Annotated in this window: 110 protein-coding genes (1 of these 110 cut by a window edge); 46 read left to right on the top strand and 64 right to left on the bottom strand. The window is 59.9% G+C overall.

Annotation, left to right across the window (positions count from 1 at the left end):
- Window positions 1-196 precede the first annotated feature (196 nt).
- The 5 genes from LVS58_RS18330 to LVS58_RS18350 all read right to left on the bottom strand — a co-directional run bounded on the left by LVS58_RS18330 (window position 197) and on the right by LVS58_RS18350 (window position 6628).
- Window positions 197-1366, bottom strand: coding sequence for a reverse transcriptase domain-containing protein (locus tag LVS58_RS18330; RefSeq protein WP_233692223.1), 1170 nt, complete (start codon window positions 1364-1366; stop codon window positions 197-199).
- Window positions 1367-1478: 112 nt separating this feature from the next.
- Window positions 1479-2126 (bottom strand): hypothetical protein, encoded by a 648-nt coding sequence (locus tag LVS58_RS18335; protein ID WP_233692224.1) that lies wholly within the window; start codon window positions 2124-2126, stop codon window positions 1479-1481.
- Window positions 2127-2325: 199 nt separating this feature from the next.
- A complete protein-coding gene (locus tag LVS58_RS18340) occupies window positions 2326-3669 on the bottom strand; it encodes an ATP-binding protein (RefSeq protein WP_233692225.1) in 1344 nt (447 codons plus the stop codon).
- A 2-nt stretch (window positions 3670-3671) separates the two neighbouring features.
- Entirely contained in the window at window positions 3672-5672 is a 2001-nt protein-coding gene (locus LVS58_RS18345) for a transposase (RefSeq protein ID WP_233692226.1), read from the bottom strand.
- Window positions 5669-6628, bottom strand: coding sequence for a hypothetical protein (locus tag LVS58_RS18350; RefSeq protein WP_233692227.1), 960 nt, complete (start codon window positions 6626-6628; stop codon window positions 5669-5671). The genes LVS58_RS18345 and LVS58_RS18350 overlap by 4 nt, the downstream gene beginning before the upstream one ends.
- 618 nt (window positions 6629-7246) lie before the next feature.
- Between LVS58_RS18350 and LVS58_RS18355 the strand changes: the two genes are divergently transcribed.
- Window positions 7247-8890 (top strand): TnsD family transposase, encoded by a 1644-nt coding sequence (locus LVS58_RS18355; RefSeq protein ID WP_233692328.1) that lies wholly within the window; start codon window positions 7247-7249, stop codon window positions 8888-8890.
- 137 nt (window positions 8891-9027) lie between these two features.
- A complete protein-coding gene (locus tag LVS58_RS18360) occupies window positions 9028-9420 on the top strand; it encodes an antitoxin Xre-like helix-turn-helix domain-containing protein (protein ID WP_233692228.1) in 393 nt (130 codons plus the stop codon).
- Window positions 9421-9456: 36 nt separating this feature from the next.
- Here LVS58_RS18360 and LVS58_RS18365 read toward each other — a convergent pair whose 3' ends face one another.
- Window positions 9457-10716, bottom strand: a complete 1260-nt coding sequence (locus tag LVS58_RS18365) for an abortive infection family protein (RefSeq protein ID WP_039582309.1) — start codon at window positions 10714-10716, stop codon at window positions 9457-9459.
- 200 nt (window positions 10717-10916) lie between these two features.
- Here LVS58_RS18365 and iteA point away from each other — a divergent pair, with 200 nt between their 5' ends.
- Together iteA and iteS are read left to right on the top strand one after the other, a co-directional pair.
- The gene (gene iteA / locus LVS58_RS18370) at window positions 10917-12095 is read left to right on the top strand and encodes an anti-phage ATPase IteA (protein ID WP_019470297.1); all 1179 of its coding nucleotides are present in this window, start codon (window positions 10917-10919) and stop codon (window positions 12093-12095) included.
- Window positions 12046-14325 (top strand): S8 family anti-phage peptidase IteS, encoded by a 2280-nt coding sequence (iteS, locus tag LVS58_RS18375; protein ID WP_233692229.1) that lies wholly within the window; start codon window positions 12046-12048, stop codon window positions 14323-14325. Before iteA ends, iteS begins: the two co-directional genes overlap by 50 nt.
- A 50-nt stretch (window positions 14326-14375) precedes the next feature.
- On the opposite strand, the gene LVS58_RS18380 is transcribed toward iteS, so the two are convergent.
- From LVS58_RS18380 to rpmH, 22 genes are all read right to left on the bottom strand, one after another.
- The gene (locus tag LVS58_RS18380; RefSeq protein WP_233692230.1) at window positions 14376-15521 is read right to left on the bottom strand and encodes a TniQ family protein; all 1146 of its coding nucleotides are present in this window, start codon (window positions 15519-15521) and stop codon (window positions 14376-14378) included.
- Window positions 15522-15680: 159 nt separating this feature from the next.
- Entirely contained in the window at window positions 15681-17516 is a 1836-nt protein-coding gene (gene glmS, locus LVS58_RS18385) for a glutamine--fructose-6-phosphate transaminase (isomerizing) (protein WP_233692231.1), read from the bottom strand.
- 3 nt (window positions 17517-17519) lie between these two features.
- On the bottom strand, window positions 17520-18296 hold the full coding sequence (locus tag LVS58_RS18390; protein ID WP_233692232.1) for a DeoR/GlpR family DNA-binding transcription regulator: 777 nt from the start codon (window positions 18294-18296) through the stop codon (window positions 17520-17522).
- A gap of 189 nt (window positions 18297-18485) precedes the next feature.
- The gene (gene glmU / locus LVS58_RS18395; RefSeq protein ID WP_233692233.1) at window positions 18486-19853 is read right to left on the bottom strand and encodes a bifunctional UDP-N-acetylglucosamine diphosphorylase/glucosamine-1-phosphate N-acetyltransferase GlmU; all 1368 of its coding nucleotides are present in this window, start codon (window positions 19851-19853) and stop codon (window positions 18486-18488) included.
- 118 nt (window positions 19854-19971) lie between these two features.
- On the bottom strand, window positions 19972-20391 hold the full coding sequence (locus tag LVS58_RS18400; RefSeq protein ID WP_010955886.1) for a F0F1 ATP synthase subunit epsilon: 420 nt from the start codon (window positions 20389-20391) through the stop codon (window positions 19972-19974).
- Window positions 20392-20434: 43 nt separating this feature from the next.
- Window positions 20435-21811 carry a F0F1 ATP synthase subunit beta gene (atpD, locus tag LVS58_RS18405; RefSeq protein WP_003253197.1) on the bottom strand — a complete coding sequence of 459 codons (1377 nt, stop codon included), beginning with the start codon at window positions 21809-21811 and terminating at the stop codon, window positions 20435-20437.
- 27 nt (window positions 21812-21838) lie between these two features.
- Window positions 21839-22699, bottom strand: coding sequence for a F0F1 ATP synthase subunit gamma (atpG, locus tag LVS58_RS18410; protein ID WP_003253195.1), 861 nt, complete (start codon window positions 22697-22699; stop codon window positions 21839-21841).
- Window positions 22700-22747: 48 nt separating this feature from the next.
- Entirely contained in the window at window positions 22748-24292 is a 1545-nt protein-coding gene (atpA, locus tag LVS58_RS18415; protein ID WP_010955887.1) for a F0F1 ATP synthase subunit alpha, read from the bottom strand.
- A gap of 21 nt (window positions 24293-24313) precedes the next feature.
- The gene (locus LVS58_RS18420; protein WP_003253191.1) at window positions 24314-24850 is read right to left on the bottom strand and encodes a F0F1 ATP synthase subunit delta; all 537 of its coding nucleotides are present in this window, start codon (window positions 24848-24850) and stop codon (window positions 24314-24316) included.
- 12 nt (window positions 24851-24862) lie between these two features.
- A complete protein-coding gene (locus LVS58_RS18425) occupies window positions 24863-25333 on the bottom strand; it encodes a F0F1 ATP synthase subunit B (protein WP_010955888.1) in 471 nt (156 codons plus the stop codon).
- 56 nt (window positions 25334-25389) lie between these two features.
- Window positions 25390-25647 (bottom strand): F0F1 ATP synthase subunit C, encoded by a 258-nt coding sequence (gene atpE, locus LVS58_RS18430; RefSeq protein WP_003097235.1) that lies wholly within the window; start codon window positions 25645-25647, stop codon window positions 25390-25392.
- Window positions 25648-25791: 144 nt separating this feature from the next.
- Window positions 25792-26661, bottom strand: coding sequence for a F0F1 ATP synthase subunit A (gene atpB / locus LVS58_RS18435; protein ID WP_003253188.1), 870 nt, complete (start codon window positions 26659-26661; stop codon window positions 25792-25794).
- A gap of 16 nt (window positions 26662-26677) precedes the next feature.
- Entirely contained in the window at window positions 26678-27085 is a 408-nt protein-coding gene (locus LVS58_RS18440) for a F0F1 ATP synthase subunit I (RefSeq protein ID WP_010955890.1), read from the bottom strand.
- 149 nt (window positions 27086-27234) lie between these two features.
- A complete protein-coding gene (locus LVS58_RS18445) occupies window positions 27235-28107 on the bottom strand; it encodes a ParB/RepB/Spo0J family partition protein (protein WP_233692234.1) in 873 nt (290 codons plus the stop codon).
- A 9-nt stretch (window positions 28108-28116) separates the two neighbouring features.
- A complete protein-coding gene (locus LVS58_RS18450; protein ID WP_003253182.1) occupies window positions 28117-28908 on the bottom strand; it encodes a ParA family protein in 792 nt (263 codons plus the stop codon).
- An 18-nt stretch (window positions 28909-28926) separates the two neighbouring features.
- Window positions 28927-29577 (bottom strand): 16S rRNA (guanine(527)-N(7))-methyltransferase RsmG, encoded by a 651-nt coding sequence (gene rsmG, locus LVS58_RS18455; RefSeq protein WP_233692235.1) that lies wholly within the window; start codon window positions 29575-29577, stop codon window positions 28927-28929.
- Window positions 29574-31466 carry a tRNA uridine-5-carboxymethylaminomethyl(34) synthesis enzyme MnmG gene (mnmG, locus tag LVS58_RS18460; protein WP_233692236.1) on the bottom strand — a complete coding sequence of 631 codons (1893 nt, stop codon included), beginning with the start codon at window positions 31464-31466 and terminating at the stop codon, window positions 29574-29576. The genes rsmG and mnmG overlap by 4 nt, the downstream gene beginning before the upstream one ends.
- A 535-nt stretch (window positions 31467-32001) precedes the next feature.
- A complete protein-coding gene (mnmE, locus tag LVS58_RS18465) occupies window positions 32002-33372 on the bottom strand; it encodes a tRNA uridine-5-carboxymethylaminomethyl(34) synthesis GTPase MnmE (protein ID WP_233692237.1) in 1371 nt (456 codons plus the stop codon).
- Between the two features lie 88 nt (window positions 33373-33460).
- Window positions 33461-35143, bottom strand: coding sequence for a membrane protein insertase YidC (gene yidC, locus LVS58_RS18470; protein WP_233692238.1), 1683 nt, complete (start codon window positions 35141-35143; stop codon window positions 33461-33463).
- A 2-nt stretch (window positions 35144-35145) separates the two neighbouring features.
- Window positions 35146-35391 carry a membrane protein insertion efficiency factor YidD gene (gene yidD, locus LVS58_RS18475; RefSeq protein WP_015268406.1) on the bottom strand — a complete coding sequence of 82 codons (246 nt, stop codon included), beginning with the start codon at window positions 35389-35391 and terminating at the stop codon, window positions 35146-35148.
- A complete protein-coding gene (gene rnpA, locus LVS58_RS18480; RefSeq protein ID WP_003253166.1) occupies window positions 35384-35788 on the bottom strand; it encodes a ribonuclease P protein component in 405 nt (134 codons plus the stop codon). The genes yidD and rnpA overlap by 8 nt, the downstream gene beginning before the upstream one ends.
- A gap of 13 nt (window positions 35789-35801) precedes the next feature.
- Window positions 35802-35936 (bottom strand): 50S ribosomal protein L34, encoded by a 135-nt coding sequence (gene rpmH, locus LVS58_RS18485; protein WP_003253163.1) that lies wholly within the window; start codon window positions 35934-35936, stop codon window positions 35802-35804.
- A 595-nt stretch (window positions 35937-36531) separates the two neighbouring features.
- Between rpmH and dnaA the strand changes: the two genes are divergently transcribed.
- Genes dnaA through gyrB form a run of 4 tightly spaced genes read left to right on the top strand, consistent with a single transcriptional unit; the run spans window position 36532 to window position 42737 of the window.
- Entirely contained in the window at window positions 36532-38049 is a 1518-nt protein-coding gene (gene dnaA, locus LVS58_RS18490) for a chromosomal replication initiator protein DnaA (protein WP_233692239.1), read from the top strand.
- Window positions 38050-38089: 40 nt separating this feature from the next.
- On the top strand, window positions 38090-39193 hold the full coding sequence (gene dnaN / locus LVS58_RS18495; protein ID WP_003253156.1) for a DNA polymerase III subunit beta: 1104 nt from the start codon (window positions 38090-38092) through the stop codon (window positions 39191-39193).
- Window positions 39194-39208: 15 nt separating this feature from the next.
- The gene (gene recF / locus LVS58_RS18500) at window positions 39209-40312 is read left to right on the top strand and encodes a DNA replication/repair protein RecF (RefSeq protein ID WP_233692240.1); all 1104 of its coding nucleotides are present in this window, start codon (window positions 39209-39211) and stop codon (window positions 40310-40312) included.
- A gap of 4 nt (window positions 40313-40316) precedes the next feature.
- On the top strand, window positions 40317-42737 hold the full coding sequence (gene gyrB, locus LVS58_RS18505) for a DNA topoisomerase (ATP-hydrolyzing) subunit B (protein WP_233692241.1): 2421 nt from the start codon (window positions 40317-40319) through the stop codon (window positions 42735-42737).
- 64 nt (window positions 42738-42801) lie between these two features.
- On the opposite strand, the gene LVS58_RS18510 is transcribed toward gyrB, so the two are convergent.
- Together LVS58_RS18510 and LVS58_RS18515 are read right to left on the bottom strand one after the other, a co-directional pair.
- On the bottom strand, window positions 42802-43209 hold the full coding sequence (locus LVS58_RS18510) for an RcnB family protein (RefSeq protein ID WP_233692242.1): 408 nt from the start codon (window positions 43207-43209) through the stop codon (window positions 42802-42804).
- Between the two features lie 129 nt (window positions 43210-43338).
- Window positions 43339-44631 carry a sigma-54 interaction domain-containing protein gene (locus LVS58_RS18515; RefSeq protein ID WP_233692243.1) on the bottom strand — a complete coding sequence of 431 codons (1293 nt, stop codon included), beginning with the start codon at window positions 44629-44631 and terminating at the stop codon, window positions 43339-43341.
- On the opposite strand from LVS58_RS18515, the gene LVS58_RS18520 reads away from it, so the two are divergent.
- From LVS58_RS18520 to LVS58_RS18535, 4 genes are all read left to right on the top strand, one after another.
- On the top strand, window positions 44617-44766 hold the full coding sequence (locus tag LVS58_RS18520; RefSeq protein ID WP_233692244.1) for a hypothetical protein: 150 nt from the start codon (window positions 44617-44619) through the stop codon (window positions 44764-44766). The two genes, LVS58_RS18515 and LVS58_RS18520, sit on opposite strands and share 15 nt — an antisense overlap.
- Window positions 44767-44853: 87 nt before the next feature.
- Complete coding sequence (locus LVS58_RS18525) at window positions 44854-45738, top strand: MBL fold metallo-hydrolase (protein ID WP_233692245.1); 885 nt, start codon at window positions 44854-44856, stop codon at window positions 45736-45738.
- A 39-nt stretch (window positions 45739-45777) separates the two neighbouring features.
- Window positions 45778-47046, top strand: coding sequence for an NAD(P)/FAD-dependent oxidoreductase (locus LVS58_RS18530; protein ID WP_233692246.1), 1269 nt, complete (start codon window positions 45778-45780; stop codon window positions 47044-47046).
- Window positions 47043-47861, top strand: a complete 819-nt coding sequence (locus LVS58_RS18535; RefSeq protein WP_233692247.1) for a sulfite exporter TauE/SafE family protein — start codon at window positions 47043-47045, stop codon at window positions 47859-47861. Before LVS58_RS18530 ends, LVS58_RS18535 begins: the two co-directional genes overlap by 4 nt.
- On the opposite strand, the gene LVS58_RS18540 is transcribed toward LVS58_RS18535, so the two are convergent.
- Window positions 47850-48737 (bottom strand): LysR family transcriptional regulator, encoded by an 888-nt coding sequence (locus LVS58_RS18540; protein WP_233692248.1) that lies wholly within the window; start codon window positions 48735-48737, stop codon window positions 47850-47852. The genes LVS58_RS18535 and LVS58_RS18540 overlap by 12 nt on opposite strands.
- Window positions 48738-48976: 239 nt before the next feature.
- On the opposite strand from LVS58_RS18540, the gene LVS58_RS18545 reads away from it, so the two are divergent.
- A complete protein-coding gene (locus LVS58_RS18545) occupies window positions 48977-50623 on the top strand; it encodes a GMC family oxidoreductase (protein ID WP_233692249.1) in 1647 nt (548 codons plus the stop codon).
- A gap of 96 nt (window positions 50624-50719) precedes the next feature.
- Window positions 50720-52339, top strand: coding sequence for an MFS transporter (locus LVS58_RS18550; RefSeq protein ID WP_233692250.1), 1620 nt, complete (start codon window positions 50720-50722; stop codon window positions 52337-52339).
- Window positions 52340-52516: 177 nt separating this feature from the next.
- Here the strand turns inward: LVS58_RS18550 and LVS58_RS18555 are convergent, their stop codons facing one another.
- Genes LVS58_RS18555 through glyQ form a run of 4 tightly spaced genes read right to left on the bottom strand, consistent with a single transcriptional unit; the run spans window position 52517 to window position 56875 of the window.
- Window positions 52517-53302, bottom strand: a complete 786-nt coding sequence (locus LVS58_RS18555; protein WP_233692251.1) for a lysophospholipid acyltransferase family protein — start codon at window positions 53300-53302, stop codon at window positions 52517-52519.
- Between the two features lie 46 nt (window positions 53303-53348).
- A complete protein-coding gene (gene gmhB / locus LVS58_RS18560) occupies window positions 53349-53876 on the bottom strand; it encodes a D-glycero-beta-D-manno-heptose 1,7-bisphosphate 7-phosphatase (RefSeq protein WP_233692252.1) in 528 nt (175 codons plus the stop codon).
- A 3-nt stretch (window positions 53877-53879) separates the two neighbouring features.
- The gene (glyS, locus tag LVS58_RS18565; RefSeq protein ID WP_233692253.1) at window positions 53880-55931 is read right to left on the bottom strand and encodes a glycine--tRNA ligase subunit beta; all 2052 of its coding nucleotides are present in this window, start codon (window positions 55929-55931) and stop codon (window positions 53880-53882) included.
- Window positions 55928-56875: a glycine--tRNA ligase subunit alpha gene (gene glyQ, locus LVS58_RS18570; protein ID WP_003253126.1), complete on the bottom strand. Its 948-nt coding sequence runs from the start codon at window positions 56873-56875 to the stop codon at window positions 55928-55930. Before glyQ ends, glyS begins: the two co-directional genes overlap by 4 nt.
- Window positions 56876-56958: 83 nt before the next feature.
- On the opposite strand from glyQ, the gene LVS58_RS18575 reads away from it, so the two are divergent.
- Both LVS58_RS18575 and LVS58_RS18580 read left to right on the top strand, forming a co-directional pair.
- Window positions 56959-57510 (top strand): DNA-3-methyladenine glycosylase I, encoded by a 552-nt coding sequence (locus tag LVS58_RS18575; protein WP_233692254.1) that lies wholly within the window; start codon window positions 56959-56961, stop codon window positions 57508-57510.
- A gap of 41 nt (window positions 57511-57551) precedes the next feature.
- Window positions 57552-58439, top strand: coding sequence for a lysophospholipid acyltransferase (locus tag LVS58_RS18580; RefSeq protein WP_233692255.1), 888 nt, complete (start codon window positions 57552-57554; stop codon window positions 58437-58439).
- Window positions 58440-58537: 98 nt separating this feature from the next.
- Here LVS58_RS18580 and LVS58_RS18585 read toward each other — a convergent pair whose 3' ends face one another.
- From LVS58_RS18585 to def, 5 genes are read right to left on the bottom strand one after another with little or no spacing between them, the layout of a single operon-like run.
- A complete protein-coding gene (locus LVS58_RS18585; RefSeq protein ID WP_233692256.1) occupies window positions 58538-58852 on the bottom strand; it encodes a tetratricopeptide repeat protein in 315 nt (104 codons plus the stop codon).
- Window positions 58853-58863: 11 nt separating this feature from the next.
- Entirely contained in the window at window positions 58864-60237 is a 1374-nt protein-coding gene (trkA, locus tag LVS58_RS18590; RefSeq protein ID WP_233692257.1) for a Trk system potassium transporter TrkA, read from the bottom strand.
- Between the two features lie 23 nt (window positions 60238-60260).
- Window positions 60261-61571: a 16S rRNA (cytosine(967)-C(5))-methyltransferase RsmB gene (rsmB, locus tag LVS58_RS18595; protein ID WP_233692258.1), complete on the bottom strand. Its 1311-nt coding sequence runs from the start codon at window positions 61569-61571 to the stop codon at window positions 60261-60263.
- Window positions 61568-62500: a methionyl-tRNA formyltransferase gene (gene fmt, locus LVS58_RS18600; RefSeq protein WP_233692259.1), complete on the bottom strand. Its 933-nt coding sequence runs from the start codon at window positions 62498-62500 to the stop codon at window positions 61568-61570. Before fmt ends, rsmB begins: the two co-directional genes overlap by 4 nt.
- A gap of 60 nt (window positions 62501-62560) precedes the next feature.
- Window positions 62561-63067, bottom strand: a complete 507-nt coding sequence (gene def / locus LVS58_RS18605; protein ID WP_003253111.1) for a peptide deformylase — start codon at window positions 63065-63067, stop codon at window positions 62561-62563.
- Between the two features lie 206 nt (window positions 63068-63273).
- Here def and dprA point away from each other — a divergent pair, with 206 nt between their 5' ends.
- Both dprA and LVS58_RS18615 read left to right on the top strand, forming a co-directional pair.
- Complete coding sequence (gene dprA, locus LVS58_RS18610) at window positions 63274-64371, top strand: DNA-processing protein DprA (RefSeq protein ID WP_233692260.1); 1098 nt, start codon at window positions 63274-63276, stop codon at window positions 64369-64371.
- 42 nt (window positions 64372-64413) lie between these two features.
- Window positions 64414-64971: an L-threonylcarbamoyladenylate synthase gene (locus LVS58_RS18615; protein ID WP_015268440.1), complete on the top strand. Its 558-nt coding sequence runs from the start codon at window positions 64414-64416 to the stop codon at window positions 64969-64971.
- Window positions 64972-65135: 164 nt separating this feature from the next.
- On the opposite strand, the gene LVS58_RS18620 is transcribed toward LVS58_RS18615, so the two are convergent.
- Window positions 65136-66113 carry an NADPH:quinone reductase gene (locus LVS58_RS18620; RefSeq protein WP_233692261.1) on the bottom strand — a complete coding sequence of 326 codons (978 nt, stop codon included), beginning with the start codon at window positions 66111-66113 and terminating at the stop codon, window positions 65136-65138.
- Between the two features lie 134 nt (window positions 66114-66247).
- On the opposite strand from LVS58_RS18620, the gene hemF reads away from it, so the two are divergent.
- A complete protein-coding gene (hemF, locus tag LVS58_RS18625) occupies window positions 66248-67159 on the top strand; it encodes an oxygen-dependent coproporphyrinogen oxidase (RefSeq protein WP_233692262.1) in 912 nt (303 codons plus the stop codon).
- Window positions 67160-67184: 25 nt separating this feature from the next.
- The gene (gene aroE, locus LVS58_RS18630; protein ID WP_233692263.1) at window positions 67185-68009 is read left to right on the top strand and encodes a shikimate dehydrogenase; all 825 of its coding nucleotides are present in this window, start codon (window positions 67185-67187) and stop codon (window positions 68007-68009) included.
- Window positions 68010-68138: 129 nt separating this feature from the next.
- Here the strand turns inward: aroE and LVS58_RS18635 are convergent, their stop codons facing one another.
- From LVS58_RS18635 to betC, 3 genes are all read right to left on the bottom strand, one after another.
- Window positions 68139-69704 carry a SulP family inorganic anion transporter gene (locus LVS58_RS18635; protein ID WP_233692264.1) on the bottom strand — a complete coding sequence of 522 codons (1566 nt, stop codon included), beginning with the start codon at window positions 69702-69704 and terminating at the stop codon, window positions 68139-68141.
- A 128-nt stretch (window positions 69705-69832) separates the two neighbouring features.
- A complete protein-coding gene (gene choX / locus LVS58_RS18640; RefSeq protein WP_233692265.1) occupies window positions 69833-70756 on the bottom strand; it encodes a choline ABC transporter substrate-binding protein in 924 nt (307 codons plus the stop codon).
- Between the two features lie 14 nt (window positions 70757-70770).
- Window positions 70771-72288: a choline-sulfatase gene (gene betC, locus LVS58_RS18645; protein ID WP_233692266.1), complete on the bottom strand. Its 1518-nt coding sequence runs from the start codon at window positions 72286-72288 to the stop codon at window positions 70771-70773.
- A 108-nt stretch (window positions 72289-72396) separates the two neighbouring features.
- On the opposite strand from betC, the gene LVS58_RS18650 reads away from it, so the two are divergent.
- Window positions 72397-73296, top strand: coding sequence for a choline sulfate utilization transcriptional regulator (locus LVS58_RS18650; RefSeq protein ID WP_233692267.1), 900 nt, complete (start codon window positions 72397-72399; stop codon window positions 73294-73296).
- 121 nt (window positions 73297-73417) lie between these two features.
- Here LVS58_RS18650 and LVS58_RS18655 read toward each other — a convergent pair whose 3' ends face one another.
- Window positions 73418-74035, bottom strand: coding sequence for an NAD(P)-dependent oxidoreductase (locus tag LVS58_RS18655; RefSeq protein ID WP_233692268.1), 618 nt, complete (start codon window positions 74033-74035; stop codon window positions 73418-73420).
- A 52-nt stretch (window positions 74036-74087) separates the two neighbouring features.
- Between LVS58_RS18655 and LVS58_RS18660 the strand changes: the two genes are divergently transcribed.
- Complete coding sequence (locus LVS58_RS18660) at window positions 74088-74420, top strand: DOPA 4,5-dioxygenase family protein (protein WP_003253084.1); 333 nt, start codon at window positions 74088-74090, stop codon at window positions 74418-74420.
- Window positions 74421-74530: 110 nt separating this feature from the next.
- Here the strand turns inward: LVS58_RS18660 and trpA are convergent, their stop codons facing one another.
- Window positions 74531-75340 (bottom strand): tryptophan synthase subunit alpha, encoded by an 810-nt coding sequence (gene trpA, locus LVS58_RS18665; RefSeq protein WP_011953131.1) that lies wholly within the window; start codon window positions 75338-75340, stop codon window positions 74531-74533.
- Window positions 75337-76554, bottom strand: coding sequence for a tryptophan synthase subunit beta (trpB, locus tag LVS58_RS18670; protein WP_010951489.1), 1218 nt, complete (start codon window positions 76552-76554; stop codon window positions 75337-75339). The genes trpA and trpB overlap by 4 nt, the downstream gene beginning before the upstream one ends.
- A 110-nt stretch (window positions 76555-76664) precedes the next feature.
- On the opposite strand from trpB, the gene LVS58_RS18675 reads away from it, so the two are divergent.
- Window positions 76665-77561 carry a LysR family transcriptional regulator gene (locus LVS58_RS18675; RefSeq protein WP_233692269.1) on the top strand — a complete coding sequence of 299 codons (897 nt, stop codon included), beginning with the start codon at window positions 76665-76667 and terminating at the stop codon, window positions 77559-77561.
- On the opposite strand, the gene LVS58_RS18680 is transcribed toward LVS58_RS18675, so the two are convergent.
- The gene (locus LVS58_RS18680; RefSeq protein ID WP_112251696.1) at window positions 77558-77881 is read right to left on the bottom strand and encodes a DUF883 family protein; all 324 of its coding nucleotides are present in this window, start codon (window positions 77879-77881) and stop codon (window positions 77558-77560) included. The genes LVS58_RS18675 and LVS58_RS18680 overlap by 4 nt on opposite strands.
- Before the next feature lie 150 nt (window positions 77882-78031).
- Here LVS58_RS18680 and LVS58_RS18685 point away from each other — a divergent pair, with 150 nt between their 5' ends.
- Together LVS58_RS18685 and LVS58_RS18690 are read left to right on the top strand one after the other, a co-directional pair.
- Window positions 78032-78247: a dodecin gene (locus LVS58_RS18685; protein ID WP_056793784.1), complete on the top strand. Its 216-nt coding sequence runs from the start codon at window positions 78032-78034 to the stop codon at window positions 78245-78247.
- Between the two features lie 100 nt (window positions 78248-78347).
- Window positions 78348-78569, top strand: a complete 222-nt coding sequence (locus LVS58_RS18690) for a DUF1161 domain-containing protein (protein ID WP_233692270.1) — start codon at window positions 78348-78350, stop codon at window positions 78567-78569.
- A 69-nt stretch (window positions 78570-78638) separates the two neighbouring features.
- Here the strand turns inward: LVS58_RS18690 and LVS58_RS18695 are convergent, their stop codons facing one another.
- Window positions 78639-79643 carry an LLM class flavin-dependent oxidoreductase gene (locus LVS58_RS18695; RefSeq protein WP_233692271.1) on the bottom strand — a complete coding sequence of 335 codons (1005 nt, stop codon included), beginning with the start codon at window positions 79641-79643 and terminating at the stop codon, window positions 78639-78641.
- Between the two features lie 152 nt (window positions 79644-79795).
- On the opposite strand from LVS58_RS18695, the gene LVS58_RS18700 reads away from it, so the two are divergent.
- Both LVS58_RS18700 and LVS58_RS18705 read left to right on the top strand, forming a co-directional pair.
- The gene (locus LVS58_RS18700) at window positions 79796-80221 is read left to right on the top strand and encodes an OsmC family protein (protein ID WP_003253070.1); all 426 of its coding nucleotides are present in this window, start codon (window positions 79796-79798) and stop codon (window positions 80219-80221) included.
- Between the two features lie 75 nt (window positions 80222-80296).
- A complete protein-coding gene (locus LVS58_RS18705; RefSeq protein WP_003253067.1) occupies window positions 80297-80530 on the top strand; it encodes a DUF1161 domain-containing protein in 234 nt (77 codons plus the stop codon).
- 35 nt (window positions 80531-80565) lie between these two features.
- Here the strand turns inward: LVS58_RS18705 and LVS58_RS18710 are convergent, their stop codons facing one another.
- The gene (locus LVS58_RS18710; RefSeq protein WP_233692272.1) at window positions 80566-80979 is read right to left on the bottom strand and encodes a DUF2057 domain-containing protein; all 414 of its coding nucleotides are present in this window, start codon (window positions 80977-80979) and stop codon (window positions 80566-80568) included.
- A 55-nt stretch (window positions 80980-81034) separates the two neighbouring features.
- Window positions 81035-81448: a PA0061/PA0062 family lipoprotein gene (locus LVS58_RS18715; protein WP_233692273.1), complete on the bottom strand. Its 414-nt coding sequence runs from the start codon at window positions 81446-81448 to the stop codon at window positions 81035-81037.
- 85 nt (window positions 81449-81533) lie between these two features.
- Here LVS58_RS18715 and LVS58_RS18720 point away from each other — a divergent pair, with 85 nt between their 5' ends.
- Window positions 81534-82607: an aminopeptidase gene (locus LVS58_RS18720; protein WP_233692274.1), complete on the top strand. Its 1074-nt coding sequence runs from the start codon at window positions 81534-81536 to the stop codon at window positions 82605-82607.
- A 36-nt stretch (window positions 82608-82643) separates the two neighbouring features.
- Here the strand turns inward: LVS58_RS18720 and LVS58_RS18725 are convergent, their stop codons facing one another.
- Both LVS58_RS18725 and LVS58_RS18730 read right to left on the bottom strand, forming a co-directional pair.
- Entirely contained in the window at window positions 82644-83294 is a 651-nt protein-coding gene (locus LVS58_RS18725; RefSeq protein WP_233692275.1) for an HAD family hydrolase, read from the bottom strand.
- Between the two features lie 58 nt (window positions 83295-83352).
- A complete protein-coding gene (locus LVS58_RS18730; RefSeq protein WP_233692276.1) occupies window positions 83353-83901 on the bottom strand; it encodes a gamma carbonic anhydrase family protein in 549 nt (182 codons plus the stop codon).
- A 66-nt stretch (window positions 83902-83967) separates the two neighbouring features.
- On the opposite strand from LVS58_RS18730, the gene prlC reads away from it, so the two are divergent.
- From prlC to LVS58_RS18760, 6 genes are all read left to right on the top strand, one after another.
- Complete coding sequence (gene prlC, locus LVS58_RS18735) at window positions 83968-86055, top strand: oligopeptidase A (protein ID WP_233692277.1); 2088 nt, start codon at window positions 83968-83970, stop codon at window positions 86053-86055.
- Window positions 86052-86333 (top strand): YheV family putative zinc ribbon protein, encoded by a 282-nt coding sequence (locus tag LVS58_RS18740; protein ID WP_233692278.1) that lies wholly within the window; start codon window positions 86052-86054, stop codon window positions 86331-86333. The genes prlC and LVS58_RS18740 overlap by 4 nt, the downstream gene beginning before the upstream one ends.
- A gap of 123 nt (window positions 86334-86456) precedes the next feature.
- On the top strand, window positions 86457-88451 hold the full coding sequence (locus LVS58_RS18745) for a M3 family metallopeptidase (protein ID WP_233692279.1): 1995 nt from the start codon (window positions 86457-86459) through the stop codon (window positions 88449-88451).
- Between the two features lie 70 nt (window positions 88452-88521).
- Window positions 88522-89580, top strand: coding sequence for a PA0069 family radical SAM protein (locus LVS58_RS18750; RefSeq protein ID WP_233692280.1), 1059 nt, complete (start codon window positions 88522-88524; stop codon window positions 89578-89580).
- Window positions 89581-89883: 303 nt separating this feature from the next.
- Window positions 89884-90603, top strand: a complete 720-nt coding sequence (locus LVS58_RS18755; protein ID WP_180689044.1) for a carbonic anhydrase — start codon at window positions 89884-89886, stop codon at window positions 90601-90603.
- A 192-nt stretch (window positions 90604-90795) separates the two neighbouring features.
- The gene (locus LVS58_RS18760) at window positions 90796-92328 is read left to right on the top strand and encodes a SulP family inorganic anion transporter (protein WP_233692281.1); all 1533 of its coding nucleotides are present in this window, start codon (window positions 90796-90798) and stop codon (window positions 92326-92328) included.
- 265 nt (window positions 92329-92593) lie between these two features.
- Here the strand turns inward: LVS58_RS18760 and LVS58_RS18765 are convergent, their stop codons facing one another.
- Window positions 92594-93235 carry a hypothetical protein gene (locus LVS58_RS18765; protein WP_233692282.1) on the bottom strand — a complete coding sequence of 214 codons (642 nt, stop codon included), beginning with the start codon at window positions 93233-93235 and terminating at the stop codon, window positions 92594-92596.
- Window positions 93236-93605: 370 nt separating this feature from the next.
- Here LVS58_RS18765 and coxB point away from each other — a divergent pair, with 370 nt between their 5' ends.
- The 4 genes from coxB to LVS58_RS18785 are packed head-to-tail and all read left to right on the top strand — an operon-like array spanning window position 93606 to window position 97846.
- Window positions 93606-94733: a cytochrome c oxidase subunit II gene (coxB, locus tag LVS58_RS18770; RefSeq protein ID WP_233692283.1), complete on the top strand. Its 1128-nt coding sequence runs from the start codon at window positions 93606-93608 to the stop codon at window positions 94731-94733.
- A 43-nt stretch (window positions 94734-94776) separates the two neighbouring features.
- Window positions 94777-96366 (top strand): cytochrome c oxidase subunit I, encoded by a 1590-nt coding sequence (ctaD, locus tag LVS58_RS18775; protein WP_019470363.1) that lies wholly within the window; start codon window positions 94777-94779, stop codon window positions 96364-96366.
- Between the two features lie 9 nt (window positions 96367-96375).
- Window positions 96376-96942, top strand: a complete 567-nt coding sequence (locus tag LVS58_RS18780) for a cytochrome c oxidase assembly protein (RefSeq protein WP_003253035.1) — start codon at window positions 96376-96378, stop codon at window positions 96940-96942.
- Window positions 96943-96958: 16 nt separating this feature from the next.
- Window positions 96959-97846, top strand: a complete 888-nt coding sequence (locus LVS58_RS18785) for a cytochrome c oxidase subunit 3 (protein WP_233692284.1) — start codon at window positions 96959-96961, stop codon at window positions 97844-97846.
- A gap of 31 nt (window positions 97847-97877) precedes the next feature.
- Here the strand turns inward: LVS58_RS18785 and LVS58_RS18790 are convergent, their stop codons facing one another.
- On the bottom strand, window positions 97878-98081 hold the full coding sequence (locus LVS58_RS18790) for a twin transmembrane helix small protein (protein WP_233692285.1): 204 nt from the start codon (window positions 98079-98081) through the stop codon (window positions 97878-97880).
- A 51-nt stretch (window positions 98082-98132) separates the two neighbouring features.
- On the opposite strand from LVS58_RS18790, the gene LVS58_RS18795 reads away from it, so the two are divergent.
- The 5 genes from LVS58_RS18795 to LVS58_RS18815 are packed head-to-tail and all read left to right on the top strand — an operon-like array spanning window position 98133 to window position 102016.
- Window positions 98133-98870, top strand: coding sequence for an SURF1 family protein (locus LVS58_RS18795; protein ID WP_233692286.1), 738 nt, complete (start codon window positions 98133-98135; stop codon window positions 98868-98870).
- Entirely contained in the window at window positions 98839-99420 is a 582-nt protein-coding gene (locus tag LVS58_RS18800; RefSeq protein WP_233692287.1) for a hypothetical protein, read from the top strand. Before LVS58_RS18795 ends, LVS58_RS18800 begins: the two co-directional genes overlap by 32 nt.
- 9 nt (window positions 99421-99429) lie before the next feature.
- A complete protein-coding gene (locus LVS58_RS18805; RefSeq protein WP_011953144.1) occupies window positions 99430-100509 on the top strand; it encodes a COX15/CtaA family protein in 1080 nt (359 codons plus the stop codon).
- A complete protein-coding gene (gene cyoE / locus LVS58_RS18810; RefSeq protein WP_233692288.1) occupies window positions 100494-101387 on the top strand; it encodes a heme o synthase in 894 nt (297 codons plus the stop codon). The genes LVS58_RS18805 and cyoE overlap by 16 nt, the downstream gene beginning before the upstream one ends.
- The gene (locus tag LVS58_RS18815; protein WP_233692289.1) at window positions 101384-102016 is read left to right on the top strand and encodes an SCO family protein; all 633 of its coding nucleotides are present in this window, start codon (window positions 101384-101386) and stop codon (window positions 102014-102016) included. The genes cyoE and LVS58_RS18815 overlap by 4 nt, the downstream gene beginning before the upstream one ends.
- A 93-nt stretch (window positions 102017-102109) precedes the next feature.
- Here the strand turns inward: LVS58_RS18815 and LVS58_RS18820 are convergent, their stop codons facing one another.
- From LVS58_RS18820 to LVS58_RS18830, 3 genes are all read right to left on the bottom strand, one after another.
- A complete protein-coding gene (locus LVS58_RS18820; RefSeq protein WP_233692290.1) occupies window positions 102110-102880 on the bottom strand; it encodes a MetQ/NlpA family ABC transporter substrate-binding protein in 771 nt (256 codons plus the stop codon).
- A 64-nt stretch (window positions 102881-102944) separates the two neighbouring features.
- On the bottom strand, window positions 102945-103616 hold the full coding sequence (locus LVS58_RS18825) for a methionine ABC transporter permease (protein ID WP_010951513.1): 672 nt from the start codon (window positions 103614-103616) through the stop codon (window positions 102945-102947).
- Window positions 103616-104623, bottom strand: a complete 1008-nt coding sequence (locus LVS58_RS18830; protein WP_233692291.1) for a methionine ABC transporter ATP-binding protein — start codon at window positions 104621-104623, stop codon at window positions 103616-103618. The genes LVS58_RS18825 and LVS58_RS18830 overlap by 1 nt, the downstream gene beginning before the upstream one ends.
- Window positions 104624-104850: 227 nt before the next feature.
- On the opposite strand from LVS58_RS18830, the gene katE reads away from it, so the two are divergent.
- Entirely contained in the window at window positions 104851-106986 is a 2136-nt protein-coding gene (katE, locus tag LVS58_RS18835) for a catalase HPII (RefSeq protein WP_233692292.1), read from the top strand.
- A gap of 68 nt (window positions 106987-107054) precedes the next feature.
- Here katE and LVS58_RS18840 read toward each other — a convergent pair whose 3' ends face one another.
- The 4 genes from LVS58_RS18840 to zur all read right to left on the bottom strand — a co-directional run bounded on the left by LVS58_RS18840 (window position 107055) and on the right by zur (window position 109919).
- Window positions 107055-107762: a PA5502 family lipoprotein gene (locus LVS58_RS18840; RefSeq protein ID WP_233692293.1), complete on the bottom strand. Its 708-nt coding sequence runs from the start codon at window positions 107760-107762 to the stop codon at window positions 107055-107057.
- 126 nt (window positions 107763-107888) lie between these two features.
- Complete coding sequence (gene znuB, locus LVS58_RS18845) at window positions 107889-108671, bottom strand: zinc ABC transporter permease subunit ZnuB (RefSeq protein WP_233692294.1); 783 nt, start codon at window positions 108669-108671, stop codon at window positions 107889-107891.
- Window positions 108664-109437 carry a zinc ABC transporter ATP-binding protein ZnuC gene (gene znuC / locus LVS58_RS18850; RefSeq protein WP_233692295.1) on the bottom strand — a complete coding sequence of 258 codons (774 nt, stop codon included), beginning with the start codon at window positions 109435-109437 and terminating at the stop codon, window positions 108664-108666. The genes znuB and znuC overlap by 8 nt, the downstream gene beginning before the upstream one ends.
- A complete protein-coding gene (gene zur / locus LVS58_RS18855; RefSeq protein WP_021784598.1) occupies window positions 109434-109919 on the bottom strand; it encodes a zinc uptake transcriptional repressor Zur in 486 nt (161 codons plus the stop codon). The genes znuC and zur overlap by 4 nt, the downstream gene beginning before the upstream one ends.
- Window positions 109920-109985: 66 nt before the next feature.
- On the opposite strand from zur, the gene LVS58_RS18860 reads away from it, so the two are divergent.
- The gene (locus tag LVS58_RS18860; protein ID WP_233692296.1) at window positions 109986-110894 is read left to right on the top strand and encodes a zinc ABC transporter substrate-binding protein; all 909 of its coding nucleotides are present in this window, start codon (window positions 109986-109988) and stop codon (window positions 110892-110894) included.
- 111 nt (window positions 110895-111005) lie between these two features.
- On the opposite strand, the gene LVS58_RS18865 is transcribed toward LVS58_RS18860, so the two are convergent.
- Entirely contained in the window at window positions 111006-111956 is a 951-nt protein-coding gene (locus tag LVS58_RS18865) for a homoserine kinase (protein WP_003252998.1), read from the bottom strand.
- A gap of 69 nt (window positions 111957-112025) precedes the next feature.
- The gene (locus LVS58_RS18870; protein WP_233692297.1) at window positions 112026-112313 is read right to left on the bottom strand and encodes a DUF2782 domain-containing protein; all 288 of its coding nucleotides are present in this window, start codon (window positions 112311-112313) and stop codon (window positions 112026-112028) included.
- A 75-nt stretch (window positions 112314-112388) separates the two neighbouring features.
- On the opposite strand from LVS58_RS18870, the gene polA reads away from it, so the two are divergent.
- Window positions 112389-114367, top strand: partial view of a DNA polymerase I gene (gene polA, locus LVS58_RS18875; RefSeq protein ID WP_233692298.1) — the 5' portion only. It continues 769 nt past the right edge of the window; 1979 of the gene's 2748 nt are visible here — the first part of the coding sequence; its start codon is at window positions 112389-112391; its stop codon lies beyond the right edge, outside the window.

A 114367-nucleotide genomic window follows, 5' to 3' on the forward strand; every position in this document is an offset into this window, starting at 1 on the left:
CCTGCGACAGCCTAGCGACTGAATATCTTCATTTACGCAAAAGATGATTTCCGCGCCAACGAACTTGCAGATGATGTGGAGGTCACCAGTCCTGATTCGACCGCAGCTCGCAAGAACGGTCGCGGTAGGGATGGCAGTTACCTGCCACCCCCCGCACAGATCCGTACGTGCGGAACTACCGCATACGGCTCCTGCCTCAGGTACGTGACGCGAAGCGTTCCTCTGGGTAAGGATGAACGGTTCTGGGCCTTGGTATATAGAGGTCGGCAAGGCGTCCATATCGCGACCACTGAAGCCTGTTTCTCTGGCTACGTCGTTTGAGGGCTTGCCGCCATAAGCGGCAGACCGCAACTCGAAAACCATCAAGACGTAACAGGTTTCCTGGCACGGCGTGATAGTTGAAGTATCCCCCAACAACACTGCCAAGCCATCGGCCTACGATTTGAACAGGCTCATGTCGGCGGCGATTTAGAGCGACCCGAATGGATTGTAATGTCGCACGCATTCGCTTCTTGACCGTCAGGCGCAGTATTTGAAACCCACCGCTTCTATTGGTACTACAACAGTGTGTGAAGCCCAGGAAGTCAAATGTCTCCGGTTTTCCTAACCCTCGCTTCCTACGATTTCTCGCAGCAAAACGACCAAACTCAACTAGCCGTGTCTTCGGGGCGTTGAGGGATAAACCGAACCTGACCAAGCGCTCCTGCAACTGCACCAGAAACTGCTGAGCCTGCCATTGTGTTCTGAAACCCACCACACTGTCGTCCGCGTAGCGCACAACGATCACATCGCCACGGGCGTGGCGCTGGCGCCACTGCCTTGCCCACAGATCCAGCACGTAGTGAAGATAGATATTCGCCAGCAACGGCGATATCACTGCGCCTTGGGGCGTCCCCTTGGTCGCAGCCACCCCACGGCCATCCTCCAAAACTCCCGCCTTAAGCCATTTGCAGATAAGCCCGAGCAGGCGCCGGTCTGCAATCCGGTGTCCCAGAAACATCAGCATCCATTCATGGTCGATCTCATCAAAGAACGACGTGATATCCGCATCCAATATCCAGTTCACCTTCTGGCCCTTCAGCGCGACCGTTAACGCATCCAGCGCATCGTGCTGGCTACGTCCCGGCCGAAACCCATAACCATCCTCCACAGGCGGCATCATCCAACCGGGAATGGAACTCAAGGTGGCCGGCGAGAATAGCCGCAGGGAATCCCAGCCGTGTCGCCAAGCACCACCGGCGCCCTGCTCGGCATCGAGGATGATGAACGAGAGATCTGTTCGGCGCAGGAAGTACGCCGTTGCCAGGGCGGCTTGTCCTCCGCCAATGATGACTACATCCCACAAGCGCTCTGCATGGGCTTTCATTTCACTCCCTCCGGACCATGGTCAGGCCCCATCTTCTCAGATGCTGCAGTAAGTGACTTGACGTAGGTCCTCTGCTGCAACGGTCACCAGCATTCAAAACCTACACGCAGCGCTACACGGGCTTATTGTCTATTTCCAGACGACTGGCCAAAGGAGAAAGCGAGATAACGGCTCGCAAGGCCTCATGATTGGCATCAGACCATGCCAGATCCAGCAAATCGTTGAGCGCGCCCTGCGTTGGAATTGACTGAAGGGCTTGCGTTGTTGGGTCGTACACGAAAGCGTAGAGACCTTTCTCAATCGCCCTAGAGACCTGGCGGTGCCAATTAAAATTGCCGCCATCAGTCATCGTGTCCGCTGCTAGGAAGATGTCGTAGTGCTGAACGATGTAGTTGAAAAACACCTGCTGTGAAATATCGCGGAGAGCTGGGGAATGACGGCTACTCGCCGATCGCCAGATTGAGTTGTGCGCAAGGAGTCGGCTACTGACTTCTGGGACACACCCGAGCGTGACCTTGTCGTAAAAGGCCACTGACATCTCGATATCGTCGACCAGGGCAACTTCGAACTCATTCTTTGCCGGTCCCAGCCGACGGTCAACACGAACCAAACGATACCGAGGGTCAACCTTAAGACCTGCCAGCTCATTGATCTCGCGCACCCCGTCAGCCGCTGTGAGCAGCGTGTAGAAAGCAGAATTGTCAGCTGTGCGTGCAAGTAACGCTGAGAGAGCACTACGCTCTTGAGCTGCAAGGGACATGTCGGCGTCTCTGTGAGAGCTATCGTCAGTGACCTACAAGCTATCCGGTAGCCTTAAATTCCACAATCGTCCGAGCGGGATAGAGCCTGCTTTGCCTCAAAGGTGCTCACCGGGGGGCCAAGTGATCAAGCAACACCTCTGGGCTTGACCACCTGAAGACGGCAAATGGATAGCCACCCTATACTTAATAGAATTTGTCTCAGGGCGTTTGCTGCTTAGAAGGCTTCTGACCCCTGCTTTCATATTCGAAGAACAGTTTTTTCTGTTCCTCCTCACTCAGCTTTGCTGCAGGCGGCCTCCGAGACCTTTTGCTAGGCCTTTTGTCACTAGGCTGTACAATTTGCGCCTTCGCGGCGCGCTCTGCCGCGTTGAGGGCAGAATCGAAGATCGTTTCGGCCACCTGTCTATCTCGCTCGGCAATGGCCGACTGTGCAACGCTACTCGTATAAGCCGTCGGCAGATCAAACGGACACCACAAATCGGGGCGAGCCTTCTGCAATCGTCGTTCACCTAATGCCAAATTATGGAGAGCTTGGACATCGCCCGCATTGGCGGAAAACTCCGCAGAACGAAAGGCGCTACCGAGGTCATCCATCTCAATCCAGGCCCGTCCAGATTTTCGACTTTCGATGTATGCCTGCTTCAATAGATGCACCGCGATCCGCTTAATCCCGAATGTGTATCGATGGAGCTCTGCGGCAAAATCTCTTCCTCGGGTGCGAATATGACCGCCGCTGACTCTGACGCACTCATTTGCATATGCCTTCCAGTCCTTACTGCCAACCTCATCGGGCAGCATGATCCGAGGTTCGGGGAGTAAACGCTGCTTGTCCTCATTGTTGCGTTTGAAGAGCTTATGCCCAAGACTGAAGTTAGATACGAAAACTGCTGGCGGGCCTATTCGCATCAATGTCAGCAGAATAGTAACGATCCTCGCTATACCTAAACCTAGGCTGATGTGCTGAGTTTCATCAAGTAATAGCAATGAAACTATATCCCTGTATGCACGGCGCCGACACTCAAGCAGTAGCCTATCAAAATTACCACTTTTGCGATCTGAGCCTCCAAACAAAAACCATAAGAGCAAGCTCTTGCCACTTTCCTTTCCTTCCGCACTTGCGTACCAGTAGGATTCTAGATTCAGCGCCCCGTCAAAGTATGGCGAATGAAATTGAGATGGCGCCGGCATTACTTTTTTCAAAGCATCAATTGTACGGCTCTTACCCAATCCCGCCAAACCCGTTAGACATATTGGTACAACTTCCGTTATGGGAGGAGTATAAATCTTCGCCTGATGCTCGGCCTCGTTTGGAAAAACATAGCAATGATGCATAAAAGCTCGGCCAACCATTTCATGTATAAAATCTAGGGAAAATTGATTAGGTATGAACGATTGCTTCAATGCATCGGCTAGTATTGTTGCCGCCATAAGGGGCTCCGCACTAGCTAGCGAAGAAACGGGATCAGGCTTCACAGTAATTGCTTTCCGGACAAATTCATTATCCATAGCGAAAGTGAAGCGTTCTTGCAGTGAGCCGGTCATCTCTACTTTCCTCGGCTTCTATCGAAATCCGATTTATCACGCTTTGAAGCTGCGCTTTTGGACGGCCGTCCCTTAATGCGCTTAACTGCCTGCCAATCCTCTCCCGTTTCATGCTTGAAAGCGTCCCGCTGGACCTGCTGCAACGCCGCTCTCTGTTCCATTAATTTAGCTACTTCAGCGCGCCTGAGACCATAAATTTCTTGTAGCTTACGTAGAGAAATATCTCTTTCCCCATCAAGAGTCCTAATAGTGCGTACCATATCAAGCTCGTACAAAACACCGTTTAGATCAAGCCAAATATGGCGAACACACATGGTAAGCACGTAGACACTTGTTTGTATCACTGATTCTTTTGATACTCGGTCAAAAACGCCTGCAGCTTCTAGTTCGGGCGACCTATATTTTCGGCCATAAAAATACACGGCGTCTTGCTTGATGGTTGCAGGATGCTGAGCAAGGAAGGATCTAACGGCAGTTTCGAACTGCATCCCGATAGATGAATCACGCCCACGTCCACTCCAATAATTCCAAACCCCGATAGGAGTGGCCTTTACTCCTGCCAGAATCAGGGCCTCCTCCATTCTACCGGTAGCATCAGACCCTAGGTTATCCTCCAACACCTGCCTGATCTCCCGCCTGGCCATGGTGACGAAATTCAGTCTGCTTTGGATGACTACTGGCTGCTCCAGATCCTTTTTATCCCGCGGATGCGATGACTCGACTGTCGATTTAGATTGACCCGAAAATACCGGAGTGAGCTCAAGTTCACCGAGCCAGTTAATCTGTGGCTCGACATCATAATTTGCACCTGGGCCTCTATCAAAGACGACGCTACCGGATAAGCCCTCGCAGGGCCAGTGTTCAGGCGCGATCTCAACGCCAAAAAGCTCACAGAACTTGACTTTATTCAAAGCCATGGAGAATAAACACATCCGATAGGACTCCATGTTTTCCCTACCTTCGGAAAATCCAATTCCGACGATGGCTCCTGATACACCGCACACTGCACGAACGACACAAAAGGAGTCAACTACACTGCCCTCAATCAGGCCGCTTAGTTTTTCACTAATGTAGTACCCATCAAACTCAGAAAGCTGATTAACATTAATCAGTTTTTCTGAAAAACTTCCCTTGTCGCCTGCCCTTGCGCGCGCCTTGTTCGCACCTTTCTGCGCGATTTCACGCTTTCTTAAGCTGAATTTTTTTCTGATCCAATATTGAATTTGTGCTAAGGATGGAAAAGGAAGCCCCTCGGGATGACGAAACATATAGTCCCCTGATTTTTCAATCGCACGACACCCAAATTCATTAATCAGTATTTCACGACGAATTCTATCCCAAGTATGGGATGGCGATGTAAATTCGACATATCCCGAGCATATTTTATTCTGCATTTCCAAATCGCAGGGATATCCTGCCTTTTTACCCAACGGCGAAGGCCGTCCAAGTTTTACCGTACGATTGGGTCCCGTCCTATCCCACCCACCTATACAGTGAGTTCGTGGCATCAACGCCCACTTGTTACGTCCAAACGTGATGTAGGCGTAGAACCATAGACGCAGCCGCGCAGCATTCTGTCTAGGGATAGAGGCATTGGCGCGAGCATTGATCACAGCGTTTGGATTCTTGCTGATGAGAATCTTTTGGGTGTCGCGCACTAGGTCAGAAATCGCAAGGAAACGACGGTTAACCTTTTCGTCATAGGATTCCTTGGCAGAAACGCGACACTCCTCTAGGTGGGATATGGCTACACCCTCGATACGTTTCAGCCAGGGCGGATACTTTTCTACCACTCCGGTTTCCAGAAGTACTCCGGTCTCTAGGGCCTCTTCGAATTGAGTTGAGGTTAAAGTTATCAGAATCGGAACAGGATTTTTTCCAATGATGAACTCTATTAGCCGAGCTCGGTTATGGCTTGGATCGTTCACAAGAAAATAGTAGGTAACACCTTTGCAGAGTTCCCCAAACCCTTCGGGTGCGATCAACTGAGCGCCGGTAATCATGAGACTTGCTCCGTAAAAAGCGAGTCGTATACCTGCAGCAGATCACCTCCCTCTGTTTCCAAGGGGTGATCAATGAGGATTGGCTGAAAGAAATTGACCTTCAACCTTCCTTCCCAAATGTCTTGGTAAAACCGCGCCGTAAACTGGCTAGGAGCGCCCCAACGTTTACTAAATTTAGAAATCACCAAAAAGGCGGGCTCACCCTTGGCGATGAATTCTTTGACCTCTGCACTGAAATCGGACAGCAGCTCTATGGGGTGGGACAGCGACAAGCCATGCATCGGAAAAATCAGGCCAAGGTTGGCCTGTACGGTAGGAGCAATGCTGTCCAAAGACGCTTTCACCGTCCTGATGCCAGCACTTGCATAGTAAGCCGCCTCCAGTTCAGCTCGGCCCTCGGCGTAATCTCGATCTTTCCGCTGCTGTGCCGGGGTCTTCAGGCTTGACAGACGCCGCTCACCGAAAGCCGCGCCTTGATCCTTGATCGTCCAATTCACGACGTAAGGGACGCCATTGGCACCCAGCAAATAGAGGAGTAGGTCCCCTTGATATGGGAACGGCATCCTGCGCCAGACACCTCCAACCCGCACTGTTACTTCGAAATGCTTAAACCCGATTTCCTTGGCGATTTCTACAGTGCCACGAACAGGCGGCGGGAACCTACCCTTCATAAGCGGATGGCCACTCAGCGGGTGGCGAGCTTCGTATGGCGAGAGCATTCGTTGCTCATGCATATCAAGCAAGCTTGGAGAGTGCAGAGCGAGCTGAATGAAAACACGCTCAGGGTTGGACATTGCATGGATAGCACGATTGAGCTTTCGGCTGTTCAGACGCGAGATACGAGACTTTTTAGGGGCTTCTCGAGGAACCGCCAACGTTGAAGGAACGTACGGATCGCCCCACTGAAAGTCTCTTTGTCGACTCATGATGAGGTCGAATTGATGCTGCCTGTTCATGTCTTTCTTCCCTTTGTCGTGGGGAAAGCAGCCGCAGCGCTGACTGGGGATAATTTGTCAGGACTGCAGCAAACCCTTGCCGGCCGGGCCTCCGCCAGCACCTTGTGCTGTGGATAACGCCAACTTTCTTGTGGATGAACAAAGTCGTGCGGGACTTGACGTCCCACATGCAAGGGATAGACAATGGAAGGGTCAGGCTTCGAAAACTGACTTATCCACAGAGACCCCAGGTCGCACTGGGGTCTTTGTCTACCTGACTTCTATTAGCACTCTTGGCTAGCTTCTAGATGTCATGTGATCTCCTATCATTCTAAAAGTGGCGGTTTCGTAGATCGCCAGCCCTGATGCTGGTCACTATGCCGCTTCTGCACAACTGGCAATAGTACCGCTGCATTTTCCCACCTGACAATAAAAAGTTGGAACTGGATTAAGTTAATTAGTGCAGGCACGCCCTCTTTTTACCTTGCCTAAATGCGAGCTCGTAGCAGACCTTAATATATAATTCTGAGAATTATATATTTATATAAATGATTATCATTCCCAACTGCTTTTTGCGTAACGCAACACCGCCTACTATGATAATCGGTAAAATTAATGTATTGAGCGATGGTGAAAGCCATGGTGCGATTTGCATTAAACTGGCTCGAAGACGAAACCTTCTTCAGCATCTGCAGCAGGCAGCATGTGTACCTTTGCAGCATTGACTCAGCCGCTACTACCGAGTGGCTATTCGGCACTCCTAAAAAGTATGTTCACGATTTTAATTATAATTTAGGCGCTTTGAATAAACTTACTACTCATTGGGGTACTCCTGAATCCATCATAAACGAGCACACCATTGCTCCATTTTTCTTCCCCTTTCAATCTAAGAAAAATGTGCTTGCTGCAAAGGAAGCACTTTTAGGCCCGAGATTGGGATCACTGAAGTACCGTCTGGGTTTGCTAACAAACCGCTTCGGTGCGGAACACCCCTTAAAAGCTTGTATTGCATGTATGGTATGCGACCGTATACGTGTCGGCGTGGCCTACTGGCATCTATCTCATCAGTATCCAGGGGTGACAATTTGCCATGTGCACGGTTTGTATCTCCGAGAAAGTACAAAGAATAGACAGTGGTCAGGTCAATTCGAGTGGTTACTGCCCGAAGAAGAAGATCTCTTACCTGCCCCTCGAATTGAAACGACAGCCGCGACCCGGAAAGTGCTGGAAGATCTTGTCGAGGCAATCATCGGCTTATCAATTTTCGGATGCCAGAGGGTTTTTGATCCAAGCGCTGTCAACGCTGTGTATAGGACAGCGTTGGCTCAGTACGGTGAACGCAGGTCTGGACAGGAGGCAGCCGCCAGTGCGCTTTGGCTCCACATCAGTGGACTTCAGGCCTACCAGCCCTTCAGTTGCATGCCCAGAAGCCCCGATGAGGCCGTCACATTTTTGAGGGGGCTTGTGCGCAGTCCACGGGGGCACGTCCACCCCTTGAAGCACCTCACGCTCATCACTTGGCTATTTGGATCTGTCGCTGCTTTCATCAAGTTACACGATCAGATAGTCAATTCTTACACGCCATCAAAAAAAGTTTCGCCAGGCATTGTTAATCCAGTTAACCGTGTCAAAGAGATAAATCCCACCTCAGATGAAATATTTATAACCGCTAGGCGACCAAAGATTTTAAAAAAAGATATCAGAGCTACTATCTTACTCAGGCTTTCTCAGGGTCAATCAAAATATAGCCTCTGTGAGGATTTCGGCATAACGATTTCGACTGTAAACAAATTGATGCGATCAGAGCCTTCAGTAGCCCATGCGTGGAAAGAAAAAACAATATCTAACGAAAAATTTAAAAGAAGGTCGATCTGGGAAAACACCGTAAAGACATTCTCGAAAGATAGCGCAAAGCAAATTAGATACCGCCTCCCAGCAGTGTATGTCTGGCTTTACCGAAACGACAGGGAATGGCTGACCAGTAGGCTTAGAGGGCTTCCAAACGGACGAATCGGAAATCACTCTGCCGTTGATTGGAGCAAACGTGATCTGCATTTGCTAGAAGCGCTAAAATCGACTGCTGACAACTTGCTGAAGTCTCATGAGCTTCCATTGAAAAAAAACCAAATTTATTTGGCGCTTCCAGGGCTGGTCAGCGCTCTGCAAAAAAGACAAGCCTACGGGCTAACCCGATCTTTTCTCCAAGAGATCACCACGTCAGTTCAAAAGGGCAGTGGGAGTGCTTCAGCTGGAGGCAGCACTGAAGCCATCAAGTCCTCATGATCTTCCGCAGCCATTTCCAGATGGCCTGGACTGGTGAGAAGATGGGCGAGAAGCTTGTGGTGAGGAAACCGGTCCTCATGATCAGCTAGTCAAACAGCGGTTTGGGCTGTAGATACGCGGTGATGGAGAGATTTCAAATGACGGGCGCCAATGCTGAGCTCACTCAAAATCAGTTGACCGTAGGGTTAAGGGCAGCCCTGCGAATTCTTGATGGATGGAACGCGACCACCGAGCAGGTCGGAAGCATTCTTCGCCTATCCACCGCGACCCGCCAGAAGATCTCACGGGATTCCAGCGCCAGCGTACGCCTTGATCTGGATCAGCAGCAGCGAATCAGCTTGGTGCTCAACATTCATGCCGCGTTGCGAACGGTCTTTGCAAATCAAGAAAACGTTCAAGGGTTCCCAAACCTGGATAATGCCAATGATTTCTTCGAAGGACGTTCTCCCCTGGAGGTGATGGCCCAAGGGGACATGATCTCGCTTTATGAGACCTACAGACGAATTGAACATCTCCAACAGTCGAGCTGAACCTAGCCGGTCAGCCCCTTGGACCGCCTACTCAGTTCATGCTTTCTCGGCGTTTTCCGTGTGTTCCCGGTGCCGGTGCGTCTCGGACACAAAGTCGATAAACGCGACGGCCGCTGCAACAGCTAACCGAGCGTGCCTCGGCTGAAGACCACGATACTGGCCGTCCTTTCCGTGTCCCGTCCCGTAAAGGCCTCTTAGCTGTGTCAGATTGCTCGTGATCTGGGTGAGGTTGCGCAGTATCAGTCGAACGTTCTCAGCCCCCTTGGCAGCATCACTTACGCCCTCTGGCACAAGTTGAAGAGCTTTGGTGAGCTTCTTCGTCAAGTCACCCATGTCGTCTGACTTGGTGAAGGCGATACCACGCTTGGTGAGAATCGACTTGCAACAGGTCTCCACAAGCTCTTTAGCGGTGCCGATCGCCAACTCCGGGTCGGTATCCACGGCGAGCTCTAGACGTTCGATTTGCTTGGCCATCCAGCCTGCATTCAGTGCATCTGCAACAGCTTTAGCACGGAGTACCGAGCGGCCACCATTATGCTCTAGAGACCGAAACGCAAATCTCGGTCGGCCAGCAATGAGTTCAGCCTGATACAGCTCCCATCCGGCGCCCTTCAGTTGATCATTGAACTGCTCCGCCAGCTTGAGCGCGTCATTTCGATCGGGTCGCACCAAGGGATGGACCATTTCACACAGAAAACGCAGGAAGTGATCGGCACTCCCTTCAGCCAAGCGGAAGCGGCTGTCGCTGTAGAGCCAGTCGTTTTCCCAATCATCGTTGTTACAGCGATGCTGCCAGATATCGCCAACAGCATCCTTGTAACGGCTATCCGTGGATGGCATTTCTTCCAGGTCGTACAACCGGCTCAAAAATTCCACATCGTTGAGCCGCCCGCTCCAGTCGACATCCTCCAAGCGCAGACCATCCAAGATGTTTTGTCGCACCTTTTTAGGCAGTTCTGACTGACTCGACGACCGCCAATCAGCGCGGAACTCCCTGTCTGGGACGATCACTGCAGAGTAGCAATCATTCTCCTGATGCTCGGTAACGGTGCGTAGCTTGGCTGTGATCTGCTCTTCCAGCTGGCTGCGTTTCGCGCCAAGGCGAGCATAGTCAGAAGCAGGCATCTTGAACTGGATGTGCCAGTAGTTGGTGCCGCCATTCCAATTGTCATACCCCGTCTGCTCCGCTGCGGCGGGGTATTTCTGCACGATCTCGGCAGCATCATCCGCACCATCTGCTCTCAGGAGAGTATGTACGGTCGCCAGTAGCGGCTCGATTTGGTCGTTCTGCTCCATACCTGCCTCAAAAAAGCCAATCCCATTGGCATCGCTCGCCCAGGCCATAGCCCTAGGGCGCCGCCACCTTACGACAGAAATGCAAATTTCCACAGGTCACTATAGTGGATCAGAAGCACAGTAATGCGAAACGATTTTGACCAGATACGCTACACTCACGCCGAAATCCGAAACAGATAACCCTTTGAGCGAATCATCCCGTGGAATACCTCTCAGAAATCTTGAAGATCCTGGACGGAGCTCTCAAGGCGAATGCCAGCATGGCCTCGAATTATGCCGGCCTCCTGGCAGACAAACTGGAGAGTGACGGCGACAAACGACAAGCCCGAATGATCAGAGAGCGCCTTGCGCGGGCTCCTGCAGCGCTAGCCAGTGCCCAGGATGCTGCCCATGGTTTCAGCTTCTCGAACCTGCCTACAGATGGTGAAAGCCATCTGCATACGGTGGACGTAAGCACCCCTTCGCTTGATAAAGGCTCGTTGCTGCTGCCCAGTGCTGTCGAGAATCGAATCCAGGAGTTTCTGGCAAATATCCGCCGATACGACGACCTTGCACGCGTGGGCGCTGCCATGCCGAGCCGCTTGCTGGCATACGGCCCCCCCGGTACCGGGAAAACTAAGCTTGCCCGGTATATCGCCGGGCACCTTGAATTGCCACTGCTAACGGTCCGCTGCGACACGCTTGTGAGCAGTCTACTAGGACAGACTAGCCGGAACCTCCGTAGGGTGTTCGAGTACTCCCAACAGCGCCCCTGTGTACTGTTCCTAGATGAGTTCGATGCCTTAGCGGGGGCTCGGGGGAACGAACGTGATGTCGGGGAGCTCCAGCGAGTGGTGATTGCACTGCTGCAGAACATAGACGCCATCCCAGAGAGCACCATTCTGGTCGCTGCAACCAATCACGATCAGTTGCTCGACCCAGCCATCTGGCGCCGTTTCAGTTTCCGAATTCCTATGGCTGAGCCTGACCTGGCATTGCGCCGAATGCTGTGGAAACAATACCTGGAGCCGTTCAGCGCCGAGCAGTTGGATCTGGATGTCCTAGCTCAGCTGTCTGACGGAATCACAGGGGCAAACATTGAACAGGTCTGCCTCGATACCAAGCGCGGGGCTGTTTTGTCGAACGCATCCAGCGTCGATGAAAACCAACTCATCCGACGCCTAGGTTTAAATCTTGCACTTACTGGTGGCCGAGTGCTATCTACTGTCGAGTCAGAAGTTCGGTGGCTTAATGGATGGGCACCAAAGTACTTTTCCCTGAGAACATTGGGAAGGCTGTACGACCTGTCGACTAGGCAAATCACGAAGATCCTCAAGGAGGAGACCAGTAGTGGCCCGCAAGAACACGCCCGCGCAACCGCTGTTGAATGCGAGGGTTGAGAATCCGTTCATACATGTCCCGTTTCAGCCTGGGGATCTCTCGTCAATTGAGGGTGGCGGTGGCGGTGGTGGCAAAGAGCTCGTAGAGGTCAACGCCGCTTACCGTCAGGCACTTTCAAGAACACTCGCAGGTGCTTCATCGGCGCTCTCCCGCGAGCAGGTGCTTCATCCCCAGGCTTTGACGCACCTGGTACTCAAGCTGCGGGAAAAGGGAATCGCAAAAACCCACCGCCCCATCTTGGTCGCAGAGGAAGCGAAGCTACAGCCGGCTGGCCATGGTCAGATTGACGAGATGCTCGTTGGGGCCTCTGCCAACAGTCTGGACGTGTTTGATCGTGTGATCCTGCACCGCGACACCAAGAAAATTCGATCCCAACTGAGTGTGATCGAATCCATTGAGCCTTGGGATCGCCAACGACGAAACCCGGAAGGAAGCCACCGGCTCCTGGAAAATGGTCGTGCCGTTTTGCGACTCTTCCAGTACCAACAGGGCAGCTTCAACGCGTTCAATTACGAGACCTTAGTGCGGATTTTGAAGTCCCTATCGCTGCCGTTCGTCCAAATCGACCAAGGACGTGGCCTGCCGATATTTGGCATTCGAGACCTGGACAAGATCCAAGACGATGCTCTTGAGCAGATACTGGATTTCCCTGGCATTCGAACAATTTACGCGGAAAAGCTTTTCCTTCCCGTTACAACTGTCCAAATGCCTATGAGCGGCGCGGTAGCCACCCAAGCTCAGCCAACTCCACAACCCGTCACGCTGCCCACGGTCGCCGTCTTCGACTCCGGTGTGAGCTCGGATGCGAAGCTGATTGAGCACTTCGTCAAATCGAGGGATCCCTACGTTCTACCTCCAGACACCAATTATGAGCATGGAACAGCGGTAGCCTCTCTGGTCGCCGGAGGGGCATTCTTCAACGATAAGCACGCTTGGATCCCAACAACGCCAGCGTACGTACATGACGTCTGTGCGTTGGAAGTTTCTGGCTCTTACATGTCCGATCTGGAGCTGCGGCTTCAGTCGGCCGTGAAAAAGCGCCCGGATGTGAAGGTATGGAACATATCGATTGGTGGTGAGGCTTGCGACGACAGCCACTTCAGTGACATTGCCATGGCGTTGGACCAACTCAGCGATAAGTACCAGGTTCTCTTCGTAGTAGCTGCCGGCAACTACAACGACCTCCCTCGGCGTGAATGGCAAAAGTTTTCGACGCTCGCTGACCGTATTTCGAGTCCAGGGGAGTCGGTTCGTGCATTAACTGTGGGTTCGATCTCCCACATTGATGCTGCGGGCGCGCTCAGCGCTATTGGCCACCCGGCACCTTACTCGCGTTGTGGTCCTGGCCCTGTCTTCACTCCGAAACCAGACATCACGCATGTGGGCGGAGGAGTACATGCTCCGTGGAACGCCGGCTCGGCTAGCCTCAAAGTCTTGTGGCCCGACAATCAGCTGCGCTTGGGTTTTGGTACGAGTTACGCGGCCCCCCTCGCATCGTGCATGGCAGCCCACGCATGGCAAGCTGTGGCTGGGCGTCCATCGCTAAATCCGTCGCCTTCGTTGGTCAAGGCATTAATGATCCATGCAGCGCAGCTCTCTTCGCCTGATTACGATTCTTACCATCGCCGATATCTAGGTGCAGGCCGCCCTGAAGACGTACTTAAAGCCCTTTACGATTCAGACGACAGTTTCACCCTCGTTTTCCAGGCGAATCTGGTACCGGGCAACATGCGCTGGCGGAAAACGCCTTATCCGATCCCAGATGTTTTGATTGAGGCCGGAAAATTTCGGGGCGAGGTGATCATCACGGCGGCATATGCCCCCCCACTGGACCCCAACTCGGGCAGCGAATATGTACGCGCTAACGTTGAGTTGAGCTTCGGTGCGATAACGGGAGATACCATCCAAGGCATGGTGCCAATGGACAGCGATGAAGGCCAGAGCGGATATGAGATCGCTCAAATTTCCGCTGGAGGTAAGTGGTCGCCAGTGAAGGTGCATAGGGCAAAATTCCCCAACGGCACAGCGGTCCTGCAATGGGGATTACAGGCAAAGGCTCGACTACGTGCATACGAACCCGAGCTAACAGAGGCGTTGCCGGTCAACATAATCGTAACTTTGCGATCACTGGATAGAGATCCAAAGGTACGCGCGGCAGGACTCAAAGCGCTGAGCCAGTGCAACTGGGTCCATACTCCTCTACCTGTTCGCGTACCGATTCGAGTGTAGAACATTGGCTGCCTGCACTAGGCGTCGCAGCGGGTGAAGGCTTGCGGCGTCTATTTTATGATCCCGACAGCTCGCGCTTTTGCTAAACCGATCTTGGGAATGCTGGGCGAAGCAGCGACGGTGGTATTCCGCTGCGATGGTCCTTCATGAATGGACAGCAGGGTGTTGCAGCAGGGATAGTGCTTGGATGTAGGCCAAGGCCAACCTACCTGGACTACAACGTCATCCAACACAATGCGCGGGGTGGACCAAACCCCCAAACCTTGCACATAGTCTTCTTCTACGAAGTGGACATACTTTGTGTCCTCTATCCGATAGCTGCTCCAAAGCGAATCAGTGCATCGAGCGCTCCCCGCTAGGGACATTAATTCACGTTCGAAATCGTCATAGCTGTCATAGAGCGCCACGACAGCATGAATGAATAATGCTGTGATGGTCCCAGCTCGACTTTCAAGGCTCGGTGATGGCACATCGGCGAACCCCTGTACAAGATCGCTCATGGTCGAGGCTATCGCCTGCATTTTTGACCTTTCCTCGCCACTGAGCTGCGGGCTCAAAGCGGTAGCCTTATCCAGCAGCACCTTGGCGGCATGCAAACCAGAGATGATATGGGGCGACCTGCACAATCGCTGGTAGACCTCAGCACGCTTGAGCGCCAATGGGTCGTGGTTAGCAACAACTTCAGCTTCGGCGAGATGCCGGCCGCCGCAAGTGCGCCACATCACATCAAGGTCATGATCTATGCGAGTGAACAACTTACCGCAAAAAGGACAATCCCTAAGCAAGACAGCGTTGTGCTTGGGGCACACCGACACCTTTGACGCGCCATAGCGCCTCCAGTATGAAAACCCGTGGATCTTGAGGTCTTCCCTAACGCATTCAGGGCAGAAGGAAGCATCCCATTCACTGAAGTGCTCCCCCTCAGAAAGGTACTGAGTGCCTGAGTAGGCAAAATCCCAGTCACTTTTGATGACGTGGAACGCTGCGTTCAGCGTGTGATTGTGAACAAGCCGATTGAAACCATAGCACCCCGGCCAGCCGATGGCTGCTGCGAGCCTTCTCACTTCGGCCGTCTTTATCACATGACGGGTACGCAGGGCTTCGAAGATCTCTGCCTTGGGCTCGGCCCAATAGAGCAGCAGGTTCCTTCTCACGTATGACGGAAGAGTTTCATCAGGCAGAATCGAGAGGGGCATGTGAAAACGCCAGTACAAGGAAGGGAGGGGTCACACGGGGAGGCTGGTGTAACCGCCAGATGGAGGGGAGCGAGCGCTTCCCCTCTACCGGCGACAGTTTTAATTGTTGGGCGACAGCTTTAATTCCACAAAATCATCTGAACAACACCTGACTGCCCGTTACTCAACGGTCACCGACTTGGCCAAATTACGAGGCTGGTCAACGTCGGTACCCTTAAGCACGGCCACGTAGTAAGACAGCAACTGCAGCGGAATGGTGTAAAGGATTGGCGCCAGGGCATCGGCAATGTGCGGCACCTTGATCACGTGGGTCCCTTCGCCATTGGTCATGCCAGCGTGCTCGTCGGCGAACACCACCAGCTCGCCACCGCGGGCACGCACTTCCTGCAGGTTGGATTTCAGCTTCTCCAGCAGTTCGTTGTTCGGTGCAACGGTAACCACCGGCATATCGTTGTCCACCAGAGCCAGCGGGCCGTGCTTCAGCTCGCCTGCTGGGTAAGCTTCGGCGTGGATGTAGGAGATTTCCTTAAGCTTGAGTGCACCTTCCATCGCTACCGGGTACTGCGCACCGCGGCCGAGGAACAGGGTGTGGTGCTTGTCGGCGAACAGCTCGGCAATTTTCTCGACGGTGGCATCCATGGCCAGGGCTTCGCCCAGGCGGGTCGGCAGTCGACGCAGCTCTTCAACCAGCTCAGCTTCGACACCGGCTTCCAGCGTACCGCGCACCTGGCCCAAGGCCAGGGTCAGCAGCATCAGCGAAACCAGCTGGGTGGTGAACGCTTTGGTCGAAGCCACGCCGATTTCGGGGCCGGCCAAGGTCAGCAGGGTCAAGTCCGACTCACGTACCAGCGAGCTGATACCCACGTTGCAGATCGCCAGGCTGCCAAGGAAACCCAACTCCTTGGCGTTGCGTAGCGCGGCCAAGGTATCGGCGGTTTCGCCGGACTGCGAGATAGAGACGAACAGCGTGTCCGCCTGCACCACCACCTTGCGGTAACGGAACTCGCTGGCCACTTCCACCTGGCAAGGGATACCGGCCAGGCTTTCCAGCCAGTAACGCGCAACCATACCGGCGTGGTAGCTGGTGCCGCAGGCAACGATCTGCACGTTGCGCACCTTGGCAAATAGGTCGGCAGCTTTGGGGCCAAAGGCCTGGACCAGCACGTTGTCCTTGCCCAGGCGGCCTTCAAGCGTGCGCTGAACAACGCTTGGCTGCTCGTGAATTTCCTTGAGCATGAAGTGACGGTAAGCGCCCTTGTCGGCAGCCTCGGCACCCTCGTGATACTGCACGGTTTCGCGCTGGACCTTATTGCCCTGCTGGTCCCAGATAGAGACCTGATCACGGCGAATTTCAGCGATGTCGCCTTCTTCCAGGTACATGAAGCGGTCAGTAACCTGACGCAGCGCCAGTTGGTCGGACGCCAGGAAGTTCTCGCCAAGGCCCAGGCCGATAACCAGCGGGCTACCACTGCGTGCGGCCACCAGGCGGTCCGGCTGCTTGGCACTGATCAGCGCGAGGCCGTAAGCGCCATGCAGGCGCTTCACCGCAGCCTTCAGGGCGTCGGTCAGGTCTGGAATGCTCTTGAGGGTGTGGTGGATCAGGTGGACGATGACTTCGGTATCGGTCTGCGAATTGAAGACATAGCCCAGCCCCTTCAGCTCTTCGCGCAGTTCCTCGTGGTTTTCGATGATGCCGTTGTGCACCACGGCCACGTCATTGCCCGAGAAGTGCGGGTGGGCGTTGCCTTCAGTCGGCGCGCCGTGGGTAGCCCATCGGGTGTGGGCAATACCCAGTTGGCCTGCCAATGGGTCATCAGCAACAGCAAGCTCCAGCTCGCTGACCTTGCCGATACGGCGGCGGCGCTGCAGTTCACCGTTCTGGGTGAGTACAGCCAAACCGGCGCTGTCGTAACCGCGGTATTCAAGACGCTTGAGGCCTTCGATCAGGATGGCTGTGATATTACGCTCGGCGACAGCACCAACGATTCCACACATGTTTTATTGCTCCTGGCTGATCGCGGCGCAGATCAGGCTGATGCCGCGGGCTTGAATTTGTTCGCGCGCTGCTGCTGGCAGGCGTTCATCTGTAATAAGGGTGTGCACGCTGCTCCAGGGCAGCTCGAGGTTAGGGATCTTTCGCCCCACCTTGTCCGACTCGACCATCACGATCACTTCACGGGCAACTTCGGCCATAACCCGGCTCAGCCCAAGCAGCTCGTTGAAGGTAGTGGTACCCCGGGCGAGATCGATGCCGTCTGCCCCGATGAATAATTGGTCGAAATCGTAGGAGCGCAGTACCTGCTCCGCGACCTGGCCCTGGAACGATTCGGAATGCGGGTCCCAGGTGCCGCCGGTCATCAGCAGCACCGGCTCGTGTTCGAGGTCGCAGATTGCACGGGCCACATTGAGCGAATTGGTCATCACCACCAGGCCTGGCTGGCGCCCCAGTTCGGGGATCATTGCCGCCGTTGTGCTGCCGCTGTCGATGATAATGCGCGCATGTTCGCGGATACGCCCCACGGCGGCGCGCGCAATGGCCTTTTTATAGGAAGACACCGGTTGTGCCGGTTCACCGAGCAACTCTTGCGGCACCGGCACCGCACCACCGTAGCGGCGTAACAACAAGCCGTTGGTTTCCAGGGCGGCGAGGTCTTTGCGAATGGTCACTTCCGAGGTGGCGAAACGCTTGGCCAACGCATCCACACTCACCTCACCCTGCTCGCTGAGCAGAGCCAGAATATTGTGTCGCCGCTGTGGTGTGTTTCGTTTCGACATGTGCGTTTAAGTTTCGATTCGAAAGTTAGTGATTGCAATCAAAACCTAAGACGAGCGATTCGTCAAGCTGTCGCTGTCCTGTGGATAGTTTGCCTTTGCATTGACGCGGTGCTACAGGCGCTGCAGCACCAATAAAAAAGCCGACTTATTCACATAAGTCGGCTTTCGATCGAAACGGCTGTGAATAACTCAGCTCTTCTTGATCTTCTCCGGGCGCTTCCAGCCCGATATGTTGCGCTGGCGCGCACGGGCTACAGCCAGATCACCCGCTTCTACGGCCTGGGTGATGGTCGAACCGGCTGCTGTGGTCGCGCCGGCCTTGATTTCAACAGGCGCCACCAGCGAGTTGTTCGAACCGATGAACACGTCTTCACCCATCACGGTCTTGAACTTGTGGGCGCCATCGTAGTTGCAGGTGATGGTGCCGGCGCCGATATTGGTGCGCGCACCGATTTCGGCATCACCCAGGTAGGTCAGGTGACCAGCCTTGGCCCCTTCACCCAGGTGGGCGTTTTTCAGTTCGACAAAGTTACCCACATGGGCCTTGGCGTCCAGTACGCTCCCTGGGCGCAGGCGGGCGAACGGGCCAGCATCGCTGCCTTCCCCCATCACAGCGCCTTCGAGGTGGCTGTTGGCCTTGACCACCGCGCCTTTGCGCAGGGTAGTGTTCTTGATCACGCAGTTAGGGCCGATCTGCACATCGTCCTCGATAACCACCTTGCCTTCGAGAATCACGTTGATGTCGATCAGCACATCACGACCAACGCTCACTTCACCACGAACATCGAAGCGTGCCGGGTCACGCAGGGTAACCCCCTGAGCCATCAGACGGCGGCCTTCACGCAACTGGTAGTGACGCTCCAGCTCGGACAGCTGGCGGCGGTCGTTGGCGCCCTGCACTTCCATAGGGTCGTGTGGCTGTTCGGTTGCTACCCCCAAGCCGTCGGCCACTGCCATGGCGATTACGTCAGTCAGGTAGTACTCACCCTGGGCGTTGTTGTTCGACAGGCGGCCCATCCAGTCGGCGAGGCGCGCGGCTGGCAGCGCCAGAATTCCGGTGTTGCCTTCCTTGATCGCTTTTTGCGCGTCGTTGGCGTCCTTGTGCTCAACGATGGCAGTTACCTTGCCCTGCTCGTCACGCACGATACGGCCATAGCCGGTCGGATCGTCGAGGGTGACTGTCAGCAGTCCCAACTGCTGATCGTTAGCCTTCGCCAACAGACGCTGCAGGGTCTCCACTTCGATCAACGGCACGTCGCCGTACAACACCAGCACGGTGTCAGCGGTGATCGCTGGCAGTGCCTGGGCAACAGCATGACCGGTACCCAGCTGTTTATCCTGCATGACGAAATTCAGGTCGTCAGCGGCCAGGCGCTCGCGAACCAGCTCGGCACCATGGCCAATGACCACATGAATACCTTGCGGCTGAAGTTGGCGCGCGCTGTGGATAACATGGCCGAGCATGGAATTGCCGGCTACCGGGTGCAACACTTTGGGCAGCGCCGAGCGCATGCGGGTGCCTTGGCCGGCGGCGAGAATAACGATATCGAGTGACATTACTGGCTACCAATCCTGGGCGGTCAGTGAAAGACCGGGGGAAAAAACAGAAAAAGAAAAAGGGTAGCCGAGGCTACCCTTTTACTCAATCGCAACAGAAGTTATCAGCCTTGGCCGATTACTTGCCTTTGCGCATTTGCTGGACGGTACGCAGCTGGGCTGCGGCCTCGGCCAGACGTGCGGCGGCGGCACCGTAGTCGAAGTCCGCGCCTTTCAGATTCAGGGCGTTCTCGGCAGCCTTGAGGGCCTCCTGAGCCTGAGCTTCATCCAGGTCTGCAGCACGTTGCACGGTATCGGCAAGCACCTTGACCATGTTCGGCTGAACCTCGAGGAAACCACCAGAGATGTAGAACACCTCGTGTGCGCCACCCTGCTTGGTCAGCGTGATCGGACCAGGCTTGAGATTGGTGATCAGCGGCGCATGGCCTGGAGCGATACCAAGATCACCCAGGTTACCGTGCGCAACCACCATCTCGACCAGGCCGGAGAAGATCTCTCCTTCCGCGCTGACGATATCGCAATGGACTGTCATAGCCATCTGCTTGCCTCAACCTGATAGCGCCCCTTGCGGGGCGCAGGAATTACAGTTTCTTGGCTTTCTCGATCGCTTCGTCGATGCTGCCGACCATGTAGAACGCTTGTTCTGGCAGGTGGTCGTAGTCACCTTTGAGGATGCCGCTGAAGCCAGCGATGGTGTCTTTCAGGGAAACGTACTTGCCTGGCGAACCGGTGAAGACTTCTGCCACGAAGAACGGCTGCGACAGGAAGCGCTGGATCTTACGAGCGCGGGCTACCAGTTGCTTGTCGGCTTCGGACAGTTCGTCCATACCCAGGATCGCAATGATGTCCTTCAGCTCTTTGTAGCGCTGCAGAACATACTGAACGCCACGAGCGGTCTCGTAGTGCTCGTTGCCGATCACGTTCGGGTCCAGCTGGCGCGAAGTCGAGTCCAGTGGGTCGACCGCTGGGTAGATACCCAGGGAGGCGATGTCACGGGACAGAACGACGGTGGCGTCCAAGTGGGCGAAGGTGGTCGCTGGCGACGGGTCGGTCAAGTCGTCCGCAGGTACATAGACGGCCTGTACGGAGGTGATCGAACCTTCCTTGGTGGAGGTGATGCGCTCTTGCAGAACGCCCATCTCTTCAGCCAGGGTCGGCTGGTAACCTACTGCCGAAGGCATACGGCCCAGCAGTGCGGATACTTCGGTACCGGCCAGGGTGTAACGATAGATGTTGTCGACGAACAGCAGAACGTCGTTACCTTCGTCACGGAACTTCTCAGCCATGGTCAGGCCGGTCAGCGCTACACGCAGACGGTTTCCTGGTGGCTCGTTCATCTGACCGTAGACCAGCGCTACCTTGTCGAGAACGTTGGAGTCCTTCATCTCGTGGTAGAAGTCGTTACCCTCACGAGTACGCTCACCCACACCAGCGAACACGGAGTAACCGCTGTGTTCCATGGCGATGTTACGGATCAGTTCCATCATGTTTACGGTTTTGCCGACACCGGCACCACCGAACAGACCAACCTTACCACCCTTGGCGAACGGGCAAACCAGGTCGATAACCTTGATGCCGGTTTCCAGCAGGTCGTTGCCGCCTGCCTGGTCAGCGAACGAAGGCGCTGGCTGGTGGATACCGCGACGCTCTTCTTCGCCGATCGGGCCGGCTTCGTCGATCGGGTTGCCCAGTACGTCCATGATACGGCCCAGGGTGGCCTTACCAACTGGAACGGAAATGGCAGCGCCGGTGTCGACGACATCCAGACCGCGCTTCAGGCCTTCGGTCGAGCCCATCGCAATGGTACGAACCACACCGTCGCCCAGCTGTTGCTGAACTTCCAGGGTGGTTTCCGCGCCTTGTACCTTAAGCGCGTTGTATACACTCGGCACGACGTCACGTGGGAATTCCACGTCGATGACGGCGCCGATGATTTGAACGATACGTCCGCTACTCATAGCTGGATCCTCTGAATATGTGAACCGTTAAACCGCGGCAGCGCCGCCGACGATTTCCGAGATCTCCTGGGTGATCGCAGCCTGACGCGCCTTGTTGTAGATCAACTGAAGCTCTTTGATCAAATCACCGGCGTTGTCTGTGGCGTTCTTCATGGCGATCATCCGGGCCGCTTGTTCAGCAGCGTTGTTCTCGACCACCGCCTGGTATACCTGCGACTCCACGTAGCGCACCATCAAGCCATCCAGCAGCTCTTTTGCGTCGGGTTCGTACAGGTAGTCCCAGTGATGCTTGAGATCCTGATCCGGGGTTGCCACCAACGGTACCAATTGCTCGACCGTCGGCTTCTGGGTCATGGTATTGATGAACTTGTTCGAAACCACCGAGAGGCGATCGATACGGCCGTCCAGGTAGGCGTCCAGCATCACTTTGACGGAGCCGATCAGATCGTTGATCGATGGCTCTTCGCCCAAGTGGCTGATCGCTGCTACGACGTTGCCGCCAAAGATGCGGAAGAAAGTCGCACCCTTGCTGCCGATCACGCACAGGTCGATTTCCACGCCCTGTTCGCGGTTTGCGCTCATGTCCTTGACCAGGGCCTTGAACAGGTTGGTGTTCAAGCCACCGCACAGACCACGGTCACTGCTCACCACGATATAACCGGCGCGCTTTACAGGGCGCTCGATCATGAACGGGTGGCGGTATTCCGGGTTGGCGTTGGCCAGATGACCGATCACCTGGCGGATACGTTCCGCGTAAGGACGGCTAGCAGCCATGCGCATTTGTGCCTTGCGCATCTTGCTGACCGCCACTTTCTCCATGGCGCTGGTAATTTTTTGCGTGCTTTTGATGCTCGCAATCTTACTGCGAATCTCTTTTGCGCCTGCCATGTATCACCTATCAGGTTAGCAAGCGGGGGCCTGAGCCCCCGCTGCGGCTTACCAGGTCTGGGTGGCCTTGAACTTCTCGATACCGGCTTTCAGGCCTGCGTCGATTTCGTCGTTGAAGTCACCCTTCACGTTGATCTTCGCCATCAGTTCAGCGTGATCACGGTTGAAGAAGGCGATCAGAGCTTGCTCGAAGCTGCCGATCTTGGAGACTTCTACGTCGATCAGGAAGCCACGCTCAGCGGCGTACAGCGACAGAGCCATGTCCGCGATGGACATCGGCGCGTACTGCTTCTGTTTCATCAGCTCGGTAACGCGCTGACCATGCTCCAGCTGCTTGCGGGTCGCTTCGTCCAGATCGGATGCAAACTGGGCGAATGCAGCCAGTTCACGGTACTGAGCCAGAGCGGTACGAATACCACCGGACAGCTTCTTGATGATCTTGGTCTGAGCGGCACCACCTACGCGGGATACCGAAACACCGGCGTTCACTGCAGGGCGGATGCCCGAGTTGAACATGGCCGATTCCAGGAAGATCTGACCGTCAGTGATGGAAATCACGTTGGTCGGAACGAACGCGGAAACGTCGCCAGCCTGGGTTTCGATGATCGGCAGAGCGGTCAGGGAACCGGTTTTGCCAGTGACAGCACCGTTGGTGAACTTCTCGACGTACTCTTCCGAAACGCGCGATGCACGCTCCAGCAGACGGGAGTGGAGATAGAACACGTCGCCTGGGTATGCTTCGCGTCCTGGTGGACGGCGCAGCAGCAGGGAGATCTGGCGGTAGGCAACGGCCTGCTTGGACAGGTCATCGTAAACGATCAGTGCGTCTTCACCGCGGTCGCGGAAGAACTCGCCCATGGTGCAGCCGGCGTATGGTGCCAGGAACTGCAGCGCGGCGGATTCCGAAGCACTGGCAACGACCACGATGGTGTTGGCCAGGGCGCCGGTTTCTTCCAGCTTGCGAACGATGTTGGCAACGGTGGAACGCTTCTGGCCGACAGCAACATAAACACAGAAAATACCGGAGTCTTTCTGGTTGATGATGGCGTCGATGGCCATGGCGGTCTTACCGATCTGACGGTCACCAATGATCAGCTCGCGCTGGCCACGGCCGACAGGGATCATGGCGTCGACGGATTTGTAACCAGTCTGTACAGGCTGGTCTACCGACTTACGCCAGATCACGCCTGGAGCGACTTTCTCGACTGCGTCGGTCTGGGTGTTGCCCAGAGGACCTTTGCCGTCGATAGGGTTACCCAGTGCGTCAACGACGCGACCCAGCAGTTCCTTACCAACCGGAACTTCCAGGATGCGGCCGGTGCACTTGGCGCTCATGCCTTCGGCGAGGGTGTCATAGGCACCCAGGATCACTGCACCTACGGAGTCTTGCTCCAGGTTCAGGGCCATGCCGTATACGCTGCCAGGGAACTCGATCATTTCGCCGTACATGACGTCGGCCAGACCGTGGATCCGCACGATACCGTCGGATACCGAAACGACGGTACCTTCGTTACGGGCTTGGGAGCTCACATCGAGGTTATCGATGCGGCCCTTGATGATTTCACTAATTTCGGAAGGATTGAGTTGCTGCATTGCTCTGCTGCCCCTTCAAACTCAAGATTTCAATGCTTCGGCCAGTTTCGCGATTTTGCCGCGAACAGAGCCATCGATTACCAGGTCACCGGCGCGGATGACGACGCCGCCAATCAGGCTGGCATCCTCCGACGCGTGCAGGCGCACTTCCTGGCCTAACCGTGCACTGAGAACCTTGGCGAGTTTGTCTTGCTGTTCTTGGTTCAACGCGAAGGCACTGGTGACTTCCACGTCCACGGATTTCTCTTGCTCGGCCTTGTACAGGTCGAACAGAGCGGCAATCTCCGGCAGAAGCAGGAGACGGTCGTTTTCCGCGGCAACATGAATGAAATTCTGTGCCTGTGCATTGAACTTGTCACCGCACACGTCAATGAACGTGGCGGCCTTTTCTGCGCTCGTCAGTCGCGGGGCCTTGAGCAGGCGCTGCATGGTGTCGTCTTGCGACACCGCAGCAGCCAGGCCGAGCATGGCTGACCAATTGGCCAGTTGCTGATGGGCCTGGGCATGCTCAAAGGCAGCCTTAGCGTAAGGTCGGGCCAACGTGGTCAGTTCTGCCATGATCGCCCTCGCTTAAATTTCAGCGGCCAGTTTGTTAACCAGCTCCGCATGCGCGTTTTGATCGATTGTGGCGCCAAGGATCTTTTCAGCACCACCAACGGCCAGAGCACCCACTTGGGCACGCAGGGCGTCTTTAGCGCTGTTCAGTTCCTGTTCGATCTCGGCCAGAGCCTGAGCCTTCACACGGTCAGCTTCAACGCGAGCCTGTTCACGGGCTTCGTCGACAAGCTGAGCAGCGCGTTTCTTGCTTTGCTCGATGATTTCGGCTGCCTGTGCTTTAGCTTCACGCAGTTGCTGACCCGCTTTCTCTTGGGCCAGCTCCAGGTCGCGAGCTGCGCGGTTGGCAGCGTCCAAGCCGTCGGCAATCTTCTTTTGGCGCTCTTGCAGGGCAGTGATGACCGGAGGCCATACATACTTCATGCAGAAGAGTACAAAAATCAGGAAAGCAACGGATTGGCCAATCAGGGTTGCATTAATGTTCACGCCAACACCTCGCTCGGTCTTAATTCATACAGCCATCAACTCGTGGTAACGAGTGATTAGCCGGCGATCTGACCAACGAACGGATTCGCGAAGGTGAAGAACAGAGCGATACCAACACCGATCATGGTTACGGCGTCGAGCAGACCGGCAACGATGAACATTTTGACCTGCAGCATCGGAACCATTTCTGGTTGACGAGCAGCGCCTTCCAGGAATTTGCCGCCCAGCAGGCCGAAACCAATGGCGGTACCCAGAGCACCCAGGCCGATCAGCAGAGCAACAGCGATAGCGGTCAGACCAACTACAGTTTCCATCTTTCCTCCCGACTTTTACGTCGTATTGGTTAGGTTTTTAGTTTGAAGCGGTAAAACAAATCGTTTGGTACAGCATGCCCTTGCGGACTTTTTAAGCCCTCCCCCCGTACAGGCAGGGAAGGCTATCAGACACGCCAGGCGGTCTTAATGGTTATCTTCGTGAGCCATCGACAGGTAGACGATGGTCAGCATCATGAAGATGAAAGCTTGCAGGGTGATGATCAGGATGTGGAACACAGCCCACGCCCATTGCAGCACCACACCCAGGCCGCTGAGCCACAGCAGGCCGGAGCCGAACATTACAGCGATCAGGATGAACACCAACTCGCCAGCATACATGTTGCCGAACAGACGCAGTGCCAGCGAGATCGGCTTGGCGATCAGGGTGACGAATTCCAGCAGGAAGTTGACCGGAATCAGCAGGATCTGCACGAAGATATTCTTGCTACCAAACGGGTGCAGGGTCAGCTCACCGATGAAGCCGCCCAGTCCCTTGACCTTGATGCTGTAGAAGATGATCAGGGCGAAGACGCAGAAGGCCATGGCCAGGGTCGCGTTCGGGTCGGTGGTCGACACGGCGCGGAACGGAATGTGCGGATCACCGGAAATCAGGATGGCCAGCTGAGGAATCCAGTCAACCGGTACCAGGTCGACGGCGTTCATCAGGAATACCCAGACGAAAATGGTCAGCGCCAGCGGTGCAATGACCGGGCTACGGCCGTGGAAGGAGTCCTTCACGCTGCCGTTGACGAAGTCGACCATCACCTCAACGAAGTTCTGCAGACCGCCAGGTTGGCCGGAAGTCGCCTTCTTGGCCGCCATGCGGAAGATCAACAGGAAGATCAGACCCAGCGCGACGGACCAACCCAGGGTGTCCAGGTGGAACGCCCAGAAGCCCATTGCCTTGGCTTCTGCAGCCGAATGGGCGAAGCCCCAGCTGCCGTCTGGTAGTTGACCGTAGGTCAGGTTCTGCAAGTGGTGCTGGATATAGCCCGAAGCGGTTTCTGCTGCCATGGTTGCCTCAAACGCCCTAAGGTCTCGAAAGTCTTTTATTCATCAGCAGGGGCGCGAACCAGCTGACCAAAAGGGTCAACACGAAGACGCCGAATACTGCCAGCGGCGCCAGTGGCTTCACTCCTGCAAAGGTCAGTGCAAAAAGCACTGCCGTCAAAATCATCTTGCCTGCCTCGCCAGCGTAAAACGACTTGACGATAGCTTGTGCCGCCCGAGCCCCGCTGAAGCGAAAAGCCTTCCAGGCGAAATACACATTGGGCAGCCAGGCAATCAAACCTCCGCAAAGGCCTGAATATCCACTGACCGACCCTTTCCACTGCCACAACACCAAGGTTGCCAGCAGCAGTACGACAAATTGAGCCAGCAGTACCGGAAAAACCGCCCAGCGATGGAAAGGCAGGCGGTTTGGCGTGCGTATTTCCATCACAACTGCTCCTCGGAAGTCGACCAACAAGTCAGCTATGACTTGGCATAATTTGTGCCGACAAAATGCGCGCAGAGTATAGGGGTGGTTTAACCCCTATTCAACTCTTCGGTAGTGATTTCCGACTTCACGCTACAACAGGAATTGTTTCAGCGGATGTGAGCGAGCACGCCCTGCAACTCATCAAGCGAGTTGTAGCGAATAACCAACTGGCCTTTGCCCTTGTTGCCGTGACGGATCTGCACGGCCGAGCCCAGGCGCTCTGCGAGCCGCTGTTCAAGGCGTGCGATATCCGGATCAGGTTTGCTCGGTTCGACCGGATCAGGCTTGTCGCTGAGCCACTGACGGACCAGTGCCTCGGTTTGGCGCACGGTGAGACCACGTGCGACAACATGACGCGCCCCCTCCTCCTGACGATCTTCATCCAGGCCGAGCAATGCACGGGCGTGCCCCATCTCCAGATCACCGTGGGCGAGCATGGTCTTGATCGCATCGGGCAAGGTAATCAGGCGCAGCAGGTTGGCCACGGTCACCCGCGACTTGCCCACAGCATCAGCCACCTGCTGCTGGGTGAGCTCGAATTCCTGTTGCAGGCGCTGCAGGGCCATGGCCTCTTCCAGGGGGTTGAGGTCTTCGCGCTGGATGTTCTCGATCAATGCCATGGCGATGGCAGCTTCGTCGGGCACTTCGCGGACCATGGCCGGGATCGTGTCCAGGCCGGCCTGCTGGGTAGCGCGCCAACGGCGCTCACCGGCGATGATCTCGTAACGGTTGTCACCAATCGGGCGTACCACGATCGGTTGCATCACACCATGATTGCGAATCGAGTGCGCAAGCTCTTCCAGCGCCTCCGGGTCCATGTCCCGGCGGGGCTGATACTTGCCGCGCTGGACCAGCTCGACCGGCAGGTGTTGCAGTTCTTTCTGGTCGATCTTCACAGCCTGCTCTTCGAGCGCGCTGACGGAAGGACCACTGAGCAGTGCATCCAACCCACGTCCGAGACCCCGTTTCTTGACGGCCATACGGATTCCTTAAGTTGTTTGTGCAGTGCGTGATGGACGGCGTTGACGGCGTACCAGTTCCCCAGCCAGGGCCAGGTAAGCCAGTGCCCCCCGCGATTGCTTGTCGTAAGCAAGGGCTGGCATGCCGAAGCTGGGGGCCTCGGCCAAGCGAATGTTGCGCGGAATGACTGTGTCGTACAGCTGAGGGCCGAAGTGCTCCTTCAACTGTGCCGAAACATCGTTGTTCAGGCTCAGACGCGGATCGTACATGGTCCGCAGCAGGCCCTCGATCTTCAACTCCGGGTTCAACCGGGCGGCGATACGCTTGATGTTATCCACAAGGTCGCTGAGACCTTCCAGTGCGTAGTACTCGCACTGCATGGGGATAATCACGCCATCGGAAGCGACCAGAGCATTCAGCGTGAGCATCGACAACGACGGCGGGCAGTCGATGAGGATGTAGTCGTAGTTATCGCGAATAGGCGCCAGGGCGTTGCGCAGACGGCTTTCCTTGACCTGCATTTCCAGCAGCACCACCTCAGCGGCGGTCAGGTCACGGTTGGCCGGCAGCAACTGGAAGCCTCCGTGCTCGGAGTAGTGCATAGCCTGGGCCAAGTCGCACTCCCCGATCAGCAGGTCGTAGACCGAATGCTCGAGCTCGTGCTTGTCCACACCGCTGCCCATGGTGGCGTTGCCCTGCGGATCGAGGTCGATCAGCAGGACACGACGCTTGGTCGCAGCCAGCGAGGCGGCGAGATTGATACAGGTGGTTGTCTTGCCCACACCACCTTTCTGGTTCGCGATTGCGAATACCTTAGCCATTGTTGCGAGTGTTCCCAGTCATGCCTTGCGGCGCAGTATCAGCAGATGGCGCTGGCCCTGGCAACCCGGAACGGTCAGGGCCTGTTCGCTTTCCACTGTGAAGTCTGCGGGCAATGCTACCAGTTCATCGGCAGGATGCAGCCCCTTCATTGCAAGCCATTGCGTCCCGGTGTCGCCCAAGTGGCGGGTCCAGTTGGTGAAGTTCTCCATGCTGCTGAAGGCGCGGGAGATGATTCCGTCGAACGGTTGTGCCGGCTGGAAGGCCTCGACCCGGCTGTGGATAACCGTGAGGTTGTCTAGCCTGAGTTCCATTTTCACCTGTGTCAGGAAACGGGTCTTCTTGCCATTGGCGTCCAGCACGGTGACGCGCTTGTGTGGATGCAGGATAGCCAGTGGGATGCCAGGCATGCCACCGCCGCTGCCAACATCCAGCCAGTTATCACGGTCGTTGTGGATAAAAGACATGACGCTAAGGCTGTCGAGCAGGTGACGCGAAACCATTTCGTCCGGGTCGCGCACAGCCGTCAGGTTGTAGGCTTTGTTCCATTTGATCAACAGCGCCAGGTAGCCAAGCAGCTTCTCGTGCTGCTCGGCAGTCAGCTCGACACCAAGCAGCCGCGCACCTGTGGACAACTCTTCAGCGTGTTGCGGGGTTACCAGGGAACTCAAGCGCTTTGCTCCAATTCGCGGCCAGCGCCGCGTTTTTTCAAGTGAATCAGCAACAGGGAAATCGCCGCCGGGGTCACACCCGGGATACGCGAAGCCTGGCCCAGCGTCTCCGGACGGGTCTGGCTCAGCTTGCCCTGTATCTCCTTGGACAGGCCGGAAATCGTCGTGTAGTCGATATCCACAGGCAGGCGTGTGTCTTCGCTGGCGCGCAGTCGGGCAATTTCATCCTGCTGGCGGTCGATGTAGCCGGCGTACTTGGTGCGGATCTCGACTTGCTCGGCAACCTGTGGATCGATCGCTTCACCGCCAGTCGCTTCGATCAGGCCGGCGTAGTCGATTTCCGGGCGCGCCAGGAGATTGAGCAGGCTGTACTCATGGCTCAGGGGAGTGCCAAACTTATCCACAACGGCCTGGCCTTGCGCAGTATTCGGGCGAACCCAGGTCGACTTCAGGCGCTGTTCCTCACGCTCGATACCGTCGCGCTTGGCGCAGAACGCGGCCCAGCGCTGGTCATCGATCAGGCCCAATTCACGGCCCTTCTCAGTCAGGCGCAGGTCGGCGTTGTCTTCGCGCAGGATCAGACGGTACTCGGCGCGCGACGTGAACATGCGGTACGGCTCCTGGGTACCCAAGGTAATCAGGTCGTCCACCAGTACACCAATGTATGCCTCGTCGCGGCGCGGGCACCAGCTGTCACGGCCCTGCGCCCGCAGTGCGGCGTTGGTCCCGGCCAGCAGGCCTTGGGCGCCGGCTTCCTCGTACCCGGTTGTGCCGTTGATCTGCCCGGCGAAGAACAGGCCGCCGATGACTTTCGTCTCGAGGCTGTACTTGAGGTCACGGGGATCGAAGTAGTCGTACTCGATGGCATAGCCCGGGCGCACGATGTGGGCATTTTCCATGCCGCGGATCGAACGGACCAGCTCCAGTTGCACGTCGAACGGCAGCGAAGTGGAAATACCGTTGGGATACAACTCATGGGTGTTCAAGCCTTCCGGCTCGATGAACACCTGGTGGCTTTCCTTGTCGGCGAAGCGGTGGATCTTGTCTTCGATCGACGGACAGTAGCGCGGACCGACACCTTCGATCACGCCCGAGTACATCGGCGAACGGTCGAGGTTCGAGGCAATGATCTCGTGGGTGCGCGCATTGGTGTGGGTAATCCAGCAGCTCACCTGACGCGGGTGCATTTCGGCATTGCCCATGAACGACATCACCGGGATCGGCGTATCGCCTGGTTGTTCGGTCATTACCGAGAAGTCCACCGAGCGGCCGTCAATACGTGGCGGGGTACCGGTTTTCAGGCGGCCGACGCGCAGCGGCAGTTCACGCATGCGATGGGCCAGGGCAATCGAAGGTGGATCACCGGCGCGACCACCGGAATGGTTTTGCAAACCAATGTGGATAAGGCCGCCGAGGAAGGTACCGGTAGTCAGCACCACCGATTCGGCAAAGAAACGCAGGCCCATCTGGGTTACCAAGCCTTTGACCTGGTCCTGCTCAACGATCAGGTCGTCGCAGGACTGCTGGAATATCCACAGGTTCGGCTGGTTTTCCAGGATTTCACGCACCACTGCCTTGTAGATGGCGCGGTCGGCTTGTGCACGGGTAGCACGTACGGCCGGGCCCTTGCGGTTGTTCAGAACGCGAAACTGAATGCCGCTCTTGTCGGTGGCCAACGCCATGGCGCCGCCGAGCGCATCGATCTCTTTGACCAGATGGCTTTTGCCAATACCGCCGATGGCGGGGTTGCAGCTCATGTGACCGAGGGTTTCCACGTTATGGGTCAGCAGCAGGGTTTTCACACCCATGCGTGCAGACGCAAGCGCAGCCTCGGTACCGGCATGGCCGCCGCCGATGACGATCACGTCAAAACGGGAAGGGAAATCCACCACGCACCTCGTGCCTGTTTTTGCGAATAGAGAAGGTAAGCCGACAAGTATAGGGACTTCACCCCCACTAAAGAAACCGTCTGAGCAAATTTTGACCAGTCTGTGGATGAGTGGCAAACAACAGAAATCAAAGAGAAGAAATTTAAAAAGCTTTGTTTTTATGTTTATTCTTATGCACAACGATATCTGTGGATAAAGTCTCCTATCCCACGAATGGCGCTATGTAGAGAGAAATTAAACCCTGTGTCTGGAGTGGCATGAGGGCTATGGATAACGTCATTTAGCCTGTGGATTAAATGCCTGTTTACCCACAGGTGGGTTTTTCCTCAGAAAAAAAGCACGCTTATCAACTGAGCTGAAGGCGGGTTTTCCACAGGGCTCCTGAGGGCGTTTTTTTGCTTGTGCATAAGAAATGTGAGACAGGGCCGGCCTCTTCGCGGGTGAACCCGCTCATACGCCAGTGCGGTAATGCTGAATTTCAGGCAAAAAAAAGCCGCTCCCGAAGGAGCGGCGCTTGACCGTACCGGGCTGTGGATTACTTGCCGATGCAGAAGCTGGAGAAGATCCGCCCCAGCAGGTCGTCAGAACTGAATGCTCCGGTGATTTCACCCAGGGCATGCTGCGCTTGCCTCAGGTCTTCTGCCAGCAGCTCCCCTGCGCCCGCCAGCGTCAGTTGTGCTCGGCCGTGTTCCAGGTGCTCACTGGCCTGGCGCAAGGCATCCAGATGGCGCCGGCGAGCGCTGAAGCCGCTCTCGGCGGTCTGTTCATAACCCATGCAGGCTTTCAGGTGGTCGCGCAGCAATTGCAGACCCGCATCGTCACCTTTGGCGCTGAGGGTGATGGTGACGTGGCCATCATCGCATTGCTCCAACGCCACCGGCTCACCACTCAAGTCAGCCTTGTTACGAATCAGGGTGACCTTGGCCGGGTCCGGGCGCTGGTCGAGAAACTCTGGCCACAGGGCGAACGGGTCGCTGGCCTCGGGCGCAGTCGAGTCGACCACCAGCAGCACACGGTCTGCCTCGCCAATGGCCTTCAAGGCGCGCTCCACACCGATCTTTTCCACATGGTCATCGGTATCGCGCAAGCCGGCAGTATCGACAACGTGCAACGGCATGCCGTCGATGTGGATATGTTCACGCAGGATATCCCGCGTGGTGCCGGCAATGTCAGTGACGATGGCAGCTTCCCGCCCGGCCAGCTGGTTCAGCAAGCTCGATTTACCGGCATTCGGTCGGCCGGCAATGACTACCGTCATGCCGTCACGCAGCAAGGCACCCTGCCCGGCCTCGCGCTGCACAGTGGATAACTCGCTGCGCACGGCATCAAGCATCGACAGCACGTGGCCATCGGCGAGGAAGTCGATCTCTTCCTCGGGAAAGTCGATCGCCGCCTCGACGTAGATACGCAGGGCAATCAACGCCTCGGTGAGGCTGTGTACACGCCTGGAGAATTCCCCTTGCAGCGAGCGCAGGGCGTTGCGCGCGGCCTGGCTGGAACTGGCCTCGATCAGGTCGGCGATGGCTTCGGCCTGAGCCAGGTCGAGCTTGTCGTTGAGGAAGGCGCGCTCGCTGAACTCGCCCGGGCGGGCCAGACGACAGCCGACTTGCACACAGCGCTGCAGCAGCATGTCCAAAACTACCGGGCCACCGTGTCCCTGCAGTTCAAGCACGTCCTCGCCAGTGAACGAATTAGGCCCGGGAAAGAACAGAGCAATCCCTTCGTCCAGTACCAGCCCTTCATCGTCGCGGAACGGACCGTAATGGGCATGCCTCGGGGTCAGGGTGCGGCCAGTGATCAACAGGCCGGCCTTGGCAGCCAGAGGGCCGGACAACCTGACAATTCCCACACCGCCACGCCCTTGGGCCGTGGCGATGGCGGCGATGGTTTCACGCACAGTGTTCATGCTCGAAAGCCTCTACGACAAAAACGACAGATAGCAAAAACGCCCCACTAGGGGGCGTTTTTTATTCACAGGCTAGCGTATTAGCCCGTCAAGCAGCAGCTTTTTTGGTAGCTGCTTCGATACGGCGAGTGATGTACCACTGCTGCGAAATCGACAGGCAGTTGTTCACAACCCAGTACAGCACCAGACCAGCAGGGAACCACAGGAAGAAGAAGGTGAAGATGATTGGCATCATTTTCATCACCTTGGCCTGCATCGGATCCGGCGGAGTCGGGTTCAGGCGCTGCTGAATGAACATGGTGGCGCCCATGATGATCGGCAGGATGAAGAACGGATCCTTGATCGACAGGTCAGTAATCCACAGGATCCATGGGGCCTGGCGCATTTCCACGCTTTCCAGCAATACCCAGTACAGGGCCAGGAATACCGGCATCTGCACCAGGATCGGCAGGCAGCCGCCCAGCGGGTTGATCTTCTCTTTCTTGTAAAGCTCCATCATCGCCTGGGACATCTTCTGGCGGTCATCACCGAAGCGTTCCTTGAGGGCGGCGAGCTTAGGTGCAACGGCACGCATACGCGCCATGGAGCGGTAGCTGGCAGCCGACAGCGGGAAGAACAGGCCTTTGATCAACATGGTCAGCACGATGATCGACCAGCCCCAGTTACCCAGCAGGCTGTGGATATGTTGCAGCAGCCAAAAGATCGGCTGGGCGATAAACCACAGGAAGCCATAGTCGACGGTCAATTCCAGGCCTGGGGACAACTCTTTCAGCTTGGACTGAATCTTCGGGCCGGCGTACAGCAGGGCACTGGTTTCGACCTTGCCGCCAGCCGGTACGCTGATAACCGGGCCGGTGTAGCCGATGATGTAGTTGCCCTGGCTATCCTTGCGGGTCTGGACGACGTTGTTGTCCGACTTGGTCGGAATCCAGGCGGTCACGAAGTAGTGCTGCAGCCAGGCAACCCAGCCGCCGGACACATTTTCTTTCAAACTACCTTTGTCGATGTCCTTCATCGAGACCTTTTTGTAAGGCTCAGAAGCTGTCCACAGGGCAGCACCCAGGTAGGTAGCGGTGCCGGTGGCAGTGCTGGAGGACGGATCGCCGCTGGCATCACGCTTGAGCTGGGCAAACATGTTGCCGTTCCAGGCCTGGCCGCTCTGGTTGTCGATCAGGTAGCTGACATTCAGGTCGTACTCACCGCGCTCGAAGCTGAAACGCTTGATGTAGTTGACACCGTTGTCGCTGAACTTCAGGTCTACCACCAGTTGTTGCTGGCCGTCGGCCAGCTGGTAGCTCTTCTGTTCGGCGGCATACAGCGGACGGCCGCTGGCGCGGGCATCCGGGCCGTCGGTGCCGGTCAGACCGCTTTGTGCCAGGTAAACACGTTCACCACCATTGTCGAACAACTGGAATGGAATGTTCGGGTGGTCCTGACGGCGTGGGTACTTCGGCAGGTTCAGCTGGACGATGTCACCACCGACCGGATCGATAGCCAGTTCCAGAACGTCGGTCTTGACTCGGATCAGGTCCTTGCTGAGTGCAACCGGTGCCAGTTCGGCAGGGCTCGATTCGGCGTTGGCGCTCGGTACATCGGCGCTGGCACCGTTGTTACCGGCCGGCACGCCATCGGGCAGGCCCGGAGCAACAGTGCTGGCAGCAGTATTCTGAGTCGGCAGGGCAGCCTGGCCGTAGTCATCGTTCCACTTCAGGACCATGACGTAGGACACGACTGCCAGCGCGGCGATCAGGATCGTGCGTTTAATATCCATGATTACTCGGCTATCGAAGAAGTTCGGGAGGAAGGAGCGGGTGGAACGGGGTCGAAACCGCCGTCATTCCACGGATGACAACGCCCCAGGCGACGAACGGCCAGCCACCCACCACGCCAGAGGCCATGGTTTTCGATGGCTTCATACGCGTAACAGGAGCAACTGGGGAAAAAACGACAGTGATTGGCCATCAGAGGACTAATGGCGTAACGGTAAAACTGGATCGGAACGAGTGCCAGTTTACGCATCTTGGCTGTCTACCCCTGCGGAATTGGCGGTGACTGCTGGTGTCGGCCGGCTGCGCGCCAGGCGTTTCCAGAGCTTGCCAAAGTGTTGGTGCAATTCCGGGTTTTCTATCTCACCCAATCCCTTACGCGCGACGATCACGATGTCCAGTCCGGCAAGCAATTGCTGGTTCAGACGAAAGGAATCGCGCATCAAGCGCTTGAGGCGGTTGCGCTGAACGGCGAGCTTGACACTCTTCTTGCCGATTACCAAGCCAAGGCGTGGGTGATCGAGGCCGTTCTCGCGAGCAAGGATCAGCAGGTTTTTCCCTGGAACCTTGCCGGTTGGGGAGTCGAAGACCGCTTTGAAATGCCGGGGTGTAAGCAGTCGCTTTTCCCGACTGAAGTCCTGACTCACCACCTGTGCCGAAAAATCAAATGGCCAGACGCTTACGGCCTTTGGCACGACGACGCGACAGAACAGCACGGCCGTTCTTGGTAGCCATACGGGCACGGAAACCGTGGGTGCGGGCGCGCTTGATGGTGCTTGGTTGGAAAGTACGTTTCATGGCGTGTTACCTGGTTTGTCGACGACGGGCCGGGATGGCCCCCTTTTTAAGAGACCGGCGATTCTAGAGAAAGCAAGCCCATAGGTCAATTTCCAACCAGTCTTTCCATATAGAGCGTGTGATGGACGGTGCCTGTTGGTCAGTGCCCAACGGGTGCTTGATCAGACATACAGATCGAGGACAACATGAAAAAAAAGAAGAGAGATATAAAAAGCTTTTTTGAAGAACTTATAAATCTTAGGTGGATAACCTTCTGTGGATAACCTGCTCTGAGCCACGATTTACGTGGCGTACAGAGTTTTACAACATTGTTCTGAACCCGTGCTGCGCTTGTTCCCATCGTGAGCGCAAGCTGTGGATGAAAACACCTTTTATCCACAGTTGGTTTATCAACAGGCTATAGCTCAGGGTTGTGCATAGCCCTCATGGTCGTTTATCCACAGGGCTTATTCACAGAGGCGAAAAGCCGTTTTGGTCGATAAATGGCTGTTTTGTCATGGTTCCTAACGTGTCCACATGTGGATAACTGAACGCTCGACCGGTACAATGGCGGTTTGTTTTTGCCTCATCCGGCTTTCAAACTCAGGGGATATCCGTGTCAGTGGAACTTTGGCAGCAGTGCGTGGAGCTTCTACGCGATGAACTGCCTGCCCAGCAATTCAACACCTGGATCCGTCCGCTACAGGTCGAAGCCGAAGGCGACGAGTTGCGCGTCTATGCGCCTAACCGTTTCGTTCTCGATTGGGTCAATGAAAAGTACCTGGGTCGCTTACTCGAGCTGTTGGGTGAGAACGGTAGCGGCATTGCACCAGCCCTTTCCTTATTAATAGGTAGCCGCCGCAGCTCGGCCCCAAGGGCTGCGCCCAACGCGCCGGTCAGCGCTGCCGTTGCGGCTTCGCTGGCGCAGACACAGGCACACAAGACCGCCCCGGCAGCAGCGGTTGAATCCGTCGCCGTCGCAGCAGCCGAGCCTGTACTGGTCGAGACGTCTTCGCGTGACAGCTTTGATGCCATGGCCGAGCCCGCTGCCGCGCCGCCCAGTGGTGGCCGGGCTGAACAGCGCACCGTGCAGGTGGAAGGTGCGCTCAAGCACACCAGTTACCTGAACCGGACCTTCACCTTTGACACCTTCGTCGAAGGTAAGTCGAACCAGCTCGCCCGCGCGGCTGCCTGGCAGGTTGCAGACAACCCCAAGCATGGCTACAACCCACTGTTCCTATATGGCGGTGTGGGTTTGGGTAAAACCCACCTTATGCATGCTGTGGGTAACCACCTGCTGAAGAAGAACCCGAATGCCAAGGTGGTGTACCTGCATTCGGAGCGTTTCGTCGCGGACATGGTCAAAGCGTTGCAACTTAATGCCATCAACGAGTTCAAGCGCTTCTACCGCTCGGTGGACGCGTTGCTGATCGACGATATCCAGTTCTTCGCTCGCAAAGAGCGCTCGCAGGAAGAGTTTTTCCACACCTTCAACGCCTTGCTTGAGGGGGGCCAGCAGGTAATCCTTACCTCTGACCGCTATCCCAAGGAAATCGAAGGCCTGGAAGAGCGTCTGAAGTCGCGCTTTGGTTGGGGCCTGACGGTGGCTGTCGAGCCGCCAGAGCTGGAAACCCGCGTAGCAATCCTGATGAAGAAGGCCGACCAGGCCAAAGTCGAGCTCCCGCACGACGCAGCCTTTTTCATCGCTCAGCGCATTCGATCCAACGTCCGTGAGCTGGAAGGTGCACTGAAGCGGGTTATCGCTCACTCGCATTTCATGGGGCGTGACATCACCATCGAGCTGATTCGTGAATCGCTCAAGGATCTGTTGGCGCTGCAAGACAAACTGGTCAGTGTGGATAACATTCAGCGCACTGTCGCTGAGTACTACAAGATCAAGATCTCCGATCTGTTGTCCAAGCGTCGTTCGCGTTCTGTCGCGCGCCCGCGTCAGGTAGCCATGGCCCTGTCCAAGGAGTTGACCAACCACAGTCTGCCGGAAATCGGCGACATGTTCGGTGGTCGCGACCATACGACCGTGCTGCACGCCTGCCGCAAAATCAATGAACTGAAGGAATCCGACGCGGACATCCGCGAGGACTACAAGAACCTGCTGCGGACGCTGACGACCTGATGGCCGTCTGCGCAGCTAATTGAAGGCAAGGGACTAGACCATGCATTTCACCATTCAACGCGAAGCCCTGTTGAAACCCCTGCAACTGGTCGCCGGTGTCGTCGAGCGCCGTCAGACCTTGCCGGTCCTGTCCAACGTATTGCTGGTCGTACAAGGCCAGCAACTGTCGTTGACCGGTACCGACCTGGAAGTCGAGCTGGTAGGCCGAGTGCAACTGGAAGAGCCGGCCGAGCCTGGCGAGATCACTGTTCCGGCGCGCAAGCTCATGGACATCTGCAAAAGCCTGCCTAACGACGCCCTGATCGATATCAAGGTCGATGAGCAGAAACTGTTGGTAAAGGCCGGCCGCAGCCGCTTCACCCTGTCGACTCTGCCTGCCAACGACTTCCCGACTGTGGAAGAAGGCCCGGGTTCGCTCACCTGCAACCTGGAGCAGAGCAAGCTGCGTCGCCTGATCGAGCGAACCAGCTTCGCCATGGCCCAGCAGGATGTGCGCTATTACCTCAATGGCATGCTGCTTGAGGTTTCCCGCAACACGTTGCGCGCCGTATCCACTGACGGTCACCGCTTGGCGCTTTGCTCGATGAGCGCGCCGATCGAGCAGGAGGATCGTCACCAGGTCATCGTGCCGCGTAAAGGCATCCTGGAGCTGGCGCGCCTGCTGACCGATCCTGAGGGCATGGTCAGCATCGTGCTGGGCCAGCATCACATCCGCGCCACTACTGGCGAGTTCACCTTTACCTCCAAGCTGGTTGACGGCAAGTTCCCGGACTACGAGCGCGTACTGCCCAAAGGCGGTGACAAGTTGGTCGTCGGAGATCGCCAGGCGCTGCGTGAAGCCTTCAGCCGTACTGCGATTCTTTCCAACGAAAAGTACCGCGGTATTCGCCTGCAACTGGCTGCTGGTCAACTGAAGATCCAGGCTAACAACCCGGAGCAGGAAGAAGCTGAAGAAGAAATCAGCGTGGACTACGAAGGTAGCTCGCTGGAGATTGGTTTCAACGTCAGCTACTTGCTGGACGTGCTGGGCGTAATGACTACTGAGCAAGTTCGTCTGATCTTGTCCGATTCCAACAGCAGTGCGCTGCTGCAGGAAGCTGGCAATGACGATTCTTCCTACGTTGTCATGCCGATGCGCCTGTAACCTGTAGCAGGCGAAATGTCCCTTCGACGTCTCATGGTCACCGCGGTGCGCAACTTGCACCCGGTGACACTCTTACCCTCCCCCCGCATCAACATCCTTTATGGCGCCAACGGCAGCGGCAAGACCAGCGTGCTGGAAGCCGTGCATTTGCTCGGGCTGGCGCGTTCATTTCGCAGCACCCGCCTGAATCCGGTTATTCAGTACGAACAGGCTGCCTGTACTGTGTTCGGCGAGGTGCAGCTGACGGAGGGTGGTACGAGCAACCTGGGTGTGTCTCGTGAACGACAAGGGGAGTTCACTATCCGCATCGATGGGCAGAATGCACGCAGCGCCGCGCAGTTGGCTGAGTTACTGCCGCTTCAGCTCATCAACCCAGACAGTTTCCGGCTGCTTGAAGGTGCCCCAAAAATACGCCGACAGTTTCTGGACTGGGGGGTGTTCCACGTGGAACCTCGTTTTCTGCCAGCCTGGCAACGGCTTCAGAAGGCGCTGCGGCAGCGGAACTCATGGTTGCGTCATGGTACACTTGACCCAGCTTCGCAAGCCGCCTGGGACCGGGAATTGTGCCTGGCCAGCGCGGAAATAGATGAATACCGTCGCAACTACATCAAGGCCTTGAAGCCCGTCTTCGAGCGAACCCTGAGCGAACTGGTCGAGCTGGACGGGTTGACCCTAAGCTACTACCGAGGCTGGGACAAGGACCGGGAACTGCAAGAAGTACTCGCCTCCTCTCTCCTTCGCGATCAGCAAATGGGCCATACCCAAGCCGGTCCGCAGCGTGCTGATTTGCGTTTGCGGTTGGCTGGCAACAACGCAGCCGACATCCTGTCGCGTGGTCAGCAAAAGTTGGTGGTATGCGCATTGCGCATTGCCCAAGGCCACCTCGTTAGTCAGGCTCGCCGCGGTCACTGTATTTATCTCGTGGATGACTTGCCGTCCGAACTGGATGATCAGCATCGCCGCGCACTGTGCCGCTTGCTTGAAGAATTACGCTGCCAGGTGTTCATCACCTGTGTAGATCACGAATTACTGAGGGAAGGCTGGCAGACGGAAACGCCAGTTGCTTTGTTCCACGTGGAACAAGGCCGTATCACCCAGACCCACGACCATCGGGAGTGAAGGCATGAGCGAAAATCAAACGTACGACTCCTCTAGCATCAAGGTGCTGAAAGGTTTGGATGCCGTACGCAAGCGTCCCGGCATGTACATTGGCGACACCGATGATGGTAGTGGCCTGCACCACATGGTCTTCGAGGTGGTCGACAACTCGATCGACGAAGCCCTCGCCGGTCACTGCGATGACATCACTGTCATCATCCACCCGGACGAATCTATCAGTGTGCGCGACAACGGTCGCGGCATTCCGGTCGATGTGCATAAGGAAGAAGGCGTTTCCGCAGCCGAGGTCATCATGACTGTGCTGCACGCCGGCGGTAAGTTCGACGACAACTCCTACAAAGTATCCGGCGGTCTGCACGGTGTAGGTGTATCGGTTGTGAACGCCTTGTCCGAGAAACTGATTCTGACCGTTCGCCGTAGCGGCAAGATCTGGGAACAGACCTACGTTCACGGTGTTCCACAAGCGCCTATGGCGGTTGTCGGTGACAGTGAAACCACGGGTACCCACATCCACTTCAAGCCGTCGGCTGAAACCTTCAAGAACATTCACTTCAGCTGGGACATCCTGGCCAAGCGCATCCGCGAACTGTCGTTCCTCAACTCGGGCGTTGGCATTCTGCTGAAGGATGAGCGCAGCGGTAAGGAAGAGTTCTTCAAGTACGAAGGTGGCCTGCGTGCATTCGTCGAGTACTTGAACACCAACAAAACGCCGGTCAACTCCCAAGTGTTCCACTTCAACGTTCAGCGTGACGATGGCGTGGGTGTTGAAGTCGCCCTGCAATGGAACGACAGCTTCAACGAAAATCTGCTGTGCTTCACCAACAATATTCCACAGCGTGATGGCGGTACCCACCTGGTGGGTTTCCGTTCCTCGCTGACCCGTAGCCTTAACAGCTACATCGAGCAGGAAGGCCTGGCGAAGAAGAACAAGGTGGCAACCACTGGCGACGACGCCCGTGAAGGCCTGACCGCGATCATCTCGGTTAAGGTACCGGACCCGAAGTTCAGCTCACAGACCAAGGACAAGCTGGTCTCCTCGGAGGTGAAAACCGCCGTGGAACAGGAGATGAACAAGTACTTCGCCGATTTCCTCTTGGAAAACCCGAACGAGGCCAAGGCGGTCGTTGGCAAGATGATCGACGCCGCTCGCGCCCGTGAAGCCGCCCGTAAAGCCCGTGAGATGACCCGCCGTAAAGGTGCGCTGGATATCGCGGGTCTGCCGGGCAAGCTGGCGGACTGCCAAGAGAAGGATCCTGCTCTCTCCGAACTGTACCTGGTGGAGGGTGACTCTGCGGGTGGCTCGGCCAAGCAAGGCCGTAACCGTCGTACCCAGGCGATCTTGCCGCTGAAGGGTAAAATCCTCAACGTCGAGAAAGCGCGCTTCGACAAGATGATTTCGTCCCAGGAAGTGGGCACGCTGATCACTGCGCTGGGCTGTGGTATCGGCCGCGAAGAGTACAACATCGATAAACTGCGTTATCACAACATCATCATCATGACCGATGCTGACGTTGACGGTTCGCACATTCGTACGCTGCTGTTGACCTTCTTCTTCCGTCAGCTGCCGGAGCTGGTTGAGCGTGGCTACATCTATATTGCCCAGCCGCCGCTGTATAAGGTGAAAAGAGGCAAGCAGGAGCAGTACATCAAAGACGATGAGGCCATGGAAGAGTACATGACCCAGTCGGCTCTGGAAGATGCCAGTCTGCACCTGGACGAATCGGCACCACCGGTTTCCGGTGTGCAGCTGGAAGCGTTGGTGAATGAGTTCCGTAGTGTCATGAAGACGCTCAAGCGCCTGTCGCGCTTGTACCCGGAAGAGTTGACCGAGCACTTCGTCTACCTGCCTGAGGTGACCCTGGAACAGTTGGGTGACCACGCCGTGATGCAAGCCTGGCTGGCCCAGTTCCAGGCGCGTCTGAACTCCAGCCAGAAGTCTGGCCTGGCTTACTACGCCAGCCTGCGTGAAGACAAAGAGCGCAACGTATGGCTGCCTGAAGTGGAAATTACCTCGCACGGTCTGGCCAGCTACATCACGTTCAACCGCGATTTCTTCGGCAGCAATGACTACCGTACCGTGGTCAACATTGGTGCCAAGCTTTCGAGCCTGTTGGGTGAAGGTGCGTACGTGCAGCGCGGTGAACGCCGCAAGGCAATCGTCGAGTTCAAAGAGGGCCTGGATTGGCTGATGAACGAGACCACCAAGCGCCATACCATTCAGCGATACAAAGGGCTGGGTGAGATGAACCCGGATCAACTGTGGGAAACCACCATGGACCCGACCGTTCGCCGTATGCTCAAGGTCACTATCGAAGATGCCATCGCAGCTGACCAGATCTTCAACACCCTGATGGGTGATGCGGTCGAGCCGCGTCGTGAATTCATCGAAAGTAACGCGCTGTCGGTGTCGAACCTGGACTTCTGATCAGGTGTAATTCGCCAGACACTAAGAAGCCCGCTGATGCGGGCTTTTTAGTGCCTGCAAACAATCAGTAGCCGGTGAGAATGTTCACGATCACACCGCTGGCAATGGCCACCAGCACGTAGTCGCCATTCACATGCAGCCAACGATGATCACGAGGTGGTGCATACAGGTGACGCGCTTTCCAGTCAGTTACCCAGTAACGGTCACCACGGTAATGTGGATCAACGGCATGACCACGCTGCCACTGCTTATGAGGTATCGGCATACCTTGTTGTGGGCGAAAGTGTGGATCACGGTAAGCAGGACCGCCGCCATTGTCATGTCGGCCCTGGTGCTGTGGTTGACCATGGGGCGGGTTGCCTTGGTGCGACGGGCCGCCATCATGCCGGTCAGGCGGGCCCGGCTGCGCAAAGCTTGCCAGCGGTGTGCTGAGCATCAGCGCGGCGCAGATCAAGGTTAGGGTCTTCTTCATTTGATGCGGTCCTCTGCCTGTTATCGCCTGGCATGCATTGATTGCCAGGTTCGGTTAACTGATCAGACCACGATTTTTCCCTTTCAATGTCAGGGCGCAGGTAAAGGTCCGGTAAAGTCCGGCGTGCTTTCAGTTCAGCCCGAGCGCTTTCAAGCGGCGATACAGCGTGCGTTCGCTCATGCCAAGATGACTGGCCAGTTCACTGCGCGAGCCTTTGAACTGCTCCAGCGCCTGTGCCAGCTCCCCTAGGTCATTCCGACGACCGCTTCCTTTAGCCGCGCCGGTCAGTCCAGTGTCTTCCGGTAAATGCTCAGGTCTGATCACACCGTCATCGGCAAACAAACGCGCGCGTTCCAGAATGTTGCGCAGCTCGCGGATATTGCCCGGAAACGGATGCAACGCAAGTTGCTGTAGGGCGTCTTCACTCAGCCTGGGCGTCGGCTGGCTGGCCATGCGCTGCAGCAGGCTCTGTGCGAGTAGCGGCAGATCCTCCACCCGCTCGCGCAATGCAGGTAGACGAATCGGGAAGCCGCTGATGCGGTAATACAGGTCTTCACGGAAGGAGCCATCCGCGACCATTTGTTTGAGCGGTTTATGGGTGGCCGATATCAGGCGGAAATCCGAATGCACAGTGCGCAGGCTGCCCACGGGACGAAAACTTCCGGACTCTATCAGGCGCAGCAGCTTCACCTGCATCGCCAGCGGCACTTCACCGATTTCGTCGAGGAACAGGGTGCCGCCATGGGCCGCCTCGGCCAAGCCGATCTTGCGCTGATGCGCCCCGGTGAACGCGCCCTTCTCATAGCCGAACAGTTCACTCTCGAACAACGACTCGGTCAGGCCGGTGCAGTCGACCACCACCAACGGGCCGTTGGCTCTGGGACTGCCCATGTGCACTGCACGGGCGAACAGCTCCTTGCCGGTCCCCGACTCCCCCTGCAGCAACACCGGGATCTGCGCCGGTGCAGCACGCTGCAGGCTGGCCAAGGCGGCCTTGAAGGTTGGAGCGCGGCCGACCAAACCTTGCTCCTGTGGCTGCGCTGAGGCGAGGCTGATGGTGGTGAGGCGTTCGACAAAGGCCACTACCTTGCCCTGTTCATCCAGGATCGGCCGCAACTCGACATCCACATGCTCGGGGCCACGGGGTGTGTGATGAATGTGCAATACCCGCTCCGGTACCTTGCTGTTCCACGCCTTGCGCATCGGGCAATGTTCGCCAGCCTGGTCGCACGGCACAGCGTAGTGATGCGAAACCCTGTGGCACTTCTCGCCCAGTGGAGCCTGCTCATGTCGGCCAAACTGACGGCGATAGGCTGCATTGGCGGCGAGGATGTTGTAGTCGGTGTCCAACACGATGGTCGGGAGGGCATCGTGCTCGAGGTAGGAAACCAGAGCTAGGATGAGGGGATGGGCTTCAGGCATGACGGCACCGTATGGATGACCGACGCAGGGTACCAAGGACTGCCAAACACTGCCATTGGCTGTCAGTCGACTGCCAACTCGGCTGCCAGTTTCGCCGGCAGCTGTCAGCAACTGGCCGGTTTCATTGGCCAGTGAGTGGCAAAAAGCCTGGCATGCATCTTGATAAAGCTCCTGTCACTGCCTACGCCTGTACAAGGCGAGGCGGATAAATTGGAGAACGTGATGATCATCGGCAACAACCTTCACGTGGACGCCTTCTACGACGAGGCGACCTCGACCATTAGCTACCTGGTCATGGACCGTGAAACCCGACAATGCGCATTGATCGACAGCGTCCTGGATTACGACCCCAAGTCCGGGCGCATCTGCAGCGCTTCGGCTGATCGCCTGGTCGAGCGTGTGAACGAACTGAATGCCAGCGTGCGGTGGGTGTTGGAAACCCATGTGCACGCCGACCACCTTTCAGCGGCTGCCTACCTGAAGGAAAAGCTGGGCGGCCATACCGCCATTGGCGCGCACATTACCCAGGTGCAGAAAGTGTTTGGCGCCTTGTTCAACGCAGAGCCCGGCTTCGCCCGTGATGGCAGCCAGTTCGATGTGCTGCTCGAAGACGAAGAAGGTTTCCGTATTGGCAACCTGCAGGCCCGGGCGCTGCACACGCCTGGGCACACCCCTGCGTGCATGAGCTTCATGATCGAAGATGCCGGCGAAATCGCGGTGTTCGTTGGGGACACCTTGTTCATGCCCGACTATGGCACCGCCCGCTGCGACTTCCCCGGGGCCGATGCCCGCACCTTGTACCGCTCAATCCGTCGCCTGCTGGCTTTCCCCGACCAGACTCGGTTGTTCATGTGCCACGACTACCTGCCAGGTGGCCGCGAGATGCAGTACGTCACTACTGTCGGCGAGCAGCGCGCCAACAACATTCACATCCACCAGGGTATCGATGAGGACAGCTTCGTTGCCATGCGCGAAGCCCGCGACAAGACGCTCGATATGCCCGTGCTGATCCTGCCTTCGGTACAGGTGAACATGCGTAGCGGCCAACTGCCTCCACCGGAGGAGAACGGTGTGAGCTATTTGAAGATCCCGCTGAACAAGCTGTAACCGCCCTGCCCCATAATCAGATTTCCAGGATTTGCCGCCATGCCTGCCTTGTTGTCCCCTGCCAATACCGACCACCACAAGGTGGTCATCGTCGGTGCCGGTGCCGCCGGCATCGCCACTGCTTCCAGCCTGATCAGCCGCGACCCCTCGTTGGACGTTGCCTTGATCGACCCTGCCGAAGTGCACTACTACCAGCCCGGCTGGACCATGGTCGGTGCCGGTGTGTTCAAGGCACCAAGCACTGCCCGCACCATGGCGTCGACCATTCCGCGCGGTGTGCGCTGGGTCAAGGCGCGGGTAAAGGGATTCGACCCCTTGGGCCAGTTGGTCATCCTCGATGATGGTCGCGCCATCAGCTATGAACAGCTGGTAGTCTGCCCCGGCCTCAAGCTGGACTGGGCGGCCATCGAAGGGCTCAGCGAGACCCTGGGCCGCAACGGTGTCACCTCCAACTATCGCTATGACCTGGCACCCTATACCTGGGAACTGGTGCAAAAGCTCAAGCAAGGACGCGCGCTGTTCAGCCAGCCGCCCATGCCGATCAAATGCGCCGGTGCACCACAGAAGGCGCTGTATCTGTCTTGCGACCACTGGCTGCGCCATGGCCATTTGGGGGCGGTGAAAGCCAGCTTCTACAACGCGGGTGCCGTACTGTTCGGTGTCGCGGACTATGTGCCCGCGCTGATGAAGTACATCGAAAAATACGCCGTCGACCTCAACTTCTCCCACAGGTTGGTTGCCGTAGACGGCCCAGGGAAGCGTGCTACCTTCTTGCGTACCTTGGCCGATGGCAGCAGCGAAACGCGCATCGAGGTCTTCGACATGCTGCATGTGGTACCGCCACAGGTGGCGCCAGACTTCATTCGCGAAAGCCCCTTGGCGGATAGCGCCGGCTGGGTTGACGTCGATCCGCATACCCTGCGCCATCGTAAATACACCAACGTTCATGCCCTGGGTGATGTGGCTAACACCAGCAATGCCAAGACCGCCGCTGCGGCCCGCAAGCAGGCACCGGTGGTCGCCAACAATGTGTTGGTGGCACTGGGCAGGCTGGCGACCCTGGCCCAGTACGACGGCTATGGCTCGTGCCCGCTTACCGTCGAGCGCGGCAAGATCGTCCTGGCCGAGTTCACCTATGGCGGCAAGCTGGCACCGAGCTTCCCCAACTGGTTGCTGGATGGTCGCAAGCCGACACGCCTGGCCTGGCTGCTCAAGGCACAGGCGCTGCCACCGTTGTACTGGCAAGGCATGCTCAAGGGGCGCGAGTGGTTGGCACGCCCGCAGCTGGTAGCCGAGGGTGGGCAGTGATCGAGCACCAACTGTTAGGCGCGGGCCTGGGCGCAATCATCGGCGCGGTGCTGGCGCTGACCGGCGCAGGCGGTGGCATTCTCGCTGTACCCTTGCTGGTGTTCGGCCTGGGGCTAACGATGGTCGAAGCGGCGCCGGTGGGCCTGTTGGCTGTAGGTTTGGCTGCCGCTGTTGGCGCAGTGCTGGGCTTGCGCCAAGGGCTGGTGCGTTATCGGGCTGCGCTGTTCATTGCGTTGGTGGGTGTGGCAGCCGCGCCGTTCGGGCTGATGCTGGCGCACCGCCTGCCTAATACACCGTTGCAGTTGGTATTCGCCGGCGTGCTGGTTTATGCCTGCCTGCGTATCTGGCGCAAGGCGGCCAAAGAACTGCGTGGCAAAGCCAATGACGCTCATCGCTTTATCGAGCCGTGTGTGCTGAACCCGTTGCAGGGGCGTTTGCGCTGGACCCTGCCCTGCGCGCGCGCATTGGCATTCACGGGTGCCTTGTCCGGGTTGTTGTCCGGCCTGCTCGGCGTGGGTGGGGGGTTCGTCATCATCCCGGCCCTGAACCGCTACACCAATCTGCGCATGGCCAGCATCGTTTCCACTTCGCTGGCAGTGATTGCCTTGGTCTCTACCGGCAGTGTGGTCAGCGCCAGCTTTGCGGGCGTCATGCACTGGCAGGTTGGCGCCCCGTTTGCCGTCGGCGCGGTGCTCGGCCTGCTGCTGTCGCGACCCTTGGCAGCCCGGTTGGCCGGGCCGCGTCTGCAGCAGATGTTTGCCGTGGCAGGTTGGGCCGCTGCCCTGTTGTTGGCGGGCAAAGCGCTACTGGGCTAGCAACTCGCCCTGTTCGGCCGCGCACAACGCAAGCAGGTAGTCCCACACCACCCGCAGGCGCACAGACTTGTGCAGCTCGCGGCGGGTGCAGATCCAGTAGCTGCGCTGGATGGTCTCACCCGGCAGCACGCGCACCAGTGTCGGGTCGTGACGGGCCATGTAGTTGGGCAGCACGGCGATGCCCAGCCCGGCGCGGGCGGCAGCTTGCTGGGCGATCACACTGGTGCTGCGAAACACCACGTTGGGTGCTCGGCAGAAGCTGTTGAGAAACAGCAACTCCTGGCTGAACAGCAAGTCGTCGACGTAGCCGATCCAGCTATGCCGGGCCAGGTCTTCGCGGTGGCGCAGTGGCGGTGCGCGGTCCAGATAGTCCTGGCTGGCGTACAGCGCCAGGCGGTAGTCGGTGAGTTTGCGGGTGATCAGCAGATCGGCGTTGGGTCGCTCCAGATGGATGCTGATTTCTGCCTCGCGGTTGAGGATGCTGACGAAACGCGGCACTGCTACCAGTTCCACCTCCAGGCCGGGGTAGCGCTCGAACAACGCGTTCATGCGTGGAGTGAAGAACATGATGCCGATGCCTTCGGTTACCCCCAGGCGAATCTTGCCCAGCGGGGTGATGGCCTGGGTGATTTCCTCCTGTGCCAGCAGGGCGACGTTCTCCATGGCTTCGGCATGTTTGAGCAGGGCTTGGCCCGAGGGGGTCAGCTCGTATCCCTGGGCATGCTGCACGAACAGCGCGGTTCCCAGGCTCTGCTCGATGCTCTCGATATGCCGGGCCACGGTGCTGTGGGTAGTGTTCAGGCGCTTGGCGGCGGTCAGGAGGCGGCCGCTGCGCTGCAACTCGAGGAAAAACCGCAGATCATTCCAGTCGAACATGCTTGTCCCTTTTGGCAGTTCGTTCCGGCCTATTCGCGGGCATACCCGCTCCCACTGTGGCGTTGAACACCCTGAAGGTAACGTGATCCCTGGGGTGCGGGCGAGCCCGCGAAGAGGTCGGTACAGGCTTGCCGCTGTGCTAAAACGCACAGCGGCTGCGCGAAATCTCGTGTTTCATCCACGAAATTACTCACTAAGATGGATCGGAACAAGAATAAAAAACAGGCGCGAGGTTGCACATGCCATCAGCCGATTCTGTCTTCGACTACGTGGTCGTAGGGGCCGGTCCCGCCGGATGCCTGCTGGCCAATCGTTTGTCCGCCGACCCTTCCTGTCGCGTGCTGCTGCTGGAGGCGGGTGGCCGTGACAATTATCCCTGGATCCACATTCCCGTCGGTTACCTCTACTGCATCGGCAACCCGCGCACAGACTGGTGCTTCAAGACCGAGGCACAGCCTGGCCTCGGCGGTCGCGCTTTGGGTTATCCAAGGGGCAAGGTGCTAGGTGGCTGTTCATCGATCAACGGCATGATCTACATGCGGGGCCAAGCCGCCGACTATGACCATTGGGCCGCGCAAGGCAACGACGGCTGGGCGTGGAAAGATGTGTTACCGCTGTTCAAGGCCAGCGAAAACCACTTTTCCGGCGCCAGCGAGCACCATGGCGCAGAGGGCGAATGGCGGGTCGAGCGCCAACGCTACAGCTGGCCGATCCTTGATGCTTTCCGCGATGCCGCCGAGCAAAGCGGTATTGGTAAGGTTGATGACTTCAACACCGGCGACAATCAGGGCTGTGGATATTTTCAGGTCAACCAGCGCAGTGGTGTGCGCTGGAACGCTTCCAAAGCTTTCCTGCGACCGATCAAGGATCGCGCCAACCTCACTGTGCTGACCGGCGTGCAGGTTGACCAGGTTCTGCTGGACAATACCCGCGCAAGGGCGGTGAAGGCGCTCTGGCAAGGGGCCTGGCATGAATTTGCGGCGCGCCGCGAGATCATCCTCTGTGCTGGGGCGGTGGGTTCACCGGGCATCCTCCAGCGCTCCGGCATCGGCCCGCGTCAGTTGCTGGAACGCTTGGGGATTGGTGTTCGCCACGATATGCCGGGCGTTGGTGGCAACTTGCAGGATCACCTGCAACTGCGCCTGATTTACCAGATCCGCAACACCCGTACCTTGAACCAGATGGCCAACAGCCTGTGGGGCAAGATGGGCATGGGCCTGCGTTACCTCTACGACCGTAGCGGGCCGCTGGCCATGGCGCCGAGCCAGTTGGGCGCGTTCGTGCGTTCAAGCCCCGAACAGGCCACCGCCAACCTTCAGTATCACGTGCAGCCGCTGTCGCTGGAACGCTTCGGTGAGCCGTTGCATCCGTTCCCGGCCTTTACTGCCTCGGTGTGCAACCTGCGCCCGGCCAGCCGCGGACGCATCGACATCTGCAGCACCGACCTGAACAGCACACCGCTGATCGACCCCAATTACCTCAGTGCTCCGCAGGACTTGCGTGTGGCTGCCGAAGCCATTCGCCTTACCCGGCGCATCGTCCAGGCCCCTGCCCTCGCCGCGTTCGAGCCGAAGGAGTATTTGCCGGGCCCAGCGCTGCAAAGCGAGGAAGAATTGTTCGAGGCCGCGGGCAAGATCGGCACCACCATCTTCCACCCGGTTGGTACCTGTCGCATGGGCAACGGTGCCATGGACGTTGTGGATAACCAGCTGCGCGTGCATGGCATCCCCGGTCTTCGCGTGGCTGATGCTTCGATCATGCCGCAGATAACGTCCGGCAATACGTGTTCCCCCACCCTGATGATCGCCGAAAAGGCGGCGCAACTGATCCTCAAAGGAGCTGCTACCCAGACCTACCTGAACGAAGACGCGTTACCGACGCCCTGACCGGGTGCGTGCAGTACCGGCGGCTTGCGATCAGAAGCCGCCGACAGTGGAACAACAAGAATAATCACTGTGGCCTACGGGCCGAGGACAGCAACGATGTCGGATTACATCCAAGAGCAGGGTGCGGCGGCCAGCAGCCCCAGCCGCCGTGAAGAACGCAAGATCATTTTCGCGTCATCCCTCGGGACGGTTTTCGAGTGGTATGACTTTTTTCTCTATGGTGCGCTGGCAGCGGTCATCAGCAAGCAGTTCTTCGCTGGCGTGAACGATACCACCGCTTTCATCTTCGCCCTGATGGCCTTTGCTGCGGGCTTTCTGGTGCGGCCGTTTGGCGCGCTGGTGTTCGGCCGCCTGGGTGACATGATCGGGCGCAAGTACACCTTCCTGGTCACCATCGTGCTGATGGGCCTGTCCACTTTCGCTGTGGGGTTGTTGCCCACCTACGCCAGCATCGGCATCGCCGCACCGATCATCCTGGTGATCCTGCGCATGCTCCAGGGGCTGGCGCTGGGCGGCGAGTATGGCGGTGCAGCCACTTACGTGGCCGAGCATGCGCCGCCCGGCAAACGTGGCTTCCACACCGGTTTCATCCAGTCCACCGCTACGCTGGGCCTGTTGCTGTCACTGTTGGTGGTGCTGGGTAGCCGGTATGTCAGTGGCGACCAGTTCGAAACCTGGGGCTGGCGCCTGCCGTTCCTGCTGTCGATCGTGCTGCTGGCAATCTCCACCTGGATCCGCATGAGCATGCACGAGTCGCCCGCCTTCGTGAAAATGAAGGCCCAAGGCAAGATCAGCAAGTCGCCCATCCGTGAGTCGTTTACCTCCTGGCCAAACCTGAAAGTGGTTCTCACCGCCCTGTTCAGCATCAACGCCGGGCAAGCCGTGACCTTCTACACGGCGCAGTTCTACGTGCTGTTCTTCATGACCCAGATGCTGAAGATGGACCCGGCTCAGGCCAACACCTTGCTCATCATCAGCGTGGTAATTGGCGCGCCGTTCTTCGTATTCTTCGGCTGGCTGTCCGACCGTATCGGCCGCAAGCCAATCCTGATGCTCGGCCTGTTGCTGGCAACCGTACTGTACTTCCCGCTGTTCAAGGCGCTGAGCCACTACGCCAACCCCCAGATCGACGCTGCCAGCCGTCAGGCACCGATCGTGGTCACCGCCGACCCGCAAGGCTGCACATTCCAGTTCGACCCCGTCGGCAAGGCGCGTTTTGACAGCCCGTGCGATAAGGTCAAGACCTTCCTGGTCAAGCAGGGCCTGCCGTACAGCTCGGTAAGCGTGGCCGGCAGTGAAGTGGTGGTGAACATCGGTGACAAGACCATCAACGGCTTCGATGAAACCGCCATGCGTGCTGCCATCGAGCAGGCTGGTTACCCGGCCAAGGCCGACCCTGCTCAGGTCAACCAGGTCATGGTGGTGGTACTGATCGTGGCGATGATCCTGATCGCGACCATGACCTATGGCCCGTTGGCGGCGGTGATGGTCGAGCTGTTCCCGACCCGCATCCGCTACACCTCGATGTCGCTGCCCTACCACATCGGCAATGGCTGGTTTGGTGGTTTCCTGCCGACCGTATCGTTCGCGCTGGTGGTCTATACCGGGGATATCTTCTACGGGCTGTGGTACCCGGTGCTGGTGACCGGGATCAGCCTGGTGGTCGGGATCTTCTGTCTGAGAGAAACCAAGGATGTAGATATCGACAAGGTCTGATGCTGTCGACATGCCATAAAAAAACCGGCTGTAAAAGCCGGTTTTTTTATGCCTCAAAAAAACTTATGCACGTTTTTCAGAAAAAATTCATACACAAAAATAAGTATAAAAATCAAACACTTAGCCAACAATTCAAGCATTTAATCCAAAAACTGCACACAAGTTATCCACAGAACGTCATGCCATCTGTTCCTGAGGTTTTTCTTCTGCTGGCGGCAGCGATCCCATGGCCCGCTGGGCCGCTTCGTTCCAGGCTGCAGCGCGGTCGTTGAGTTCGGCGATGGCACGTGGCCCCGTGCCGTTGGCGTACATCGGTTCGCCGATTACCACTTCGATTGTACCGGCACGTTTGCCCCAACCGGTCTTGGGCCAGAATTTACCGGCGTTGTGGGCAATCGGCAGCACTGGCAGCCCGGCATTCACGGCCAGTGCCGTACCGCCGCGGGAGAACTTGCCGACGGTGCCGAACGGCACACGGGTGCCTTCTGGAAAAATCAGCACCCACGTCTTCTGCTTGAGCAGTTCGTCACCCTTGCTCGCTACCTGGCGTAGCGCTTCCTTGGGGTTATCGCGGTTGATCGCGATGGGCCGCAGCATGGCCATGGCCCAGCCGAAGAACGGTACATACAGCAGTTCGCGCTTGAGCACCTGGCTAAGTGGCGAGAAGTACTGGGACAGGAAGAAGGTTTCCCAGGTGCTCTGGTGATTGGACAGAATCACGCAGGGCTCAGCTGGCACGTTCTCGGCGCCAGTGATCTTGTAGTCGATGCCCAGGATGGTGCGCACCAGAAACAGCGCGCAGCGGCACCAATACACGTTGATAAACTTGTAGCGCTTGGGGAACGACAGGAACGGCGCGACGAAGAAGCTCAGCGAGCACCACAGCAGCGAACTGGTGCCCAGCAGCAGGTAAAAAAGAAAGATTCTGATCGCCTGCAGGATCGACATAGTGGCTTGTACCATTGCGGGGCATGCCCGCCTGAGAAAAATGCGCCAGAAGGCGCACTGTTTAAATTAGTTCTCTGGCGATAGCTGCCAGATCGTCGAAAATCAGTGTAGTTTCCGGAACGCCTTTTTCCAGGGTCCGCTCGCCCTTGCCGGTTTTCACCAGCACAGGTTGTGCACCGACGGCCAGGGCGGCCTCCAGGTCACCTTTGCTGTCGCCGACGAACCAGACGCCTTCAAGGCCAGTCTGGTAATGCTCGGCGATCGCCCGCAGCATGCCGGGCTTGGGCTTGCGGCAATCGCACCCTTCGTCCGGCCCATGCGGGCAATACACGATGTGGCCCACCTCGCCGCCCTGCTCGGCCACCAGCGCGCGCAGGCGCGCGTGCATGGCCTCAAGGGTTGCCAGCGGGTAGTAGCCACGGGCAATGCCGGACTGGTTGGTGGCCACGGCCACCGTCCAGCCCGCCTTGCTCAACTGCGCGATCGCATCGACCGAACCGGGGATCGGCACCCATTCTTCCAGCGTCTTGATGTACGCATCGGAGTCGTAGTTGATCACCCCGTCACGGTCGAGAATCAGCAGTTTCAAGGCTTACCCCAGCAGCGAAATGTCAGCCACGCCCAGGAACAGGCCGCGCAGACGGCTGAGCAGGGCATAACGGTTGGCACGTACCTTGGCGTCTTCGGCGTTGACCATGACGGCCTCGAAGAAGGCATCGACCGGGTCACGCAGCGCCGCCAGGCGGGCCAGCGATTCGCTGTACTGACGTGCCGCAGCCATCGGTTGCACGGCCTGGTCGGCCTGCTGGATGGCCGAGTACAGGGAGAACTCGTTGGCGTTGTCGAAGTACTTCGGCTCGACCTGCTCGGCGATGGCACCTTCGGCCTTGCTCAGCAGGTTCGACACGCGCTTGTTCACCGCGGCCAGGGCCTCGGCTTCCGGCAGCTTGCGGAACGCCTGCACGGCTTGTACGCGCTGGTCGAAGTCCAGGGCGGAGCCTGGCTGCAATGCGCGTACCGACAGGTACGTGGCCACATCGATGCCTTCGTCTTCGTAACGCGCGCGCAGGCGGTCGAAAATGAACTCCAGTACTTGCTCGGCCAGGCCGGGGGCCTTGACCCTGGCGCCGAACTGCTTGACCGCAAACTCGACCGCACCGGTCAGGTCCAGGTCCAGCTGCTTCTCGATCAGGATACGCAGCACGCCCAGAGCGGCACGGCGCAGGGCGTACGGGTCCTTGCTGCCGGTAGGCAGCATGCCGATGCCGAAGATGCCCACCAGGGTGTCGAGCTTGTCGGCGATGGCCACGGCAGCACCGGTGAGGGTCTGCGGCAGCTCGGCACCAGCACCGCGCGGCATGTACTGCTCGTTCAGGGCCAGGGCGACGTCTTCCGGCTCACCGTCGTTGAGCGCGTAGTAGTAACCGGCAACACCCTGCATTTCAGGGAATTCGCCGACCATCTCGGTGGCCAGGTCGCACTTCGACAGCAGGCCGGCACGGCCAGCGCGCTGGGCGTCGCCGCCGATCAGCGGGGCAACGAAGGCGGCCAGCCTGGAAACACGTTCCGCCTTGTCGTACACGGTGCCGAGCTGGGCCTGGAACACCACGTTCTTGAGGCGCTCGTTGAAGGTTTCCAGTGGCTGCTTCTTGTCCTGCTTGAAGAAGAACTCGGCGTCGGTCAGGCGCGGGCGCACGACCTTTTCGTTGCCTTGCACGATCTGCTTCGGGTCGCGGCTTTCGATGTTGGCCACGGTGATGAAGCGCGGCAGCAGCTTGCCTTCACTGTCCAGCAGGCAGAAGTACTTCTGGTTGTCCTGCATGGTGGTAATCAGGGCTTCCTGCGGCACTTCAAGGAAGCGCTCTTCGAACGAGCACACCAGCGGCACTGGCCATTCGACCAGGGCAGTCACTTCGTCCAGCAGCGCCGGCGGCACGATGGCCGTGCCTTCCTGCTGCATGGCAAGCTCGGCGGTGCGCTTGCTGATCAGCTCGCGGCGCTCGGCGAAGTCGGCCAGCACGTAAGCGTTACGCAGGTCTTCGACATAGTTGGCCGGGGTGGTGATGACCACGGTTTCCGGATGGTGGAAACGGTGACCACGGGATTCACGGCCGGCCTTCTGCGACAGAATGGTGCAGTCGACCACCTGGTCGCCCAGCAGCATTACCAGCCATTGGGTCGGGCGCACGAATTCTTCACGGCTGGCCGCCCAGCGCATGCGCTTGGGGATCGGCAGGTCGTTGAGCGAATCCTCGACGATGGTCGGCAGCAGGCTGGCGGTGGCTTTGCCTGGGATGTGCTGGGAGAAGCGCAGCTTGGCGCCGCTCTGGTCGATTTCGGCCAGCTCTACGCCGCACTTCTTGGCGAAGCCCAGGGCAGCCTGGGTCGGCTCGCCGTCTTTGAAGGCAGCCTGCATGGGCGGGCCGTCGATGTTGATGCTGCGGTCAGGCTGCTGCACGTCCAGCTGGCGAATCAGCACGGCCAGACGACGCGGCGCGGCGTACACCTGCTTGCCGGTGTAGTTCAGGCCAGCGGCCTGCAGGCCTTTCTCGATACCGGCCAGGAAGGCTTCGCCGAGGCTGGTGAGGGCCTTGGGTGGCAGCTCTTCGGTGCCCAGTTCTACCAGAAAATCTTGAGCACTCATTGTGCAGCCTCCAGCTTAGCCAACACTTCGTCACGCAGTTCAGGGGTGGCCATCGGGAAGCCCAGGCGTGCGCGGGCTTGCAGATAGCTTTGCGCCACGTCCCGGGCCAGGGTACGTACACGCAGGATGTAACGCTGGCGCTCGGTTACCGAGATGGCGCGGCGGGCGTCCAGCAGGTTGAAGGTGTGCGATGCCTTCAGGACCATTTCATAGGTCGGCAGCGGCAGCTCCAGCTTGATCAGGCGGTTGGCTTCGCTTTCGTAGAAATCGAACAGTTCGAACAGCTTGTCGACGTTGGCGTGTTCGAAGTTGTAGGTCGATTGCTCCACTTCGTTCTGGTGGAACACGTCGCCGTAGGTGACCTTGCCGAACGGGCCGTCGGCCCACACCAGGTCGTACACCGAATCGACGCCCTGGATGTACATCGCCAGGCGCTCCAGGCCGTAGGTGATTTCACCGGTGACCGGGTAGCACTCGATGCCGCCGACTTGTTGGAAGTAGGTGAACTGGGTGACTTCCATGCCGTTGAGCCAGATTTCCCAGCCCAGACCCCAGGCGCCGAGGGTCGGCGATTCCCAGTTGTCTTCGACGAAACGAATGTCGTGCACCAACGGATCCAGGCCGATGGCTTTCAGCGAGCCGAGGTACAGCTCCTGGAAGTTGGCCGGGTTCGGTTTGAGCACTACCTGGAACTGGTAGTAGTGCTGCAGGCGGTTGGGGTTTTCGCCATACCGCCCGTCGGCAGGACGACGGCTAGGCTGCACATAGGCGGCGTTCCAGGTTTCTGGACCCACGGCGCGCAGGAATGTAGCGGTGTGGAAAGTGCCGGCGCCTACTTCCATATCGTAGGGCTGAAGTACCACACAACCTTGAGCTGCCCAGTAGTTCTGCAGGGCAAGGATCAGGTCTTGGAAGGTACGCACGGCTGGCGTAGGCTGGCTCACGAAATTCACCTGTATCTGGGGATGCGGATGTAAAGAGCGGGAGTATAACCTGATTCGCCTCGCCCTCTACTCATTGGAGCCTTATGCCACGCTGCTTTTGGTGTACCGACGATCCGTTGTACCAGGCCTACCACGACCAGGAATGGGGGATGCCACAGCGCGACCCGGCGTTGCTCTTCGAGATGCTTTTGCTCGAAGGGTTCCAGGCAGGGCTTTCATGGATTACCGTTTTGCGCAAACGCGAGCGTTATCGCCAGGTGATGTACGGCTTCGACCCCGTAAAGCTGGCGGCCATGGGCGACGAACGCATCGAGGAATTGATGCAGGATGCAGGCATCATCCGCAATCGCCTCAAACTCAGGGCTGCGCGGCGCAACGCCCAGGCCTGGCTGGCTGTGGATAACCCTGGCGAATGGCTGTGGTCGTTCGTCGGCGGCTCGCCGAAGATCAATCATTTCAAGGCGCGCGGCGACGTGCCGGCGGTTACCGATGAAGCCAAGGCAATGAGCAAAGCCTTGCAGAAGGCTGGGTTCACGTTTGTCGGTCCGACCATCTGCTACGCCTTCATGCAGGCTACCGGCATGGTCATGGACCACACCACCGACTGCGATCGCTACGCCGCCTTGTTGCGCTGAGGGGTTACAATGCGCGCCTTGCTGAAATAAGGAATTCGCCTGTGGAAAATTTCAAGGGCGCCCTGATGGTCGGGGTGCTGCGCCTGTTTGCCAAGCTGCCCTGGGGCGCTGTGCAGCGTGTCGGCGCCGGTATTGGCTGGCTGATGTGGAAAATCCCCAACGGTTCGCGCAACGTGGTACGGATCAACCTGGCCAAATGCTTCCCGGAGATGGACCCGGTGGCCCGTGAGCAACTGGTTGGCCAGGCGCTGCGGGATATCGGTAAATCCTTTGTCGAAAGTGCCTGTGCCTGGATCTGGCCGCCGCAACGCTCGCTGGAGCTGGTCAAGGAAGTGCATGGCCTGGAAGTGCTGGAGCGGGCCCTGGCCTCAGGTAAAGGGGTGGTCGGCATCACCAGCCACCTGGGTAACTGGGAAGTGTTGAACCACTTCTACTGTAACCAGTGCAAACCGATCATTTTCTACCGCCCGCCGAAGCTGAAGGCGGTGGATGATCTGCTGCGCGAGCAGCGCGTGCAGATGGGCAATCGCGTGGCGCCGTCGACCAAGGAAGGCATCCTCAGCGTGATCAAGGAAGTACGCCGTGGCGGCCAGGTGGGGATTCCTGCCGACCCGGAGCCGGCGGAATCGGCGGGCGTGTTCGTACCCTTCCTCGGCACCCAGGCGCTGACCAGCAAGTTCGTGCCGAACATGCTGGCCGGTGGCAAGGCGGTAGGTGTGTTCCTGCATGCGCTGCGGTTGCCGGATGGCTCGGGCTTCAAGGTGTTCCTGGAGGCGGCGCCAGAGGAGATGTACAGCACCGACGTGAATGTGTCGGCGGCAGCGATGAGCAAGGTGGTCGAGCGCTATGTGCGCGAGTACCCCAGCCAGTACATGTGGAGCATGAAGCGCTTCAAGAAGCGCCCGGCTGGCGAGCCGCGCTGGTATTGAGCCATCAACCGCCCTCTGGTGGGAGCGGGTTTACCCGCGAATGCGATGTTGGATTCACCGACGCATTCGCGGGTAAACCCGCTCCTACAGGGGCCGCGTCAACCCGCTGTTTTGTTGAGTTTCTTGAGAAAAACGGTCATCTCTTTTTCGGCCTGCTTGTCACCATGGGCCTGCGCCGCCACGATCCCGCCTTCCCACGCTTTGCGCGCCGCCGCCAGGTCGCCCTGCAACTGATAGGCCTTGCCCAGCAGCTTCCACGCTGCCGAGTATTTCGGATCCTGCTCTACGCAGCGCGCCAGGTGCACCGCTGCTTCAGCACCGTTGCCTTCATCCAGCCAGGCCTTGCCCAGGCCAAACCGCAGTAGCGGGTTATCCACACCTTTGGACAGCATCTTCTCCAGCGACTCGCGCATGCCCTCTTCTCCTAGAAGAAACTCAAGCCGACGTGGAACAGCTTCTCAACATCACGGATATGCTTTTTATCCACAACGAAGAGGATCACATGGTCCCCTGACTCGATCATGGTGTCGTCATGGGCAATCATCACCTCTTCGTCACGGATGATCGCACCGATAGTGGTACCCGGTGGCAGGGCGATGTCCTCGATTGCCTTGCCAACCACCTTGCTCGACTTCGAGTCCCCGTGTGCCACCGCCTCGATAGCCTCGGCTGCACCACGGCGAAGCGAGTGCACACTGACGATGTCGCCGCGACGCACGTGCGCCAGCAGGGTGCCGATGGTGGCGAGCTGCGGGCTGATGGCAATGTCGATATCGCCGCCCTGCACCAGGTCGACATAGGCCGGGTTGTTGATGATGGTCATCACCTTGCCTGCGCCCAGGCGCTTGGCCAGCAGCGAGGACATGATGTTGGCTTCGTCATCGTTGGTCAGGGCCAGGAAAATATCGGCGTCGGCGATGTTCTCTTCGAGCATCAGGTCTTTGTCCGAGGCGCTGCCCTGCAGCACTACGGTACTTTCGAGGGTATCGGAGAGGTGCCGGCAACGCGCGGGGCTCTTCTCGATGATCTTCACCTGATACCGGCTTTCGATGGCTTCCGCCAGGCGTTCGCCGATCTGCCCGCCGCCGGCGATGACAATGCGTTTATTTGTCTCGTCGATGCGGCGCAGTTCGCCCATCACCGCGCGGATATCCTTCTTCGCGGCAATGAAGAACACCTCGTCGTCGGCTTCGATCACCGTGTCGCCACGCGGGGTGATCGGCCGGTCGCGGCGGAAGATGGCTGCCACGCGGGTGTCGACGTTGGGCATATGCGCACGGATCTGGCGCAACTGCTGGCCGACCAGCGGGCCGCCATAGTAGGCCTTCACTGCCACGAGCTGGGCCTTGCCTTCGGCGAAGTCGATCACCTGCAGCGAGCCTGGGTGTTCGATCAGGCGCTTGATGTAATTGGTCACCACCTGCTCGGGGCTGATCAGAACGTCGACCGGGATATGGTCGTTGTCGAACAGCTCTTCGCGGGTCAGGTAGGACGACTCGCGCACCCGCGCAATCTTGGTCGGGGTATGGAACAGCGAATAGGCCACCTGGCAGGCGACCATGTTGGTCTCGTCGCTGTTGGTTACCGCCACCAGCATGTCGGCGTCGTCGGCACCGGCCTGACGCAGCACCGTCGGCAGTGAGCCGCGGCCCTGGACGGTGCGGATGTCCAGGCGGTCGCCGAGGTCGCGCAGGCGGTCGCCGTCGGTGTCGACCACGGTGATGTCGTTGGCTTCGCTGGCCAGGTGTTCAGCCAGCGTACCGCCTACCTGCCCTGCGCCGAGGATGATGATCTTCATGCGCTACTCCCTATCCTTTGTTCTTATCCGCGCGAGGCGGCGATCTTGATCAGCTTGGCATAGTAGAAACCGTCGTGACCGCCTTCCTGGGCCAGCAGCTGACGGCCATGGGGCTGGCGCAGGCCGGCTTCGGTCGCCAGGTCCAGCTCGCGGGCGCCCGGGGTGCGAGCGAGGAAGGCTTTGATCACTTCAGTGTTTTCGGTCGGCAAGCTGGAGCAGGTGGCGTATAGCAGCATGCCGCCCACTTCCAGGGTCGGCCACAGGGCATCGAGCAGCTCGCCTTGCAGCGTGGCCAAAGCCGGGATGTCGTCGGCTTGGCGGGTCAGCTTGATGTCCGGGTGGCGGCGAATCACGCCGGTGGCCGAGCACGGCGCGTCGAGCAGAATGCGCTGGAATGGCTTTCCGTCCCACCAGCTGGCCGTGTCGCGGGCATCGCAGGCGATCAGCTCGGCATCCAGTTGCAGGCGGTCGAGGTTTTCTCGCACGCGGGTCAGCCGCTTGGCTTCGAGATCGATGGCTACCATGTGCGCCAGGCCAGCCTCGGCCTCGAGCAGGTGGCAGGTTTTGCCGCCCGGTGCGCAGCAAGCATCGAGCACACGTTGGCCTGGGGCCAGTTCCAGCAGGTCGGCAGAGAGTTGCGCGGCTTCGTCCTGCACGCTCACCCAGCCTTCGGCGAAGCCTGGCAGGCCGCGCACGTCGCAGGCTTCGGCCAGCATGATGCCGTCCCGGCTGTACTGGCATGCGCTGGCGCCAATGCCGGCTTCGGCCAGCAGTGCCAGGTAGGCATCGCGGCTATGGTGACGGCGATTGACCCGCAGAATCATCGGCGGGTGGGCATTGTTGGCGGCGCAGATGGCTTCCCACTGCTCTGGCCAGAAGGCTTTCAGCGCCTTCTGCAGCCAGCGCGGGTGCGCGGTACGCACCACCGGGTCGCGCTCCATGCCGGCGAGCAGTTCCTCGCCTTCGCGCTGGGCACGGCGCAGTACGGCATTGAGCAGGCCCTTGGCCCACGGCTTCTTCAGTTTGTCGGCACAGCCCACGGTCTCGCCGATGGCGGCATGGGCTGGAATGCGCGTGTAGAACAGCTGGTACAGGCCGACCAGCAGCAGCGCCTGAACATCGGCATCGGCTGCCTTGAAGGGTTTTTGCAGCAGCTGTGCGGCCAGCAGGTCGAGGCGTGGCTGCCAGCGTGCGGTGCCGAACGCCAGGTCTTGGGTCAGGCCGCGGTCGCGTTCATCTACCTTGTCCAGTTGCGCCGGCAGCGAGCTGTTCAGCGAAGCCTTGCCGCTGAGCACAGCGGCAAGTGCACGAGCGGCGGCGAGGCGTGGGTTCATTGGCCCAGCACCTTGCCGGCGGCGAACTTCTCGCGGCGGCTGTTGAACAGGTCACTGAAGCTCAACGCCTTGCCGCCAGGCAGTTGCAGGCGGGTCAGGCTCAGGGCTTGGTCACCGCAGGCAACCACAAGGCCGTCCTTGCTGGCGGAAAGTATCTCGCCCGGGGCGCCTTGGCCTGTGGACAGGTTGGCGGCCAGCACCTTGACGCTTTCACCGTCCAGAGTGCTGTGGCACACCGGCCATGGGTTGAAGGCGCGGATCAGGCGTTCCAGCTCGACGGCCGGGCGGGTCCAGTCGATACGCGCTTCGTCCTTGTTCAGTTTGTGCGCGTAGGTGGCCAGCGCATCGTCCTGTATTTCGCCCTGCAGCGAACCGTCAGCCAGGCCGGCGATGGCCTGAACGACTGCGGGCGGGCCCATTTCGGCCAGGCGATCGTGCAAGGTACCGCCGGTGTCCTCGGCGCTGATCGGGGTGATTACCTTGAGCAGCATCGGGCCGGTGTCCAGGCCGGCCTCCATCCGCATCACGGTCACGCCGCTCTCGGCGTCGCCGGCTTCCACCGCCCGTTGGATCGGCGCGGCACCGCGCCAGCGTGGCAGCAGTGAAGCGTGGCTGTTGATGCATCCCAGGCGCGGGATATCCAGCACCACCTGCGGCAGGATCAGGCCGTAGGCGACCACCACCATCAGGTCTGGTTTCAGTGCGGCCAGTTCGGCCTGCGCATCGGCATTGCGCAGGGTCTGCGGCTGGAACACCGGGATGTCATGGGCCACGGCCAGTGCCTTGACCGCACTTGGCATCAGCTTTTGGCCACGGCCGGCCGGGCGGTCGGGCTGGGTGTAGACGGCCACGATCTCGTAGGGGCTGTCGAGCAGGGCCTTGAGGTGTTCGGCGGCAAACTCTGGAGTGCCTGCAAAGACGATGCGCATGGAGTTCTCGCTTCAAAAAAGAAAAAGGCTTGCCGGAGCAAGCCTTCAGGAAGGTGGGGATCAGGCTTGCTGGCGGTGCTGCTTTTCCAGCTTCTTCTTGATCCGGTCGCGCTTGAGCTGCGACAGGTAGTCGACGAACAGCTTGCCGTTGAGGTGATCGAATTCGTGCTGTACGCACACCGCCAGCAGGCCTTCGCATTCCAGTTCGAACGGCTTGCCGTCGCGGTCCTGGGCCTTGACCCGGACACGCAGCGGGCGGTCGACGTTCTCGTAGAAGCCCGGTACCGACAGGCAGCCCTCCTGGTACTGGCCCATGTCATGGGTCAGCTCTTCGACCGACGGGTTGATGAAGACGCGTGGTTCGCTGCGGTCTTCGCTGAGGTCCATGACCACAACCTGCTTGTGCACGTTCACCTGGGTAGCGGCCAGGCCGATGCCAGGGGCTTCGTACATGGTTTCAAACATGTCGTCGATCAGCTGACGCAGGGCGTCGTCGAACTCCGTCACCGGTTTGGCGAGGGTGCGCAGGCGCGGGTCCGGGAATTCGAGAATGTTCAAGATGGCCATAAGGTCAGGCAGTCACTGTGCGTTCGGTTGAAAACTGAGCACACATAATAAAGGGAAACGGGGATTTCGGCACCTGGCAAGCTCGTCTAGGGTGACTATGGGCTTGATAGCCCCCATGCAATGGACAGCTTTTCAAAGTGTTACTCACAGAGTTATCCACAGTTTGTACCACGTAAATGGCCCTGTTTCGATCAAGGATGATCTCAATGCCCAGTCACCATTCGTCGCCCTGCCCGCCTGCCGAACTGGAAGCTCGCCTACGCCTGCATCGCCTCCCCGAGGCTGGATTGCGGCGCTTTCGAACGTTGCTCGAAGCCTTCGGAAGTGCCTCCTCCGCGCTCACTGCTCCCGCTTCGGCCTGGCGAGCGTTGGGCATCCCACAAGCTACCATCGATGCCCGGCGCAGTGCCGAGGTACGCGATGGCGCACTGGCCGCAATGGCCTGGTTAGAGCGCCCCGGCCAGCATTTGCTGATGTGGGACGGCCCTGGCTACCCTGCCTTGCTGGCAGAAATCGACGATGCCCCGCCACTGCTCTTCGTTGCCGGTGAACCCGCGTTACTCGACCGCCCTCAGCTGGCCATCGTGGGCAGCAGACGTGCCACACCCCCCGCGCTCGACACTGCCCGGGCATTTTCCCGCTACCTCGCGCAGGCTGGTTTCATCATCACCAGCGGGCTGGCGGTAGGTGTCGACGGTGCCGCTCATCGGGCCGCGTTGCAGGCTGGCGGCGGCACGATTGCCGTGCTCGGTACAGGGTTGCAAAAACTTTATCCACAGCGCCATCGGGACCTTGCGCAGGCGATGATCGACAACGGCAGCGCGCTGGTTTCCGAGTATCCCCTGGATGCCGGGCCGCTGCCGGGCAACTTTCCACGGCGCAACCGCATCATCAGTGGCCTGTCGCTCGGTGTACTGGTGGTCGAGGCGAGCCTCGCCAGCGGCTCGCTGATCACGGCGCGCCTGGCGGCGGAGCAAGGCCGCGAGGTGTACGCCATTCCGGGCTCCATTCATCACCCCGGGGCCAAGGGCTGTCACCAGCTGATTCGTGATGGGGCGCTGCTGGTGGAAACGGTGGAGCAGATCCTGGAAAGCTTGCAGGGTTGGCAGAACCTGCCGCCTGCGGTTGTGGACAGGTTCGACCACCCTCTGCTCGCCCTGCTGCATGCCGCACCCCAGACCAGTGAAAGCCTGGCCCACTGCAGCGAGCAGCCGCTGGCCGACGTGCTGGCGCAGTTGACCGAGCTGGAGCTGGAAGGCCGGGTAAGCAATGAAGCCGGGCGTTGGTTTGCCCGCGCGGGCTAAGTACACTGCGCACAAGCAAGGTATTCAGGCGGAGAAACAGCAATGGTGAGCAGTTTTCGTGTGCAACAAGCCGCACGTGAGATCCGGGCGGGCGCGGTGATCGCCTACCCGACGGAAGCGGTCTGGGGCCTGGGCTGCGACCCATGGAACGAGGACGCGGTGTATCGCCTGCTGGCGCTGAAGTCGCGTCCTGTGGATAAAGGGCTGATTCTGGTCGCTGACAATATCCGTCAGTTCGACTTCCTGTTCGAGGACTTCCCCGAGGACTGGATCGACCGCATGGGCAGCACCTGGCCGGGGCCGAACACCTGGCTGGTGCCGCACCAGGACCTGTTGCCCGAGTGGGTGACCGGGCAGCATGACACGGTGGCGCTGCGCGTCAGTGACCACCCGGTAGTGCGTGAACTGTGCGCGCTGGTGGGGCCGCTGATTTCCACCTCGTGCAACCCCGGCGGGCGCCCGGCGGCGAAGACCCGGTTGCGGGTGGAGCAATACTTCCACGGCCAGTTGGACCTGGTGCTTGGCGGCGCGCTGGGCGGGCGGAAGAACCCGAGTGTGATTCGGAATCTGGCTACTGGCGAGGTCGTTCGGCCGGGCTGATAACTATCCACAGGCCTGGCGGGCGATCTTGTGCCGCCTAGAGGTGCATGCCTCGAGGTCTGAGGCGCCTGTGAGATCGAGCGCCGCCCGCGCGGCGCTCGATTTACGCAACACCACAAAAACCAGGGCAAGCACCTACCAACCCTAACGCGTTGTTCTGCCGATCAAGGCAACAAAACAGTAGACCCGACAGTCCGCCGAGCCGACAGCTCTGCCTGCGCCTTGGCCGCCTCGCTCAGTGGATACCGCTGCTGGATATCCACAACCAGCTTCCCGCTCGCAATCATCGCAAACAGGTCATCGGCCATGGCCTGGGTGTTCTCGGCATTGTTGGCATAGGTGGCCAAGGTCGGCCGGGTGACATACAGCGAGCCCTTCTGCGCCAGGATCCCCAGGTTCACCCCGCTCACCGCACCGGAAGCGTTGCCAAAGCTCACCATCAACCCGCGTGGCTGCAGGCAGTCCAGCGAGGTGAGCCAGGTATCGGCACCCACGCCGTCATACACCACCGGGCATTTCTTGCCGTCGGTCAGTTCCAGTACCCGCTTGGCCACATCTTCGTGGCTGTAGTCGATGGTTTCCCATGCCCCCAGCGCCTTGGCCCGCTCGGCCTTCTCTGCAGAGCTCACGGTGCCGATCAGCTTGGCGCCCAGGGCTTTGGCCCATTGGCAGGCCAGCGACCCTACACCACCGGCGGCGGCATGGAACAGGATCACATCACCCGCCTTCACCTCATAGGTCTGCTTCAGCAGGTACTGTACGGTCAAACCCTTGAGCATCACCGCTGCCGCCTGCTCGAAGCTGATGTTGTCGGGCAGCTTGACCAGGTTGGCCTCCGGCAGCGTATGCACCTCGCTGTACGCGCCCAGCGGGCCACCGGCATGGGCCACGCGGTCACCCACCTTCAGGCGGGTCACTCCCTCGCCCACGGCCTCTACCACCCCTGCCGCCTCGGTACCCAGACCAGAGGGCAGGGACGGCGGCGCATACAGCCCGCTTCGGAAGTAGGTGTCGATGAAGTTCAGGCCGATCGCATGGTTACGCACACGCACCTGCTGTGGCCCGGGCTGGGTGGGTTCGAATTCCACAAACTGCAGCACTTCCGGGCCGCCATGCTGGCTGAACTGGATACGCTTGGCCATCTCGCACTCCTGTAGTCGGGATCGGGAAAGGCCTTCTATCGGACGCCTTTGCTTGGTCCTCGTCAACTGCGGCGCGCGCTGGCGGTGTTATGCTACGCGGCGAATATTCTTCCCTGCCCGCTCCTGGTGACCCGATGACTAGCCGCACCGAGGCCGTGAAAGCCTACCTGCTCGACCTGCAAGACCGCATCTGCTCTGCCCTCGAAACAGAAGACGGCGGTGCCCGCTTCGTCGAGGACGCCTGGGTGCGCGAAGCCGGTGGCGGGGGCCGCACGCGGGTCATCGGTGAAGGCAACGTGATCGAAAAAGGCGGGGTCAATTTCTCCCATGTGTTTGGTGCCGGCCTGCCGCCGTCGGCCAGCGCCCACCGCCCAGAACTGGCAGGCCGTGGCTTCGAAGCCTTGGGCGTGTCGCTGGTGATACACCCGCACAACCCGCATGTGCCCACTTCCCACGCCAACGTTCGCTTCTTCATCGCCGAAAAGGAAGGTGAAGAGGCCGTATGGTGGTTCGGCGGCGGCTTTGACCTGACGCCATACTATGGCAACGAAGAAGACTGCATTCACTGGCACCGAGTGGCCGAGCAGGCGTGCGCGCCGTTTGGCGCCGATGTGTACCCACGCTATAAGGCCTGGTGCGATCGCTACTTCCACCTCAAGCACCGTGGTGAGCCACGCGGTATCGGCGGCTTGTTCTTCGATGACCTGAACGAGTGGGACTTTGACACGTGCTTCGCCTTTATCCGCGCCATTGGCGATGCCTACGTCAACGCCTACCTGCCGATCGTCCAGCGTCGCAAAGACACGCCTTACACACCGCAGCAGCGTGAGTTCCAGGAATACCGCCGTGGCCGGTACGTGGAGTTCAACCTGGTCTACGACCGTGGCACCCTGTTCGGCTTGCAGTCCGGTGGCCGCACCGAATCCATCCTCATGTCGCTGCCACCGCAGGTGCGTTGGGGCTATGACTGGAAGGCCGCGCCCGGCAGTGAAGAAGCGCGCCTGACAGAGTACTTCCTGCAGGACCGCGACTGGCTCGGCCAGTAAGCCTGTGGATAAACAAGGAGCCGTCATGGACCAGTACGTCGTTTTTGGTAACCCCATCGGCCACAGCAAGTCGCCGCTGATCCACCGCCTGTTCGCCGAGCAGACCGGTCAGGACCTGGAATATGCCACGCTGCTGGCGCCGTTGGACGAGTTCAGCGACTGCGCGCGCGGCTTCTTCAAGCAAGGCAGTGGCGGCAACGTCACCGTGCCGTTCAAGGAAGAGGCCTATCGCCTGTGCGACAGCCTGACCCCGCGTGCCCAGCGCGCTGGCGCAGTGAACACGCTGAGCAAGCTGGCTGACGGCACCCTGCAGGGCGACAACACCGACGGTGCTGGCCTGGTGCGCGACCTCACGGTGAATGCCGGGGTCGAGCTGGCTGGCAAGCGCATTCTCATCCTCGGTGCCGGTGGCGCCGTGCGCGGCGTGCTGGAGCCTATTCTGGCGCAAAAGCCGCAGTCGCTGGTGATTGCCAACCGTACCGTGGAAAAGGCCGAGCAGCTGGCGCGCGAGTTCGATGAACTGGGGCCGGTGGTGGCCAGCGGGTTTGCCTGGTTGCAGGAACCTGTGGATGTGATCATCAACGCCACCTCGGCGAGCCTGGCAGGGGAATTGCCACCGATTGCCGACAGCCTGGTCGAGGCGGGCCGTACGGTTTGCTACGACATGATGTATGGCAAGGAGCCGACGCCGTTTTGCCAGTGGGCTACCAAGCTGGGGGCTGCCAAGGTACTGGATGGGTTGGGGATGCTGGCTGAGCAGGCGGCTGAAGCCTTCTTCATCTGGCGTGGCGTGAGGCCGGATACGGCGCCGGTGTTGGCCGAGCTGCGCCGGCAACTCGCTCGGGGCTGAGATTGCCGGGGCCGCTTTGCGGCCCTATCGCGACGCAAGGCCGCTCCCACAAAGGACGTCGCACGCCGATCCTCTGTGTGAGCGGCCTTGTGTCGCAATGGGCTGCAAAGCAGCCCCAGGATCTTATCCTCATTCCTCAAACCGGATCGGGCACAACTCCACCCCTTCCAGCTTCTGCAATTCCTCGATCACTTGGGGTCTGGCCCGGTGCAAGGTCAAACTCCCCCCCAATCGCCGTAACCGCCGCGCCTCACGGTGCAACATATCCACACCCGAGTAATCGATAAAATTCACCTGCCGGGCATCGATCACTACATGTGGCCCTTGGCAGCGCTGCAGGCGCACCTGCAGGTAATGCGCCGCACCAAAGAAAATCGACCCACCTACCCGCAATACATCCGCGTCCCCTTCACGGCTTTGTTGAATCCGTGGTCGTGAGGTGCGCTTCAAATAGAAGAACAGCGAAGCCAGCACGCCGGCATAGATGGCCGTCTGCAGCTCCAGCAGCAATGTCGCTGCAGCCGTCAGCGCCATCACCAGAAACTCCGAGCGGCTGACCCGGAACAATGCACGGATCCCTCGGTGGTCCACCAACCCCCAGCAGATCAGCAGAATGCTGCCGGCCATGGCTGGTATCGGCAGATGCGCGATCAGGCCGGCGCCGGTCACCGCGAACAACGCCACCCACAGCGCTGAAAACACCCCGGCCATGGGTGACCGGGCGCCCGCCTCGTAGCTCAGGCCCGAGCGGGTAAAGGAACCGGCAGACAAGTAGCCAGAGAAAAATGCACCGGCAATATTCGACAGGCCCTGTGCGCGTATTTCCTGGTCTGGGTCAATCAGTTGTTCTGAACGTGCCGACAACGAGCGAGCAATCGACAGGCTGGTGACCAACCCCAGCATGCCTACCGCCACGGCACTGGGCAGCAGATGCAGCATCAGCTCCACGTCCAGCAAAGGCAGCGGGCTGAAAGGCGGGAGTTGCCCGGTGAACGCTGCCACTCGCGGCACATGGCCAAAGAAGCCCGGCAACAGCCAGGCCAGCAAGCTGACCAGGATCAGGCTTATCAACAGGCTCGGCCAGCGTGGGCGCCAGAGCCTGAAGGCCACGCCGATCACTACGGTGGCCAGGCCCAGCAGCAAGGAAGGCAGGTCGACCTCGCCTGCATGGCTGGCCAGGTCCTGCACGGTCTTCAGCGCTGTCGCCTGGCTGGGCAGGGCCATGCCCAGCAGGTTGGGTAGCTGGCCCAAGGCAATGACGATGGCGGCACCCAACGTGAAACCGAGCACTACTGAATGAGAGACGAAGTTGACCAGTGCGCCAAAGCGCAAAAGCCCGAGCAGCAGCTGGAAAATGCCGCCGAGGAAGGTGAGTAGCAACACCAGCGTGATGTAGTCAGCGCTACCGGCCACGGCCAGTGGGCTGATACTGGCGTAGAGCACGATGGAGATGGCGGCGGTCGGGCCGCAGATCAGGTGCCAGGAAGAGCCCCACAGGCAGGCGATCAGTACCGGCACGATGGCGGCGTAAAGCCCGTATTCGGCGGGCAGGCCGGCAATCAGGGCGTAGGCGATAGATTGCGGCAGGGCGAGGATGGCGCCGCTCAGGCCTACCAGCAGGTCCTGGCGCAGGCTGCGGCCCGATTGGCGGGGAAGCCAGTTGAGAAAGGGCAGCAGGTGGATGATGCGATGCATGAGATATTCACATTTCCGAAGGTCCACTGTCCCCTTGTAGGAGTGGGTTTACCCGCGAATACGGCGGTACATTCACTGTAGCATTCGCGGGTAAACCCGCTCCTACAAGCGGCGCGTCGTGTCTGAGATTACAGTTTGGCTTTGACGGCCTCCATGGCATCTTCATCGGCCTTGGTGGTAACCCCGGCCAACCACCCCTCCAACCGTTCAGGATGCGCTTTCACCCAGGCCTTGGCCGCTTCATCGAAGCTGATCTTCTTGTCCACCACCTCTGCCATGATGCTGTTTTCCATGTCCAGTGTGAACTTGAGGTTACCTAGCAGCTTCGCCGCATTTGGGCAGGCTTGTGGATAACCCTTGCGGGTCAGCGTGTATACCTCGCCTTTGCTGCCGAACCATTTTTCCCCACCGGTCAGGTAATGCATTTTCAGTTTCACGTTCATCGGGTGCGGGGTCCAGCCAAGGAAGGTGATGAATTGCTGCTTCTTCACCGCCCGGTCGACCTGGGCCAGCATCGCCTGCTCGCTGGACTCCACCAGCTTCCACTGGCCGAGGTTGAATTCATTCTCTTCGATGATTTTCTTGAGCGACAGGTTGGCCGGGGCGCCGGAGCCGATTCCGTACAGCTTCTTGTCGAACTGCTCGGCGTGTTTTTGCAGGTCAGCGAAGTCCTTCACCCCGGCATTCCACACATAGTCGGGCACTGCGAGGGTGAATTCGGTTCCCTCCAGGTTGCGCGACAGCTGCTGCACATCGCCGTTGGTGATGAACTTGTCATGGAAGCCTTGATGTGCCGGCATCCAGTTACCGAGGAAGGCGTCGACCTGGCCATCCTTGAGGCCGCCGTAGATGATCGGTACGGCCAGGCTGTCGATCTTCACCTGGTAACCCAGGCTTTCCAGTAACAGACGTGCCACGGCATTGGTCGAGGCAATGTCACTCCAGCCGGGGTCGGCCATTTTTACGGTACTGCATTGCGCATCGTTGTCTGCGGCGTGGGCCGTGGTAGCGCCCAGGGCCAGGACGAACACGGCGGCGGAGAACTTGTGCATGGCGGCCTCTCTTCTCAATCCATGGGGGCGGGCTGTGGATAACGTGCCTTGCGCTCGAGGTCATCGAGATCGATGTGGTTGCGCATGTACTGTTGGCTGGCGTCCACCAGTGGTTGGTGATCCCAGCTTTTCAGCTTGCCGGTGGCCAGCGCTTCGGCCACCAGCCGGCGGCGGCGCTGGCTGGCCAGCACCTGCTGGCGCAGGCTGGGGATGTCCCAGCGCTGTTGGGCTTCCTCGACAAATGCCTGCAGCAGCACCTGGTGGTCCGGGCTGCCGGTGAGATTCTCCCGCTCGTGCGGGTCGCGGCTCAGGTCATAGAGTAGGCATGGGTCGTCTTCGCTGTACACGAACTTGTAGGGCCCGCGGCGGATCATCATCAGCGGGCCGACGGTGCCTTCGGCCATATACTCGCCGATCACCTCGTCGTGACCGCCCTGCCCTTGCAGGTGGCCCAGCAGTGAGCGGCCGTCCAGATGCAGGTCTTTATCCACAGCGCCGCCAGCCAATTCGACCAAGGTTGGCAACAGGTCGCAGGTCGACACTGAGGCCGTGACCCGGCCCGCTGTAAAGTGCTTCGGCGCATGGATCAGCAGCGGCACCCGCGCCGACATTTCGAACCAGTGCATTTTGTACCAGAGGCCACGCTCGCCAAGCATGTCGCCGTGGTCGCCGGAAAACACGATCAGTGTGTCATCGGCCAGGTTGCATTCCTCCAGGGTCTGCAGCAATTGGCCGATGTTGTCATCGATATAGCTGCAGGCGCCGAAGTAGGCGCGGCGGGCGTCGCGAATCTTGTCCACAGGCAGTGGCTTGTTCCACAGGTCGTAGACTTTCAGCAGGCGCTGCGAGTGCGGGTCGAGTTCTGCCTGGCTGAACTCGGCGCGGGGCATGGGGATATCCACACCTTCGTAGCGGTCCCAGTAGCGCCTGGGGATGGTGTACGGGTCGTGCGGGTGCGTCATCGAAACGGTAAGGCAAAAGGGCCGGCCATCGTTTTCGCGCACATGGTCGTACAGGTACTGGCGCGCCTTGAACACCACCTCCTCGTCGAAATCCAGCTGATTGGTGCGCACGCACGGACCGGCCTGCAGCACCGAGGACATGTTGTGGTACCAGCTTGGGCGCACATCGGGTTCGTCCCAGTTCACCGCCCAACCGTAGTCGGCCGGGTAGATGTCGCTGGTCAGGCGTTCTTCATAGCCGTGCAACTGGTCCGGACCGCAGAAGTGCATCTTGCCAGACAGCGCGGTGCGGTAGCCCAGGCGACGCAGGTAATGGGCGTAGGTCGGCACATCGGCAGGGAAGTCGGCTGCGTTATCGTAGGCGCCAATGCGGCTGGGCAACTGACCGCTGACCAGGGTGAAGCGTGACGGCGCACACAGCGGGCTGTTGCAGTAGGCTGAGTCGAACACCACGGCTTGCTCGGCCAGGCGGCCAAGGTGGGGCATTTTGATGGGCGAAGGGCCGTAGATCGGCAGCAAGGGCGCGGCCATCTGGTCGGCCATGATGAACAGGATATTCGGACGCGTCATTGTGGCTTCCATCGTTGAGGGTTATGCGAACCGCTTGCCTACCAAGATGCGACTGTGGATAACATGGGTAAAGCCCACGCCGGGCAATGACTGGGATTAGCCAAGCTTATGTTTGACCACCTTGCCGGGTTGTCGCTGGATACCTTGCGCGTGTTCGAGGCCGCTGCGCGTTTGCGCGGCTTCACTGCGGCGGCGCTGGAGCTGGGCACCACTCAGCCGGCGGTCAGCCAGCAGGTTAAACGGCTGGAGGCGCAGCTGGGGACGCGCCTGTTCGACCGTATTTACCGGGGTATCGAACTGACCGAAGCCGGCCAGCTGTTATTCGAGCAAGTTCATCAGGGCCTGCAGGCCATGGACGATGGTATTGCCCAGGCCAGTGGCGGGGGCCAGCGCGAGGTGTTGCAGGTGGCCACTGATTTTGCCTTTGCGGCGTTCTGGCTGATGCCACGGTTGCAGCGCTTTCACGAGGCTTATCCACAGGTGGACGTAAGCCTGGTGACCGGGGAGCGCAGCCAGGGCATGTTACGCCCGGATATCGATGTGGCGGTGCTGTTTGGTGACGGGCGTTTTCATCAGGGCGAAAGTCGCTGGCTGTTCGATGAAGAGGTTTTTCCGGTATGCAGCCCTCGGCTGATTCATGGCAAACCCACGTCGGCCGTGGCTTTGCAAAGATTGCCGTTGCTGCATCTGAAGGGCGAGCAGGCCAGCCGTTGGTTTGACTGGGCGGGGGTGTTTCGTGGGTTTGGTGTGGACAGCCCACCGCCAGCGGGGCAGTTGCGGTTCGATAACTATACCTTGCTGATTCAGGCAGCGATTGCCGGGCAAGGGGTGGCGATTGGCTGGGGGCACCTGGTGGATGGGCTGGTGGAGCAAGGGTTGCTGTGCCGGCCGCTGGCGGGGAGTTTGCGTTCGCAACGCGGTTATTACGCGGTGTTGCCACCGCGCAAGCGGCGTGGGGCATTGATCGAGCGGTTCGTGAACTGGTTAGAGCAGGAGCGCAGCCTTTGAGATGTTGAGGCCGCTTTGCGGCCCATCGCGACACAAGGCCGCTCCCACAAAGGCACTGCGCACGCCGGCCCATGTGGGAGCGGCCTTGCGTCGCGATGGGCTGTGCAGCAGCCCCGGCGATCTAGTCCACGAAGTTCAGATGTTCGCCCCGGTGCAAGTCCAGCTCCAGCATGTCCACCATCCCCGCTGCGATCCTGGCCAAGCGCCGCAACGGCTCAGCCAGCCCAGACTCCAGCGTCCCTTCGGTATTGCGAAAGTGCTCCATGCCCAACCCGGCCAGTTCCTGCGGTGCATTGATCAACGTCCAGTGCAACGCACTGCGCTGCAACCCATCAACCACCTGGGCCACGCATTCCCGCTCCACATCGCTGTACTTGCTCGGCTCATCCAGCACATCGAAATCGCCCACAAGCAGCAGTCGGCGTATAGTCGTACGCGCAAGCCCTGCCACCAGCGCCTCGCTCAGGCGTGCCTGCCCCGGCAGGTCATCCGGCGCCAGCGCTGGTAACAAGGCGATCACCGCCGAGCCGCCCGCTGCGCCCTGCTCCGCCTGGTCGGCATCACCCAGCCCTCCTATCTTGAAGTGCAGGCCCGGTCGCGGCGAATGGCGGTTGAGGTCGTCGACCACGGCGGTGACTTCGTGTTGGCGCGACAGCAGCTCGACCATCAGGGCATTGCCCAGGCTGCTTTCAGGCCCGAACAGGACCAGTTTGAATACTGGGGTTTCGGCGTTTTTCACTGCATCACTCCCGTAGCAGGTAGTGATGGTTGGACCGCAATCAGGAGTTATCGTGCAGAGGATCAAGGGTTACCACGCTCATGTCTATTACGACGCAGCCACCATGGAGCAGGCCCGGGAACTGTGCGAGGAAGCGGCGCGGCTGTTCCCCGTGACCATGGGGCGCATGCACCAGAAACCGGTTGGGCCGCACCCGGACTGGAGTTGCCAGTTGGCGTTCGGGCCCGAAGTGGTGGGGGTGGTTTTGCCTTGGCTGGCGCTGTACCGCAAGGGCCTGGTGGTATTCATGCACCCGGAAACCGGGGATGAACTGGCGGATCACCGGGATCATGCGATCTGGATGGGGGCCGTGCGGCCATTGAATCTGTCGATTTTTGGGGGCTAGCCTGTGCTGGCCTCTTCGCGGGTGAACCCGCTCCTACAATGATGTCGCAGAGCCAGAGGGTGGCGTTGGCACCGTAGGAGCGGGTTTACCCGCGAAGCAGACAAGGCGATTTAGCGGCGTGCGCCACGCACCCCTTCAGCCAATGCCGAGCACAGGCTCAATACATCGGTCACCGCCTGATCGGCACTCTTGGCCTGGGCGATCTTGTCGACCAGTGCCGAGCCCACCACCACGCCATCGGCCAGGCGGGCAATATTCGCAGCCTGTTCCGGCGTGCGAATGCCGAAGCCAACGCTGATCGGCAGATCGGTATGCCGACGCAGGCGGGCAATGGCTTCGGTCACATGCTCGGTGGTCGCCGAACCGGCACCGGTCACACCAGCCACCGACACGTAGTAGACGAACCCGGAGCTGCGCTCCAGCACGCGCGGCAGGCGCGCGTCGTCGGTGGTCGGGGTGGTCAGGCGGATGAAGTCGATGCCTGCGGCCTGGGCCGGGGTAGCCAGTTCGGCGTCGTGCTCTGGCGGAAGGTCGACGATGATCAGGCCATCGACGCCCGCTGCCTTGGCTTCAGCCACGAACGTGTCCACGCCAAAACGGTGAATAGGGTTGTAGTAACCCATCAGCACGATCGGCGTGGTCTGGTTATCCACACGGAATTCGCGAACCATCTGCAGGGTCTTGGCCAAGGTCTGGCCAGCTTCAAGGGCGCGCAGGGTGGCCAGCTGGATGGCCACGCCATCGGCCATCGGGTCGGTGAACGGCATGCCCAACTCGATCACGTCGGCGCCAGCGGCCGGCAGGCCCTTGAGGATCTGCAACGAGGCGTCGTAGCCCGGGTCGCCAGCTGTGACGAAGGTGACCAGTGCCGAGCGGCCTTCGGCCTTCAGCTCGGCGAAGCGTTGTTCAAGACGGCTCATGCCTGTTTCTCCTGGGCGGCCATGTGGTTCATGACGGTTTGCATGTCTTTGTCGCCGCGGCCCGACAGGCACACGACCATCAGGTGGTCCTTGGGCAGCTTCGGTGCGCGCTTGATCGCTTCGGCCAAGGCGTGGGAGCTTTCCAGGGCTGGAATGATGCCTTCCAGACGGCAGGTTGCGTGGAACGCATCCAATGCTTCGTCGTCGGTGATGCTGACGTACTCGACGCGCTTCACTTCATGCAGATAGGCGTGCTCCGGGCCGATGCCCGGGTAGTCCAGGCCTGCGGAAATCGAGTGGGCATCGGTGATCTGGCCGTCCTGGTCCTGCAACAGGTAGGTGCGGTTGCCGTGCAACACGCCCGGTACGCCGCCGTTCAGGCTGGCGGCGTGCTTGTCGGTGTGTACGCCGTGGCCACCGGCTTCAACGCCGATGATCTGCACGCTTGGCTCTTCGAGGAATTCATGGAACAGGCCCATGGCATTGGAGCCGCCGCCGACGCAGGCAACCAGGCTGTCTGGCAGACGGCCTTCCTTCTCTTGCAACTGGGCACGGGTCTCTTTACCGATGATCGACTGGAAATCGCGGACCATGGCGGGGTACGGGTGTGGGCCAGCCACGGTGCCGATCAGGTAGAAGGTGTCTTCGACGTTGGTAACCCAATCACGCAGGGCTTCGTTCATGGCGTCCTTCAGGGTGCCGGTGCCGGCGGTAACCGGTACGATCTCGGCGCCCAGCAGCTTCATGCGGAACACGTTCGCCTGCTGGCGCTCGATGTCGGTGGCGCCCATGTAGATCACGCAAGGCAGGCCGAAGCGCGCGGCGACAGTGGCGGTGGCGACACCGTGCATGCCGGCGCCGGTTTCGGCGATCAGGCGCTTCTTGCCCATGCGCTTGGCCAGCAGCACCTGGCCGATGCAGTTGTTCACCTTGTGCGCGCCGGTATGGTTGAGCTCTTCACGCTTGAAGAAAATCTTCGCCCCGCCGCAATGCTCGGTCAGGCGCTCGGCGAAGTACAGCGGGTTGGGGCGGCCGATGTAGTCGCGCTGAAAGTAAGCCAGCTCTTCAAGGAACTTGGGGTCTGCCTTGGCCGCTTCGTATTCGCGGGCCAGGTCCAGCACCAGTGGCATCAGGGTTTCGGCCACGTAGCGGCCGCCGAACGAGCCAAACAGGCCATTGGCGTCGGGGCCGGGGCGGTATTGGGACTGGGTCATGGGGCGCTCCAAGGCGTAGTGAATGAGTGATGGGCTTTACTCTAACCACGGCAAGCTCGGCTGAAAACCGATAAGATTGCGTAAACTTGTCAGAAAAACTCACAGGTAAAATGGCCCACGACCTCCCACCCCTCAATGCCCTGCGCGCCTTCGAGGCTACAGCCAGGCTCAACAGCGTCAGCCAGGCGGCGGAAGCGCTGCACGTCACCCACGGTGCTGTCAGCCGGCAGATCAAGGTGCTTGAGGAGCATCTGGGCGTAGCCCTGTTCGTCAAGGACGGGCGTGGCATCAAACTCACAGATGCCGGTGTGCGTCTGCGCGATGCCAGCGGTGAGGCCTTCGACCGGCTGCGCAGCGTTTGTTCCGAGCTCAGCCGTGATGTGAGCGAGGCGCCATTCGTGCTGGGCTGCTCCGGTAGCCTGCTGGCGCGGTGGTTTATCCCACGGCTGGGCCGGTTACAGGCGGATTTGCCTGAGCTGCGCTTGCACTTGTCGGCGGGTGAGGGTGACCTTGACCCGCGGCGGCCGGGGCTGGATGCGTTGCTGGTGTATGCCGAGCCTCCGTGGCCGGCGGACATGCAGGTGCATGTGCTGGCCGAGGAATGCATCGGGCCGGTGCTTAGCCCACATTTCGCGGGTTTCCAGCGCTTGCAGGGGGCGCCCGCCAAGGCACTGTTGGGCGAAGCCTTGCTGCACACCACTTCACGCCCGCAAGCCTGGCCGACCTGGGCGGTGCAACAGGGCCTGGACCCGGCGGCCATTCACTATGGCCAGGCTTTCGAGCACCTGTATTACTTGCTGGAAGCTGCCGTGGCCGGATTGGGCGTGGCGATTGCACCGCAGCCACTGGTCGCCGATGACCTGCGGGCGGGCCGTTTGAGTGCGCCTTGGGGCTTTTCACCTACCCAGGCGGCGCTGGCATTGTGGGTGCCACGGCGCGCCGCAGACGGGCGCGCCGAGCAGTTGGCGCAGTGGTTAAGAGCGGAACTTGCGCGGCAAAGCGCTTAGTTTCGCTTGCATAGCAGGTAGGCCGCCAGCAGGCCCAGCGCACCAATGGCCACACCGGCGGTGGTGTAGGGGTGTTCCTGGGCGTAGTCCCGGGTGGCTAAGCCGGTCTGGCGGGTGCGCTGCTTCACTTCCTCGTACGCATCGCTCAGTAGGCTGCGCGAGTGACGCAGTGCGCTTTCAGCGTTGCTGCGGATTGCCTTCACCGACTTCTGGGACTCTTCCGACGCATCATGCTTGAGGTTTTCCAAGCTTTTCAGAAGGCTCTCGATCTCCGCTTCCATGCTTTCCAGGGACGTTTTACGCAGCGAGTTGCGGTGCATGTTGACTCTCCTTTGCAGTATGGGCTGTAAGACTTGCGACCCTTGGGCTACGTGAAAGTGCGATCGAACTTTCGCTGACAGTGGCCGCTCGCAGGTAAACCAGGCCTGCGCTGCTAGGCTGAATCTCACTGTCACCCATGGAGAGCACTCATGACCGATCATCACACCTACAAGAAAATCGAACTGGTCGGGTCTTCGCCCACCAGTATCGAAGAGGCGATCAACAATGCGTTGGCCGAAGCCGGTAAAAGCATCAAGCACCTGGAATGGTTCGAAGTGATCGATACCCGCGGCCATATCCGCGACAACAAAGCAGCGCACTTCCAGGTCACGCTGAAGGTCGGCTTCCGTATCGCCAATAGCTGAAACAACGTCGGGCTGGATGATCCCGGCGTGATGAGGTATTCAGAAAATGGGCGCCTTGGTGGGGCCCCTTCTGATTTCATCTGCACAAGGAACGCGAGTGATGAACAAACTGATTCTTGCGCTGGGCCTGATGACCTTGGCCGGTGGTGCGCTGGCAGCGGGCAAGCCGTGCGAGGAGCTGAAGGCAGAAATTGCGGCCAAGCTGGATGCAAAAGGGGTTACTGGCTACACGCTGGAGATCGTCGACAAGGGCGAGCCGGCCGGCAAGGTGATTGGTAGCTGCGAGGCGGGTACCAAAGAGATTGTGTACCGCCGCGGTTGATGCGTTTGCTTTTTCGCGAGCTCGCCCGCTCCCACAGTCCTGTGGAAGCGGGCGAGTCCGCGAAGAAGGTCACTCAGTCTTGAGGGCCTGCGCCAGCAGTTCATAGGATCGGATCCGGTCCGCATGCTCATACAGGTCACAGGTAAAGATCAGCTCGTCCGCCCCGGTCTGCTCCAGCAGCACCTCCACCTTGGCCCTTACCTTCTGCGGGCTGCCGATCATGGCCAGCCCCAGGAAGCTGGCCACCGTTTCCCGCTCATGGGGCAACCACAGCCCATCCATGCTTTCCACGGGGGGCTTCTGCATCAGGCTCTGGCCGCGAATCAGCGCCAGAATGCGCTGGTAGACCGAGGTGGCCAGGTATTCGGCCTTCTCGTCGGTCTGCGCCACCACCATGGGGATGCCCAGCATCACATAGGGCTTGTCCAGCGTGGTCGATGGCCTGAAGTGGTTGCGGTACACGCGAATGGCCTCGTGCATGTAGCGTGGCGCGAAATGCGAGGCGAAGGCGTAGGGCATGCCGCGCATGCCCGCCAGCTGGGCACTGAACAAACTGGACCCCAGCAACCACATCGGTACGTCGGTGTCGTGCCCCGGTACGGCGATCACTTTTTGATCATCAGTGCGTGGCCCGAGGTAGCGCGAAAGCTCCTCGACATCGTCCGGGAAGTCGTCCGGGCCGCCAGCGCGGTCGCGTCGCAGGGCATAGGCCGTCATCTGGTCCGACCCCGGCGCACGGCCCAGGCCAAGGTCGATACGCCCCGGATACAGGCTGGCCAAGGTGCCGAACTGCTCGGCGATCACCAGTGGCGCATGGTTGGGCAGCATCACCCCGCCAGAGCCCACGCGAATGCGTGAGGTCCCACCGGCCAGGTAGCCGATCAGCACCGCAGTCGCCGAACTGGCGATGCCGTCCATGTTGTGGTGCTCGGCCACCCAGAAGCGGTTATAGCCAAAGCGCTCGACATGCTGCGCCAGGTCCAGCGAGTTGCGCAGCGATTGCGCGGGGCCAGCGTCGGCGCGTACGGGCACCAGGTCCAGGGTGGAAATCTTCAGGTCACGCAACGGCGTCATGGAGCCTCCGCAAGAGTGATTGGCCAGAGGCCGTTTTGATTCTGTATGGGCGCATTCGTTGGATTCAATGCCTGTAATCATATTGCGCTGAACTTGCGGCAGGTGGCAGGCCTCTGAACCGTAGGTAAGCAACCCAGTGACCAGGAGGCATCATGAAAAAGACAGCATCGGCGATCTGGCAAGGTGGCCTGAAGGATGGAAAAGGCCTGCTTTCTACCGAAAGCGGTGCACTCAAACAGAACCCTTATGGCTTCAACACACGGTTCGAGGGCACGCCCGGTACCAATCCCGAAGAACTGATCGGCGCGGCCCATGCCGGTTGTTTCTCGATGGCGCTATCCATGATGCTCGGCGAGGCGGGGCTTACTGCAGAGCGGATCGACACGGCTGCAGAGGTGACGCTCGACAAGCAGGCTGACGGTTTTGCCATTACCGCTGTACATTTGGTGCTCAGGGCCAAGGTGCCGGGGGCCAGCGAGGCTCAATTCCTGGAGATTGCCAACAAGGCGAAGGAAGGCTGCCCGGTGTCCAAGGTTTTGAATGCGAAGATCAGCCTGGATGCGGCGTTGGTGGGGTGAGACGGTGCAACGGTGGTGGTTTGCTGTAGTCTAAAGAACGTCGGCAGCGCCACTGCCCTTTCCAGGAGCCGTTCCATGATTCGCGTAGCTATCGCTGTGTTGGCTTCCCTTGTCGCCACGTCTGCGCTGGCGGCCGTCAAGCCTTGCGAGGAGCTGAAAACCGAGATCGAGGCCAAGATCCAGGCCCAAGGGGTTTCTTCCTATACGCTGGAGATCGTGCCCAACAGCGAGGTCAAGGACCAGAACATGGTCGTCGGGACCTGCGATGGCGGGACGAAGAAGATCATCTATCAGAAGAATGATCGATAAGCACCAAGGCCCGGGGCTGCAAGACAGCCCCACATTCACGGTATGCAGAACACTTCGCTAGGCTTGTTCACCACCACCTTGCGGTTGGCGTCATACAGCAGCACCTGCGGCTCCATTACCGGTGCCCGCGCTTCCAGGCGATAGCGTTCGCCGGCCTTGAAGTTGTCAAAGCGTACGGTCAGGTAACAGGTTCGGTCCCTGGGCTCTGACATGATGCCGCCCGAGTAGATTTCATAATCGAAGCGCACCACCAGTTCGTGCTTGCCCGGTGTCACCTGAAAATATCGGCCATCGTCCAGGCGCTTGCCGTCGAGGCGGTCGGCCATGATCACCCGGCCGGGCGTCATGGTGTACAGATCGACCCAGGCCTGCTTAGGGTCGACGGGCGGCAAGGGGCTGGCGCAAGCCCCCAGTGCACTGAGGGCGATCAGCATCATGGGCTGGCGCATGGCAAAACTCCCACTTGCGATTTACAAGTAACAAGCATAGCGCCGTTTGTGCCGTTCAGGTGCGCTGGCAACCCGCCGGCAGCCCTTGACCCAGCAGTTTTTGCTGGTGGTCATAGAGTTTGATCCAGGGGCGGAAGCCAATGCTGCCGGCCTGCAGTTGATAACGCTGCCCGGCGCTGAAGTCCTTGAAGGTCAGCTTGACCTGGCAATCGCGCCACAATGGCTCATCGACGGGGCCGATATTGCTGGGGTTAACCGGAAACTGATAACGCACGGTCAGTTCGTGGCTGCCGGGTTGAACCTCGAAATAGCGGCTGTCAGCCCAGTCACGTTCATCTACCTGCACGGCGTCCAGCGACGTATTGTCGTAGCGGGTGAGATCGATCCAGGCCTGGTTCGGGTCTGGGTCTGGCAATGTTGAACAGGCAGAGACCAACAACAATGAGCCGGCGACCAACAATGCACGCATGGCGAAACTCCCCCTTGGCGAGATAGTCTTGGAGCGAAATGGTCTTGAGCGAGTCAGACAGTCCCGGATGCTTCGACTTTTTCTTATGCAGCGCTCAGGCCCTGGGGCACTCGACCGCATTTTCACCCGTTTGGTTCCGCTGCTTGCGGCGCTTCTGCTGAACGGTTGCAGCAATGCCGCCTATTACGGGCAACTGGCGCAGGGCCAGTGGCAGTTGCTGCGGGCGCGGCAGCCTGTAGAGCAGGTATTGGCCGACCCTGCTACCCCTGCACCGTTGCGCGCGCACCTGCAACAGGCCGAACAGGCGCGGCTGTTTGCCAGCCAGCAATTGAAACTGCCAGACAACCGCAGCTACCGGGTTTACGCCGACCTAGGACGCCCCTATGTGGTGTGGAATGTGTTCGCCACGCCCGAGTTGTCGTTGCAACCGGTAACGCACTGCTTCCCGATTGCCGGGTGCGTGGCGTACCGCGGCTACTACCAGCAAGGCGCGGCGCGAGGCGCGGCGGCGTTGATGCGTCAGGATGGCCTGGATGTGTACGTGGGCGGCGTGGAAGCCTATTCGACCCTGGGTTGGTTCGATGACCCGATTTTGTCGTCGATGGTGGGCTGGGGCGATGAGCGCCTGGCTACGTTGATTTTTCATGAACTGGCCCACCAGCGCTTCTATGTGCAGGACGATACCGAGTTCAATGAATCGTTTGCCTCGTTCGTCGAGCAGGAAGGCACGCGGCAATGGCGGGCGGCGCGTGGGCTGGCGGCGGTTGGCGGGGATCCGGGAAAGCAGCGCGACCAGTTTACCCGCCTGGTGTTGGCCAGCCGTGAGCGATTGCAGGCGATTTATGCGGGGCCGTTGGATGATGCGCACAAGCGCCGGGCCAAGCAGGCCGAGTTTGAGCGTTTGAGGCGTGAATACCGGCAGCTGCGTGATGGCCAGTGGGGCGGTGACAAGCGCTATGACGCCTGGATGTATGGGCCGATGAACAATGCAAAGTTGTTGCCGTTCGGGCTATATGACCAGTGGGTGCCGGCGTTTGCCGCGCTATTCCATGAGGTTGATGGTGACTGGGCCCGGTTTTATGAGCGAGTTGAGCAATTGGGGCGTTTGCCGATTGATGAGAGAAAGGCAGCGCTACAGGGGTTGATGGCAGGCCGGTAAGATCCAGGAGGCCGCAAAGCAGAGCCCCCAGGGCCGTCACGCCTTGAGGAATGCCTGATGCATCTCAGCCAAGGTGGCAAAGTGGAAGGCAGGCTCCTCTGCCATCAACTCCTCCCTGCTGCCAAACCCGTACCCCACCGCAACTGCCTGCAACCCGTTGCTGCGCGCGCCGATCAGGTCATGCTTGCGGTCACCGATCATCAGTGTCTGTGCAGGGTCCAGCCCTTCTTCATCCAGTAAATGGCGAATCAGTTCGACCTTGTTGGTGCGCGTGCCGTCCAGTTCACTGCCGTAAATCACCTTGAAGTGATGATCGAAGGCGAAGTGCCTGGCGATTTCGCGGGCGAACTCCCACGGTTTGGAGGTGGCAATGTACAGCGTGCGGCCCTGCCCGTTCAGGGCTTCGAGCAATTCGGGTACGCCGGCGAACACCAGGTTTTCGTATAGACCGGTCACGCGGAAACGCTCCCGGTAGAAGTTCACCGCATCCCAGGCCTTGGCTTCGTCGAAGCGGTAGAACTGCATGAAAGCCTGCAGCAGGGGTGGGCCGATGAAGTGTTCGAGGCGGGCCAGGTCCGGTTCGTCGATGCCCAGCTTGGCTAGGGCGTACTGGATCGAGCGGGTGATGCCCAGACGTGGGTCGGTCAGGGTGCCGTCGAGGTCGAAGAGGATGTTTTGCTGGTGCATGTACAGGGTTCCACTTGAGTGCTGCATGGCCATCTCGCGGGCGTGCCCGCGAATGCGGTCATTCAGGTTGATCGTAGCCTTCGGCCAGGTGCTGGTCCTTGAGCTTCACGTAGTTGCCGGCGCTGTAGGAGAAAAATGCGCGCTCCTTGTCGTTCAGCAGCCGGGCCTGTTTCACCGGGCTGCCCATGTACAGGTAGCCACTGACCAGGCGTTTGCCCGGCGGCACCAGGCTGCCGGCGCCGATGATCACTTCGTCCTCGACGATGGCACCATCCATGATGGTGCTGCCCATACCCACCAGGATGCGGTTGCCCAGGGTGCAGCCATGCAGCATCACCTTGTGCCCGATGGTCACTTCGTCGCCGATGATCAGCGGGAAACCGTCCGGGTTGAAAGGCCCGGCGTGGGTAATGTGCAGCACACTGCCGTCCTGCACGCTGGTGCGCGCGCCAATGCGGATGCGGTGCATGTCGCCGCGCACCACGGTCAACGGCCAGACCGAACTGTCTTCACCGATCTCAACGTCGCCCAGCACCACCGCCGAACGGTCGACGAAGGCCCTGGGCCCAACTATCGGAGTGTGTTGCTGGAAGCTGCGAATGGCCATGATAGCGTCTCTCATCTGTGCCGATAGGCAGGCTGCCTGCTGCGGTCGGCGTCGATTGTAATTAAGATGGGGCAGTGTTTCTTCTGCCAAGGTATCCAAACCGTGACTGCGAACAACCCGCTTCTGCAATCCCACGATCTGCCGCCCTTCTCGCAAATTCGTGCCGAACACGTGTTGCCGGCGATCGAAGCGATCCTGGCCGACAACCGTAAAGCCATTGCCGAGATCCTCGAAAAGCAGGGCAGGAACCCTACCTGGGCCGGCCTGGTGCTGGCCATGGACGAACTGAACGACCGCCTGGGCGCCGCCTGGAGCCCGGTCAGCCACCTCAATGCAGTGTGCAACAGTGCCGAGCTGCGTGAGGCCTACGAGTCATGCCTGCCAGCCCTGAGCGCCTACTCTACCGAACTGGGCCAGAACCGCGCGCTGTTCGAAGCCTACCAGGCGCTGATCAACAGCCCTGAGGCTGCCGGCTTCGACGTGGCGCAGAAGACTATCCTCGAGCACGCCCTGCGTGACTTCCGCCTGTCGGGTATCGACCTGCCGGCGGACAAGCAGCAGCGTTACGCCGAAGTGCAGAGCAAGCTCAGCGAGCTGGGTAGCCGTTTCTCCAATCAGCTGCTCGACGCCACCCAGGCATGGACCAAGCATGTTACCGACGAAGCTGCGCTGGCCGGCCTGACCGATTCGGCCAAGGCGCAGATGGCCGCTGCAGCCCAGGCCAAGGGCCTGGACGGCTGGCTGATCACCCTCGAGTTTCCCAGTTACTACGCGGTGATGACCTACGCCAGCGACCGCGCCCTGCGCGAAGAGCTATACGCCGCCTACTGCACCCGCGCCTCCGACCAGGGCCCGAATGCCGGCCAGTTCGACAATGGCCCGGTGATGCGCGAAATCCTAGACCTGCGCCAGGAACTGGCCGAACTGCTGGGCTACAAGAACTACGCCGAGCTGAGCCTGGCCACCAAGATGGCCGAGTCCAGCGACCAGGTGCTGAGCTTCCTGCGGGACCTGGCCAAACGTTCCAAGCCGTTCGCTGCCCAGGACCTGCAACAGCTCAAGGCCTACGCTGCCGAACAAGGCTGCCCCGAGCTGGCCAGCTGGGATGCCGGCTACTTTGGCGAGAAGCTGCGCGAGCAGCGCTACAGCGTGTCGCAGGAAGCCCTGCGCGCCTACTTCCCGATCGACAAGGTGCTGGGCGGCCTGTTCAGCATCGTGCAGCGCCTGTACGGCATCGAAATCGCCGAACTCAAGGGTTTCGACAGCTGGCACCCGGACGTACGCCTGTTCGAGATCAAGGAAAATGGTCAGCACGTTGGCCGTTTCTTCTTTGACCTGTACGCCCGCGCCAACAAGCGTGGCGGCGCCTGGATGGACGGCGCCCGTGACCGTCGCCGCACTGCCGGCGGCCAGCTGCAGAGCCCGGTGGCCAACCTGGTGTGCAACTTCACCCCGGCCGCGCCCGGCAAGCCCGCGTTGCTGACCCATGATGAAGTCACCACCCTGTTCCACGAATTCGGTCACGGCCTGCACCACATGCTGACCCGCATCGAGCATGCCGGCGTCTCCGGCATCAACGGCGTGGCCTGGGATGCGGTCGAGCTGCCAAGCCAGTTCATGGAAAACTGGTGCTGGGAGCCGGAAGGCCTGGCACTGATTTCCGGCCATTACGAAACCGGCGCCGCCCTGCCCCAGGACCTGCTGGACAAGATGCTGGCCGCGAAAAATTTCCAGTCGGGCATGATGATGGTGCGCCAGCTGGAGTTCTCGCTGTTCGATTTCGAGCTGCACGCCAGCCATGGCGACGGCCGCAGCGTACTGCAAGTGCTCGAAGGTGTGCGTGACGAGGTCTCGGTCATGCGCCCGCCGGCTTACAACCGCTTCCCCAACAGCTTTGCGCACATTTTCGCGGGCGGTTACGCGGCGGGCTACTACAGCTACAAGTGGGCCGAAGTGCTGTCGGCTGACGCCTTCTCGCGCTTTGAGGAAGAAGGTGTGCTGAACGCCGAGACTGGCCGCGCCTTCCGCGAGGCGATCCTGGCCCGTGGTGGTTCACGCGAGCCGATGGAGCTATTCGTCGACTTCCGGGGCCGTGAGCCTTCCATCGATGCATTGCTGCGCCACAGTGGTCTTACCGAGGACGCTGCGGCATGAGTGAGGTAGCTGTGAACAAGACCAAAAAGCGCTTCATTGCCGGAGCCGTGTGCCCGGCGTGCAGCGAGCCCGACAAGCTGATGATGTGGAACGAAGACGGCATGCCGCACCGTGAGTGTGTGGCTTGCGGCTTTACCGACACCCTCAACGAGCAGGGCTTGTCGGTGCCGAAGGAACTGGGCACCCGGGTCAACCATCTGGCGCCGAAAGCCGCGCCGGCCAAGGTGCAGACCGTGCAGTTCTTCCCAAATCCGAAGCTGAAAAAGCCGGCTGAGTAATCCGGTCATGCCGCCCGGGTGCAATGCCCGGGCAGGAATGGACAGGTGTTAGATAGTCAGGCCACCTGGCGCACGTTGGCCATGCAAGCTCTCTTGCTCATTTCTACCAGCAAGGTGTGCGTCATGGCCAACCCTCTCCTGCAAAATAGCCATATCCCCGTCGATTACTCCTCCATCACCCTCGAAAACATGCAGGCGGCATTCGCTCACGTGCTGCTGGCACACGAGAACGGTGTAGAACGCATCATCCGTGATCAACGAACCATGCCCACCTGGGATGACATGGTGCTGGCGGTGGATGGGCTGGATAGCCGGCTGCTGGCAGTGTTGTATGCCGCTTCACCACTGGTCGGCCGGGATACGGCCTGGGCCAACGCCATCATCGATTTCTACGGCAGAGCGACGGCATGCTTCGAGCAGAAGTTCGCCAACACTGGCTTGCATGAGCTGTATGAACGCTTGGCCGGCAGTGACATCGGCAAACAACTGGATGCCGGGAAGCGCGCCACCTTGCGTTGGCATCTGGACAAGTTCGCCGCTGGCGGTGCGTTACTCGACTCCGCAGGCAAAGCGCGTCTGGCAAACCTTCAGGCGCAGATTGGCACCGCACGCGAGGCGTTCCGCAGCAACATCAACCGGCCTGGGTTGAATATCACCGATGAAGCCGAACTGAGCGGCATACCACAGCGAGTACGCGGCGAATTGGCAGCAGGAGCACAACAAGCAGGTAAGCAGGGGTGGTTGATTGCGTGTGACACGGTGACTACTCGTGAGGTGCTCAAACATGCTGGCAACCGCCAGCTCCGTGAGCGTGTGTACCGGGCTTTCCACGCCCGCGGCGTCAGCCATGATCCGCAACAGGACAACGGCACGTATCTGCAGCAGCTGGCGCAGTTGCTTGAGGCGAAGGCCCTCCTGCTCGGTTATTCCGGCCATCTGGAGCAGAGCTTGCAGGTGAAGAGTGCGGGTTCGGTAGCCCAGGTGTGCGGTTTTCTCCACGATTTGGCCGAGCATGTGCGACCTGCCATGTTGCGGTGGCGTTCGCAGGTGGAGCGCGGGGCTGCCGAGCTGGGCCTGGGCAAACCCCTACCCTGGGATTTCGAGTACCTGCGGCATGCTTCGCGCAGTGAGTTTCCGGTCGAAGCGCTGCGCGATCACTTCCCGCTGAATACCGTTGTCAGTGCGTTGCAGCAATTGGCGCAGAAGTTGTTTGGTGTAGTGCTGCAGCCCAAAGCGCTGCCTGCTTGGGATGACAGCGTGCAGCCGTTCGAGGTGTGGCAGGACAGCGCTTTCATTGGCTTTCTGTATCTGGATGCCGTGCAACACGCAGGCAAGCAGCCAGACGCGGTGTTTACCACCTATGCAAGGAATCGCCGGGTCGATGCAGAGGGTATCTACCAGGCAGCCTCGGTGGTGGTGTTCAGTGATGTGCCGCAAGCGCTGTCAGGTTTACAGCCGTTGCTCGATCATTTGTCACTGCGCAAGCTTTTCCATGAATTCGGCCACGCCTTGCACCACCTGCTGGTACGTACGACGAACCACGTCATGTCCAACGTGACCGAGCTGGGCACCGATGGTGTGGAGTTGTTCGGCAAGCTGTTCGAGCGTTGGGTCTGGGACGCGGACTATCTGGTGGCGATCTCGGCGCGCACGCAGGACGGCCGTCAACTATCCCGCAGGCATGCCGATGAGTGCCTGCAGCAGTTACGACAGCAGGGCGTGGAGGAGATCGCGAGTGATCTGTGCCTGGCGTTGTTCGACATGGACCTGCATGGCACACCAAACGATGGCAGGTCCTTGGAACAGCGATTGGGTGATGCCCGCGAACGTTGTGGTTACTGGCCGCTGGCTGATTTCGAACATCCGGCGCATGCCTTCGACCACCTTGTGAACGGCTACGATGCTGGTTACTACGCCTACCTGTGGTCGGACGTGCATGCCTTCGATTTGTTCACCCGCTTCGAAGCCGAGGGCCTTTTGAACGAAGCCACGGGACGGGCACTGCAGGAAGCACTGTTCGCTCCAGGGGCATCGCGCCCGTTACGTGAAGGCATCGAGGCGTTTCTTGGGCGGCCATCGAGCCAGGCAGCGTATCTCAGCTGGCATGGCCTGAAGTAGTCAGACCAGAGGTGCTGGAAACATCCCGGCATGCACGATACTGTATATGAATACAGTATATAGGTGAGCCATGATTCCTCCAGCACCGCAAAAGGGCCGTGGCACGGCGCACAACCCACACAACCGCTTTGCCCCTGGTCATTCGGTGGCGGAAGATGATGGCTGGCACCAGGAAGTGCCGCAAACCCAGGGCACCGAGGTGCGGATCGAGACAGCCAAGTCGGTGATCAGCCGCAACACTTCACCCGACCTCCCTTTCGATCGCTCCATCAACCCATACCGTGGCTGCGAGCATGGCTGCATCTACTGCTATGCCCGCCCCTCGCACGCCTACTGGGACCTTTCTCCCGGCCTGGATTTCGAGACCAAACTGATAGCCAAGACCAACGCAGCCGAGGTGCTGGCACAGCAATTGAGCAAACCGGGCTACGTGTGCGCGCCGATCAATCTGGGCTCCAACACCGACCCGTATCAGCCGATTGAGCGGGAACAGTTACTGACCCGGCGCTTGCTCGAAGTGCTACTGCGTTTTCGTCACCCGGTGACCATTGTCACCAAGGGTTCACTGGTGCTGCGCGACCTTGACCTGCTGGCAGAGATGGCCCGCCAGCGCCTGGCACGGGTGATGATCAGCCTGACCACGCTGGACGACAGCCTCAAGCGCGTGCTCGAACCCCGAGCGGCCTCACCCGGTGCGAGGTTGAGGGCCATCCGGGTATTGCGTGAAGCGGGCGTACCGGTGGGTGTTTTGTGTTCGCCGATGATTCCAATGATCAACGACAGTGAGCTGGAGCGCCTGCTGGAGGCGGCCAGGGAGGCTGGCGCACAGAGTGCGGCCTACATGATGCTGCGCCTGCCGCTGGAAGTGGCGCCGTTGTTCGAGCAGTGGTTACAGGACCATTACCCGCAGCGGGCGGCGCATGTGTTGAGCCTGATCCGCCAGAGCCGCAGTGGGGCGTTGTATGACAGCCGGTTCGGCGTACGCATGCGTGGTGAAGGGGTGTTTGCCGAGTTGCTGGCGCAGCGATTTGCCAAGGCAATGAAACGGCTGGATTTCGAAGGCCGCGAGGCGCAGGCGCTGGATTGCTCGGCGTTCTGCCCGCCGGGTGGGCAGATGGCGCTGTTCTGACATGAACCCACCCCCACAGGGGCTGCGCATTGCTCCCAACGCAACTAATAACAACCAATAATTGCGCTAATACATATTGGCAGCTGATGTTTTTTTGCTATTATCCAGTTCCCGCCTTTTTCATCTGGAACGCCCGTTCTAGAGCCTTCGAATTAAGTTTCAGTTAAGTTTTCCCCGCTAGCGTAGGTAATAAGTCCACACCGACTGTGATCTATGGCCCGTGCGTGTCATCTAAAACCCTGCATAGCCTGAATCTTTCACCGGTAAAATGGATTTACCTACACACCGTCAAGAGGATGAATCATGCCCGTCAAGGACCCATCCAAGGTCGTACCGCAGGTCCCCGCGGAAAGCGCCGATGCTGCCCTTAAGCACATCGTCGACGGCTTCCTGCGCTTTCACCATGATGTTTTCCCCGATCAGCAAGAGCTATTCAAGAAGCTCGCCACCGCGCAAACACCACGCGCCATGTTCATCACCTGTGCCGATTCGCGCATCGTTCCCGAGCTGATCACCCAGAGCTCGCCAGGCGACCTGTTCGTGACCCGTAACGTGGGTAACGTGGTACCGCCTTATGGCCAGATGAACGGGGGCGTTTCCAGCGCCATCGAGTACGCCGTAATGGCGCTTAAAGTTCACCACATCATCATCTGCGGCCACTCCGACTGTGGCGCCATGCGTGCGGTACTCAACCCGCAGTCGCTGACCAAGATGCCTACCGTTGGCGCCTGGTTGCGCCACGCTGAAGTGGCCCGCACCGTGGTCGAGAACAACTGCTCCTGCGGTAGCGAACACGAGACGATGCAAGTGCTGACCAAAGAGAACGTCATCGCCCAGCTGCATCACTTGCGCACCCATCCTTCGGTGGCTTCGCGCCTGGCGGCCGGTGAGCTGTTCATTCATGGTTGGGTGTACGACATCGAGACCAGCAAGATCGAAGCCTACGACGCTGCCAGCGATAGCTTCATGCCCTTGGCCGCAGGTGAACCCGTTCCCTGCGCCACTCCGAGAGGCCGCTACTAAGCGACCCGTCCGCCGCTAGAACCTTGATAGCCGGCTGCACCCTGCAGGGGTGTGGCACGGCCTTCGGCTGCCTTGAATTCCCTGACTGCCCTGTCGGCGTGCTCGCTGGCGGCCCGCGCCTGCGCGCTTGTCAGGGGCAAACGTGCCCACGGCCAGGGGAATGGCCGTGCGACTAGAGAAAGGAGAAACACGGTGAACATTACACAGTTGAAAGCGGCCCTGCCGCGTGAGTTGCTGGCGTCGGTGGTGGTCTTCCTGGTGGCCTTGCCGTTGTGCATGGGCATTGCGATCGCTTCTGGCATGCCGCCGGCAAAAGGCCTGATTACTGGGATTATCGGCGGTATTGTGGTCGGTTTCCTTGCCGGATCACCGCTACAGGTCAGCGGCCCTGCTGCCGGCCTGGCGGTACTGGTGTTCGAGTTGGTACGCCAGCATGGCATGGCCATGCTCGGGCCCATCCTGTTGCTGGCCGGCCTGTTGCAGTTACTGGCCGGTCGCTTGCGCCTGGGCTGCTGGTTCCGGGTGACCGCGCCGGCGGTGGTTTACGGCATGCTCGCCGGGATTGGCGTGTTGATCGTGCTTTCGCAGGTACATGTGATGTTCGACACCGCACCACAACCGTCGGGCCTGCAGAACCTGCTGGAGTTCCCGGCAACTGTGTCGGCTGCCCTGCCACAGGAGAACACCGGCTCCGGCTGGATGGCCGGTGCGCTGGGCCTGGGGACCATCGCCATCATGTGGGGCTGGGAGCGCTTGCGGCCGCAGCGGCTGCGTTTCGTGCCGGGTGCATTACTCGGCGTGGCCAGCATGACTGCCATCAGCCTGTGGCTGGCCTTGCCGGTGAACCGCGTGCAGGTACCGGCCGACCTGTCCGAGGCCATCGACTGGCTTAGTCCGGGGGACCTGATGCAGCTGGCCGACCCTACCCTGCTGGTCGCCGCCTTTGCCCTGGCGTTCATTGCCAGCGCCGAAACCTTACTGTCGGCCGCAGCAGTAGACCGTATGCACAGCGGCCAGCGTTCGGACTTCGACCGCGAACTGTCGGCCCAGGGCATCGGCAACATGCTGTGCGGGGTGCTGGGTGCGCTGCCGATGACCGGAGTAATCGTGCGCAGCTCGGCCAACGTCCAGGCCGGGGCGCGAACCCGGGCCTCGGCAATCTTCCACGGTTTGTGGTTGCTGGCCTTCGTGGTGGCGCTGAGCAGCGTGCTGCAGCAGATCCCGGTGGCGAGCTTGGCGGGGGTGTTGGTGTTTACCGGGGTCAAACTGGTCGACTTCAAGGCGTTTCGCGGGCTGGGCCGTTATGGGCGCATGCCGATGTTCACCTACGCGGCGACTGCGCTGGCGATCATCTTTACCGACCTGCTGACCGGTGTGCTGCTGGGCTTTGCCCTGACCATGCTGAAGCTGGCGTTCAAGGCGGCGCGGCTGAAGATCAACCTGGTGCGCCTGGCCAAGGATGGGCACATGGAACTGCGCCTCACTGGCGCGGCGACCTTCCTGAAGGTGCCGGCGCTGACCCAGGTGCTGGATACCGTACCGGCGGGCACCACGCTGCATGTGCCGCTTGGGAATTTGAGCTATATCGACCACTCGTGCCTTGAGTTGCTGGAGGACTGGAGCCGCAGCAATTCGGCCAATGGTTCGCGCTTGTTGATCGAGCAGCGGCGGCTGAAGCGGCGGATCGAGGGGCGGTTGCGGACCACAGCGGGAGTTGGGGTGTAGGAGCGGGTTTACCCGCGAATACGGTAGCGGCGGCCACGGTGAACCGCGGGTGGGAATTGGCCGGCAGGCCCGGCCCATTCGCGGGTGAACCCGCTCCTACAGCGGCCTGTGCCGAACCCTCGATGGATGTGTGTGTAGGAGCGGGTTTACCCGCGAATACCGTAGCGGCGGCCACGGTGACCGGCGGGTGGGAATTGGCCGGCAGGCCCGGCCCATTCGCGGGTGAACCCGCTCCTACGACGGCCTCTAGGCCGTGACAGGTATATCAGGCCGGCTGACCCAGCTCGACACCCAGTTGCCGCGACAGGCACGGCCAGCGCTTCCACGCCGCGCCGGTTGCCGGGCTGCTCAGCTTCTCTCGATAAGCCTCCACCGATTCAACCGCAAAGCTCTCGTCATTGAGCATTTCGTCAACCGAGTGGTGCACCACTTCATCCAGCTGGTTGGCAAAGCTTTCACCAATCAACTGGTGGGCAATCAGGTTGGCGACCGTGGTGTCGACCGGGATCAACGGCTGCTGGAAGTGGCGAATGTACAAGTCATTCACCTCTTCCACCAGGCGGTGCGCCAGGTAGGCCTCATCCAGCAGGCAGTCCAGGCCTACATGCCCTTGCATCAGGCTGGGCGGCTGCAGGAAGTAGGCTTCGGCAATTTTCAGTACAGGCTTGATCTGCGATTCGATCCCGGCTTCGCGAGCGACCTCGTGGGCGGCCTCCAGCAGTTCCGGAACCTGATCGATATAGGCGCTGACGAAGCGCGCCAAAGTACCCTGGGCGTCCTGCTCAGGCAGTTGGATCGAGGGGTGCAGGTGGGGCAGTTGCAGCTCGAGACGCTGTTTCAATTGGCCGGTCTGGCCTTCATGTTGATGGGCTTGGCTTACCTGCTCGCGTACAGCAGCGATGTTCATGACAACTCCAGGGACATTACGTTTCAAACGGAAGACACTAAATTAGCTCGGTATACAGAATACCTAAGACGCATTTGTTATAAGCCACGCAAACGTGTGCCGTGTCTGGCATAACCAGATGCCATTATTTCGCTATGACCTCTCAAGCGCGCGGTTTTTCAGGCTATCTGCCCATTTCGTGAAGTTCATTTCACAGGCTTCATTGCGTGCCATTGGTCGCTGTCTATACTCCCGGTGAACGTGATTCGTTGATGAGGCCCGACTGCTTTTAGCAGGGGCTCGGTCGTCGAAGCCATGCAGTCTTGACCGCCGTTCCCTCTTGCCGCAGGCCACGCCTCCGGGACAACAAGAATTAGAAGGGGAACCCGCAATGATGCGACATCCACATGTCTGGATGGGCCTCCTGTTGTGGTCGGTTTTTGGCCAAGCAAACGCCGCCTGGACCGTGAACATGCACCCAGGGGCGACGGAAGTCTCCAACGCCGTCTTCGACCTGCACATGACCATTTTCTGGATCTGCGTGATCATTGGCATCGTGGTGTTTGGCGCGATGTTCTGGTCAATGGTCATCCACCGCCGCTCCGTCGGCCAGCAGGCTGCGCATTTCCACGAGCACACCTGGGTGGAAATCCTCTGGACCGTAGTCCCCTTCCTGATCCTGGTGGCCATGGCCATCCCGGCCACCAAGACGCTGATCGACATCTACGATGCCAGCGATTCGGACATCGACATCCAGGTCACTGGGTACCAGTGGAAATGGCACTACAAGTACCTGGGCCAGGACGTGGAGTTCTTCAGCAACCTGGCCACCCCCACCGACCAGATCCACAACAAGGCGCCCAAGGATGAGCATTACCTGCTGGAAGTCGACCAGCCGCTGGTGCTGCCGGTGGGCGCCAAAGTGCGCTTCCTGGTCACTGCTGCCGACGTGATCCACTCGTGGTGGGTGCCGGCCTTCGCGGTCAAGCGCGACGCCATCCCAGGCTTTGTCAACGAAGCCTGGACCCGTATCGAAAAGCCAGGCATCTACCGCGGCCAATGCACCGAGCTGTGCGGCAAGGATCACGGCTTCATGCCGGTGGTGGTCGAGGTCAAGTCCAAGGCCGATTACGACACCTGGCTTGGCGAGCGCAAGGCTGAAGCCGCCAAGCTCAAGGAGCTGACCAGCAAGGAATGGACCCTGGAAGAGCTGGTGGAACGCGGCGACAAGGTCTACCACACCACTTGCGTGGCCTGTCACCAGGCCGAAGGCCAGGGCCTGCCGCCAATGTTCCCAGCGCTCAAAGGCTCGAAGATTGCCACCGGGCCGAAGGAAGCTCACCTGAGCATTGTCTTCCATGGCAAGCCCGGCACGGCTATGGCCGCTTTCGGCAAGCAGCTGTCGGAAGTCGACATCGCTGCTGTGATTACCTACGAACGCAATGCCTGGGGCAACAACAAAGGCGACATGGTGACGCCGAAGGACGTGCTGGCGCTGAAGCAGGCAGAAGCCAAGTGAACCGGGTTACTCGCGGCAATCAATGGATTGCAGGAGACAGGACATGAGTGCAGTGATCGACGACCACGCCCACGGCCACGACCATGCGCACGGCCCGGCCAAGGGCCTGATGCGCTGGGTGCTGACCACCAACCATAAAGACATCGGCACGATGTACCTGTGGTTCAGTTTCATCATGTTCCTGCTCGGTGGCTCGTTTGCCATGGTGATTCGCGCCGAGCTGTTCCAGCCGGGTTTGCAGATCGTGGAGCCGGCGTTTTTCAACCAGATGACCACCATGCATGGCCTGATCATGGTGTTTGGCGCGGTGATGCCGGCCTTCGTCGGCCTGGCCAACTGGATGATTCCGCTGATGATCGGCGCGCCTGACATGGCACTGCCGCGGATGAACAACTTCAGCTTCTGGCTGCTGCCGGCGGCCTTCCTGCTGCTGGTATCGACGCTGTTCAGCCCGGGCGGAGGGCCGAACTTTGGCTGGACGTTCTACGCACCGCTTTCCACTACCTACGCGCCAGCCAGCGTCACCTTTTTCATCTTCGCCATCCACCTGATGGGTATCAGTTCGATCATGGGGGCGATCAACGTGATTGCCACCATCCTCAACCTGCGTGCCCCTGGTATGACGCTGATGAAAATGCCGCTGTTCGTCTGGACCTGGCTGATTACCGCGTTCCTGCTGATTGCGGTAATGCCTGTACTGGCCGGCGTGGTAACCATGATGCTGATGGATATCCACTTCGGGACCAGCTTTTTCAGTGCCGCAGGTGGCGGTGACCCGGTGCTGTTCCAGCACGTGTTCTGGTTCTTCGGTCACCCTGAGGTGTACATCATGATCCTGCCCGCCTTCGGTGCGGTCAGCTCGATCATCCCGGCGTTCTCGCGCAAGCCGCTGTTCGGTTATACCTCGATGGTGTATGCCACCGGCGCCATTGCCTTCCTGTCATTCATCGTCTGGGCCCACCATATGTTCGTGGTCGGCATCCCGGTGGTCGGCGAATTGTTCTTCATGTACGCCACCATGCTGATTGCCGTGCCCACCGGGGTGAAGGTATTCAACTGGGTCAGCACCATGTGGGAAGGCTCGCTCACCTTCGAAACGCCGATGCTGTTCGCCATCGCCTTTGTCATCCTGTTCACCATTGGCGGTTTCTCCGGGCTGATGCTGGCGATTGCCCCGGCGGACTTCCAGTACCACGACACGTACTTCGTGGTGGCGCATTTCCATTACGTACTGGTGCCTGGTGCCATTTTCGGCATCTTCGCCTCGGCGTACTACTGGCTGCCGAAATGGACCGGCCACATGTACGACGAAACCCTCGGCAAACTGCACTTCTGGCTGTCGTTCATCGGCATGAACATGGCCTTCTTCCCCATGCACTTCGTAGGCTTGGCCGGCATGCCACGGCGCATCCCCGACTACAACCTGCAGTTCGCCGATTTCAACATGGTGTCGTCGATCGGCGCGTTCATGTTCGGCGCCACGCAGATCTTCTTCCTGTTCATTGTCATCAAGTGCATCCGCGGTGGCGCGCCGGCACCGGCCAAACCCTGGGATGGCGCCGAGGGCCTTGAGTGGTCGGTACCCTCGCCTGCGCCCTACCACACATTCCAGACACCCCCGGAAGTGAAATAGGAACCCGCCATGAACGGCCTGTCGGTGAAACGCCTGGTAACGCGCCTGTTGATGCTGACGGTGGTGATGTTCGCCTTCGGTTTCGCGCTGGTGCCGATCTACGACGTCATGTGCAAAGCGTTCGGTATCAACGGCAAGACCGGCGGCCAATACGAAGGCAGCCAGGTCAGTGACCCGACGCGTGCTGTGCGGGTGCAGTTCATGTCGACCAATGCCAGCGACATGGTCTGGGACTTCTACTCCACGGCCGACCAGCTGGAGGTCAACCCGGGGGCGGTGAACCAGATGATTTTCATTGCCCACAACCCGACCGACCGGCCGATGAGTGCGCAGGCAATACCCAGCATTACCCCAGCCGAGGCCGCGGCCTACTTCCACAAGACCGAGTGCTTCTGCTTTACCCAGCAGGTGCTGCAGCCCGGCGAACGCATCGAGATGCCGGTGCGTTTCATCGTCGACCGCGACCTGCCGGCCAGCGTGAAGCACCTGACACTGGCCTACACCTTGTTCGACATCACCGCTCGCCACCCGCCGGTCGCGCACGTTGCGGCGCAGGACGTCCAGGGCGCCCGTTAAGGGAAGGAGAACAGCAATGGCAAGTCATGAGCACTACTACGTTCCGGCGCAGAGCAAATGGCCGATCATCGCCACCATCGGCATGTTCATCACGGTATTCGGCCTGGGCACCTGGTTCAACGATATGAAGGCGGGCCATCCGGATTCGCACGGGCCGCTGATTTTCTTCGTGGGGGCGTTGTTTCTGGCCTACATGCTGTTCGGCTGGTTTGGGTCAGTGGTCAGGGAGAGCCGAGCCGGGTTGTACAGCCCGCAGCTGGATCGCTCGTTCCGCTGGGGCATGAGCTGGTTCATCTTCTCCGAAGTGATGTTCTTCCTGGCGTTCTTCGGTGCGCTGTTCTATGTGCGCGTACTGGCGGGGCCGTGGCTGGGTGGCGAAGGGGCCAAAGGTGTTGCACACATGCTGTGGCCAACGTTCGAATTCACCTGGCCCCTGCTGCACACACCCGACCCCAAGCTGTTCCCTCCCCCCAAGGAAGTGATCGACCCGTGGCACCTGCCGCTGATCAACACCATCCTGCTGGTCAGCTCCAGTGTGACAATCACCATTGCCCACCACGCCTTGCGCCGTGATCACCGCGGCCCGCTGAAATTCTGGATGGCGCTGACCATCGTCCTGGGCATCAGCTTTATCGCGCTGCAGGCCTTCGAGTACCACGAGGCCTATACCAAGCTGGGGCTGACACTGGGTTCAGGGATCTACGGTGCGACGTTCTTCATGCTTACCGGATTCCACGGTGCTCACGTGACATTGGGCACGATCATTCTGATTGTGATGTTCGTGCGCATTCTGCGCGGGCATTTCAACCCGGAAAAACACTTCGGCTTCGAGGCGGCCAGTTGGTACTGGCACTTCGTCGATGTGGTGTGGGTGGGCTTGTTCATCTTTGTCTATGTGTTGTGAATTCGGAACCCTGTAGGGGCGGGTTAGAACGTCAGAAAGGGGCGTGAGAGACCAGCTGACCGCTGATCAAGCCCCAGGCGACCAGGCCTATGGTCAGGGCTGCCAGGGTCACTCGTACAGTGAGGGCCTTGAGCAGGCGGGTCGAGTTTTCATCGTCCTTGACCAGAAACACCAGGCCACTGAACAGACTGGCAACCGTGGCCAACAGCATCAGGACAATCGCGGCCTTGAGCATGGCGTTACTCCGGGGGGATGCGGTGATGTGGATAAGTATAGCGAGGCGCCCGTGAGGCCGTTTCGCCCTGGCTGGGTACCGACGCTGGTGGCGCTTGTACTGCTGCCGGGGCTGATTGCGCTTGGTTGCTGGCAACTCGGTCGTGCCGAGGAAAAGCGCGTGCTGCTGGCCACCTATGCAGAACGGCGGATTGAAGCGCCGATCGCCACCGCCCAGCTTCTCTCGAAAGAAGACAACGCCTTCCGCCGTGTGCACCTGTATGGCCGCTTCGACGCCAAGCACAGTGTGCTGCTGGACAACCGCATGCGCGATGGCAAGGCCGGTGTCGAGCTGCTGCAGCCCTTCCACGACCAAGCCAGCGGCCTGTGGATGCTGGTCAATCGTGGCTGGCTGCCATGGCTGGACCGCCGGGTGCCGGTGCACTACGAAACCCCTGCCCAGGCCTTGGCGCTGGATGCCTCTGTGTATGTCGCGCCCGGTAGCACCTTCCAGCTGCACCCGGACCCTATCGGCGGGCAATGGCCGCATCTGTTGACCGCTATCGATGCCGCGCTGCTATGGCAACAGCTTGATCGCGAAGGCTTCGCCCAGGAATTGCGCCTGGAGCCGGGCCCTGCGAGCTATCGCCTGGACTGGCCGGTCGTGGCCATGAGCCCCGAAAAACACGTGGGCTACGCCGTGCAGTGGTTTGCCCTGGCTACCGCTCTGGTTCTGCTCTACCTCTACTTCGGCTGGCACCAAAAAAAGGAGAAACGCCATGGCCACCGCCACTCCACTGGACGTGCCTGAACGTAGCAAGCCAAGAGCCCGTGGGCGTTTGCAGCTGTTGCTGATCTTGCTGGTGGTGCTTGGGCCGATGGTTCTGGCCACCAGCATGTACAAGCTCAAATTCTGGGTGCCGGAAGGCCGCAGCTACCATGGCGCCATGATTGGCAATGGGGAAAGCCTTGCCGATCTCGGCGTGGCGGGCCAGGACGCGCGCTGGCAGTTGCTGGTCAGCGCGCCCCAGGCCTGCACCGAAGACTGTCAGCGCCTGGTGTACCTGGCTCGGCAGATTCAGGTCGGGCTGGGGCGTGATGCCAGCCGCGCCAGCCATGCGCTGGCCGCCGCCCAGCCGCTGAGTGCCGACTATCAGGCATTGCTTGGCCGCGAGTACCCGCAGTTGCAGCGCTACCCGCTGGATGCGCAACGTTACCAGCAGAAGGTTGTCGAGCCCGGCCCGCAGCTGTGGATCGTCGACCCGCACGGCAACCTCGTGCTGCGCTATGACGGCAAGGTCAACGGCAAGCATGTGCTGGATGACCTGCGCCACCTGCTCAAGCTGTCCAACATCGGCTAGGAGCCTGCCATGGCCAGACCTGGATTTCGCCTTGCTGTGTTTGCCACCCTGCTGGCACTGCTGGTCGTCCTGCTTGGTGCCTATACCCGCCTGACCCACGCAGGCCTCGGTTGCCCCGATTGGCCGGGGTGCTATGGCTTTATCAGCGTGCCTAAGAGTGAAGCGCAGTTGGCCCATGCCGAGCTGCACTTTCCTGAGCACCCGGTGGAAGCTGCCAAGGGCTGGGCCGAGATGGTCCACCGCTACTTTGCCGGTAGCCTGGCCGTGGTGATCGCCCTGCTCGCGTTCCAGGCAATGCGCCGGCATGCCCGCGACGGGCAGCCTTATCGCCTGCCGATGCTGCTACTGGGTGTGGTGCTGGCCCAGGCAGCCTTCGGTATGTGGACGGTCACCCTGAAGCTGTGGCCGCAGGTGGTCACGGCGCACTTGCTGGGTGGCTTTACCACGTTGAGCTTGCTGTTCCTGTTGTCTCTGCGTCTGTCCCGGGCCTTTGCGCCCTTGCCAAAACTGCCGCTGAGCCTGCGCCGGATCGCTGCGCTGGCGCTGCTGGTGGTAATCGGCCAGATCGCCCTGGGCGGTTGGGTCAGCGCCAACTACGCAGCCGTGGCCTGCATCGACCTGCCGACCTGTCATGGCCAGTGGTGGCCAGCGGCTGACTTCAGCAACGGCTTCCACCTGACCCAGCACGTCGGCCCCAATTACCTTGGCGGACAGCTGGACAGTGATGCGCGCACGGCCATCCACATCAGCCATAGGCTGGGCGCGCTGCTGGTGACCTGTGTGCTGCTGATGCTCAGCTGGAAGCTGCACCGCTGTGGTCTGCCCGGCCTGGCGCGGCTGGTGCTGCTGGCGCTGGCCTTGCAAGTGGGCCTGGGCATCAGCAACGTGGTGTTCCACCTGCCGCTGGCGGTGGCAGTTGCGCACAATGCCGGCGGGGCGATGCTGCTGCTGAGCATGGTGCTGGTGAACTACCGCATTCGAGTGGTCGACAAGGTTCGTATGGGTGTCGGCCATGGCTGGCGTCTGCGGCCGGTGGTCGGGGTGGGCATTTCCCATCACATGAGGAACGACTCGTGGCGACGCTTCTAAGCGTACGACGGGCGCGCTGGCGCGATTACCTCGAGCTGACCAAGCCCAAGGTGGTGGTGCTGATGCTGATCACCTCGCTGGCGGGCATGTTCCTGGCCAGCCGGGCGGGCGTCAGCTGGAGCGTGCTGTTGTTCGGCAACCTGGGCATCGGCCTGTGTGCGGGTGGCGCAGCGGTGGTCAATCATGTGGTGGATCGGCGCATTGATGCGCTGATGGCGCGCACCCACAAACGGCCTTTGGCCCAAGGCCGAGTCGAGCCCCTGCCGGCGCTGTTGTTCGCCTTGGCCCTGGCGCTGCTGGGCATGGTCCTGCTGCTGGTGTTCACCAACGCCCTCACCGCCTGGCTGACCCTGGCCTCATTACTCGGTTATGCGGTGCTCTACACCGGGTTTCTCAAGCGCGCCACGCCACAGAACATCGTTATCGGTGGCCTGGCCGGTGCCGCTCCGCCGTTGCTCGGCTGGGTGGCGGTAAGCGGCCATGTCAGCGCCGAACCCTTGCTGCTTGTGCTGATCATTTTCGCCTGGACCCCGCCGCATTTCTGGGCGCTGGCCATCCACCGCAAGGAGGAATACGCCAAGGCCGATATCCCGATGTTGCCGGTGACCCACGGCGAGCGCTACACCACACTGCATATCCTGCTGTACACCCTGATTCTGCTGGCGGTAAGCCTGCTCCCGTATGCCATCCACATGAGTGGCCCGCTGTACCTGGCCTGCGCCCTGGGCCTGGGCCTGCGCTTCCTGCATTGGGCCTGGGTGTTGTACCGTAGCAGCCGGCCGCACGCGGCGATCGGCACCTTCAAGTACTCTATCGGCTACCTGTTCGCGCTGTTCATTGCGTTGCTCCTTGACCACTACCTGTTGCTGAGCCTATGACCCGAACCCAGAAAACCGTTTTCATCCTAGTTGCCCTGGTCGCGTTGATCCTGGGCCTTACCGTCAACAAGGTGCTTAGCGGTCGAGGCCAACCCAACCCTGCCGAGCTGATCGATGCGGGCATCATCCTGCTGCCGCAGAGCCGCGCCGTGGCCGACGTCACCATGACCAATCAGGACGGCCAGCCGGTACAGATGGATGACCTCAAGGGCAAATGGTCGCTGCTGTTCTTTGGCTACACCTACTGCCCGGACATCTGCCCGACCACCCTGGCCCAGCTGCGCCAGGTGAAGAGCGAACTGCCCAAGGATGCCGTTGACCGGCTGCAGGTGGTGTTGGTGAGCGTGGACCCTAACCGCGACACGCCGAACCAGTTGAAGCAGTATCTGGGCTATTTCGACAAGGACTTTGTCGGTGTGGCGGGGTCGATCGAGGATACCCAGAAACTGGCCAATGCCTTGAGCATTCCATTCATTCCGGCGGATACCAGCAAGCCGGGGTATACCGTGGATCACAGCGGTAACCTGGCGATTGTCGGGCCCGATGGGAGACAGCGTGGGTTCATACGGGCGCCGTTCAGCAACCAGAAGCTGGGGGCGCAGTTGCCGGGGCTGGTCAAGCGGGATTGAGTCAGCCCCAAAAGCTTCGCGGGTAAACCCGCTCCTACAATGATGTGTGTAGGAGCGGGTTTACCCGCGAAGAGTCCAGCGCGATTTGTTGGATCAGAACGCCGGAACCACGGCGCCTTTGTACTTCTCGATGATGAACTGCTTCACCTCAGGCGAGTGCAGTGCAGCCGCGAGTTTCTTCATGTCGTCCGAGTCCTTGTTGTCCGGGCGGGCAACCAGGATGTTCACGTAAGGCGAGTCGCTGCCCTCGATGGCCAGTGCGTCCTTTTCCGGGTTCAGCTTGGCTTCCAGCGCGTAATTGGTGTTGATCAGGGCGGCGTCTACCTGGGTCAGCACGCGCGGGATGGTGGCTGCTTCCAGCTCACGGAACTTCACGCTTTTCGGGTTCTCGGCAACATCCTTCACGGTCGACAGGATGTTCTTGTTGTCCTTTAGCTTGATCACGCCAGCCTTGTCCAGCAGCAGCAAGGCGCGGCCGCCGTTGGTGGCGTCGTTGGGGATGACCACGGTGGCGCCGGAGGACAGCTCGTCCAGCTTCTTGATCTTGGTCGAATACACGCCCAGTGGCTCGATGTGCACGCCGGCCACGCTCACCAGATTGGTACCCTTGGCCTTGTTGAACTCATCCAGGTAAGGCTGGTGCTGGAAGAAGTTGGCGTCCAGGCGCTTTTCGGCCACCTGCACGTTCGGCTGGATGTAATCGGTGAATTCCTTGACCTTCAGCTCTACGCCTTCTTTCGCCAATTGTGGTTTGACGAAGTTGAGGATCTCGGCGTGCGGCACCGGGGTGGCGGCGACGGTAAGGGTATCGGCCTGGGCCGAGAAGGCCGCGACAGCGGCAGCGACAGCAAGCAGCTTCTTCATTGATCACTCCTTGTGAGGGCCGCGACGGCCCCCGAACGGGTCGGCCTGGCCGACCCCATTGGGGTTATTTACGGGAAAAATGCACGACCAGTTTGTCGCCCACGCTCTGCAGTACTTGAACCAGTACCAGCAGCAGTACCACGGTCACTACCATTACATCTGTCTGGAAACGCTGGTAACCGAAGCGGATAGCCAGGTCACCCAGGCCACCGGCACCCACCACACCGGCCATGGCGGTGTAAGAAACCAGGGTAATGGCGGTTACGGTAATGGCCGCGAAGATGCCCGGTCGAGCCTCCGGCAGCAGCGCACTGGTGATGATCTGGCGGGTTGTGGCGCCCATCGACTGGGTGGCTTCGATGATGCCGCGGTCCACTTCACGCAGGGCGGTTTCAACCAGGCGTGCAAAGAACGGCGTGGCACCCACCACCAGCGGCGGGATGGCACCTGCAACGCCCAGCGAGGTACCGGTGATCAGCACGGTGAACGGGATCATCACGATCAGCAAAATGATGAATGGCAGCGAGCGCAGGATGTTGACCACCAGCGACAGCAGCGCATAGACGCCTTTCTGTTCGAACATCTGCTTTGGCCCGCAGAGGAACAGCAGCACACCCAGCGGCAGGCCCAGCAGCACGGTGAAGAACAGCGAGCCGAACAGCATGATCATGGTATCGACGGTGGCCAGCCAGATTTCGGCCCAGTCGACGTTGGCAAAGAAATTCAGGGCGTCCATCAACGCAGTACCTCCATATGTACGTCAGCTGCCTTGAAGCGGGCGAACGCCGCTTCCATGTCTCCGCCGATCAGGGCGAGAGTGAGCTGGCCATAGGGGACATCCTTGATGCGGTCGATACGCCCGGCGAGGATGCTGTAGTCGACACCGGTTTCGCGGGCCACGGTGCCCAGCAGCGGCGCGTAGGTGGCGTCGCCCTGGAAGGTCAGGCGTACGATGCGGCCTGGCACGTGGGCAAAGTCGTCGCGCTGCTCGCCTTCGTCGACCTGCTCGTCTTCCTGGACGAAGCGCTTGGTGGTGGGGTGCTGCGGGTGCAGGAACACCTCGGCCACCGAGCCTTGCTCGACGATCCGACCGGCGTCCATCACTGCCACGCGGTCGCAGACACGGCGGATCACGTCCATCTCGTGGGTGATCAGCACGATGGTCAGCTTCAGTTCACGGTTGATCTCGGCCAGCAGTTGCAGGACCGAGGCCGTGGTTTGCGGGTCGAGGGCACTGGTGGCCTCGTCGCATAGCAGAATCTTCGGGTTGGTGGACAGGGCGCGGGCGATGCCGACGCGCTGCTTCTGGCCGCCGGACAGCTGCGCCGGGTACTTCTTGGCGTGGTCCGACAGGCCAACGCGAGCCAGCAGCTCGGTGACGCGCTTGTCGATTTCGCTGCGCGACAGCTCGCCGGCCAGGGCCAGTGGCAGGGCGACGTTATCGGCGACGGTCTTGGAGGCCAGCAGGTTGAAGTGCTGGAAAATCATCCCGACCTGCTGGCGGAAGCCGCGCAGCTGGCTGGCATTGAAGGCGGTGACGTCTTCGCCGTCGACGATGATCGTGCCGCCGGAGGGCTCCTCCAGGCGGTTGATCAGGCGCAGCATGGTGCTTTTGCCGGCGCCGGAATGGCCGATCAGGCCGAACACCTGCCCATCTTCGATGGTCAGGCTGGTCGGATTCAGTGCGGGGATTTCCCTACCGGCAACGCGGTAGGTTTTATGTACCTGTTGGAACTCGATCACGTAGCGAACCTTGTGGGGCGCATTGAAATTTGGGTCAGCGGTTAGCTGGGGTCGCGCATTTTAGCCTTTTCCTATAGCTGTTCTTAGCATTTATTTCGTCATGCACCAATCCAACGGGCATATCGCGACAACCGGTAATCCTGATTGAACGCTCGGCAACGCCCTCCAGTCACTACTTGCACAAGCCCTGAACGGGCACGCCTTAAGACTGATGAGGAGAGCCGATCATGCCCAGCAAGAAAACGGATGCGCCCAAGCACAGCGAGGCCGCCGGCACCCAGACCCCCGACAGGGCCAACACCAACGCCAAGCTGCAAAGCCTGGAGGTCGACCGCAGTGATGCGACCGGGCATGCGCTGCGCACCAACCAGGGTGTGCGCATTGCTGACAACCAGAACTCCCTCAAGGCGGGCGATCGCGGGCCTTCGCTGCTTGAAGACTTCATCATGCGCGAGAAAATCACCCACTTCGACCATGAGCGTATTCCCGAACGCATCGTGCACGCCCGCGGGACCGGCGCACACGGGTTCTTCCAGAGCTACGGCAACCACGCTGAGCTGACCAAGGCAGGCTTCCTGCAAGATCCGCAAAAGATCACCCCTGTTTTTGTACGGTTCTCGACGGTTCAAGGCCCACGCGGTTCTGGCGACACGGTGCGGGATGTGCGGGGCTTTGCCGTCAAGTTCTATACAGATGAAGGCAATTTCGACTTGGTCGGCAACAACATGCCGGTGTTCTTCATCCAGGATGCCATCAAGTTCCCCGATTTTGTCCACGCGGTGAAGCCAGAGCCACACAACGAGATACCGACCGGCGGCTCGGCTCATGACACCTTCTGGGATTTCGTTTCGCTGGTGCCGGAATCGGCTCATATGGTCATGTGGGCCATGTCTGACCGCGCCATCCCGCGCAGCCTTCGAATGATGGAAGGCTTTGGCGTGCATACCTTCCGCCTGATCAATGCCGAGGGCGTGGCCAGCTTCGTCAAGTTTCATTGGAAACCACGCCAGGGCGTGCATTCGCTGCTATGGGACGAAGCCCAGAAACTGGCGGGCAAGGACACCGACTTCCAGCGCCGTGACCTATGGGAGGCCATCGAAACCGGTGACTACCCGGAATGGGAGCTGGGCGTGCAGATTGTGCCTGAGGCTGACGAACACAAATTCGACTTCGACCTGTTGGACCCGACCAAGATCATCCCGGAGGAACTGGTACCCGTCACGCCGCTGGGTAAAATGGTGCTCAACCGCAACCCGGACAATTTCTTTGCCGAGGTCGAACAGGTGGCGTTCTGCCCGGGCCATATCGTGCCGGGTATCGACTTTACCAACGACCCGCTGCTGCAGGGCCGGCTGTTCTCGTACACCGATACCCAGATCAGCCGCCTGGGTGGGCCGAACTTCCACCAGATCCCGATCAACCGGCCGGTAACGCCGAACCACAACAACCAGCGTGATGCGCTGCACCAGCACGTCGTGCACAAGGGCCGGGCTTCCTACGAGCCCAACTCGATTGACGGCGGCTGGCCAAAGGAAACCCCACCTGCGGCGCAAGATGGCGGCTTCGAGAGCTATCAGGAGCGTGTCGATGCGCACAAGATTCGCCAGCGCAGTGAGTCGTTCGGCGATCACTTCTCGCAGGCTCGGCTGTTCTTCCAGAGCATGAGCCCGACCGAGCAACACCACATCATCAAGGCTTACAGCTTCGAGTTGGGCAAAGTGGAGCGTGAACATATTCGCGCCCGGGAAGTGAATGAAATTCTCGCCAACATCGACCTGAAGCTGGCGGCGGCGGTTGCGGCCAACCTGGGCCTCCCTGCGCCGAAAGCGGGTACGGTGCAGGTGAAGGGTAGCCAGCTGGCGCAATCGCCTGCGTTGAGCCAGATGAACCATCCAGGTTCGGTGGGTATCAAGGGGCGCAAGATTGCCGTGCTGCTGGCAGATGGCGTGGACGCTGGCAGTGTGGACAAACTGGTCAAGGCCCTGGAAGCGCACAGTGCCCGGCCGATGCTGCTGGGGCCGACCTCGGCGCCGGTGAAGGCGGCGGATGGCAAACAACTGCCGGTAGCGGCGTCGATGGAGGGGATGCCTTCGATCATGTTCGACGGGATTGTCGTGCCTGCGGGCAGGGCCTCTACGGATGCGCTGGCGGCTAGCGGATTGGCCAAGCACTTTGTACTGGAGGGCTACAAGCACCTGAAGGCGCTGGTGCTGACCGAGGAATTGGCGAAAGCCTTGGGGCTCAAGGAAGACAAGGGGCTGTTGCTTGGGGATGAGCAGAAGGCAGTGGATGCCTTTGTCAAAGCCGTTGAAGGCCACCGGGTGTGGGAGCGGGAGGCGGCGGCTGAAGCTGTTCCTGCCTGATTAGGCCGCTTCGCGGGTAAACCCGCTCCTGCATCGGCTGTGTAGGAGCGGGCTTATCCGCGAAGCTTTTACTGCTGATGCGGGACCAGCACTACCTGTGCCGGCAGCGAGCGCTGGATCTGATGCTTCTGCTTCAGCTCAAACCCACTGTCAAGCTTGCGCACGCGCTTTTCCAGCAAGGTCTTCAGCCAAGGTGCATCCTCGGTGCGCGGTACCTGGAATACCACCTCACACTGGTAACTCACCACATCGGCGGCAATGTCGTCCAGTTGGCGGCGCAGCGCGCGGCTGTCCGTGGTCTTCAAGGCCACCACGGTATTTGGTGCAGTCGGGTCGATGATGCGCGCCTTGGGCTTGGCTTCGGCGGCTTTGAGTGCAGCTTCAGCCTTTTCCAGCTCGGCCTTGCGGGCCTGGCTCACGGCATCCCCGCCGGTCACTGCTGGCGCCTGCGGCATCAGTGCCCGGGCACGGGCCAGCGCGGTAGCTGCCGCGTTCACATCGCCCTTCTGCAGTACGATCTGGCTACGTTGCAGGTAAGCTTCGGCCAATTGGCGCTGGTATTGCTCCAGACGTGCATCATCCGGCGACTGGGCCTGCAATGCTGCAAGCTGGTCTTCGGCGGTAGCCAGCTCGTTGCTGGTGATGTTCTGTTGCAACTGCTGCCATGCATCTGCTTGAGCAGGTGCGGTGGCCTGTTCGACCGGCGCATTGGAACAGGCAGCCAGGATCAGGGAAAACGCGGCAACAAGCAGATAACGGGAGGCGAACGGCTTCATTCCTGCGACTCTCTATTTGCGCAAAAAGCGAGCAAGTCTACACCCAGGTGCGCACGCTCGAAAATAGGCCTTACAGACCCTTTACCGGGCAAAGGTTGCAAGGCGTGCCTGCACACGCCTAACTTTTCAGCGTTTTGGCAGGGCCAGGCTCAGCAAGAATAGCACTGCGGCGCAGACCACGATCGAGGGCCCGGCGGGGGTGTCCTTGAACCAGGACATGGCCAGGCCGCCGCACACTGCGGTGACACCCAGCAGGCTGGCACCCAGGGCCATTTGCTCTGGTGAGCGGGCGTGGCGCTGTGCCGCAGCCGCAGGAATGATCAGCAGTGAGGTGATCAGCAACACGCCAACGATTTTCATGGCAACCGCAATCACCACGGCGATCAGCAGCATCAACGCCAAGCGCAGGCCGGCCACCGGCAGGCCTTCGACCATGGCCAGTTCTTCATGCACGGTAACCGCCAGCAGCGGCCGCCACAGCACAGCGAGCAGCAGCAGGACCAGTGCACTGCCGCCGAGGATCCAGGCCAGGTCGGTGGTGCTGATGGCCAGCAGATCGCCAAACAGGTAAGCCATCAGGTCGATGCGCACATCGTGCATGAAGCTCAGCACCACCAGGCCCAGCGACAAGGTGCTGGGGGCCAGGATACCCAGGAGGGTGTCGGAGGCCAGCGGCTGGCGTTGCTGCAATGTCACCAGCAGAATCGCCAGCAACAGGCAGCCCACGGTTACCGCCAGTGACGGGCTGACATCCAAGGCGAAGCCCAGGGCCACACCGAGCAGCGCAGCGTGAGACAGAGTGTCGCCAAAATAGGCCATGCGCCGCCATACCACGAAGGAGCCCAGTGGGCCTGCAACCAATGCCAGGGACAAGCCGGCGAGCAAGGCGTAGAGAAGAAAATCAGCCATGCTTGCAGTGCTCTCCGTGAACATGGGTGCCAGGGGCGACCACCGAGCCATGTAGGTCGTGGCTGTGGTCGTGATGGTGGTGGTAGATGGCCAGGCTCGGTGCGGTCTTGCCGAACAGCTCGACGAACGCCGGATCACCGCTGACTTGCTCAGGGTGGCCCGAGCAGCACACGTGGCGGTTCAGGCACACCACCTGGTCGGTGGCGCTCATGACCAGGTGCAGGTCGTGGGACACCATCAGTACGCCACAGCCGTGGCGATCGCGCAGGCGGGTGATGAGGTTGTAAAGCTCGGTCTGGCCGACCACGTCTACACCTTGTACCGGTTCGTCGAGCACCAGCAACTGGGGTTCGCGCAGCAAGGCGCGGGCCAGCAGCACGCGTTGCATTTCGCCGCCGGAAATAGTCTGGATCGGGCTGTCGATGACGTGCTCGGCGCCCACTTCCTGCAGCGCCGACAAGGCTGCCGCGCGGTCTACGCCGGGCACCAGGCGCAGGAAGCGTAGCACCGACAGCGGCAGTGTGGCATCAACCTGAATCTTTTGCGGCATGTAGCCAATGCGCAGCCTGGGTTTGCGCCATACCTTGCCACGATGTGGCTTGAGCAGGCCAAGTACGGCGCGTACCAGGGTCGTCTTGCCCGCCCCGTTGGGGCCAATCAGGGTGACGATTTGGCCTGGCGAGACCGACAGGTCGATGCTGTCGAGCACCGCCTCGCCGCCAAAGGTGACGCCGACCTGCTCCAGGCGAATCAGGGCGTCGCTCATGCCGCGCTCCGGCAGCTACCGCATAGGCCGACCACTTCCACGGTCTGGGTTTCGACCGTGAAACCCACGCCTTTGGCGCTGTTGATGATGGCCTCGCTGATACTGCTCTGCTCGAGCTCGATGGCCACATGGCAGGCCCGACAGATCAGAAACTGGCCTTGGTGCACGTGCTCGGGGTGGCTGCAGCCGATGAAGGCGTTGAGCGATGCGATGCGATGCACCAGGCCGTTTTCCAGCAGGAAGTCCAGCGCACGGTACACCGTGGGCGGCGCGGCGCGGCGGCCGTCCTGCTCACTGAGCACAGCGAGGATGTCGTAGGCGCCCAGTGGCTTGTGGCTTTGCCACACCAGCTCCAGCACACGGCGGCGCAGCGCGGTCAGGCGCAGGCCCTGGCGGGTGCACAAGGCGTCGGCTTCAGCCAGTGCGCTGTGTACGCAATGGGAGTGGTCGTGAGGACGGTTGGCCAGCGGTGTGATGGACATGGGCAGCGACGGTTCTGGATAGAGACGTTATTATGTTACCTGTTTCTGACGACTCGAGTATCCACCGTGTCCCGATTCCTAGCTCTGTTTGTCGCATTCATCGCATTCTCCGCGCAGGCCGACGTGCGTGTGCTCGCCAGTATCAAGCCCCTGCAGCAGATTGCCGCTGCCGTGCAGGAGGGTGTTGGCAGCCCTGACGTATTGCTGCCGCCCGGCGCTTCACCCCACCACTATGCGCTGCGCCCCTCCGACGTGCGGCGGGTAAGCGATGCCGACCTGCTGTACTGGATCGGCCCGGACATGGAGAACTTCCTTGCGCGTGTGCTGGCAAGCCGTAGCAAGACCACGGTGGCTGTGCAGTCGCTGCCGGGCATGAAGCTGCGCCACTTTGGCGAGGGCAGCCATTCCCATGAGGAAGAGGACCATGACGATCATGACCACGATCACCGCCCAGGCAGCCTGGATGCGCATTTGTGGCTATCGTCGGTGAATGCGCGAGTAATCGCGGCAAAAATGGCAGCTGACCTGGCCCAGGTCGACCCGGCCAATGCGTCTCGCTATCAGAGCAACCTGAAGGCCTTCGATGAGCGCCTGGATGCCTTGGATGGGCGTATCAAGGCGCGCGTGGCCGGTATTGCCGGCAAGCCGTACTTCGTCTTCCACGAAGCCTTCGACTATTTTGAAGCTGAATATGGCTTGAAGCACGCGGGCGTGTTCAGCGTGGCATCCGAGGTACAGCCAGGGGCGCAACATGTGGCGGCCATGCGCAAGCGTCTTCAGGAAGTGGGCAAGACCTGCGTGTTCAGCGAGCCGCCACTGCGGCCGCGATTGGCCGAGACGCTGACTGCCGGGTTGCCGGTGCGCCTGGCCGAGCTGGATGCCTTGGGTGGCACCGATCCGGTGGATGGCAAAGGATATGAGCGCTTGCTTGAGAAGCTGGGCGGTGACCTGGCTGGGTGCCTGGAACAGTTGTAAACCTGCCCCGGCTTCGTCGCGGGCAAGCCCACTCCCACAGGTACTGCACAGGCCTCAAGGCTGTCGCTAATTCTGTAGGAGCGGGTTCACCCGCGAAGAAGCAGACGCGGTCTACAGAGCGAACGGCAAGTGCAAAGCCACCTGCTGGCGCTGCGCCAGACGCACTTCGAACTCGCTCGGATCGTGGATCATCACATCCATCCCGGCAAACGATTCGGCCGCAATCAGGCGCGAGAGCCAGAAACGCACGCAGCCCACCCTCAACATTTCCGGCCACAGCTCGGCTTCGGCTGCCGTGAACGGCCGCAGCGCCGCGTAGGCTGCCAGCAGCGCCTGGGCGCGTGGTACATCCACCGCGCCTTGCTCATCCAGGCACCAGTCGTTCACGGTGATGGCGATGTCATACAGCATCGGCCCGGAGCAGGCATTGTAGAAGTCGATCACACCGGTCAGGTGGGTGCCTTCGAACATCACGTTGTCGCGGAACAGGTCGGCATGCAGGTTGGCCCGCGGCAAGGCCAGGATCTGCGCCTTGTGCGCGCTGATTTCGTCCAGCGCCGGCTGCAGCAATGCGGCTTGCTCCGCAGTCAGGCGTGGCAGCAGCTCGGCACCCGAGGCCAGCATCCAGTCCAGGCCGCGGTCGGTGCGGCGCTCGATGATGTGCTCTCGGGTGGCCAGGTGAATGTGTGCCAGTAGCTCGCCGACCTGGGCGCAGTGCTGGTTGTTGGGTGCCTTGATGTGCTTGCCCGACAGCCTGGGCTGCAGCAATGCCGGCTTGCCGCACAGCTCGCGCAGGCCGTTGCCGTCGCGATCACGAATGGCATAGGGCACCGGCATGTCGGCACCGTGCAGGGTATCGAGCAGCTCGATGAAGAACGGCATGTCCTCGCTGGGCCCGCGCTCGATCAGCGTCAGGACGAACTCCCCCTGTTCGAGGCTGACGAAGAAATTGCTGTTTTCGGTACCGGCGGCAATGCCCTGGAAGTCGAGCAGACGGCCCAGCTCGTACGGTGCCAGAAAGGTTTCCAGCTCAGGCCGGGTCACGGGGGTGAAGACTGACATGATGAAAAAATGCCCATACGGGCACTTCCGCCGGGAAGTGCCGGGTTGATGTGAACGGTGCGCGTCAGCTTACCACTCGAAGATCTTCCAGGCCGGAATCAGCATGTCCGGCTGGTCGGATCGAATGAAATTGGCATCAGTGCCATCAGCGCGTACCAGAAAGTAAGGCTTGCCGTTTTTCGGCGTGATCTTGATCGCATACAGGAAGCCGTTTTGCCGGTATTCCTGGATGGTTTTATCGCCTTCCGTGCGAATGGTCACCTCGGGATCGGCCGAGGGGGCGTCGTCCGCCGCCAGGGTGACGACAGGCGTGGTTGCCAACAGGCCGAGCAGTAACAGGCGATTGAGTGTGCGCATGATAACCTAGTCCCTTTGTCGTCAATGATTCTGGCTATTCTAGCGCCGGACCCGTCGAAAAGGTTGATTCTGCTCATGAGCCAAGCGCCCCTCGTCCTGGTGGACGGTTCCTCCTACCTTTATCGCGCTTTCCACGCGCTGCCACCGCTGACCACGTCCAAGGGCATGCCGACCGGTGCGGTGAAGGGTGTGCTGAACATGCTCAAGAGCCTGCGCAAACAATATCCCGACAGCCTGTTCGCCGTGGTGTTCGACGCCAAGGGCGGCACTTTCCGCGATGCCATGTTCGCCGAGTACAAGGCCAACCGCCCCAGCATGCCGGATGACCTGCGGGTACAGATCGAGCCGCTGCACGCCAGCGTCAAGGCGCTGGGCTACCCGCTGCTGTGCGTTGAGGGTGTCGAGGCCGACGACGTGATCGGCACCCTGGCGCGCAGCAGCGCCGCCCTGGGGCGCCCGGTGATCATCTCGACCGGCGACAAGGACATGGCGCAACTGGTGGACGGGCACATTACCTTGGTCAACACCATGACCGGAAGCGTGCTGGACGTGGCTGGCGTGCACGAGAAATTCGGCGTCGGCCCGGAACACATCATCGACTTCCTGGCCCTGATGGGTGACAAGGTCGACAACATCCCGGGCGTGCCGGGCGTGGGCGAAAAAACGGCGGTGGGGCTGCTGACCGGCATCGGCGGCGGTCTCAGCGACCTTTACGCCAACCTGGACAAGGTACCAGCGCTGGCCATTCGCGGTGCCAAGACCTTGCCGGCCAAACTGGAGGAGCACCGCGACGCGGCATTCCTGTCCTACGAGCTGGCCACCATCAAGGTTGACGTGCCGCTGGATGTCGAGGTCGAGGCACTGGTGTGCGGTGAACCTGACCGCGAGGCGCTGCTGGCGTTGTACACCGAGATGGAATTCAAGAGCTGGGTCGCCGAAGTGCAGCGCGATGCGGCCAGGGCTGGTGACGATGTTGCCCCGGCCGCGGAGCCGGCAGCCAAGGTCGAGCCCAAGTACGAGACCATTCTCGACCAGGCCCGTTTCGACGCCTGGTTGGAGAAGCTGCGCCAGGCGCCGCTGTTCGCCTTCGACACCGAGACTACCAGCCTGGACGCCCAGCAGGCGCAGTTGGTCGGCCTGTCCTTCGCTGTCGAGCCGCATGAAGCGGCCTATGTGCCGCTGGCCCACGATTATGAAGGCGCGCCGGTCCAGCTGGACCGCGAGGCCGTGCTGTTGGCGCTGAAACCATTGCTGGAGGACCCGGCCAAGGCCAAGGTCGGGCAGAACGCCAAGTACGACATCAACATCCTCGCCAACGGCTCCCCCGCCATCGAGATGCGCGGCGTGGCCTACGACACCATGCTCGAGTCGTACGTGCTGAACTCCACCGCCACCCGCCATGACATGGACAGCCTGGCGCAGAAGTACCTAGACCACACCACGATCGCCTTCGAGGACATCGCCGGCAAGGGTGCCAAGCAGCTTACCTTCAACCAGATCACCCTGGACAAGGCCGGCCCCTACGCCGCCGAAGATGCCGACATTACGCTGCGCCTGCACCACGCATTGCAGGCCCGCCTGGCACAGACGCCGAGCGTGCAACCGGTGCTGATGGATATCGAGATGCCGCTGGTGCCGGTGCTGGCCAGGATCGAGCGTCAGGGTGCGCTGGTGGATGCCGAGCTGTTGAAAGTACAGAGCGGTGAGCTGGGTGTGAAGATGGCTGAGCTGGAGCTGCGTGCCTACGAGCTGGCCGGTGAGGAGTTCAACCTTGGCTCGCCCAAGCAGTTGGGCGCGATCCTTTACGACAAGCTGGGCATGCCGGTGCTGAGCAAGACCGCCAAGGGCCAGCCGTCTACCGCCGAAGCGGTGCTTGATGAGTTGGCCCTGCTCGGTTATCCACTGCCTGAGGTGCTGATGCAGTACCGCAGCCTGAGCAAGCTCAAGAGCACCTACACCGACAAGTTGCCGGGGCAGATCAACCCGCGCACCGGGCGTATCCACACGTCCTACCAGCAGGCCGTGGCGGCCACCGGCCGGCTGTCGTCGAGCGA

Origin of the sequence: Pseudomonas sp. JR33AA (assembly GCF_021378985.1) — a bacterium.
GTDB classification, from domain to species: domain Bacteria; phylum Pseudomonadota; class Gammaproteobacteria; order Pseudomonadales; family Pseudomonadaceae; genus Aquipseudomonas; species Aquipseudomonas alloputida.

Coding starts and splice junctions, on each gene's coding strand:
- LVS58_RS18870 (WP_233692297.1), bottom strand. CDS start 112,313: ATGCGCACACTCAATCGCCTGTTACTGCTCGGCCTGTTGGCAACCACG.
- katE (WP_233692292.1), top strand. CDS start 104,851: ATGCCCAGCAAGAAAACGGATGCGCCCAAGCACAGCGAGGCCGCCGGC.
- LVS58_RS18680 (WP_112251696.1), bottom strand. CDS start 77,881: ATGCACCGCAACTCGCTGCGTAAAACGTCCCTGGAAAGCATGGAAGCG.
- LVS58_RS18820 (WP_233692290.1), bottom strand. CDS start 102,880: ATGAAGAAGCTGCTTGCTGTCGCTGCCGCTGTCGCGGCCTTCTCGGCC.
- LVS58_RS18715 (WP_233692273.1), bottom strand. CDS start 81,448: ATGCGTGCATTGTTGGTCGCCGGCTCATTGTTGTTGGTCTCTGCCTGT.
- LVS58_RS18550 (WP_233692250.1), top strand. CDS start 50,720: ATGTCGGATTACATCCAAGAGCAGGGTGCGGCGGCCAGCAGCCCCAGC.
- LVS58_RS18740 (WP_233692278.1), top strand. CDS start 86,052: ATGAGTGAGGTAGCTGTGAACAAGACCAAAAAGCGCTTCATTGCCGGA.
- hemF (WP_233692262.1), top strand. CDS start 66,248: ATGACTAGCCGCACCGAGGCCGTGAAAGCCTACCTGCTCGACCTGCAA.
- dprA (WP_233692260.1), top strand. CDS start 63,274: ATGCCCAGTCACCATTCGTCGCCCTGCCCGCCTGCCGAACTGGAAGCT.
- zur (WP_021784598.1), bottom strand. CDS start 109,919: ATGTCCATCACACCGCTGGCCAACCGTCCTCACGACCACTCCCATTGC.
- LVS58_RS18725 (WP_233692275.1), bottom strand. CDS start 83,294: ATGCACCAGCAAAACATCCTCTTCGACCTCGACGGCACCCTGACCGAC.
- LVS58_RS18350 (WP_233692227.1), bottom strand. CDS start 6,628: ATGAACAGGCAGCATCAATTCGACCTCATCATGAGTCGACAAAGAGAC.
- fmt (WP_233692259.1), bottom strand. CDS start 62,500: ATGCGCATCGTCTTTGCAGGCACTCCAGAGTTTGCCGCCGAACACCTC.
- LVS58_RS18510 (WP_233692242.1), bottom strand. CDS start 43,209: ATGAAGAAGACCCTAACCTTGATCTGCGCCGCGCTGATGCTCAGCACA.
- rsmB (WP_233692258.1), bottom strand. CDS start 61,571: ATGAACCCACGCCTCGCCGCCGCTCGTGCACTTGCCGCTGTGCTCAGC.
- LVS58_RS18330 (WP_233692223.1), bottom strand. CDS start 1,366: ATGAAAGCCCATGCAGAGCGCTTGTGGGATGTAGTCATCATTGGCGGA.
- ctaD (WP_019470363.1), top strand. CDS start 94,777: ATGAGTGCAGTGATCGACGACCACGCCCACGGCCACGACCATGCGCAC.
- LVS58_RS18720 (WP_233692274.1), top strand. CDS start 81,534: ATGCAGCGCTCAGGCCCTGGGGCACTCGACCGCATTTTCACCCGTTTG.
- glmU (WP_233692233.1), bottom strand. CDS start 19,853: ATGTCACTCGATATCGTTATTCTCGCCGCCGGCCAAGGCACCCGCATG.
- LVS58_RS18730 (WP_233692276.1), bottom strand. CDS start 83,901: ATGGCCATTCGCAGCTTCCAGCAACACACTCCGATAGTTGGGCCCAGG.
- LVS58_RS18380 (WP_233692230.1), bottom strand. CDS start 15,521: ATGCCCCTCTCGATTCTGCCTGATGAAACTCTTCCGTCATACGTGAGA.
- LVS58_RS18755 (WP_180689044.1), top strand. CDS start 89,884: ATGCCCGTCAAGGACCCATCCAAGGTCGTACCGCAGGTCCCCGCGGAA.
- LVS58_RS18695 (WP_233692271.1), bottom strand. CDS start 79,643: ATGACGCCGTTGCGTGACCTGAAGATTTCCACCCTGGACCTGGTGCCC.
- LVS58_RS18540 (WP_233692248.1), bottom strand. CDS start 48,737: ATGTTCGACTGGAATGATCTGCGGTTTTTCCTCGAGTTGCAGCGCAGC.
- atpD (WP_003253197.1), bottom strand. CDS start 21,811: ATGAGTAGCGGACGTATCGTTCAAATCATCGGCGCCGTCATCGACGTG.
- aroE (WP_233692263.1), top strand. CDS start 67,185: ATGGACCAGTACGTCGTTTTTGGTAACCCCATCGGCCACAGCAAGTCG.
- LVS58_RS18750 (WP_233692280.1), top strand. CDS start 88,522: ATGATTCCTCCAGCACCGCAAAAGGGCCGTGGCACGGCGCACAACCCA.
- atpG (WP_003253195.1), bottom strand. CDS start 22,699: ATGGCAGGCGCAAAAGAGATTCGCAGTAAGATTGCGAGCATCAAAAGC.
- trkA (WP_233692257.1), bottom strand. CDS start 60,237: ATGAAGATCATCATCCTCGGCGCAGGGCAGGTAGGCGGTACGCTGGCT.
- LVS58_RS18400 (WP_010955886.1), bottom strand. CDS start 20,391: ATGGCTATGACAGTCCATTGCGATATCGTCAGCGCGGAAGGAGAGATC.
- LVS58_RS18420 (WP_003253191.1), bottom strand. CDS start 24,850: ATGGCAGAACTGACCACGTTGGCCCGACCTTACGCTAAGGCTGCCTTT.
- rpmH (WP_003253163.1), bottom strand. CDS start 35,936: ATGAAACGTACTTTCCAACCAAGCACCATCAAGCGCGCCCGCACCCAC.
- LVS58_RS18620 (WP_233692261.1), bottom strand. CDS start 66,113: ATGGCCAAGCGTATCCAGTTCAGCCAGCATGGCGGCCCGGAAGTGCTG.
- LVS58_RS18840 (WP_233692293.1), bottom strand. CDS start 107,762: ATGAAGCCGTTCGCCTCCCGTTATCTGCTTGTTGCCGCGTTTTCCCTG.
- LVS58_RS18365 (WP_039582309.1), bottom strand. CDS start 10,716: ATGGAGCAGAACGACCAAATCGAGCCGCTACTGGCGACCGTACATACT.
- LVS58_RS18650 (WP_233692267.1), top strand. CDS start 72,397: ATGTTTGACCACCTTGCCGGGTTGTCGCTGGATACCTTGCGCGTGTTC.
- LVS58_RS18445 (WP_233692234.1), bottom strand. CDS start 28,107: ATGGCCGTCAAGAAACGGGGTCTCGGACGTGGGTTGGATGCACTGCTC.
- trpA (WP_011953131.1), bottom strand. CDS start 75,340: ATGAGCCGTCTTGAACAACGCTTCGCCGAGCTGAAGGCCGAAGGCCGC.
- LVS58_RS18790 (WP_233692285.1), bottom strand. CDS start 98,081: ATGCTCAAGGCCGCGATTGTCCTGATGCTGTTGGCCACGGTTGCCAGT.
- LVS58_RS18690 (WP_233692270.1), top strand. CDS start 78,348: ATGAACAAACTGATTCTTGCGCTGGGCCTGATGACCTTGGCCGGTGGT.
- recF (WP_233692240.1), top strand. CDS start 39,209: ATGTCCCTTCGACGTCTCATGGTCACCGCGGTGCGCAACTTGCACCCG.
- def (WP_003253111.1), bottom strand. CDS start 63,067: ATGGCCATCTTGAACATTCTCGAATTCCCGGACCCGCGCCTGCGCACC.
- LVS58_RS18575 (WP_233692254.1), top strand. CDS start 56,959: ATGCCACGCTGCTTTTGGTGTACCGACGATCCGTTGTACCAGGCCTAC.
- gyrB (WP_233692241.1), top strand. CDS start 40,317: ATGAGCGAAAATCAAACGTACGACTCCTCTAGCATCAAGGTGCTGAAA.
- LVS58_RS18675 (WP_233692269.1), top strand. CDS start 76,665: ATGGCCCACGACCTCCCACCCCTCAATGCCCTGCGCGCCTTCGAGGCT.
- LVS58_RS18710 (WP_233692272.1), bottom strand. CDS start 80,979: ATGCGCCAGCCCATGATGCTGATCGCCCTCAGTGCACTGGGGGCTTGC.
- atpA (WP_010955887.1), bottom strand. CDS start 24,292: ATGCAGCAACTCAATCCTTCCGAAATTAGTGAAATCATCAAGGGCCGC.
- LVS58_RS18440 (WP_010955890.1), bottom strand. CDS start 27,085: ATGGAAATACGCACGCCAAACCGCCTGCCTTTCCATCGCTGGGCGGTT.
- LVS58_RS18530 (WP_233692246.1), top strand. CDS start 45,778: ATGCCTGCCTTGTTGTCCCCTGCCAATACCGACCACCACAAGGTGGTC.
- LVS58_RS18785 (WP_233692284.1), top strand. CDS start 96,959: ATGGCAAGTCATGAGCACTACTACGTTCCGGCGCAGAGCAAATGGCCG.
- znuC (WP_233692295.1), bottom strand. CDS start 109,437: ATGAGCGACGCCCTGATTCGCCTGGAGCAGGTCGGCGTCACCTTTGGC.
- coxB (WP_233692283.1), top strand. CDS start 93,606: ATGATGCGACATCCACATGTCTGGATGGGCCTCCTGTTGTGGTCGGTT.
- LVS58_RS18360 (WP_233692228.1), top strand. CDS start 9,028: ATGACGGGCGCCAATGCTGAGCTCACTCAAAATCAGTTGACCGTAGGG.
- LVS58_RS18685 (WP_056793784.1), top strand. CDS start 78,032: ATGACCGATCATCACACCTACAAGAAAATCGAACTGGTCGGGTCTTCG.
- LVS58_RS18765 (WP_233692282.1), bottom strand. CDS start 93,235: ATGAACATCGCTGCTGTACGCGAGCAGGTAAGCCAAGCCCATCAACAT.
- LVS58_RS18340 (WP_233692225.1), bottom strand. CDS start 3,669: ATGACCGGCTCACTGCAAGAACGCTTCACTTTCGCTATGGATAATGAA.
- glyS (WP_233692253.1), bottom strand. CDS start 55,931: ATGAGTGCTCAAGATTTTCTGGTAGAACTGGGCACCGAAGAGCTGCCA.
- trpB (WP_010951489.1), bottom strand. CDS start 76,554: ATGACCCAGTCCCAATACCGCCCCGGCCCCGACGCCAATGGCCTGTTT.
- LVS58_RS18390 (WP_233692232.1), bottom strand. CDS start 18,296: ATGTCGAAACGAAACACACCACAGCGGCGACACAATATTCTGGCTCTG.
- LVS58_RS18780 (WP_003253035.1), top strand. CDS start 96,376: ATGAACGGCCTGTCGGTGAAACGCCTGGTAACGCGCCTGTTGATGCTG.
- atpE (WP_003097235.1), bottom strand. CDS start 25,647: ATGGAAACTGTAGTTGGTCTGACCGCTATCGCTGTTGCTCTGCTGATC.
- znuB (WP_233692294.1), bottom strand. CDS start 108,671: ATGGCTGATTTTCTTCTCTACGCCTTGCTCGCCGGCTTGTCCCTGGCA.
- LVS58_RS18555 (WP_233692251.1), bottom strand. CDS start 53,302: ATGGTACAAGCCACTATGTCGATCCTGCAGGCGATCAGAATCTTTCTT.
- mnmE (WP_233692237.1), bottom strand. CDS start 33,372: ATGAACACTGTGCGTGAAACCATCGCCGCCATCGCCACGGCCCAAGGG.
- LVS58_RS18335 (WP_233692224.1), bottom strand. CDS start 2,126: ATGTCCCTTGCAGCTCAAGAGCGTAGTGCTCTCTCAGCGTTACTTGCA.
- atpB (WP_003253188.1), bottom strand. CDS start 26,661: ATGGCAGCAGAAACCGCTTCGGGCTATATCCAGCACCACTTGCAGAAC.
- LVS58_RS18520 (WP_233692244.1), top strand. CDS start 44,617: ATGGGCTTCAGGCATGACGGCACCGTATGGATGACCGACGCAGGGTAC.
- yidC (WP_233692238.1), bottom strand. CDS start 35,143: ATGGATATTAAACGCACGATCCTGATCGCCGCGCTGGCAGTCGTGTCC.
- choX (WP_233692265.1), bottom strand. CDS start 70,756: ATGCACAAGTTCTCCGCCGCCGTGTTCGTCCTGGCCCTGGGCGCTACC.
- LVS58_RS18815 (WP_233692289.1), top strand. CDS start 101,384: ATGACCCGAACCCAGAAAACCGTTTTCATCCTAGTTGCCCTGGTCGCG.
- LVS58_RS18515 (WP_233692243.1), bottom strand. CDS start 44,631: ATGCCTGAAGCCCATCCCCTCATCCTAGCTCTGGTTTCCTACCTCGAG.
- LVS58_RS18705 (WP_003253067.1), top strand. CDS start 80,297: ATGATTCGCGTAGCTATCGCTGTGTTGGCTTCCCTTGTCGCCACGTCT.
- LVS58_RS18800 (WP_233692287.1), top strand. CDS start 98,839: ATGGCCACCGCCACTCCACTGGACGTGCCTGAACGTAGCAAGCCAAGA.
- dnaN (WP_003253156.1), top strand. CDS start 38,090: ATGCATTTCACCATTCAACGCGAAGCCCTGTTGAAACCCCTGCAACTG.
- LVS58_RS18700 (WP_003253070.1), top strand. CDS start 79,796: ATGAAAAAGACAGCATCGGCGATCTGGCAAGGTGGCCTGAAGGATGGA.
- LVS58_RS18865 (WP_003252998.1), bottom strand. CDS start 111,956: ATGTCAGTCTTCACCCCCGTGACCCGGCCTGAGCTGGAAACCTTTCTG.
- yidD (WP_015268406.1), bottom strand. CDS start 35,391: ATGCGTAAACTGGCACTCGTTCCGATCCAGTTTTACCGTTACGCCATT.
- LVS58_RS18345 (WP_233692226.1), bottom strand. CDS start 5,672: ATGATTACCGGCGCTCAGTTGATCGCACCCGAAGGGTTTGGGGAACTC.
- betC (WP_233692266.1), bottom strand. CDS start 72,288: ATGACGCGTCCGAATATCCTGTTCATCATGGCCGACCAGATGGCCGCG.
- LVS58_RS18615 (WP_015268440.1), top strand. CDS start 64,414: ATGGTGAGCAGTTTTCGTGTGCAACAAGCCGCACGTGAGATCCGGGCG.
- LVS58_RS18585 (WP_233692256.1), bottom strand. CDS start 58,852: ATGCGCGAGTCGCTGGAGAAGATGCTGTCCAAAGGTGTGGATAACCCG.
- LVS58_RS18450 (WP_003253182.1), bottom strand. CDS start 28,908: ATGGCTAAGGTATTCGCAATCGCGAACCAGAAAGGTGGTGTGGGCAAG.
- glmS (WP_233692231.1), bottom strand. CDS start 17,516: ATGTGTGGAATCGTTGGTGCTGTCGCCGAGCGTAATATCACAGCCATC.
- LVS58_RS18355 (WP_233692328.1), top strand. CDS start 7,247: ATGGTGCGATTTGCATTAAACTGGCTCGAAGACGAAACCTTCTTCAGC.
- LVS58_RS18525 (WP_233692245.1), top strand. CDS start 44,854: ATGATCATCGGCAACAACCTTCACGTGGACGCCTTCTACGACGAGGCG.
- LVS58_RS18745 (WP_233692279.1), top strand. CDS start 86,457: ATGGCCAACCCTCTCCTGCAAAATAGCCATATCCCCGTCGATTACTCC.
- LVS58_RS18545 (WP_233692249.1), top strand. CDS start 48,977: ATGCCATCAGCCGATTCTGTCTTCGACTACGTGGTCGTAGGGGCCGGT.
- LVS58_RS18635 (WP_233692264.1), bottom strand. CDS start 69,704: ATGCATCGCATCATCCACCTGCTGCCCTTTCTCAACTGGCTTCCCCGC.
- LVS58_RS18805 (WP_011953144.1), top strand. CDS start 99,430: ATGGCCAGACCTGGATTTCGCCTTGCTGTGTTTGCCACCCTGCTGGCA.
- prlC (WP_233692277.1), top strand. CDS start 83,968: ATGGGGCAGTGTTTCTTCTGCCAAGGTATCCAAACCGTGACTGCGAAC.
- LVS58_RS18825 (WP_010951513.1), bottom strand. CDS start 103,616: ATGGACGCCCTGAATTTCTTTGCCAACGTCGACTGGGCCGAAATCTGG.